We start from the raw sequence: 107,865 nt of genomic DNA, 5'->3' as shown, positions 1-107,865 counted from the left end.
GCGCTGGCAGCCCGCGATGCCGGTGCGGACTTGCTGGTGGCCCTCGGTGGCGGCTCCGTCATCGACGGCACCAAGGCAGCGCAGTTGTGCCTGTGGCAAGGCCTGACCACGGCGGAGCAGGTCGCACGGTTGCCGGAAGGTGCGCAGGACGCCGTCGCGCCGGCGCCCGGGGCCATCCGCGCGATCGCCGTGCCGACGACGTTCTCCGGTGCGGAGTTCACCTGCACGGCCGCCGTCAACGACGAAGCGACACGCACCAAGCATGTCGTCTCGCACCGGCTCCTGGCGCCCCGCTCGGTCGTGCTGGACCCGGCGGCGACGCTGGAAACGCCGATGGGCCTGTTGCTCGCCACGGGCCTGCGGGCGGTCGACCATGCGGTCGAATCCTTCTGCTCGCCCACTGCCCATGCCGCGACGGAGGCGCTGTCGATCCAGGGACTGAAACTCCTGGCGCGAGCGCTGCCCGCGATCGCGAAGAACCCGCTGGACCTCGCGGCGCGCCACATCGGCCAGATGGGCGTGTGGCAGTCGGTCGCCCCGGTCGCCGCCGGCGTGGGTGTGGGCGCGAGCCACGGCATCGGCTACGTGCTCGGCGGGACCTACGGCGTTCCGCACGGGGAAACCTCCTGCGTGCTGCTGCCCGCCGTCCTGCGCTTCAACGCACCGGTGAATGAATCGCGGCAGCGCGAGCTCGCGCAAGCGGTGGGGGCGCCGGGGGATGACCTGCCCGGCTTCATCGCGAACCTGGTCACGAGCCTCGGCCTGCCGGGCAACCTGCGCGCCGCCGGGATCGCGCGGGCGGACCTCGATGACATCGCGGCCCGCGCCCTCGCCTATCCGGCGGTGCTCGCCAACCCGCGCGCCATCCGTTCGGCGGCCGACGTGCGCCGCATCCTGGAGGCCGCATGGTGACCGGCGCCATGCGCGTCCTCTCCCTGCAGGAGGCGCGCGCGCTCGAAGCCAACGAATGGTTCGGCCTGCTCGGCGACGAGGTGAAGGCCGACCTGCTGCAACACAGCGCCGTGCTGCGCCTGCCGGCCGGCCGCACGGTTTCGTCGCAAGGCAGCGTGCCCGAAGTGTGGTGCGCGGTGGCTGCAGGGGCCGTCCAGGTGTGCACCCGCAGCGACGCCGGCGCCGAAGTGGTGCTCGACCTGCTCGAGCCCGGCCAATGGTTCGGGGACGTGCCGTTGCTGTCGCAGCGCCGCCTGCCGTATTCCGTGCGCACCTGGCAGCCGTCGACGTTGCTGCTCATGCGGCGCAACGCCTTGCTGCAGGTGTGCGCCAGGCATCCGTCGCTGCCGCCGGCACTGGCCGAGCTCAACTGGGAGCTGGCGCAGCGCATCGGCCAGCGGGCATGCGACCAGGTGGAAACGTCCACCCTCCAGCGGACCTTCGGCAGCCTGCGCGCACTGGGCCAGAGGTTCGGAACGCGCGTGGCCGATGGCGTGCGCATCGAAATGCCGCTGACGCAATCCGAACTGGCGCGCCTGGCGGGCTCGAGCAGGCAGCGCGTCAACGAAGCCCTGGCGCAGTTGCAGCTGCAAGGGCGCATCCGTCGCGGGCCGGGTTACATTGACCTTCCGCAGCCGAGGTAGGCGCCACTGCACAGCGCCCGCCGCCGGCACGAATGCCGGAAATCGGTTACCATTCGTTCGCCGACGTTCCACAAGAGTCTGCATCTCCAGGTTTTCTCTTCACCTGCTCCCTTTCACGGCGAGCCGTAGTCGAATCTCCCACCGATGGTTCTTGGCGTTTGCACTGCGCGGCACGTTGTCGCGCGGGAAACTTCACATCGAAAGATCGACATGACCGACAACAACAACAGCCAGACCGGCACCGTGAAATGGTTCAACGAGGGCAAGGGCTACGGCTTCATCACGCCCGATGGCGGCGGCAAGGACCTGTTCGCGCATTTCCGCGAGATCCAGGGCGCCCAGGGCTTCAAGACGCTCGCCGAGAACGCGCGCGTGCAGTTCGAGGTGACGCAGGGCGCCAAGGGCCCGCAGGCCTCCAACATCCGAACGATCGCCTGACATCAGCGCCGTTCATTCCCCCGCGGCGCAGCCGATGCGCCCGCTCACCATCGGCAAGTACCTCGTCTCTCCCCTGGTCAAGGCGCTCGACAACGGCTGGTTCGCCAGCTCCGTTTCGATCCGCTCGGGCTCGGGGTCGGCGACGACGGACCGGGTCCTGCGCCTGACGCGCATGTTCCAGAACCCCAAGGCGGCGGCGCACTACGCGCACGCCGAGGGGCTGCGCTGGATCGGCGACATGCACGGGCCCGCCCTCGGCGCAACCTGAGCCGGGCATGACCGAGCCCCTGCTGCTGACGGCCACGCGCGTTTCGACGTTCCGCGGCCGGCAGTCGCTCACGGCGGCCACGGCGTTCTTCTTCGCGCGCGGCGAACGGCTCTTCGCCGTCACCAGCCGCCACGTGCTGCACGACGAGGTGACGGGGCATTTCCCGGACCGCATCGAGCTCGTGCTGCATACCGACGAGACCAACCTCACGCGCAGGGTGGTGTTCTCGATCCTGCTGTACCGCGATGGCAGCGCCATTTGGCGGCAGGGCCGCGACTCCGCCGGGCCCGTGGACATCGCCGTCATCGAAATCGATCGCGCGAACCTGCCGCAAGGCGTGGTCCTGCGCGCGTTCGAGCCGCGGCACATCCAGGCGCCCACGCCCGAGGTCGAGGTGGGCGCATCGTTGCGCGTGGTCGGCTTCCCGCTGGGGTTCTACGACACGCTGCACCACCTCCCCGTGGTGCGGCACGCGATCATCGCGTCGGCGTTCGGCGTGCGCTTCCAGGGGCAGGGCTACTTCCTGACCGACGGGCGCATGCACCGCGGCTCCAGCGGCGCGCCGGTGGTGATGCGCTGTGAAGGCGACGAGGCCGAGATGCCCTGGCGCCTGCTCGGCGTTCACGCGGCGCGGCTCGACATGGGCGACCGCGACCTCGTGCGCGACGAGACGCTGGGCCTCAATTGCACGTGGTATGCGGACATCCTGATGGCCCTGACCGACGACGGCGCGCCGCTCAGCGAAGCCGAGATGGGCCCCAGGCCCGGCCCGCAGCGGGTGGCCGCGAAGCCCGCCTGAATGAGAGGAGCCCCTCGCGAGGGGCTCTTTCTTTGGGGGTCAGCGGCGGTACTGCTGCTGCGGCGGCCGCGGGGCGTCCGACCGGCGCTCGGGCAGGTGGCGGAACATGATGCGGCCCTTGCTCAGGTCGTAGGGCGAGAGCTCCAGCGTCACGTCGTCGCCGGCGATGATGCGGATGCGGTGCTTCTTCATCTTGCCGCCGGTGTAGGCGACGAGTTCGTGCCCGTTGCTGAGCACCACGCGGTAGCGCGAATCCGGCAGCATTTCCGCGACCGTTCCTCGCATTTCGATCAATTCTTCCTTGGCCATTCGATTCTCCTGGCGCGCAAGGGCGCGCGGTTCGTGTACCCCGCCCCACCGGCGAGGTGTGAAAGTGAAGGGTGCGCGGTGCGAAAGCTGGACCTGTGCGCCACCGCGAAGTGGGTCGTCGGCTAGGGCACTAGGGAGCCGACCAGGAAACCCCCCAATGATACGCGGAAGGCGAAGGCCGTGCCGCGCTAGTGGAAATCGCGGCTGTTGGTGCGCGACTGGGTGCCCAGACGGCCGAGCAGCGGCGTGAGGTCTTCCATCGTCTCGGCCACCAGGTGGCAGACGTTGCCGCCGCTTTCCACGTCGCGCTGCCAGGTGCCGCTCACCGCGAGCAGCTTCGACCTCAGCAGCGCATCGCGCTGCGATTCGCGCACCGACTTCCACACGATCACGTTCACCTGGCCCGTCTCGTCCTCGAGCGTGACGAAGATCGTGCCGTTGGCCGTCTGCGGCTGCTGGCGCACGGTGACGATCCCGCACGCCGACACCTGCCGCCCGTTGGGCAGCCGCGCCAGCTGCTCGGCATTGAGGAGCTTGCGCCGCGCGAGCCGGGGCCGCAGCAGGGCCAGCGGGTGCCGGCGCAGCGTGAAGCCGAGCGAGGCGTAGTCGAAGGCGATCTCCTCGCCCTCCTTCGCGGCGGGCAATGCGATGGGCGCCTCGTTCACCGGCGCGCCGCGCAGCAGCTCCGGCGGCTTGGCCTGCGCGGAGGCTTCCCACACCTGCTGGCGGCGGTGGCCGGCGAGCGAGAGCAACGCGTCGGCAGCAGCGAGCGCCTTGAGGTCGCGCGCATCGAGCGCGGCGCGCAACGTGAGGTCCTCGACGTTGCGGAAGGGCTCGCTGCCGCGCGCACGCGCGATGCGCTTGCCGCCTTCTTCGCTCAGGCCGCCGACGTAGCGCAGGCCCAGGCGCACGGCGGGACGCGCAGCGAAATCGGAATCCGGCGCCAATTGGCAGTCCCAGTCGCTGTGCGAGACGTCGGCGGGGAGGACGGCCACGCCGTGGCGCTTGCCGTCCTGGATCAATTGCGAGGGCGAGTAGAAGCCCATGGGCTGCGAGTTGAGCATCGCGGCGAGGAAGGCCTCGGGTTCGTGGCATTTGAGCCAGCTGCTCTTGTACGCGATCAGCGCGAAGCTGTAGGCGTGGCTTTCGGGGAAGCCGTATTCGCCGAAGCCCTGGATCTGCTTGAAGATGCGCTCGGCGAAATCGGTGCGGTAGCCCTTGGCGCGCATGCCCTCGACGACGCGCTCGTGGAACTTGCCGACGCCGCCCTTGCGCTTCCACGCGGCCATCGCGCGGCGCAGCGAGTCGGCTTCGGCCGCCGTGAAGCCGGCGGCGATCATCGCGATCTGCATCACCTGCTCCTGGAAGATGGGCACGCCCAGCGTGCGGCCCAGCGCCTCGACGAGCTCGGGCTTTTCGTATTCGACCTTCTCGCCGCGCGCCACCTTCTCGCGTGCCTTCAGGTACGGGTGCACCATGCCGCCGGAGATGGGGCCGGGCCGCACGATCGCCACCTGCACGACGAGGTCGTAGAACTCCCTGGGCTTCAGGCGCGGCAGCATCGACATCTGCGCGCGGCTTTCGATCTGGAAGGTGCCGATGGTGTCGGCGCGGCGGATCATCTCGTACGTCGGCTCGTCGCCGTTGGGGATGTCGTAGATGGTGAACGGCGTGCCGCGCCGCTGCGAGACGAAAGCCAGGCAGCGCCGCACGGCGGTGAGCATGCCCAGCGCCAGCACGTCCACCTTCATCAGGCCCATGTCCTCCAGGTCGTCCTTGTCCCACTGGATGACGGAGCGGTCCTTCATGCTGGCGTTTTCCACCGGCACCAGGCGCGTGAGCTTCGTCTGCGTCAGCACGAAGCCGCCGACGTGCTGGGACAGGTGGCGCGGGAAACCCATGAGGTCCCACGTGATCTCCATCCATTGGCGCGCGAGGTGCGCGGTGATGGGCGTGCCCGTGAGCTGCGCCAGCTCCTCGAGGCGCTGCACCGCGAGCTTCTCCTCGAACCAGTGGTGGTCCTTGGCGAAGGCGTCGACCAGTTTCTCGGGCACGCCCAGCGCCTTGCCCACGTCGCGGATCGCGCTGCGCGTGCGGTAGGTGATGACCACCGCCGCGATGGCGGCGCGCTCCCGCCCGTATTTCCTGTAGATGTACTGGATGACGTCCTCGCGCCGCTCGTGCTCGAAGTCGACGTCGATGTCGGGCGGCTCGTTCCTGCGGTCGACGCTGATGAAGCGCTCCAGCAGCGGCTGCGAATCCATCGGGTCCATCGCCGTGATGCCGAGGCAGTAGCACACCACCGAGTTGGCCGCCGAGCCGCGGCCCTGGCACAGGATGCCCTGGCTCCTGGCGTAGCGCACGATGTCGTGCACGGTCAGGAAGAACATCTCGTAGCCGCACTCGGCGATGAGGGCCAGCTCCTTCTCGACGAGCCGCCGCACCTTGCCGGGGATCTCCCGCGGCCAGCGTTCGCGCGCGCCGTCGTACGCCATCTGCCGCAGCGCCTGCGTGGGCGTGAGGCCCGGCGGCACGGTTTCGAGCGGGTAGTTGTACTTGATGGTCTCGATGTCGAAGGCCTCGCACCTGGCCTTCACTTCCAGCGTGGCCGCGAGCAGGTCTTCCGGGTACGTCTCCGCCAGGCGCTTGCGCTGGCGCAGGTGGCGCTCGGCATTGGCCTGCAATCCCGTGCCGCATTCGGCCACGGTGCGGCCCAGGCGCACGGCGGTCATCACGTCCTGCAGCGGCTTGCGCGAGCGCACGTGCATGTGCACGTCGCCCGCGCCCACCAGCCGCACGTGCGCCGCCGCGCCGGCTTCGCGCATCTGCGCGAGCCACAGGTCGTCGTCGAGCAGCGAAGGCAGCTCCACGGCCAGCCACAGGGCCGCGCCGAACCGCGCACGCAAGCTGCGCAGGCGCGCGGCGCAGGCTTCCATCGCGAAGCCTTCGCGCTTCGGCGCCAGCAGCACCTGGCAGCCTTGCAGCAGCGAGAAATCGCTCGTGTCCCACGACACGTTGTATTCGCCCTTCACGGCATCGCCCATGCGCGCGGCGGTGATGAACTCGCACAAGCCGCCCCAACCGTCCAGGCTGCACGCCAGCGCCACGAGGCGTGCATCGCCGAAGTCGAACTCGGCGCCGAAGAGCAGCGTGAAGTCGCGCAGGTAGCGCCGGCCCGAGCCCTCTTCGAGCTTGCGCACGTAGTCGCGGTACTCCTTCCACCCGCTCCACGCGCGCACCACGCCGGCCACCGAGCATTCGTCGGTGATGGCGAGCGCGTCGTAGCCCAGGTCGTACGCGCGCCGCACCAGCTCCTGCGGGTGCGAGGCCCCGCGCTGGAAGCTGAAGCTCGTGACGCAATGCAGCTCCGCGTATTTGGGCAGCGGGTCCGGGCCCTCGTGCAGCACCGGCGGGAGGTCGCGCTCCTCGTCCAGCGGCGCGGGCGGCGGCTTGACCGGTTGCTCAGGCATACAGGCCCTGCAGGTACCAGCGCGCGTCGCCTTCGCCCAGCGGTCGGTCGCGGTAGATCCACACCAGGCCGGCGTCCTTGCTGGTGGCGACGAAGTAGTCGCGGCAGGCCGGCCCGCCCTCCTCCCACCACGCCGTCTCCATGCGGTACAGGCGCGTCAGGCGGCGCAGCGGGCCGCCGTAGCAAGGCAGGTCGCCCTTCACCGGCAGCGGCAGGGGCTGCGGCAGCATCCACGTCGGGTAGAGCGCGTCGGCGTTCGCGCCTTCGTGGCCGTCCAGGCACTGGATGGCGTGCCGCGCGGGCACCCACGCCTGCATGTGCTCGGGCCGGTGGTCCGAATGCGGCTCGCACACCTGCACGCTGCCTTCGCCCAGGCGCACGCTCAGGCGCTCGACGAATTCGTGCAGCTTCTCGCCGGGCTTGTTGTCCTCGGGCAGGAGGCTGGCCGCGATGCCGCCCCAGGGCGTGGTCTCGAGGGTGCGGATGCGCAGGTGGTTCGCCGGCGCGGCCAGCTGCGCGCGGGAGAGGTGCTCGTTCACCAGCCGCCGCACGTGCGCCATGTCCTGCGTGGGCCGCGCGGTGCGCACCGCAAGCGTCTCCGTCGGCGGCAAGCGCTGGCCGTTCAGGCGGCGCAGGTCCAGCGTCCACTCCAGCTCGATCGCCAGCACGCCGCGGTTGCGCGCCTGCAGCCACAGCTGCATCTGCGAGAGCAGCCGCTGCGCGGCCCACATCAGTTCGGGCGCGCTGGTGGCGAGCGCCGCCAGTTCCACCTTCAGGTCGAAGCTCTCGGGCGCGGTGATCCACGCATGCGATTCGGGTGCGTCGCCGTACGCGCGGTCGAGCGCATCGACCAGCGCAGCGCCGAAGCGGCGCACGAGCCCGCCGCGCGGCAAGGCGCGCAGCTGCGCCCACGTGCGGCAACCCATGCGCTCGAGGATGGGAACGTGGGGCAAGGCGGCCGTGAGCGTGTCCAGCGGCAGGCCGTCGGGGACGGCTTCGGGTTTTTCTTCGCCACGCGCTTTCAAGCGCAGCAGGGCCAGCGCGACCTGCGCCGTGGGGCCCACGGCCCAGGGCGAAGGCGTCAGCGCCTCGCCGACATCGAGCAGGTGCTTGAGCAGCTTGCGCCGCCCGCCCCACAGCCGCTGCGTGGCCGACACTTCGAGCACGAGCGCTTCGTCCAGCCACGCCACGCGCGGCGTGAACTGGAGACACCGCCAGCCCCAGGCGGTGCGCTCGTCCTCATGCGATGGCGACAGTGCGATCCAGTACATGCGATCGGTCCCTGTTCGTGGTGGCGGTGCGCCCGCGCTTGCGCGACGCGAGCAGCTGCTGCAGGCGCGCGGGCTGCGCCGGTAATTCGATGGCGGATGCGAGCGGCGGGCCGCGGCGCTTGAGCAGGTGCACGCGCAGCTCCTCGCCCTCCTCGACCTCCAGGCGCACGCGGGCCGGCGACGACTCGTCGCGCGCCGCGAGCGTGCGGAAGACGAAGAGCAGCTTGCCCTGCTGCGCGGCCGCGAGGTGCAGGCGGCGCAGGTCCGCGGCGCGGCAGCGCGGCAGCCAGGCGAGCAGCGCGACGACGTCCGCGCAGCGCAGCGCCTGCTCGCTGGCCCACAAGGCGGCCTGCGCGTTCCTGGCCTGCACCTTCAGCAGCCGCTCGGTCGCCAGGCCCTGCGCTGCCAGCGCGGGGCCGAAAGGCAGGTGCGGCGGATCGACGAGGACCACCGGCCCGCCTTCGGCTTGCGTCGCTCGGGCCAGCGCAGGCAGCAGCAATTGCCAGGCATGCCGGCCGGGGCTGGCCTGCAGCACCTCCACCAGCGTGCCGCAGGGCCAGCCGCCGCCGGGCAGCTGCGCATCCAGCGCGGCATGGCCCGTGGCCAGCACACGGTCCACCGCCCGGGCCAGCTCCGGCGCCCGCCACACGTGCGGCAGGTTCTCGGGTGAAATGGGGGAAGGAGCGCGCAGCATACCTGATGATTTATACAGTATTTCCCGGCCCGCATGAAACCCCGCCTGCTGCATCCTGAAGATTTCGCCGGGTCTTCCGAAAAAGTGGCGCGCGAGCTCATCGGCGCCGTCCTCCTGGTAGACGGCGTGGGCGGGCGGATCGTGGAAACCGAGGCCTACGACCGGGCCGACCCGGCGTCGCACAGCTTCAGCGGCCCGACGGCGCGCAACGAGGCGATGTTCGGCCCGCCCGGGCGCGCCTATGTGTACCGCTCGTACGGCATCCACTGGTGCCTGAACTTCGTCTGCCGCGAGCAAGGCCACGGCGCGGGGGTGCTGATCCGCGCGATCGAGCCGCTCGAAGGCATCGACGAGATGCGCGAGCGCCGCGGCCTCGACGACCTGCGGCTGCTGTGCTCAGGCCCGGGACGCGTGGGCCAGGCGCTGGCGATCGAGCACGCCATGAACGGCTGCCGCCTGGACCGCGCGCCCTTTCGCGTGTTCGCGCGCGACGCGGACTACCCCATCGCCACCGGCCCGCGCATCGGCATCAGCAAGGCGATGGAACTGCACTGGCGCTTTGGTTTGAAAGGCTCGCCCTACCTGAGCAGGCGCTTCCCGGTGCCGGTCACTGCGGCAGCGGGCCGGCGCGCTTGATGGCGCCAGCGCCGACGATGGTCCGGCTCACCGCCGGGTCGCCGTAGTACGTCACGCCGCCCGAGCCGGCGATGGTGACGTCGAGCCGCGAACGCGCCGCCACCTGCACGGCGCCGGCGCCCGCGATGGTCACGTCGACGTCGTCGGCCACCAGGCGCGAGGCGGCGATGTCGCCCGAGCCGGCGATGGACGCCACGAAGCGGGTGGCGGTGCCGTCCACGCGCACGTTGCCGCTGCCGCTGATGTCGAGCCTGAGCTGCTTGGCCGACAGCGCGCCGGCCGTGATCGAGCCCGCGCCGGCGATGCCCAGCTCCTCGATGCGGCGCGCTTGCACGACGATGCGGATCGCCCTGGCTTCCAGCTGGAGGTTCCTGCGCACGGGCTTGATCTCGAGCGTGCCGCGCTTGACGCCGGTCTCGATGAGGGGCAGCAGGTTCTCGTCGGCCTCGATGGTCAGGGCCTCGGTGGCGCCGATGGTGACTTCCACCTTGGCCGGGATGCCCAGCGTGATGCCGCTGAAGCTGGAGACGACGCGCTCCTGCGTCCGCACCACGCCGTTGCCCGCGACGGTTTCGGCGGCGGCGGCGCCCGCCACCGAGAAGGCGGCGAGGAAGATCCAGAGGATGCGGCGTGAAATGGGTCGGGTCATGAAAAAACTCCTGGAAACGATGCGCGGATCGTAGGTTCCAGGAGCCGGTGCGTCCGCCGCGTTGCGACGGACTGCAGGAGCGTGCGACGGGCTGCGCCTCAGCGCTGTTCGGTCACGATGATTTCGTTGCCGCGCCGGATCACGGTGAGCGGCGGGTTGCGGTATTCGGTGATGACCGCGCCGGGCGCGCCCATCGTGCGCGTGTCCGGGCTTTTGGAGGCGACCGTGACGGACGGCACCACGGTCACTCCCGGTTCCATGGCCACCGCCTGCGCGGGGACCATCGCGATGTTCTCGCCGACCATGCGGTGCGGCAGGCGCAGCTCGCGCGCGGTCTTCTGGTCGGTGAGCAGCGGCGAGTTCGTGGCGGTGACGAAGCCGCCGTTGCCCATGGCGACGGAACTCACGACCGGACACGTGGGCGAATCGTCGAACACCATCTGGCCGCCCGGGAAGCGCACCGGCACGGTTTCGCTCAGCGGCCGGCTCATGTCGACGGGCGGCTTGTCGCCCTGCCACATGACGCGGTTGTTGCGGTCGTAGACCGTGTAGCAGGCCAGCGCCTGCAGCGAGGCCAGGCCCAGCAGCGGCACGAGGACGATGGGTTTCCAACGACGCATGGTGATCTCTCCCGCCGTGCGCATGCACGGCCTTTCGCCGCGATGATGAGCCGCGTGCCCCGGCCCGTTTTGCAGGCGCCTCGGCTGAAACACTGTCAGCCCGCATCGACACGCGGCATGCGAAAGCTAGACTCATCCATATGGGCCGACGGACCCTCCTCGCCATCGCAGCCTTCTTCGCCGCCTCGCACGCCGCGGCGCAGGACATTTCGCGTGGCGTGACCCTCAGCTTCCCGCGGGACGACGGGGAGGTGACGCTGTACCTGTGGGCCAGGGCGGGCGGCTACACCTTCGCGGCGGACCTGCGGCCGGCCGGCCAGGCGGAACCGCGCTCGCTGGCCGACCCCGCCGACATCGCGCCCGAAGAAGCCGCGGCCCTTGCGCGCGATGCCGGGGCGCGCGCGGCCACGCGTGTCCATGCGGAACTGGTCGCCTCCCTGCATGTCGAGCCCGCGAGCGTTGCCGTCGGGGCTCCGAGCATCCTCACGATGGCATTCGCCAGCGCCGGCGGAGCCACGCTCGTGCGTCCGTTGACGCTCCAACTCCCGCCGGGCGTGACCCTTGCCGCGCAGCCGGCGCTCGGCGGGACGTGCGCCGCGATGGTGCGCGCGGCGCCGGGCGGCAACCAGGTCACGCTGGAAAGGGGTAGCGTCATCCGCCGCGGGGGCTGCGACGTCTCCGCGCGCGTGGTGGCGCGCTCCGCGGGGGTGTTCCTGCTCACGCTCGCCGCCGGGAGCGTGCTGTCGGATGCGGGGACAAACTCGCAATTCGCGGGCGCGACGCTGAGCGCCGCGCCTTGAGCGCAGGCTAGTGCAGCTTGACGCCGGTCTTGGACTGCACGAAATCGCGCGTCACTTCGGGCGCGAGCTCCACGATCTTCAGGCCCTGCGGCGTCACGTCGAACACGCCCAGGTCGGTGATGATGCGGTCGACCACGCCCACGCCCGTGAGCGGCAGCGTGCACTTGGGCAGGATCTTCAGGTCCTCGGTGCCGTCCTTCTTCTTCGCGACGTGCTCCATCAGGACGATCACGCGCTTGACGCCCGCGACCAGGTCCATCGCGCCGCCCATGCCCTTGACCATCTTGCCGGGGATCATCCAGTTGGCGAGGTCGCCGTGTTCGCTGACCTGCATGGCGCCCAGGATCGACAGGTTGATCTTGCCGCCGCGGATCATCGCGAAGCTCTCGTGGCTGCCGAAGATCGAGCTGCCCTTGATCGTGGTCACCGTCTGCTTGCCGGCGTTGATCAGGTCGGCGTCGACTTCCGCCTCCGTCGGGAAGGGGCCGATGCCCAGCATGCCGTTCTCCGACTGCAGCCACACTTCCTTGTCGCCCGTGAAGTTGGCCACCAGCGTCGGGATGCCGATGCCGAGGTTCACGTAGAAGCCGTCTTCCAGTTCCTGCGCCGCGCGCGCGGCCATCTGGTCTTGGGTCCAGGGCATGTCGTCTCTCCTTAGGCGGTGCGCGTGGTGCGCTTCTCGATGCGCTTCTCGGGCTTCGCATTCAGCACGATGCGGTGCACGTAGATGCCGGGCAGGTGGATGTCGTCGGGCGCGAGCTCGCCCACTTCGACGACCTTCTCCACCTCGACGATGCAGACCTTGCCGGCCATCGCGCAGGCCGGGTTGAAGTTGCGCGCCGTCAGGTTGAAGCGCAGGTTGCCGCTCTTGTCGGCGACGTCGGCCTTCACCAGCGCGACGTCGGGCACGAGCGATCGCTCCATCACGTAGGTCTCGCCGTCGAACTCGCGCAGTTCCTTGCCTTCGGCGACCATCGTGCCCACACCCGTCTTCGTGAAGAAGGCCGGGATGCCGGCGCCGCCGGCACGCAGCTTTTCGGCCAGCGTGCCTTGCGGCGTGAACTCCAGCTCGAGCTCGCCCGCCAGGTACTGGCGCTCGAACTCCTTGTTCTCGCCCACGTACGAGCTGATCATCTTCTTGATCTGGCGCGTCTGCAGCAGCTTGCCCAGGCCGAAGTCGTCGACGCCGGCGTTGTTGGAGATGGCGGTGAGGTTCTTCTTGCCGCTTTCCTTCAGCGCCTCGATGAGTGCCTCGGGGATGCCGCACAGGCCGAAGCCGCCGACGGCGAGCAGCTGGCCGTCCTTCACGACGCCGTCGAGGGCGGCTGCTGCACTGGGATAGAGCTTGTTCACAGTGGTCTCCTGTTGCGCTCGTAAACCCGGAGGAATCGCCCCCGGAATGCCCGCTACGATACTACCTAATGCGCTACGTAGTTCTTCGTAAAGGCTAACCCGCGTGGAAGTGGACTACCGCCTGGCATTCAACCTGGCGCCGGTGGGATTGTGCGTCTCGCGCAACCGCGCCATCGTCGATTGCAACCAGCAGCTGTGCGACATGTTCGGATGGTCGCACGAGGCGCTGGTCGGCCAGTCGTTCCAGGTGCTCTACCCCAGCGCGGACGAGTACGAGCGGCTCGGCGCCCGCATGGCGCCGATCCTGAATGCGAAAGGCCACTACGCCGACGACCGCATCATGAAGCGCGCGAGCGGCGAGGTCTTCTGGTGCCACGTGACCGGCCACGCGCTCAACCGCGAGCAGCCGCACGAATCCGGCATCTGGGCCTTCGAGGACCTGAGCTCGCAGCGGCCCGTGAAGGCGGAGCTGACGGCGCGCGAGCGCGAGGTGGCCGCGCGATTGCTGGACGGCATGACCAGCAAGGAGATCGGCAAGACGCTGGCGATCAGCCACCGCACGGTGGAGATCTACCGCGCGCGGCTGATGCGCAAGTACAAGGCCAGCACCACGGCCGACCTCGTGCACAAATTGATGGCCGGCACGGCCTGAGGCCGGCTAACCGACCGTGGCTTCGCTGATCCAGATGACGGGCCGCGTGTTCGTGTAGTTGGGGATGTCGGCCATGATCTCCTGCACGTGCGGGCCCAGGGCGCCCTGCAGGGCCTCGACGGAGGCGCAGTAGATGCTGCAGCCGGCGATGTACGGCGAAGCGGCACCGGGCTCGCCGCCGGCCAGCCCCGTGTCGATCGTGTAGCGCTGGCAGGCTGCGCCGAGGCGGGCCGCAACCATCGGCATGTGCTTGTCGCGGTAGTACGCATGGTCGAAGCGCGCGCCTTGCTGCGCGGGATACAGCACGTTGAACTTGATCACGTCCATCTCCTTCGTGTGGATGCGCCAGCATAGGCACACGTTAAAGTCGCGTCCTGATCGGCGCCTGAATTGTTGTGAAGAGTCCTGAGCGGGCGCCCCTGCAGGAAGATGTGTTGAACGACCGGCTTGCTTTCGGCTCCTTCGAACTCGACTGCGCGCGACGGGTGCTCCTCCACGAGGGCAACCCTGTCGCGGCGGGATCCCGGGCCGTCGACGTCCTCTGCGAGCTGGCGCTCGCGCACGGGGAGCTGGTCTCCAAGGACACGCTGATGGAACGTGTCTGGCCCGGCACGGTCGTGACCGAAAACAGCTTGCAGGTGCACATCTCCGCATTGCGAAAGGCGTTCGCTGCACAGGGCGGCGATCGCGACTGGCTGCAAACCGTGCCGGGGCGCGGATACCGCTTCATCGCGCCGCTCCGGCCCCTCGCCGCGCCCACCCACCCGCCTGCGGCAGGCCCCGCCATCGACCGCGCAGTTCACTTCGTGCGTGCCAAGGATGGGGTCCACATCGCGGCGTCGGCCTCCGGTGAGGGCCCGGATGTGCTGCGCGCGGGCGTGTGGATGACGCACCTCGAGCACGAGTGGACGACGCACGTCTGGGGCCCGCTGAATACGCGGCTGTCGCAACAGGTGCGCCTGATCCGCTACGACCAGCGCGGAACGGGCCTGTCGGACAGGAAGGTTCCGCCGCTGGATTTCGAGACGTCGGTGAGCGACTTCGAGGAAGTCGCCCGGCGCTTCGCGAGCGGGCCCATCGCCCTCCTGGGCATCTCACAAGGCGCCGCGACGGCGATCGAGTTCGCGGTCCGGCACCCCAAGCGGGTGTCGTGCATGGTCCTCCTGGGCGGCTATGCGAGGGGATGGCGGCGCCGCGGGGAGCCCGAGACCGTGCAGCGCGGCGACGCGTTCCAGCTCCTCACCCTGCAGGGCTGGGGCAAGGTGAACCCGGCGTTTCGGCAGCTGTTCACCTCGCTCGGCTGGCCCGATGCTTCGCGGGCCGAAATGGATGCGATGAACGAGCTGCAGCGCGTGTCCGCGTCCGCCGAAATCGCCGCGCAGATCGTGGGGCTCACGGGCGGGCTGGATGTGTCGGACCGCCTGCGCCAGGTGCGGGTACCGACCCTGGTCATGCACAGCGAGCGCGACGCATGGGTCCCGGTGTCGCTGGGCCGGGAACTCGCGACCGGCATCGAGGGCGCGCGGTTCGTGGCGCTGGACAGCACGAGCCACGTCGTGCAGCCCAGCGAGCCCGCCTGGGAGACTTGCGTCGCGACCCTGCTCGCGTTCATCGCACAGCATGCGGGGCGCGGCCAGCAGGGCACGCGCAACTGAGTCCGGTGCCGCGCTCGTCAGCGCCCGGCAGCACCTGCCTCGATCACCTCGCTTGCGGTACGGAACGCATCCACGGCCGCCGGGAAGCCGCAATACACGCTGGCGTGCAGGAAGATCTCCTGCAGCTCTTCCGGCGTCACGCCGTTGTTGAGCGCGCCGCGCACGTGGATCTTCAGCTCGTGCATGCGGCCCAGCGCGACGAGCATCGAAACCGTCACGATGCTGCGCGTCTTCAGGTCGATGCCCTTGCGCTGCCAGGTGTTGCCCCAGGCGTTCTTCGTCACCAGCTCCTGCAGCGGCGCGTTGAAGGCCGTGGCCTTGTCCAGCGCGGCCTGCACGTAGTCGTTGCCCAGCACCTTGCGGCGCGTGGCCAGGCCCGCTTGCGTGACGGGGTCGTTCGAGAGTTCCATTGGCATGCTCCTTTTGCGTGCCGACAGGATAATCGCCGCATGAAGAACCGCTACCCGATGCCCGACATCCAGGACGTCCCGGAGGACATCCGCCAGCGCATCCTCGAGGTGCAGGACAAGGCCGGCTTCGTGCCGAATGTGTTCCTGGCGTTCGCGCGCCGCCCGGCGGAGTGGCGCGCGTTCTTCGCGTACCACGATGCGTTGATGACGCCGGAAGTGGTCGGGCGGGAAAGCGGCCTCACGAAGGGTGAGCGCGAGATGATCGTCACGACGACGAGCGCGGCCAACAACTGCCTGTACTGCGTGGTGGCGCACGGCGCGATCCTGCGCATCTACGAGAAGAAGCCGCTGGTCGCCGACCAGGTGGCGGTGAACTATCGCAAGGCCGACATCCCGCCGCGGCAGAAGGCCATGCTGGATTTCGCGATGAAGGTGTGCCTGCGCTCGCACGAGATCGACGAGGCCGACTTCGCGCCGCTGCACGCGCACGGCTTCTCGGACGAGGACATCTGGGACATCGCCGCGATCACGGCCTTCTTCGGCCTGTCCAATCGCATGGCCAGCTTCTCGAACATGATGCCCAACCCGGAGTTCTACCTGATGGGCCGGGTGCCTAAGGAGAAGAAATGATCGCGCGGATGCGCTCGGGCAGCGGCACCGACTTCTGCTTCGTGTAGTCGGCCCATACGATCGTCGCGCCGCCGCTGGCGTAGACCGCATCGGGCTCTTCCACCTTCGTCATCGTCGTCCAGCTCTCGAAGCTGGTTCGGCCCGGGTCACTGACGTACAGGCGCGCGAGGATGTCGGCGGGGTATTCGAACTGCCGGTGGAAGGTGCAGAAGGCGTTGATGATCACGAGCCCTTCCACCGTCTGCGGGCCCAGGGTTTCGCCCAGCGACCGCATCCACTCGAGCCGGATCACTTCCATGAAGCGGAAGTAGTTGGTGTTGTTCACATGGCCCATCGCGTCCATGTCGCCCCAGCGGATGGGGAGGGTCATCTCGAAGACGAGCTTCTTCTTGTCCGGCAGCTCGAACTTCATCAGATGCCGAAGCCGTCGTCGGCGGCGATCACCGAGCCGTTGACGAAGTGGCTCTCGCTGCTGGCCAGCAGCACCAGCAGCGCATCGAGGTCCTCGGGCTTGCCGATGCGCTTGCGCGGCAGCATGTCCACCAGCTTCTGGCCCTGCGGGGTCTGCCAGTGGTGGTGGTTGATCTCGGTGTCGATGTAGCCGGGGCAGATCGCGTTGACGTTGATCTCGAAGCGCCCCCACTCCAGCGCCATGGCCTTGGTCATCTGCACCACCGCTGCTTTGCTCATGGCATAGGCGCCGATCTGGGGCAGCGGGCGCAGGCCGGCCATGGACGCGATGTTGATGATGCGCCCGCCGGTGTAGGTGCCGGGCGCGGCGCCCTTGGCACGCGCGATCATGCGCTTGCCCACTTCCTGCGCGACGAAGAAGGCGCCCTTGACGTTCACGTCGAAGATGTAGTCGTAGTCGTCCTCGGTTACGTCCTGCAGGCGCTGCGTGGTGCTCACGCCCGAGTTGTTCACCAGGATGTCGATGGAGCCGACTTCGGTCTCCGCGTGCGCGACGGCGGAGCGGATGCTGTCCATGTCGGTGACGTCCAGCGCCACGACGTGCGCATCGCCGCCCTCGCCTTCGATCCTCGCGCGCAGCTCCTTGAGCTTCTCGACGCGGCGCGCGGCGAGCACGACGGCCGCCCCCGCTCCCGCCAGCGTGCGCGCGAACTGCGCGCCCAGGCCGCTCGATGCGCCGGTCACCAAGGCGACGCGGCCCGACAAATCGATGCTGTAGCTCACGAGAGTCTCCTGCCTAAAATGCCGCGTCCATTATCGGCAAGAATCCAACGATGACGCACGAAGAAATCCTGGCGCAGTACGGACCCCGCGAAGCGATGGAATACGACGTGGTCGTCGTCGGCGGCGGCCCCGCCGGCCTCGCCACCGCCATCCGCCTCAAGCAGCTCGCCGCCGAGCGCGGCACGGACGTCTCCGTCGTCGTGCTCGAAAAGGGCTCCGAGCCCGGCGCGCACATCCTGTCGGGCGCCGTGATGGACCCGCGCGCGCTCACCGAGCTCATCCCTGACTGGAAAGCCAAGGGCGCGCCGCTGAACCAGCCCGTCACCGACGACGCGATGGTGTTCCTTTCGGAGAACGGCTCGTTTCGCGTGCCCAACTTCGCGCTTCCGGGCATCTTCCAGAACCATGGCAACTACATCGTGAGCCTGGGCAACGTGGTGCGCTGGCTGGCGCAGCAGGCGGAAGGCCTGGGCGTCGAGATCTTCCCGGGCTTTCCCGCGGCCGAAGTGCTCTACGACGAGAAAGGCGCGGTCAAGGGCGTCGCCACCGGCAACATGGGCGTGGGCAAGGACGGCGAGCCCACCGGGAACTTCCAGCTGGGCATGGAGCTGCACGGCAAGTACACGGTGTTCGCCGAAGGCTGCCGCGGCCACCTGGGCCGCCACCTCATCTCGAAGTTCAAGCTGGACGAAGGCCGCGACCCGCAGGCCTACGGCATCGGCGTCAAGGAGCTGTGGGAGATCGACCCCAAGAAGCACGAGCCGGGCCTCGTGCTGCACACCGCGGGCTGGCCCTTGCCCACCGACACCTACGGGGGCGCTTTCCTGTACCACATGGAGGGCAACCTGGTCACGCTGGGCTTCATCACGGGCCTCGACTATTCCAATCCGTACCTGAGCCCCTTCGAGGAGATGCAGCGCTGGAAGACCCATCGCAACATCCGCTGGTACCTGGAAGGCGGCAAGCGCGTGTCGTACGGCGCGCGAGCCATCACGGCAGGCGGCATCCTGTCGCTGCCCAAGCAGGTCTTCCCCGGCGGCGCGCTGGTGGGCGACGACGCCGGCTACCTCAACGCGGCCCGCATCAAAGGCAGCCACGCGGCGATCAAGAGCGGCATGCTCGCGGCGGAGGCAGCCTATGACGCGGTCACGTCGGGCCGCCAGCGCGACGAGCTCAAGGCCTATCCCGAAGCGTTCGAGCGCTCGTGGCTGCACGACGAGCTCAACCGCTCGCGCAACTTCAAGGCCTGGTTCAAGAAGGGCCTGTGGCCCGCGACGATCATGAACGGCATCGAGCACAAACTGCTGCGCGGGCACGTGCCGTGGACGCTGCGCCGCGACAGGCCCGACCACGCGTACCTGAAGCCCGCGTCCGAGTGCAAGCCGATCGCGTATGCCAAACCCGACGGCAAGCTCACCTTCGACCGGCTGTCGTCGGTGTTCATCTCCAACACCAACCATGCGGAAGACCAGCCCGCGCACCTCACGCTCAAGGACGCCGCGATCCCGACGCAGGTGAACCTGGCGAAGTACGCAGGCCCGGAGCAGCGCTACTGCCCCGCAGGCGTGTACGAATTCGTGCCGGCCGAAGGCGGCGGCGAGCGGCTGCAGATCAACGCGCAGAACTGCGTGCACTGCAAGACCTGCGACATCAAGGACCCGACGCAGAACATCGTGTGGGTCACGCCCGAAGGCGGCGGCGGGCCGAATTACGTGAACATGTGACGGGTTAGAATCCCGTTCGTCAGGAGAGAGCCGTGTGCAATCAGCACGGCCGCCGAAGGCGCAACAACGCTCAGGCAACGAGGACTGACAACCGCCCGCAAGGGCGGTCCCGGCTGGAGAGAGGTGCTCATCAGCACCCACCGAAGGAGCAAACCCGTAACGGGTGAATCTCTCAGGTAAAGCGGACAGCGGGGCAGCCCCATCGGCGTGTACGATGGATCGCCAGCCCTTGAGATGGAGAGCCGCTTGTCCGCAGCTAGCCCCGAAGAACAGCTCCTCAAGACGCCCCTGCATGCGCTGCATGTGGAACTCGGCGCGCGCATGGTCCCCTTTGCCGGCTACTCGATGCCGGTGCAATACCCCCAGGGCCTGATGGCCGAACACACGCAGACCCGCGAGTCGGCGGGCCTGTTCGACGTGTCGCACATGGGCCAGCTGCGGCTTGTGGGCAAGGATGCCGCCGCCGCCTTCGAATCGCTGATGCCGGTGGACGTGATCGGCCTGGCCGAGAACAAGCAGCGCTACGGCCTGCTCCTCACCGACGAGGGCACGATCATCGACGACCTGATGTTCGTCAACCGCGGCGACCACCTCTTCGCGATCGTCAACGGCGCCTGCAAAGCGGGCGACATCGCGCACATCCAGTCGCGCATCGGCAACCGCTGCGAGGTCATCCCCATGCCCGAGCGCGGCCTGCTCGCGCTGCAGGGGCCGAAGGCCGTGGATGCGCTCAAGCGCCTGGTGCCCGGCGTCGAGAAGCTCGTGTTCATGACGGGTGGCGCCTTCCCGTGGAACGGCACGGACCTGTACATCACCCGCAGCGGCTACACGGGCGAGGATGGCTTCGAAATCTCCGTGCACGAATCGAAGGCCGACGCGCTGGCCCGCGCCCTGCTCGCCCAGCCCGAGGTCAAGCCCATCGGCCTGGGCGCCCGCAACTCGCTGCGCCTGGAAGCGGGCCTGTGCCTGTACGGGAACGACATCGACACCACCACCACCCCGGTGGAAGCCCAGCTGAACTGGGCCATGCAGAAGGTTCGCCGCAAGGGCGGCGACCGCGCCGGCGGCTTCCCCGGGGCGGACAAGGTGCTCGGCCAGTTGGACGGCACCGCCCCGGTGCAACGCAAGCGGGTGGGGCTGGTGGCGCTGGAGCGCGTGCCCGTGCGGGACCACACCGAACTGCAGGACGAAAGCGGGCGGCGCATCGGCGAGGTGACCAGCGGACTGCTCGGTCCCACCATCGACAAGCCGGTTGCGATGGGCTACGTTGAAGCCTCGTGCGCGGCCCCGGGCACGCGCGTGAACGCCCTGGTGCGCGGCAAGGCCGTGCCGATGGAAGTTGCCCCCATGCCCTTCGTGCCGAACCGCTATCACCGCGGCTGACAAGAGCAAACACAGGAGAAAGCCAATGACCGTCAAGTACACCAAGGATCACGAGTGGATCCAGCTCGAGGACCACGAAGCCGCGGTCGTCGGCATCACGCTGCACGCGCAGGACGCGCTGGGCGACGTGGTGTTCGTCGACCTGCCCGAAGTCGGGCGCGTCTACAAGATGGGCGAGGCGGCGGGCGTGGTCGAGTCGGTGAAAGCCGCGGCCGACGTCAACATGCCGATCGCCGGTGAAGTGACCGAAGTGAACGAGGAACTGCGCTCCAACCCGTCGCTGGCCAACAGCGACCCCATGGGCAACGGCTGGTTCTTCAAGATCCTGATCCAGGACATGGCGCAGTTCGACGAGCTCATGGACGAGCCCGACTACGCCAAGTTCGTCAAGAATTCGCAATAAGAGAAGCGGCGGGCCCCGCGCCCGCCAGACGGAGTTTCGTTTCCATGCTGATGCCTTCCGCCCGCCCGCTCGGCGAGCTCGAGAACCCTTCCGAATTCATCCCGCGCCACATCGGCATCGAGGAGGCCGACGAGAAGCTGATGCTCTCGGCGATCGGCGAGGCTTCGCGCCGCGCGCTGATCGACAGCATCGTGCCGCGCTCGATCGCGCGCCGCGACGCCATGAAGCTGCCGCCCCCGGCGAGCGAGGCGCAGGCGCTGGCGGAGCTGAAGGCCATCGCCTCGAAGAACAGCGTCTACAAGAGCTTCATCGGCCAGGGCTACTACGGCACCTACACGCCGGGCGTGATCCTGCGCAACATCCTGGAGAACCCGGCCTGGTACACCGCCTACACGCCCTACCAGGCCGAGATCAGCCAGGGCCGCATGGAAGCGCTGGTGAACTTCCAGACCATGGTGTGCGACCTGACGGGCATGGCGATAGCGAATGCGTCCATGCTCGACGAGGCCACGGCCGCGGCGGAGGCGATGACGCTGGCCCGCCGCAGCGTACGCAGCAAGAGCAACCGCTTCATCGTCGCCGGCGACGCGCACCCGCAGACCATCGAGGTGATCCAGACACGCGCGAAGCCGCTGGACATCGAGGTGGTGCTCGCGAACTCCGCCGAAGAATGGGACAAGGCGCTTCAAGGCGAGTACTTCGCCGTGTTCGCGCAGTACCCGGCCACCAGCGGCCAGATCCACGACATGCGCGCCGACGTGCCCGTCGTGCACGGCAAGCAGGCCGCGTTCATCGTGGCTGCCGACCTGCTCGCGCTGACGCTCATCGTCCCGCCCGGTGAATGGGACGTGGACATCGTCTGCGGCACCACGCAGCGCTTCGGCATGCCCATGGGCGCCGGCGGCCCGCACGCGGCCTACCTCGCCTGCCGCGACGATTTCAAGCGCTCGCTGCCGGGCCGCCTGGTCGGCGTGAGCGTCGACGTGCACGGCAACCCGGCGTACCGCCTGGCGTTGCAGACGCGAGAGCAGCACATCCGCCGCGAGAAAGCCACGTCGAACATCTGCACGGCGCAGGTGCTGCCGGCGGTCATTGCGAGCATGTACGCCGTGTACCACGGACCGCAGGGCCTGAAGCGCATCGCGCAGCGTGTTGCCAGCTACACGGCGATCCTCGCCAAGGGCCTCGAACAACTGGGCTACGCGCCGCGCCTGCAGCACGGCGCCTTCGACACGATCTCGCTGCAGACCGGCGAGGAGACCAAGCAGCTCGTCGCGCGCGGGCATTCCCTGAAGGCCAACCTGCGCATCTCGTGGGAAGGCTTCATCAGCATCTCGCTGGACGAGACCACCACGCGCGCCGACCTCGAGCTGCTGTGGAAGATTTTCGCCAAGCCGAACCAGAAGCTGCCCGAAGTCGCGAAGTTCGAGAAAGGCGTCGATTCGCTGATCCCCGAGCAGCTGCGCCGCACCAGCGGCTTCCTTGCGCACCCGGTGTTCAACACGCACCACAGCGAGACGGGCATGCTGCGCTACATCCGGTCGCTGTCGGACAAGGACCTCGCGCTGGACCGCTCGATGATCCCGCTGGGCAGCTGCACGATGAAGCTCAATGCCACGAGCGAGATGATCCCGATCACCTGGCCCGAGTTCGCGCACGTGCACCCCTTCGCGCCGGCCGACCAGCTGCAAGGCTATGCCCAGCTCGATTCGCTGCTGCGCGAGTGGCTGTGCCAGGCCACGGGCTATGCGGGCATCAGCCTGCAGCCCAATGCCGGATCGCAAGGCGAATACGCGGGCCTGCTGGCGATCAAGGCCTTCCATGAATCGAAAGGCCAGGGCCACCGCAACGTGTGCCTGATCCCCTCCTCCGCGCACGGCACCAACCCGGCCAGCGCGCAGATGGTCGGCATGCACGTGGTCGTGACCGCGTGCGACGCCAACGGCAACGTCGACATGGCGGACCTGCGCGCCAAGTGCGAGCAGCACAAGGACGACCTGGCCTGCGTGATGATCACCTACCCCAGCACGCACGGCGTGTTCGAGATGCAGGTGAAGGAACTGTGCGAGATGGTGCACAAGCACGGCGGCCGCGTGTACGTCGATGGCGCGAACATGAACGCGCTGGTGGGCGTCGCGGCGCCGGGCGAATTCGGCGGCGACGTCAGCCACCTGAACCTGCACAAGACCTTCTGCATCCCGCACGGCGGCGGCGGGCCCGGCGTGGGCCCGGTGTGCGTCGTCGAGGACCTCGTGCCCTTCCTGCCCGGCCACGAAACGGGCGGCGTGAAGAGCCACGGCGTCGGCGCCGTGTCGGCCGCGCCGCTGGGCAATGCCGCGGTGCTTCCGATCAGCTGGATGTACTGCCGCATGATGGGCGCCGAGGGCCTGAAGCTGGCCACCGAGACCGCCATCCTCTCGGCCAACTACATCAGTGCGCGCCTGCGCGACCACTACCCCACGCTGTACGCCAGCGAAAACGGCCACGTGGCGCACGAGTGCATCCTGGACCTTCGCCCGCTCAAGGAGACGAGCGGCGTCACGGCCGAGGACGTCGCCAAGCGCCTGATCGACTACGGCTTCCACGCGCCCACGCTGTCGTTCCCCGTCGCGGGCACGCTGATGGTGGAGCCCACCGAAAGCGAAACGCTCGACGAGCTCGACCGCTTCATCGCCGCGATGATCGCCATCCGCGAGGAGATCCGGCGCGTGGAGCGCGGCGAATGGCCGCAGGGCGACAACCCGCTCAAGCACGCGCCGCACACCGCGGCCGCGCTGCTCAAGGGCGAGTGGAAGCACGCCTACCCGCGCGATGCGGGGGCCGCGGTGCTGGACGAGCGCCGCCATGCCAAGTACTGGCCGCCCATCGGCCGCGTGGACAACGTCTACGGCGACCGCAACCTGTTCTGCAGCTGCGTGCCGCTCGCGGCCTACGAAGACTAGGCCATCGACGCCACCGTCCTCATCGTCGTCGTCGGCGCGGCCCTCGCCGGCTTCGTGCAGGGCCTTTCGGGATTCGGCTTCGGGCTGACGGCCATGTCGGTGTGGGCGTGGGCGCTGGAGCCGCGCCTGGCCGCCGCGCTGGCGGTGTTCGGCGGCATGTGCGGGCAGCTCATCGCGGTGTTCTCGGTGCGGCGCGGCTTCGACCTGAAGCGGCTCGCACCCTTCGTGCTTGGCGGGCTCGCCGGGCTGCCCATCGGCCTGTGGCTGCTGCCGCGGCTCGACGTGCCGCTGTTCAAGACGGTCCTCGGCGCCTTCCTGCTCGTCGTGTGCCCGCTGATGCTGGTCGCGGAGCGCCTGCCCAAGGTGACGCACGGCGGGCGCATCGCGGACGCCGCCGCCGGCGCGGCGGGCGGCGTGATGGGCGGCCTCGGCGGCTTCACCGGCGTCGTGCCGACGCTGTGGTGCACCTTGCGCGGCTACGAGAAGGACGCGCAGCGCTCCATCATCCAGAACTTCAACCTGTCGATGCTGTGCGTCACCTTCGCGAGCTACCTCGCCACGGGCATCCTGCATGCCTCGCAGTTGCCGCTGCTGGCGGTCGTGCTGCCGGCCATGGTCGTGCCCTCGCTGCTCGGCGCCCGCCTGTACGCGCGCATCAGCCAGGAGGCGTTCCGGCGCGTGGTGCTGGGGCTGCTGGCGGCTTCCGGGGCAGCCTTGCTGGTTTCCGGGGCGCCCGCCGTGCTCGCCGGCGGCCCTTGAAATCGCGCGGCCCCGCCGCCAATTCGGGCTCGCGCGGCGGGCGCCGCGCATCCTTCGAACCGTCGAACAGGAGACCTCACATGATGAACCCGTCATCCAGGCCTGCTGCGGAGATCTTCTCGGAACTCAACCGCCTGCAGGGCCTCCTCGACACGATGTTCCGGCCGTCCGAGCGGTCGAGCATCCGCGCCGCCGCCGGCGCCGCCTTCCCCGTGATGAACGTCGGCGCGACGCCCGGCTCGATCGAGGTGCTGGCCTTCGCGCCGGGCATCGACCCGGCGCGGCTGGAGATCACGGTCGACCGCGGCCTGCTCGCCATCGCCGGCGAGCGCACGAGCCAGGTGCCGGAGCCCGACCCCGTGACCGTGTACGCGCAGGAGCGCTTCGCCGGCCCGTTCCGGCGCGTCGTGAGCCTGCCGGACGACGCGGACCCGGCCAAGGTGGACGCGACCTACCGCGACGGCATCCTGCGCATTTCCGTAGCCCGGCGCGAATCGAGCAAGCCGCGCCGCATCGAAGTCAATTGATGGAGGCAAGCCATGGCGAACCAGGTCCAGACTTCCGGGCAACCGCGCGAGCCGCGTGAACAGCCCGCCGTCGTTCCCCCGGTGGACGTCTTCGAGGACGAGTCGGGCATCACGCTGCTGGCGGACCTTCCCGGCGTCTCGCGCGACAGGCTCGGCGTGCGCGTGGATGGCGACACGCTGACGCTGGAGGCGACGGCGGCCCTCGAGGGGCCCATCGAGATGGAGCTCATCTACAACGAGGCTCCCTTCCCCTCGTACCGGCGCAGCTTCACGCTGAGCCGCGAACTCGACACCTCGCGCATCGACGCGAGCCTGAAGGACGGCGTGCTGCGGCTGTCGATCCCGAAACTCGAGGAGGCGAAGCCCCGGCGGATCGAAGTGCGCGTGGGCTGAAGCGCGTCAGGCGCGCGGCGAATCGGCGAGCGGGAGGCGCACCGTGAAGGTGGCGCCGCGGCCCTCGCCGCCGCTGCGCGCCTCGATCTCGCCGCCGTGCATCTCGACGATGTGGCGCGCGATCGCCAGGCCCAGCCCGAGGCCGTCGTGCTGTCCCGCCGTCGCGGGGTCCTGCCGGAAGCGGTCGAAGACGTGCGGCAGGAAGCCGGGCGCGATGCCGGCGCCGTTGTCGGCCACCTCCACCTGCGCCCAGCCGCCGGTGCGCTGCAGCGACACCTCGATCCAGCCGCGCTCGGGCGTGAACTTCACGGCGTTGTTCACCAGGTTCGACAGCACCTGCCGCAGCCGCGTCGCATCGCCGCGCACGGGCCCGACGTTCGTGTCCACGACCTTGCGCAGGCGCATGCTCCTGGCGGCGGCCACGGGCCGCACGGCATCCACCGCCGCATCGATCACGCCGCGCAGGTCCACCGGCGCGAGCTCCAGCGCCATGCGGTCGGACGCCATGCGGCTCATGACGAGCAAGTCCTCGATGAGCTTGCCTTGCACGGCCACGGCCTGCTCGATGACTTCCAGCCCCGTCTGGAACTCCTCCTCCCCGCCGCGCCGTGCAAGCAGGTGGACCCAGCCGAGGATGGCGCCCAGCGGCGCGCGCAATTCGTGCGCCACCATCGCCAGGAACTCATCCTTGCCGCGGCTTTCGGCCTGCAGGCGTTGCAGCTCGTCGCGCAAGGCGCGCACCTCGCCGTCGCGTGCGCGCGTCGCGGCCGATCGTTCCTGGACCGTCATGGCGTGTCCCGGGGTGTCCCCCATGGCAGGCCGCCCGTTGGCATGCCATCATGGCCTGGGAGGCAGTACTTGGCGCTCAAAGCATTCGTCGTCGAAGACAACCTGTCGATCCGCGAAAGCCTGGTGGAGGCGCTTGCGGAACTCGCCGGTGTCCAGACGTGCGGCGTGGCTTCCGACGAGCGCGGCGCGACGGCGTGGCTCACGGATACGGGCAACGAGTGGGACATCGCGATCGTCGACCTGCTGCTGGAGCGCGGGGGCAGCGGCTTCAACGTGCTGCGTGCGTGCCGCGGCCGCAAGCCGCAGCAGAAGGTGGTGGTGCTGACGGCGACGGCCAACCCGGACGTGCGCAAGCAGTGCGAGGCGCTGGGCAGTGACGGCGTCTTCGACAAATCCATGGAAACCGACGCGCTCATCGACTGGTGCGTGGCGCAATCCGGGGCGACTAACCGGAAGTGATGAAGCTGCCGCAGATTTTGTGGCCCTAGCGCTTCCTTGGCCTGTAGGACCGCGCCCCGACAGCATCGGCGCTTTCGTTGAGCGCCTCAACCGAAGAGCTGGCTTGCATGCCAAAATCCCGGCCAAACAGTCAGGGAGAGTCCGGCGCGGGCCGGAGAGTTTTTGGTTGGGCCCCGATGATGAAGCACGCGATCCTCGTGATCGACGACAACCCGGATCACCTCGAGCTCACGATGATGGCGCTGGGCGAGTGCTGCGATCCCGCTGAAATCGCCACCGCCAGCGACGGCGTGGAGGCGCTCGACTACCTGTTCGGGCGCGGCGCGCACGCCGGCCGCGACACCAGCCTGCAGCCGCGGCTGGTCATCCTGGACATGAAGCTGGTCCGCATGCACGGCCTGGACGTGCTGAAGGCGCTGCGCAGCGACCCGCGCACCGCCACCATCCCCGTCGTCATGCACTCGTCGTCCACCGAGAAGGGCGACATCGCGGCGTGCTACGCGAACGGCGCCAACAGCTACGTGCGCAAGGCCACCGACTACGACGAGCTGCGCCGCAAGATGCGGCAGGTGCACGACTTCTGGCTGACGGTGAACGAGCGCTACAAGCCGGCTTAGGCTGCGGCCTCTTGCGCGGCGATCTGCCGCAGCGCCTGTTCGAACACCTCGGGCGGCTGGCCGCCCTGGATCAGGTGGCGGTCGTTCACGATCACCGCCGGCACCGCATGGATGCCGTGGCCGGTGTAGAAGTCTTCCTGCTCGCGCACTTCCTTCGCGAACTCGTCGCCGGCGAGGATCTCGCGGGCGCGTTCGACGGGCAGGCCCGCGGCCTGGACCGCATCGAGAAGCACCTCGGTTTCCTCCGGGCTGCGGCCGTCGGTGAAGTAAGCCTTGAACAGCGCTTTCTTCAGCGCCAGCTGCTTGCCGGGGTCTTCTTCGCCGGCCCAATGCAGCAGCCGGTGCGCATTGAAGGTGTTGTAGATGCGGTCGCGCCCTTCCTTGCGGAAGTCGAAGCCCACCGCGGCGCCCCGCTCGCGGATCGCGTCGCGCGCGCCCTGCTGCTGCTCGCGCGTGGTGCGGTACTTCTGCGTCAGGTGCTCGGTGATGTCCTGGCCGCCCGGCGGCATCGCGGGATTGAGCTCGAAGGGCTGGAAGTGCAGGTCCGCCTTGACCTCGCTCCCCAGCCGGCCCAGGGCCGTTTCGAGCGATGCGAGCCCGATGGCGCACCACGGGCAGGAGACGTCGGAGACGAAGTCGATCTTCATGCCCGGATGCTAGCCGCCGCCGGACAACCTTGCTTCAGATGCGGCTGATGAAGCCGGCCACCAGCCCCGCGAACTCTTCCGGGCGCTCCACCGCGCTCAGGTGCGCGGCCGGCAGCGTCGCGAGCTCGGCGCCCGAGATCGCGTTGCAGATCGCGTGCGACATCGAGATGGGCGTCGATTCGTCGTGCGTGCCGGCGATGACCAGCGCCGGGCAGGCGATCAGCGGGTTGCTGGCGAAGAAGTCGATCCGCGAAATCGCCTCGCAGCAGGCGGCATAGGCGCGCGGGTCGGTCCGCTCCACCACGCCGCGCAATTGGGCGATGCGCGGCTGGTTCGCAGGATCCCTGCTCCAGGCCGACGTGAACCAGCGCGGCAGCACGGCGTCGGCGATCGCGGCCATGCCGAGGTTGAGCGCCGTCTCGATGCGGGCGCGCCACATGCCGCGCGCGGTGTCGTCGTAGCGGCTGGACGAATTGGCGACCACCACGCTGGTCACCAGCTCGGGGTGGCGCACCGCCACCTGCTGGGCCACCATGCCGCCCATCGACAGCCCGACGAAGTGCACGGGCCCGTCGGTTTCGCGGCGGATCAGCTCGGCGGCGTCATCCGCCAGGTCCTCGATGCGGAACGGGCCCGCAACGACCTCGGAGCGGCCGTGGCAGCGGTGGTCGTAGCGCAGCACGGTGAAGCCGCGCGCCAGTTCGGCCGCGGCTTCGTCCCACATCGACAAGTCGCAGCCGAGCGCGTGCGACAGCACGATCGTCGGCCCGCGCCCTTCGCGGAGGAAATGCAGCTGCGGCATCAGCCGGTTTATACCGGTTTGCCGCGGCGCCGCCTACGTGCCGATCTGCCCCGTCACCGGCAGGATGGTGCCGGTGATGTAGCTGGAACACACCGGGGCCGCGAGGAACACGTACGCCGGCGCAAGCTCCTCCGGTTGCGCGGGGCGCTTGAACACCGTCTTCTTGCCGAAGTCCTTGATGGAATCGGCGTCGCGGTCCGCGGGATTGAGCGGCGTCCACACCGGGCCGGGCGCCACGGCGTTCACGCGGATGCCCTTCTCGATGAGGTTCTCGGCGAGCGACAGCGTGAAGCCGTTGATCGCGCCCTTGGTCGACGAGTAATCCAGCAGTTCGGCGCTGCCGCGCAGCGAGACGACCGAGCTCGTGTTGATGATGCTCGCGCCGGGCTTGAGGTGCGGCAGCGCGGCACGCGCCATGTAGAAGTAGCCGAAGATGTTGGTGCGGAAGGTCTCTTCCAGGCGCTCGTCGGTGATGTCCGCGAGCGACTCGGCGTGCTCCTGGAAGGCGGCGTTGTTCACCAGGATGTCGAGGCCCCCAAGGTCCTTCACGGTCCGCTCCACGGCTTCCTTGCAGAACTTCGAGTCCTTCACGTCGCCGGGGATCAGCACGCACCGGCGGCCCTCCTTCTCGACCCAGCGCTTCGTCTCCCCGGCGTCTTCGTGCGAGCTGAGGTACACGACCGCGACGTCGGCGCCCTCGCGCGCGAACAGCACGGCGACCGAACGGCCGATGCCCGAGTCGCCGCCCGTGATGATCGCCACCTTGCCTTCGAGCTTGCCGCTGCCCTTGTAGTCGGGGGCGTCGAAGCGCGGCTTGATCGTCATCGACGCTTCGATGCCGGGCTTGGCGTGGTGCGGCTCCTCCAGCGGCGGTTCGGGCTGCTTGCGCGTACCCGCCTGCACGGCCTTGTCGGGCTTGTCGTCCTTCTCGCCGGCCTGTTTCTTCCGTTCGTCCTTCGCGTCCTGCTCGCGCTGGATCTGGCGCTGCTTCTCGGCCGTCTCGCGGGCCGCGGGTTTGTCTGCCATGGTTGCTCCTTCGTCTCGATGCGAAGGACTATCCCGCGCCGCGCGCGGCGGCGGTGTAGGCAGGCGGCTAAAGGTCCTGGGCCGCGGCGCGCCTGAGCGCCCATGCCGTCCAGGCAGCGCCGGCCACATCGACGAGCCCGAACAGGATGAGCACGCGAGGGGCGAGCCCCGTGACGACGAAGGCCGCAAAGAAGAGCAGCACGCACAGCCGGATGGGCACCGTCCACCGCATGAAGGCCCGTACCTCGGCGATGGCCGCCAGCGCGTAGTACGCACCCAGGACCAGCACGAGCATGCCGACCACGCGGATCCACACCTCGGTGGCGGGCGGGATGCCGAACAGGCCCAGCACGACGTTGGGCGCCACCACGAGCAGCGCCCCGAGAAGCAGGAGGTACACGCCGAAGACGAGGACCGACTTGGCCGGTGCGCTGAGGTCCGAAAGCGGGCTGGCCTTCACCGGATCGAACCCGGGATCGCTTTCAGGGGCGGCACGACGTCGCCGTTTTGCGCGCGCTGGCGCAGCGCATGGTCCATGACGACCAGCGCGAGCATCGCCTCGGCGATGGGCGTGGCGCGGATGCCGACGCAGGGGTCGTGGCGGCCCTTGGTGACGACCTCGACGGGCTTGCCCTGCATGTCCACGCTCTCGCGCGGCGAGATGATCGAGCTCGTGGGCTTGATGGCGATGGACACTTCCAGGTCCTGCCCGCTGCTGATGCCGCCCAGCACACCGCCGGCGTTGTTGGTGCGGAAGCCCTGCGGGGTGGGCGAATCGCCGTGCGTGGTGCCGCGCTGCGTGACGCTCGCGAAGCCCGCGCCGACCTCCACGCCCTTCACCGCATTGATGCCCATCATCGCGTAGGCGATGTCGGCGTCGAGCCGGTCGAACAGCGGCTCGCCGAGCCCGGCCGGCACGTTGGTGGCCATCGCGCGGATGCGCGCGCCCACGGAATCGCCGGCCTTGCGCAGGCTGTCCATGTAGGCCTCGAGCTGCGATACGTCGGCCACCGGCGCGAAGAACGGGTTGTTCGGCACGTGGTCCCAGCTCTCGAAGGGAATCGCGATTTCGCCGATCTGCTGCATGCAGCCGCGGAACTGCGTGCCGTACTTCTGCGCCAGCCACTTCTTGGCCACCGCGCCCGCGGCGACCATGGGCGCGGTCAGGCGCGCGGAGGCGCGGCCGCCGCCGCGCGGGTCGCGCAGGCCGTACTTCTGCAGGTAGGTGTAGTCGGCGTGGCCGGGCCGGAAGGTCTGCGCGATCTCGGAATAGTCCTTGCTGCGCTGGTCGACGTTGCGGATCAACAGGCAGATCGGCGTGCCGGTGGTCTTGCCTTCGTACACGCCGGAGAGGATCTCGACCTGGTCGGGCTCCTGGCGCTGCGTCACGTGGCGGCTGGTGCCGGGGCGGCGGCGGTCCAGGTCCGGCTGGATGTCGGCTTCCGCGAGCGGCATGCCCGGCGGGCAGCCGTCGATCACGCAGCCGATGGCCGGGCCGTGCGATTCGCCGAAGTTGGTGACGGCAAAGAGTTTGCCGAAGGTGCTGCCGCTCATGCGGGGATTATCCCCGACGCCCAGGGCCGCTCAGAGCTGCGCGTTGTTCTCTTGCGGCTCTTCGCCCGCCGGCCAATCGCGGATGTAGGCCTTGAGCATCCGGTTCTCGAAGTTCTGGCTTTCCACCACCGCCTTGGCGACGTCGTAGAAGCTGATCACGCCCATGAGCATGCGGCGGTCCATCACCGGCATGTAGCGCGCGTGGCGCTCGAGCATCATGCGGCGGATCTCGTCGAGCTCGGTCTCGGAGGTGCAGGTGACGGGGTGGTCGTCCATCGCGGCGCGGACCGTGGTGGCGCCGACCGTGCCGCCGTTGCGCACGATCGCCACGATCACTTCGCGGAAGGTGAGCATGCCGACCAGGTCGCCATGGTCCATGACCACGAGCGAGCCGATGTCCTTGTCCGCCATGACCTGCACGGCGTGCGCCAGCGGTTCGTCGGGCGTGGCTGTGTAGAGCGTGTTGCCCTTGACGCGGAGGATGTCGCTGACTTTCATGAGGCTGGCTCCCGGATGCCCATGGGGTCCTGAAGGGCAATATAGCCCACAATCGATCCCGGCACCACGACGCTATTGCCAAGAGGAGACACACGTGCCCGGCTACTCCGACCCCGGCTTCGACACCCTGGCCCTGCATGCCGGCGCGGCCCCCGACCCGACCACCGGTGCGCGCGCCGTCCCGATCCACCTCACGACCTCGTTCGTCTTCGAGTCGAGCGACCACGCCGCCGCCCTCTTCAACCTCGAGCGCTCGGGGCACGTCTACTCGCGCATCAGCAACCCGACCACGGCTGTGTTCGAGCAACGCATTGCCGCCCTGGAAAACGGCATCGGCGCGATCGCCACAGCCAGCGGGCAGGCCGCCTTGCACCTGGCGATCGCGACGATCATGGGCGCGGGCTCGCATATCGTGGCCAGCACGGCGCTGTACGGCGGCTCGCAGAACCTGCTGCACTACACGATGCGGCGTTTCGGCATCGAGACCACCTTCGTGAAGCCCGGCGACCTCGACGCCTGGCGCGCGGCGATCCGGCCGAACACGCGGCTCCTGTTCGGCGAGACGGTGGGCAATCCCGGTCTGGACGTGCTGGACCTGCCGGCGGTGGCGCAGATCGCGCACGAGGCGAAGGTGCCGCTGCTGGTGGATTCGACTTTCACCACTCCTTACCTGATGCAGCCGCTGGCGCTGGGCGCGGACCTCGTCTACCACTCCGCCACCAAGTTCCTCTCGGGCCACGGCACCGTGATCGGCGGCGTGGTGGTCGACGGCGGCCACTTCGACTGGGAAGCGTCGGGACGCTTCATGGAACTCACGGCCCCTTACGACGGCTTCCACGGCATGGTTTTTTCGGAGGAGTCGACCGTCGGGGCCTTCCTGCTGCGCGCGCGCCGTGAGGGCTTGCGCGACTTCGGTGCATGCATGAGCCCGCACACCGCGTGGCTGATCCTGCAAGGCATCGAGACGCTGCCGCTGAGGATGGCGAGGCACATGAGCAATACGGCCCGGGTCGTCGAATTCCTCGCTTCGCACCCCTTCGTCGCCAAGGTGGGGCACCCCATGCTGGAGACTCACCCGAGCCATGCGCTGGCGAAGAAGCTGCTGCCGCGCGGCGCGGGCTCGGTCTTCAGCTTCGACATGAAGGGAAGCCGCGAGCAAGGCAAGACGTTCATCGAGACGCTCAAGGTGTTCAGCCACCTCGCGAACGTCGGCGATTGCAGGTCGCTCGTCATCCATCCCGCCAGCACCACGCATTTCCGGATGACCGACGAAGCACTCGCGGCTGCCGGCATCAGCGCGGGCACCATTCGCCTGTCGATCGGGCTCGAGGACCCCGACGACCTCATCGAAGACCTCAAGCGCGCGCTCAAGGCGGCGGAAAAGGCGGCCTGACATGGAACTCGTCGTCAACGGCGCCAGGACCTACTGCTACACCGGCGGCAAGGCCTTCGACGCGGCGAAGCCCGCCGTGGTGTTCGTCCACGGCGTTCTGAATGACCACAGCGTGTGGATCCTGCAGACCCGCCATTTCGCCCACCACGGCTTCAGCGTGCTGGCGCCGGACCTGCCGGGCCACTGCCGCAGCGACGGCGAGCCGCCTTCGACGGTCCAGGAAGCGGCCGCGTTCGTCGTCGCGCTGCTGGACGCGGCCGGCGTGAAGGAGGCGGTGATCGTGGGCCACAGCTTCGGCTCGCTGGTTGCGATGGAGGTGGCCGCCCACCATCCGCGGCTCGCGCGCAAGCTGGTCATGGTCGGCACGGCCTACCCGATGAAGGTTTCGCCGCTGCTGCTGAACACGTCGCGCGACGACCCGCTCAAGGCCATCGAGATCGACAACGTGTTCTCGCACTCCACGCTGGCGCCGCCGCCCTCCGCGCTGGGGCCGGGCACCTGGCTGCCGGGAGCCAGCCGGGCGCTCAAGCGCCGAGTGCTCGCGAGCAACCCCCGCGTCAACCTGTTCCATCGCGGCTTCCAGGCCTGCGACGCCTACACGGGCGGGGAGGAGGCGATCGCCAGAGTCCAGTGCCCCACCCTCTTCATCCTGGGCGAGCGCGACTCGATGACGCTGCCGAAGATGGCGCGCAGCCTGCAGGAGCGCGCGCGCAATGCGCGCACGGTCGTTGTCCACGGCGGGCACCAGATGATGACCGAGGCGCCCGACGAAGTCCTGGCCGCGATGAAGGACTTCCTCGCGCCGTGACGGCAAGGCCGGCTAGCCCGCGGGGCTGCGCGCGGCAGCAGCGAGCTTGACCCGGCGCGCGACCCGCGCATCGGCAGTCGCGAGCAGCGCGGCAACCGCATACGCGCCCGCAGCCAGCAAGGGGATCGCGATCGTGCCGAACCGGTCCGCGAGTGCGCCGCCCGCGACGGGCCCCACCAGCTGGCCGATCCCCAGGGCGGCGGTCGCGTAGCTGAACGCCCGCGGGTATTGGCCCGCCGTGCATCGGTCGCGCGCGTTGGCCGTGATGATGCTCGGCGTGGCCGCGAGCCCCAGGCCGACCAGCAACGCACCGGCGATCGCCGCGCCGGCCGAGTCCGCCGCTGCCACCAGCGCTCCCGCGGCTGCCGTCGCGAGCGCAACGAACAAGGCGTGCTGCTTCAGGCGCGGGGAGCCGATCACCATCGCCGCCAGGCCCGCGCCGAAGACGGAAGCGACACCGAAGCCGATCCATGTCACGGCGACCACGGCGTGCCCCGCATTCATAGCCGCCAGGCGCGCGCCGGCGAAAGTCGCGTACGCCACGTATGCAACACCGAAGAGCAGGTAAGCGCCCAGCAGGCAGATCCATTCGGCCGTCCAGACACGCCGCGCGGCGAACTCACTCGCGTCGTCGGCTTCAGGCAAGGCGGCGGGCACTGGCGCCTGCCGCGGCGGAAAGCCGATAGCCACTGCCAATGCAAGGAGGGCCGAGAAGACAAAGGCGCAGCGCCAACCGATCGCGGGCCCGAGGAGGAAGGGCACCAGGAGACCGCTCGCGACGATCGCCACGCCCATCCCCGCCCAGACGGCCGCACTGGCTTGCGGACGCCGCTCGGGCGCGACGGCGCCGAACACGATCACCAGGATCGCAACGATGCCCGCACCCGCACCCAGGCCGGTCGCGAACCGCCCGACTCCCAGTACCAGCGGCCCCGCGACGGGCGATGCCGGCGCCACCGCGCAGACGAGTGCCGCCGCGGCGACGAGAAAGTGAGCCCACTTGGCGAGCGTCGCCGGACCGGTGCCGGCGTTGATGCGCGGCGCGACCAGGGTGCCCACCAGGTAGCCCGCCAGGTGCACCGCATTGAGGTTCCCGCTGCCGAGGTACTCCAGGGAGAGGTCGCGCCGGATCGAGGGCAACATGACGCCATACGTGAAGCGCGCCAGGCCGACGTTGAGGGCGATGCCGATCGCACCCCACAAAATCAGGTCGAGCGGGAGGGGTCGCGCAGCCGGCCGCGGCGGGATGGCATCGGGGGACAATCGCGGGCATTATCACCGCGCCTCCCGGCAGCGCCATGAGCGGCACACTCGTTACCACCCCCGCGATGTCTCCTGAACGCGCGCGCGAAATTGCGGCGTGTCTGGACCTGCGCGCCCTGCCCGCCGACTTCTACGCGAACCCCTTCCCCGTCTACGCGCGGCTGCGCGAGACCGAGCCGGTCAAGCGACTGCCCGACGGTTCCTACTTCCTCACGCGCTACGCCGACCTGGTGGCGGTGTACCGCGACGCGCAGGCTTTCAGCTCCGACAAGAAGGTGGAGTTCACGCCGAAGTACGGCGCGGGCTCGGCGCTGCTGGAGCACCACACCACCAGCCTGGTGTTCAACGACCCGCCGCTGCACACACGCGTGCGCAAGTTGATCATGGGTGCGCTCACGCGCCGCGCCATCGCCGACATGGAGCCGGGCCTGGTGAAGCTGGTGGACTCGCTGCTGGACCGCATCGCCGAACGCGGTGGCGGCGACCTGGTCGAGGACTTCGCCTCGGCCATTCCCGTGGAAATCATCGGCAACCTGCTGGGCGTTCCGCACGCCGACCGCGGGCCGCTGCGCGGCTGGTCGCTGGCGATCCTCGGCGCGCTGGAGCCCAGGCTCACGGCGGAGCAGGAAGAGCTGGGCAACCGCAGCGTGCGCGAGTTCACCGCGTACCTGCGCGAGCTCGTGGCCGACCGTCGCAAGAGTCCCGGCGACCCCGAGCACGACGTGCTCACGCGCCTGATCCAAGGCGAAGGTGCGGGCGAGCAATTGAACGAGAGCGAGCTGCTGCAGAACTGCGTGTTCATCCTGAACGCGGGGCACGAGACGACGACCAACCTGATCGGCAATGCGCTCGTGGCGCTCGAGGAATGGCCGGGCGAGAAGGAGAAGCTGCTCGCCCAAGTGCGGGCCACCGCGAATGACCCGGGTGCGCAGGAGGCGTTCATGGCCACCGCCGTCGACGAGTTCTTACGCTTCGAGTCGTCCAACCAGCTGGGCAACCGCCGTGCGCTGCAGGCCTGCGCAGTGGGCGGCACGGCGCTGCCCGAAGGCGCGCTCGTCACGCTGTGCATAGGCGCCGCGAACCGCGACCCCGCGCAGTTCGCGAACCCCGACACGCTCGATCTCGGGCGGGCCAACAACCGGCACCTGGCATTCGGGTTCGGCATCCACCAATGCGCGGGCTTGAGCCTCGCGCGGCTCGAAGGCCGCATCGCGATCGCGCGCTTCCTCGCGCGCTTCCCGGCCTATCGCCTCACGCAATCGCCCACGCGCGGCGGCCGGGCGCGCTTCCGCGGCTTCCTGCGCGCGCCCTTCGCGGTCGCCTGATCAGAGGCTGCCGGCGGGCGGCGATTCGAACAGGCGGTGCAGGGCCACGCGGTCGATCTTGCCGTTGCCCATGCGCGGGATGGCGTCGAGGAACAGGATGCGCGCGTTGGTGGACGCGCCCACCTGCAGGCCCTTCTCGATCCGGGCTCGGGCCGCCGCGCGGTCCGTGGACGGCGGCACGACGAGGGCGATGCCCAGCGTGATGTCGCCGCCCTCCAGGTTCACGGCGAAGGCCGCGCAATCCGTGGCGCCCGCCATGTCGCGAGCCTGCGTTTCGACTTCGTTCGCGGGCACCTTCAGGCCGCCGACGACCAGCAGGTCGTCGTAGCGGCCCGCCAGCCGCAGCATGCGCGGCGCGACCAGCGTGCCCCAGTCGCCCGACACGAACCAGCCGTCGCGGAAGGCCTGCCTCGTCGCCTCCTCGTCGCCGATGTAGCCCTCGACCATGCCCGGCGTGCGCACGGCGATCACGCCGAGCCGGCCCAGCGGCAGCTCGCGCCCCTGCTCGTCGAGGATGCGCAAGTCGACGCCGGGGCTCACCACGCCCACGCCATCGGCGTCGAGGTCGTCGCAGATGCCCGTCGTTTCGTTGGCGCCGTAGCGGCTGGAGAGACGCCCGCCGAACACGCGCGTGGCCTTCTCGCGCAGGTGCGGCGGCACGAAGCCGCCGATGGATTGCACCTCGACGCGGTTGCGCGGCGCATAGCCGGCCGGCAGCGACTTGAGCACCTCCTCCAGCAACGCGGGCAGCGCGAGGATGTGCGTGATCTCGTGCCCGGCCAGCCCCGAGCGGCTCAGGTCCAGCACCGCCGCGCCCATGCGCAGGCAGGCGCTGGCACGTGCGAAGATCGCGTTCATCACCAGCGGGCCCGCCACGAGCAGCCGCGATTCGGGCCGGTAGCCCCCGTTTTCCGCGCCGGTGCGCACCCAATGCTCCTGCGCCTGGCGCTTGAGCAGCATGAACTTGGACCGGCCCGACGAGCCCGAGGTGCGCGAGATGCGCTGGGGCTCGTCCAGCGCCAGCGCCACGCGCGGCAGCGGCGTCGGGTCGTCCGCGGCCACTGCCTGCAGGCGCGCGACGAACGCGGCATCGAGGAGCACGTTGCGCACCGTCGCCGGCGGGCTTTGCGGGAGGTCGCTGAACACCCAGTCGACGAGGCCGAACACGGCCTGCGCGTCGGGGTCCTTCTCGGGCAGGAAGCAGGTGGTGACGGCGCCCAGGTTCTCCGCCGCGATGAGCAGCGCCAGGCCGGCCTGCAGGCCTTGCGTCCCCACCGCCACGCGGTCGCCGCGCTTGACGCCGAGCGAGTGCAGCACGCGCACGAGGCGCACCAGGTCCGAATGAAGCGCCTGGTAGGTCCAGCTCTGGTGGTCCTGCACGAGGGCCAGGCGCCGGGGCTCGCGCAGCGCAAGGGCCTCGACGTATTCGAAGGTCGTCGGGATGGGCCGGCCGGGGATGTTCATCAGAGGACGTCCTTCAAGGGGACCGCGGGGGTGGCGATGCGCTCCCAGAAGCGCTTAGTCGCGTCGGTGCGCGCGAGCAGCAGGCGCTCGGCCAGCGGCGCCACCGGCGTGTCGGCGGGGTTGGCGAGCAGCACGTAGCGCGAGCTCGTCGCGTCCTGCACCTCGTTGACCGTGCCGATCCAGTCGAGCGCGACGAGCGTTTCCAGCACCGGTTCGAGCTGCAGCGCGTCCACCTGCAGCTGGCTGGTGAGTTCGTGCGCCGACAGCCCTTTCGCGGGCTTGTCGCGCACGGCGGCGAGCGCCCGCAAGGTGTCGAGCGCCAGCTCGAAGCGCCAGCCCGCCGCCGTGCCCGGGCGGCGCTGGTGCGCGAGCAGGCTGGGCATGTAGGCCGCAATCACCGCGCCCCACAGCACGATCAGCCAGGCGATGTAGATCCACAGCAGCAGGATCGGCAAGGTGGCGAAGGCGCCGTAGATCAGCGAATAGGTGGGCACCTTGCCCAGGTAGAACGCGAGCAGCCGCCGCGCGACCTCGATGCCCGTCGCCGCGAAGAGCCCGCCCGCGAGCGCGTGCTTGGTCTGCACGTGCGTGTGCGGCACGTAGCGGTACAGCGCCGTGAGCCCCACGACGAACAGGAAGAACTCGATGATGTCGAACAGCACCTGCAGCGCGCCCGGCATGCCGCCGACGAAGCCGCGCGACGCGGCGATGACCGACGACGACATGCTGAGCGAGGCGCCCAGCACCAGCGGCGCCAGCGTCATCACGGCCCAGTACATCAGCACGCGCTGGCCGATGGGGCGCTGGCGCTTGACGCGCCAGATGCCGTTGAGCGTGCGGTCGATGGTCAGCACGAGCGCAATGGCCGTGAAGAACAGAGCAGCCACGCCGACGACGCCGAGGCGGCTGGCCTTGGCCGCGAACTGGGTCAGGTAGCCCAGCACCTGCCGGGCGATGGCGTCCGGGATCACGCTTTGCACCAGCCAGGCCTGCAGCGCCGTCTGCAGCTTGCTGAACATGGGGAACGCCGTGAACACCGCGAGCGCGACGGTGAAGAAGGGCACCAGCGCCATCGTCGTCGTGAACGTGAGGCTGCTGGCCTGCAGGCCGAGGCGGTCCTCGCGGAAGCGCTCCAGCAGCGTGCGGCCCGTGGAAGCCCACGGGAAACTCTTGGCGTGATCGAGGAACTCGCGGGGCTGCATCGATCGCTATGATGCCAAAAGCCCATGCAGTCCCTTTCGTCCCCTCCGGCCGGTGCGCCGCTTCCCGTCGAAGCCACGCGCTGGAGCGCGGTGCTGGCGCTGCTCGCGCTCATCGCCCTGAGCGTCGGCTGGGAAATGTGGATCGCGCCGATCCGGCCCGGCGGCTCCCCGGTGCTGGCCGCCGTCAAGGCGCTGCCGCTGTGCATCCCCCTCGCCGGCTTGCTGCGGCGGCGCATGTACACCTACCGCTGGCTGAGCCTGCTGGTGTGGCTGTATTTCGCCGAGGGCGTGGTGCGCGCCTGGAGCGAAACCGGCATCTCGGCGCTGCTGGCGCTGCTGGAGATCGCGCTGACCCTCGTCCTTTTCACCGCCTGTGCGCTGCACGTGCGGCTTCGCCTGAAGTCCCGCCATGAACCCATTGCTTGAGCGCCTGCGCGCCATCGTCGGCGCGCAGCACGTGATCACCGAGGGCGACCTGTCCGCCTGGGAGCAGGACTGGCGCAAGCGCATGCGCGGCAAGGCGCTGGCGGTCGTGCGGCCGGGGTCCACGCAGGAGGTCGCGGCCGTGGTGCGTGCGTGCGTCGAAGCGGGAACGAGCCTCGTCCCGCAGGGCGGCAACACGGGCATGGTGGTGGGCGCGACGCCCGACGAAAGCGGCACGCAGGTCGTCCTGAGCCTCACGCGCATGAACGCGATCCGCGGCGTCGACGCCGGCAACCTCACGATGACCGTGGAGGCGGGGTGCGTGCTGCAGGCCGTGCAGGACGCGGCGGAGAAGGCCGGATTCCTCTTTCCCCTGAGCCTGGCCGCCGAGGGCAGCTGCACCATCGGCGGCAACCTCGCGACGAATGCTGGGGGCACGCAGGTCGTGCGCTACGGCAACGCGCGTGAGCTGTGCCTGGGGCTCGAAGTCGTCAACGCGCAGGGCGACGTGTGGAACGGCCTGGCGGGCCTGCGCAAGGACAACACCGGGTACGACCTGCGCGACCTGTTCATCGGCAGCGAAGGCACGCTGGGGGTGATCACCGCCGCTACCCTCAAGCTGTATCCCCTCCCCGCGGCCACGCTCACGGCGTGGGCGGCGGTGCCCAGCGTAGAAGAAGCCGTGCGGCTGCTCGGCATGGCCCACCGCGAACTCGGGGCTGGCCTGACGGGTTTCGAGATGATGGGCTCCTTCGCCCTGTCGCTGGTGGCGAAGCACTTCCCGCAGATGCGCGTGCCGTTCCACGAGCAATCGCCCTTCTGCGTGCTGCTGGAGAACTCCGACCATGAATCCGAGCTGCATGCGCGCGTGCAGTTCGAGCGGCTGCTGGAGACGGCGATGGAGGAAGGCTGCGTGACGGACGCCGTGGTCGCCGAGAACCTCACGCAGGCGCACCAGCTCTGGCACATCCGCGAGAGCATCCCGCTGGCGCAGGCCGAAGAGGGCCTGAACATCAAGCACGACATCTCGGTGCCCGTCTCGCGCATCCCGGCGTTCTGCCGCGAAACGGACGACCTGCTGCGGCAGGCCATCCCCGGCGTGCGGCTGGTGAACTTCGGCCACCTGGGCGACGGCAACCTGCACTACAACGTGCAGGCGCCCGAAGGCGGCGACCCGCCGGCCTTCCTGCGCGATTGGGAAGAGAAGGTCAATGCCATCGTGCACGACTCCGTCCAGCGCTCGGGCGGCTCGATCAGCGCCGAACACGGCATCGGCAGCCTGAAGGTGGACAAGCTGCCCAAGTACAAGGACCCGGCGGCGCTCGCGATGATGCGGGCCATCAAGAAGGCGCTGGACCCCAAGAACCTGATGAACCCCGGCCGCGTCGTTCGCACATAATTCCGCCATGACGCGCCCGGTCCGCAGCCAGTACGAAGACTTCATGCGCCATGTGTACACGCATGGCACCCCCAAGACGGACCGCACCGGCACCGGCACGCGCAGTGTCTTCGGCTACCAGATGCGCTTCGACCTGGCCGAGGGCTTCCCGCTCGTCACGACCAAGAAGGTCCACCTCAAGTCGATCATCTACGAGCTGCTGTGGTTCCTCAAGGGCTCCAGCGACAACAACTGGCTGCGCGAGCGCGGCGTGACGATCTGGGACGAATGGGCACGCGAGGACGGCGACCTGGGCCCGGTCTACGGCGTGCAGTGGCGCAGCTGGCCCACGCCGGATGGCGGGCACATCGACCAGATCGCCCAAGCCATCGAGACCATCAGGAAGAACCCCGATTCGCGCCGCATCATCGTGAGCGCGTGGAACGTGTCCGACATCCCGAAGATGGCGCTGGCGCCCTGCCACGCCTTCTTCCAGTTCTATGTGGCCGACGGCAAGCTTTCCTGCCAGCTGTACCAGCGCAGCGCCGACATCTTCCTGGGCGTGCCGTTCAACATCGCCAGCTACGCGCTGCTCACGCACATGACGGCGCAGCAGTGCGACCTGGCCGTGGGCGACTTCGTGTGGACGGGCGGCGACTGCCACATCTACAGCAACCACCACGAGCAGGTGGAGCTGCAGCTGTCGCGCGCGCCCTACCCCTACCCGATGCTGAACATCAAGCGCAAGCCGCCCTCGATCTTCGAGTACGAGTACGAGGACTTCGAGGTGCTCGAGTACCAGTGCCATCCGGCGATCAAGGCGCCCGTCGCGGTCTAGTCCCATGAAGCTCGGTGTGATCTACGCGCGCGCCGCCAACGGCGTGATCGGCAAGGGCGGCGTGCTGCCCTGGCACCTGCCCGAGGACCTGGCGCACTTCAAGGAGCTGACGCTCGGCTGCCCGGTCGTGATGGGCCGCAAGACCTGGGAGTCGCTCCCCCCGCGCTTTCGCCCCCTGCCCGGGCGGCGCAACATCGTCGTCACGCGCAACGCGCAGTGGCAGGCGCAAGGCGCGGAACGCGCCGCCTCCCTGCCCGAAGCCCTTGCGCTTTGCGCGGGCGAGCCGCAGGTGTGGGTGATCGGCGGGGCGGAAATCTTCGCGCAGGCGCTGCCGCTGTCGCATGTGGCGGAAGTCACCGAGATCGCCCGCGATTACGAAGGCGACGTGTACGCGCCGCCGCTCGGGCCGGAATGGGCGGAAACGAAGCGTGAGCGTCACGGTTCCGCCGCCGGCTTCGACTACAGTTTCGTCACCTACACCAAAGCCTGAATCCCGAGGAGGTTCCATGTCCGGACACGGTTTCCACGTCCACGGCCCGCACGACCACGAGCTCGAACACGCCACGCAGCACGCGGCGTCGCACGGCGAGGCCGGCGGCGGGATGATCAACCAGATCGCGATGTTCACCGCGGTCATCGCCACCATCGGCGCGATCTTCGCGTACATGGGCGGTGCCACGCAGGCCAACGCCGGCCTGTACAAGAACAACGCCGCGATCAAGAAGACCGAGGCGTCCAACCAGTGGAACTACTTCCAGGCCAAGAGCACGAAGCAGTCGCTGGCGGAAGTCTCGCGCGACCTCGCGCCCAATGCCGCCGACAAGGAAAAGTACCAGGCCAAGATCGACCGGTACGAAAAGGAAAAGAAGGAGATCCAGGCCAACGCCGAGAAGATCGAGGCCGACGCCAAGGACTGGGACAAGCAGAGCGATGCGCAGATGCACCTGCACCACCGCTGGGCCCAGGCGACCACGGCGCTGCAGGTGGCGATCGCGCTCGCGGCCATCGCGCTGCTCACCAAGAAGAAGTGGCTGGAGTGGGGCATGTTCGGCATGGGCGCCATCGGCGTCGCGATCGGGGCCCTCGCCGTCTTCCACGTCTGATGAAGATCACGACCTGGAACGTCAACTCGCTGACCGCACGCCTGCAGCACGTCCTGGACTGGACGGCCGCGAACCCCGTGGACGTGCTGTGCCTGCAGGAGCTCAAGCTCACCGACGACAAGTTCCCGCTGGACGCGTTGAAGGCTGCGGGCTATGAGCACTGCGCGGTGTTCGGGCAGAAGACGTACAACGGCGTCGCGATCCTGTCGCGGCATCCCCTTCATTCGGTCGTGAAGAACATCGTCGGCTACGACGACGAGCATTCGCGCGTGGTCACGGCCACGGTCGATTCGCCCGCCGGTGACGTGCGCGTGGTCAACGGCTATTTCGTCAACGGCCAGGCGCCCGGCACCGACAAGTTCGAGTACAAGATGTCGTGGCTGCGCGGCCTGCGTGACTACATGCGCACGCAAGTGGACGGGCACGAAAAGCTCCTGCTGCTCGGAGATTTCAACATCGCGCCGGAGGACCGGGACTCCTTCGACCCCATCGGCTTGAAGGACACGATCCACCACACGGTGGAAGAGCGCGACCACTTCCGCAAGCTGTGCGAGCTGGGCCTGGCCGACAGCTTCCGCTTGTTCGAGCAGCCCGAGAAGAGCTACAGCTGGTGGGACTACCGCATGCTGGGCTACCAGAAGAACCGCGGCCTGCGCATCGACCACATCCTGGTGAGCGAAGGCGTGAAGCCCCGTGTGAAGGGCTGCACGATCGACCGGACGCCGCGCAAGTGGGAGAAGCCGAGCGACCACGCGCCCGTCACCGTGGAACTGCAGTAAGGGCTACTCCAGCCCCAGCTCCTGAATCTTGCGCGTGATGGTGTTGCGGCCGATGCCGAGCTTCTGCGCGGCCTCGATGCGGCGGCCCCGCGTGTTGGCCAGCGCGGTGAGGATCAGGCGCGACTCGAAGCGCTTCGACAGCGCTTCCCACACGTCGTGACGGCCGGCGAGGAGCAGCTCCAGCGCCTCCGCCTCCAGTCCCGCCTCCCAGCTCGCCGGCATGGACTTGCCGTTGCCGGCCGGCGGCGCATCCGCCGCGGGCGCGGCAATCGCAGCGAGCACCGCGGGCCGCGCCGCCAGGGTCGCATCGGCATTGCCCGGGACGACTTCCGGAGGCAGGTCCTTCGGCTCGATCGATTGCGCCGGCGCCATCACGGTGAGCCAGTGGCAGATGTTCTCCAGCTGGCGCACGTTGCCGGGGAAGGCAAAGTTGGACAGCTGCGTGAGCGCGGCGTCGGAGATGCGCTTGGGTTCCACGCCCAGCTGCTTCGCGCTTTGCTGCAGGAAGTGGCGCGCGAGCGTCGAGATGTCCTCGCGCCGCTCACGCAGCGGCGGCAGGCGCAGGCGGATGACGTTGAGGCGGTGGAACAGGTCCTCGCGGAAGTTGCCTTCCTTGACGCGCTGCTCCAGGTCCTGGTGGGTGGCGGCGATCACGCGCACGTTGGCCTTCACCGCGTTGTGCCCGCCCACGCGGTAGAAGTGGCCGTCCGACAGCACGCGCAACAGGCGCGTCTGCAGGTCGAACGGCATGTCGCCGATCTCGTCCAGGAACAGCGTGCCGCCTTCGGCTTGTTCGAAACGGCCGCGGCGCATCGTTTGCGCGCCCGTGAATGCGCCGCGCTCGTGGCCGAAGAGTTCGGACTCGAGCAGATCTTTGGGGATCGCGGCCGTGTTGATCGCCACGAACGGCCCGTTCGCGCGCGGCGAGTGCTTGTGCAGCGCGCGAGCGACCAGCTCCTTGCCCGTGCCGGACTCGCCCGTGATCATCACCGTGACGTTGCTCTGCGACAAACGGCCGATGGCGCGGAAGACGTCCTGCATCGCGGGCGCCTGCCCCAGCATCTCGGGCGCAGTGGCCATGGCCTGTTCGGCGACTTCCTCGCGCTGGCTTTCCTCCACCGCGCGGCGGATCAACTCGATCGCCTTGGGCAGATCGAAAGGCTTGGGCAGGTACTCGAAGGCGCCGCCCTGGAAGGCCGAGACGGCGCTGTCGAGGTCGGAGAACGCCGTCATGATGATGACGGGCAGGCCCGGCAGCTTTTCCTTCACCTTCGTGAGCAAGTCCAGGCCTGAGCCGCCCGGCATGCGGATGTCGCTCACCAGGACCTGCGGCCCCTCCTCGCCGGCTTCGAGCGCGGCCAGCACCTCGCGCGCGTTGGTGAAGCTGCGCGAGGGCAGGTCCTCGCGCATGAGCGCCTTCTCCAGCACGAAGCGGATGGATTGGTCATCGTCAACGATCCAGATCGGCTTCAACGCGGTACCTCGGTCATTCGCAATTCGGTCACTCCGGTCAGGGCAGCGGGATCAGGATCTGGAAGTCCGTCCTTCCCGGAACGCTTTCGCATTCGATCAACCCATGATGCTGCTGCACGAACGTCTGCGCCAGCGTGAGCCCGAGGCCCGAACCGCCCTCCCGCCCCGACACCAGCGGGAAGAAGATGCGATCGCGGATCGCCTCGGGCACCCCTGGCCCGTTATCGATGACATGCAATTCCAGTGCCAGTCGGTACCGCTGCTTTCCGAAAGTCACCTGCCGCGCGATGCGCGTGCGGAACACCAGCTGCGCGTCGCCGGCGGCGATGCGTTCCGTGAGCGCCTCGCAGGCGTTGTGCGCGACATTCAGCACCGCCTGGATCAACTGTTCGCGGTCGCCGCGGAAGTCGGGGATCGAGATGTCGTAGTCGCGCACGACCTTCAGGCCCTTGGGGAACTCCACGACGATCAGCGAACGGACACGCTCGCACACCTCGTGGATGTTGACGTCGCCCACCACGTGCGGGCGGCGGTGCGGCGCCAGCAGGCGGTCCACCAGCGTCTGCAGGCGGTCGGCCTCGTGGATGATGACCTTCGTGTATTCCTTCAGCTCCCGCGACTCGATCTCCATCTCGAGCAGCTGCGCCGCGCCGCGGATGCCGCCCAGCGGGTTCTTGATCTCGTGCGCCAGGTTGCGAATGAGTTCCTTGTTGGCCTGCGCCTGGCCCAGCATGCGCTCTTCGCGGTCCTGCCGGGCCTGCGCCTCCAGGGGCAGGAGTTCCACCACGAATTCGCCGGGCGTGTCGGTCTGGGCCACGACGACGTGGACCTGCAGCGGCTCGGCGTTGCCGGCCGTGCGCACGAGCCAGGCGTCGTAGCGCAGCGCCGCGAACTCGTTGCTGTGCGCGCCGGCCAATGCGTTCTGCAGCGCGGTCGGGTCGGTGAAGCAGGCGGGAAAGGCCGTGCCCTCGATGGCCCGGCGCGAGATGCCCAGCGCGTCTTCGAGGGCGGAATTGGCGAAGAGGACCGCCCCGTCGGCGGCGACGACGGCCACGAGCGTGGCCAGCAGGTCCAGGGACTGGAAGCGTTGGGCCGCGGCGGTCGCGGCCGGCGTGTCGTTACTGGCGGTTGATGCGCGCCAGTTCCCGCTTGAGGCCGGCGATGTCGTTCTCATTGCGGGCGATGCTCGCCTTCAGCTCGGCGGTGCGTTCCACGTACTTCTGGTGGTTCTTGTGCTCGGGCCCGAGCTTCTCCGGCTCGCCGTTGTTGTATTCCTTGACGAGCTCGGCTTGCCGCGTCTCGGCCTTCTTCAACTCGGCTTCGAGGATGGCGCGCGCATCGTTGTCGCGCTGCTTCTGCTCCTCGGAATCCACGCGCGGGCCGCCGTTGGCCTGCGTGGGCGCCGTGGCCACACGCGTCGCGCCGTTGGGCTTCAGGCCCTCCACCACCGTGATGTTGCCCCCGTCCAGCGGCTTGCAGCCCTTGGCCTTCGCCTCGGCTTCGCTGTTCGTGTAGGTGTTGCCGCAGCGATAAATCTTCGTCTGGGCCTGCGCTGCGAATGCCATCGCAGCCAGCGCCACCGCGGTGATGTAGGCGTACTTCATGGCGTGCTCCTTTCGCACGGGGCTGTGCGAGCGGGAGGGCCAGTATCACGCAACTCATCAAAAACATCAAACAAGCCCTTGATTCGAAAAGACAAAGGACCGCCGAGGCGGTCCTTTTTCACAACGGGCTGTACGCAACCCCAGCTTACAGGCTGTAGTACATGTCGAACTCGATCGGGTGCGTGGTCATGCGGAAGCGCGTGACCTCTTGCATCTTCAGTTCGATGTACGCGTCGATCATCGTGTCCGTGAACACGCCGCCCTTCGTGAGGAACGAACGGCCCTTGTCCAGGTAGTCCAGCGCCTGGTCCAGGCTGTGGCACACGGTCGGGATCTTCGCGTCCTCTTCCGGGGGCAGGTGGTACAGGTCCTTCGTGGCGGCTTCGCCCGGATGGATCTTGTTCTCCACGCCGTCCAGGCCGGCCATCAGCATGGCGGCGAAGCCCAGGTACGGGTTGCAGGTGGGATCGGGGAAGCGCACCTCGATGCGGCGGCCCTTGGGGTTCGCCACGTACGGGATGCGGACCGAAGCCGAGCGGTTGCGCGCGGAGTACGCGAGCTTCACCGGCGCCTCGAAGCCGGGGACCAGGCGCTTGTAGCTGTTGGTGCCGGGGTTCGTGATGGCGTTGAGCGCGCGGGCGTGCTTGATGATGCCGCCGATGTAGTACAGCGCGAAGTCCGACAGGCCCGCGTAGCCGTCGCCGGCGAACAGGTTCTTGCCGTCCTTCCACACGGACTGGTGCACGTGCATGCCCGAGCCGTTGTCGCCGACCAGCGGCTTCGGCATGAACGTCGCCGTCTTGCCGTAGGCGTTGGCGACGTTGAGCACCGTGTACTTGAGGATCTGCGTCCAGTCGGCGCGCTGCACCAGCGTGCTGAACTTCGTGCCGATCTCGTTCTGGCCGGCGCCGCCCACTTCGTGGTGGAACACTTCGACCGGCACGCCCAGCGATTCGAGGATGAGCGACATCTCGGCGCGCATGTCCTGCATGCTGTCGACCGGCGGCACGGGGAAGTAGCCGCCCTTGGTGGTCGGGCGGTGGCCCTTGTTGCCGCCTTCGATCGTCTTGCCCGTGTTGTACGGCGCTTCGTATTCGTCGATGTGGACGAACGAGCCGGACATGTCGGCGCCCCAGCGCACGTCGTCGAACACGAAGAACTCGGGCTCCGGCCCGAAGAACGCGGTGTCGCCCAGGCCGGAGGCCTTGAGGTACGCCTCGGCACGCTTGGCAATGGAACGCGGGTCGCGGTCATAGGCCTTGCCGTCGCCCGGCTCGAGCACGTCGCAGGTCAGGATCAGCGTCGTTTCCTCGAAGAACGGGTCGATGTTGGCCGTGTTCGGGTCGGGCATCAGCAGCATGTCCGAAGCCTCGATGCCCTTCCAGCCGGCGATCGAGGAGCCGTCGAACGCATGACCCGAAGTGAACTTGTCCTCGTCGAAATGCGAGGTCGGCACGGTCACGTGCTGTTCCTTGCCGCGGGTGTCGGTGAAGCGGAAGTCGACGAACTTGACTTCGTTTTCCTTCACCATCTTCATGACGTCGGCGACGTTCTTGGCTGCCATCAGGTTTCTCCTGTTTGGATGGTTGGTTGTCGAAAGGGGGTGTGCCGCTCGGGATGCAGGTTCTGTGCCAAAAGCTGGTGCATGGCATGCACGGCAGAGCTGGGCGATTCTGCCCGACTTTGATGGCGTTTCCCTGCGGGAGCGGACGGTGGGCTGACCCCTTTGCACCAATTTGGGGAATGGTAATCCATCCCCAAATTGGTGCAAGAGGGTTATCGCACCAATTCGGGGCCCAGCTTCACGCCCAGGGCGATCAGGCCCGCCAGCAGTTGCGCATAGGCCGGATCGACCGCGGCCGGATCGCCCTTCACGCCCAGGTCGATGTGCCGGCCCCATTGCGGGTGGTCGACGCTGGGCAGGCTGAACACCTTTACGCCGGGGTGGTCGCGCTCGACCTCTTCCATCAGCGGCGTCAGCGTGGCTTCCATCGATCCATGGACGATCACGGACTTCTCGACGTAGGCCTTCTCGCGGAACAGGTGGCGGTACATCGTGTCCAGGACCCACTCGATCATGGGCCAGGCCATCACCGGGAAGCCGGGCACGAAGTGCACGTCACCGACGGTGAAGCCGGGGATCTTGTTGTAGGGGTTGGGAATGATCGCCGCGCCCTGGGGAAACACGCCCATGTTCAGGCGGTGGATGTTGTCGGGCCGGTCGGGGTCGTAGGTCGTGCCCTGCTCCTTCGCCACGTCCCGCATGCGTTCGCGGATCAGCGCCTCCGCTTGCGGATGCAGCGCGAGCTCGACGCCCAGCGCCTTCGCCGCGCATTGCCGCGTGTGGTCGTCCGGCGTCGCGCCGATGCCGCCGCAGGAGAACACCACGTTGCCCGATGCGAACGCACGCTGGAGCGTCGCGACGATGCGCTCGGGGTCATCGCCGACGTAATCCGCCCACGCCAATTGCAGGCCACGCGCGGCGAGCAGCTCGATGACCTTGGGCATGTGCTTGTCGGCGCGCTTGCCCGAGAGAATTTCGTCGCCGACGATGACGAGGCCGAATGCGGATGGCATGCGTGCATGCTAACGCCTCGCTAACATCGGCTGGTGGACAGCCTGGAACTCGACCGCATCGAAGGCGACGCCGCGCGATCGCCCATCGTGTTCCTGCACGAGGGGCTGGGCTCCGTCGCGATGTGGCGCGACTGGCCACGGCGCGTGTGCGAAGCGACCGGCCGTGCCGGCTTCGTCTATTCGCGGCGCGGCTACGGCAAGTCGCCCCCCATTCCCGACGTCCGGGGCAGCGGACGGCTGAAGCCCGACTACATGCACCGCGAGGCGCTCGACGTCTTGCCGGCCCTGCTGGCAGAGCTGGCGATCGACTCACCCGTGCTGCTCGGCCACTCCGACGGCGGGACGATTGCCCTGATCCACGCTGCGCACTTCCCCGTGCGCGCCTGCATCGTGATGGCGCCGCACGTTATCGTGGAGGACATCTCCGTGCGCTCCATCGACGAGGCGCGCGTGGCCTACGAGACGACGGACCTGCGCGCGCGCCTGGCGCGCTACCACGACGACGTCGACGGGGCGTTCTGGCAGTGGAACGACATCTGGCTGGATCCCGCCTTCCGCGACTTCGACATCCGCGCGGAGTGCGCGCGCATCCATGCGCCGGTGCTGGCAATCCAGGGCGAGGACGACGCCTACGGCACGCTGCGGCAGATCGACGAGATCGCCCCGGCTGGCGGCATCGCGCGCGTGGTGCTGGCCGATTGCGGGCACTCGCCGCACAAGGACCAGCCCGAGCGCACGAAGGAGCGCATCGTGCAGTTCCTCAGGGCGCTCGGCTGAGCAGCAGCAGGTCGTCGGGCCGCAGCCAGCGCCATTGCCCGGGCGCGAGGTCGGCCGGCAATTCGAAGGCGCCGATGCGCGAGCGGTGCAAGGTTTCCACCCGGTTGCCGGCCGCCGCCACCATTCGCTTGACCTGGTGGTACTTGCCTTCCAGGAGCGTCAGGCGCAGCGACTGATCGCCCGTCGCCTCGCACGCCGCGGCGCGCACGGGCTTCGGGTCGTCATCGAGCACCACGCCTGCCTGCAGCTTCGTGACTTGCGCGGGCGTCACGGGATGCTTCGTCCCGACTTCGTAGACCTTCGGCACGTGCCTCTTCGGCGACGTCATGCGGTGGATGAACACCCCGTCGTCGCTCAGGAGCAGCAGGCCCGTCGTGTCCGCGTCCAGCCGCCCGATGGCCTGCACGCCTTGCACCGCGCCCTTGTTCGGCCGCTGGCGCAGCGGCCCGGGCAGCAAGGTGTAGACGCTCGGGTAGGTCGACGGCTTCTGCGAGCACTCGGTGCCCGCGGGCTTGTTCAGCACCAGGTAGGCCTTGTCGTGGAACTCCCACGCCACGCCATCGACGTCGAACACCAGGCCTTGCGGCTCGAACTCCTGCGCCGGGTCCTCGACGACGCGCCCGCCGATGCGAACGTGCCCCTGCTCCACCAGCCCCGCGCAGATGCGGCGCGTGCCGAAGCCCTGCGAGAAGAGGATGTCGTCAGCGCGCAGAGGCGTACTGCGCCAGCTCGCGCTGCAGCGGCGCCAGGCGGCTGTGGATGTCGTTTTCCTGCCGGTAGAGCGGCAAGCGTTCGAAGGTGCCGGGCTGCGCGGCGATCTTCGCGCGCACCTCGTTGAGCTCGAGCTGCAGTTGCGCGACGCGGTCCGTGAGCGGCGCGACGGCGCCCGGCTCGGCCGTGACGCGGGGCAGCGGGTGAGTGCCGTCGTACGTCCATGCGGAGCGCGGCACGACGGAGCAGCCGCCGAGGGCGGCGGCTGCGATCAGGAGGGTGGGCAAGCGCGGCAGCATGCCGCGATTGTGGCCCGAAATTGGTGGAGCTGGCGGGAATTGAACCCGCGTCCGCAAGCCTTCCTCGCGCAGATCTACATGCTTAGCGGTCTGATTTGGATCTCGCCACCCGAGTCGCGCAGTCGCACGCTACACGGGTAGCCAGCGTCCTATTGTCTCGTCCCGAACCAAGGCGCCCGGTTCAGGACCAGCCGATGTGGATTACCTTGCAGCTTTTGGAATTGCTTCCTTGGCCCAGCCCATCGGCGGACTGTTGCAAGGTCGCCGGTGTTTAGGCGGCGAGTGCGTACGTAGAGTCGTTCGCAGTTACTTTGTTTCAGCGGATTAACGAGGTGACTGAACCTCGGCATGCCCCGCTGCGATTCCGAACCCACGTCGAAACCAGTGCAGCCCCGGGAGATTCGTATTTTACGCCGCGGGCGTGCTTTTCAAGAGCGCCAGCAATTCAAGCGGGCTCGCAATGTGGGCATCAGCGCCCCACACGTACGTGTCGGCGTTGCTGCCGAGGTAGCCGTACGCGGCCGCGACGGTGCCCATGCCTGCGGCCTTGCCCGCGATGATGTCGCGCTCGTCGTCACCGACGTAGATGCACTGCCGGGGATCGACCTTCAGGCGCCGCGCTGCCTCGAGGAGCGGCTCCGGATGGGGTTTGGCGTGCGGCGTCGAGTCGCCGCCGATGATGGCGCCGGCGCTGCGGAACAGCGGGATCTGCTTCGTCAGCGGCCCCGTGAAGCGCATCGACTTGTTCGTCACCACGCCCCAGCCCAGGCCGCGCTCCAGCAGGCTCGCGACCAGCGCCGGGATGCCTTCGAAGATCACCGTGCGCTCGGTCATGGCGTTCTCGTAGTTCACGAAGAACTCCTCGCGCATGGCGTCGTAGTCGGGCGCGCCGGGCGTCATGCCGAAGGCGATGCCCAGCATGCCGCGCGCGCCGGCGCCGGCCATGGGGCGGTATTTCTCCAGCGGCAGCGACGGCAGCCCGCGGTCCACGCGCATCTTGTCCGCGGCCGCGCCGAGGTCGGGCGCGCTGTCGATCAAGGTGCCGTCCAGGTCGAACAGCACCGCCTTCACGTCGAGGAACATCAGGTCTTGCGCGTGGCCAGCAGGTAGTTGACGCTCGTGTCGGCCGACAACCAGTAGCGGCGCGTCACGGGGTTGTATTCCATGCCCCGCGTAGAGGCGAGCTCCAGGCCCGCGGCGCGGCAGTAACCCGCCATCTCGCTCGGCTTGATGAACTTCATGTACTCGTGCGTGCCGCGCGGCAGCAGGTTCAGGACGTACTCGGCGCCGACGATGGCGAACAGGAACGACTTCGGGTTGCGGTTGATCGTGGAGATGAAGACCCAACCGCCCGGCTTTACGAGGCGCGAGCAGGCACGAAGGACCGAAGCCGGGTCGGGCACGTGCTCGAGCATCTCCATGCAAGTGACGGCGTCGAAGCTCGCGGGCTCCTGCTGGGCCAGCGCCTCCACGCTGATCTCGCGGTACTCCACGTTGGGCGTCGCTGCTTCCAGGGCATGCAGCTGCGCCACGCGCAGGGCCTTGGTGGCCAGGTCGATGCCGACCACTTCGGCGCCCTTGCGCGCCATCGAGTCGCTCAGGATGCCGCCGCCGCAGCCGACGTCGAGCACGCGCCGGCCCTTGAGCGGGAACTGCGAATTGATCCACTCCAGCCGCAGCGGGTTGATCTCGTGCAGCGGGCGGAACTCGCTCTCCGGGTCCCACCAGCGGTGGGCCAGCTCGGAGAACTTGGCGAGTTCGCCGGGGTCGGCGTTGAGGATTTCTTCGGTCACGGCCGCATTGTCCCAAATGCAAAAGAGAAAGGGCCCCGAAGGGCCCTCTCCTGGCTGAGCGGATGCTCTTAGCGGTTCGTGCGCGTGCCGACCACTTCGATTTCCACGCGGCGGTTCTTCGCGCGGCCTTCGGCGGTCTTGTTGTCGGCGACGGGCTGCTTCTCGCCCTTGCCTTCCGTGTAGACGCGGTTCTTCTCGATGCCCTTGGACACGAGGTAGCTCTTCACGGCTTCGGCGCGGCGCACCGACAGCTTCTGGTTGTACCCGTCGTTGCCCACCGAGTCGGTGTGGCCGACGGCGATGATCACTTCCAGGTTGATGCCCTTGACCTTGTCGACCAGGTCGTCGAGCTTGGCCTTGCCTTCGGGCTTCAGGACAGCCTTGTCGAAGTCGAAGAACGCGTCCGCGGCGTAGGTCACCTTGGTGGCGGCGGGCGGTTGCGGGGCCGGGGCGGGAGCCGGGGCCGATGCGGCCGGGCGCGGAGCCGGGGCCGGGGCGGCGGCGGGAGCCGGGGCGGGAGCCTGAACGACCAGGGCGCCGTCGCAGCCGCGGGCAGCGGTGGCGGGCGTCCAGAAGTTGTCGCGCCAGCAGTATTCGTTGGTGCCGTTCTTCCAGACCAGCTCGCTGGTGCCGTTCACCCAGTTGTCGATGCGGTTGCCGCCGTCGGCAGCCTGCACGCGCGTGCCCGCCGGAGGCGACGTCGAGCAGCCGGCGACCAGCGCAGCGGATGCCATCAACAGCGCGACGTTGTTCAGTTTCTTCATGGTTCTCCTCTTGAGGGGAAAAAGGCGCAGCCCCGCTGCGTAAAAACTACGTTTAAGGTGACCATCACCAAAAGCGTCAAACTTAGTATGCCACACGCGCTTACACAATCAACGGTCGGGACTGGGGGGTCCCGTAGGACAAAACCTCATTCCCGCCTGCATGTTGCGGATGAGCGACAAGGGCCTTGACCGTAGAATCGAAGGCTTCCCGCGCGCCCATCCCCAGTCCCTTTTTCCCCTCCGATGACCCAATTCGCCAAGGAAACCCTGCCCATCAGCCTCGAAGAGGAGATGCGGCGAAGCTACCTCGACTACGCGATGAGCGTGATCGTGGGCCGGGCCCTGCCGGACGCGCGCGACGGCCTCAAGCCGGTGCACCGGCGCGTGCTCTTCGCGATGCACGAGCTCAATAACGACTGGAACCGGCCGTACAAGAAGTCGGCGCGCATCGTCGGCGACGTCATCGGCAAGTACCACCCGCACGGCGACCAGGCGGTGTACGACACCATCGTGCGGATGGCGCAGGACTTCTCCATGCGCCACATGCTGGTGGACGGCCAGGGCAACTTCGGCTCGGTCGACGGCGACAACGCCGCGGCCATGCGCTACACGGAAATCCGCCTGGCCAAGATCGCGCACGAGATGATCGCCGACATCGACAAGGAGACGGTCGATTTCGGGCCCAACTACGACGGCAGCGAGAAGGAGCCGCTGGTCCTGCCGACCCGGCTGCCCAACCTGCTGGTCAACGGCTCGGCCGGCATCGCGGTGGGCATGGCCACCAACATCCCGCCGCACAACCTGAACGAAGTCGTCGACGGCTGCCTGCACCTGCTGCGCAACCCGGAAGCCTCCATCGACGAGCTGATGGAGATCATCCCGGCGCCGGATTTCCCGACGGCCGGGATCATCTACGGCAACGCGGGCGTCAAGGAAGGCTACCGCACCGGCCGCGGACGCATCGTGATGCGAGCCAAGTGCCACTTCGAGGAGATCGACCGCGGCCAGCGCAGCGCGATCATCGTCGACGAGATTCCCTACCAGGTGAACAAGAAGACGCTTCAGGAGCGCATGGCGGAACTGGTCAACGAGAAGAAGATCGAGGGCATCAGCCACATCCAGGACGAGAGCGACAAGTCGGGCATGCGCCTGGTGATCGAGCTCAAGCGGGGCGAGGTGCCCGAGGTCGTCCTGAACAACCTGTACAAGCTCACGCAGCTGCAGGACACCTTCGGCATGAACATGGTGGCCCTGATCGACGGCCAGCCGAAGCTGTGCAACCTGAAGGAGCTGATCGAGGTCTTCCTGCAGCACCGCCGCGAGGTGGTCACGCGCAGGACGGTGTTCAACCTCCGCAAGGCGCGCGAACGCGGCCACGTGCTGGAAGGCCTGGCCGTCGCGCTGGCGAACATCGACGAATTCATCCGCATCATCCGCGAGTCGCCCACGCCGCCCGTCGCCAAGACCGAGCTGATGGCGCGCAGCTGGGACTCCAGCCTGGTGCGAGAGATGCTCACGCGCGCCAAGGAAGACGGCACGCGCGTCAACGCCGACGACTACCGGCCCGAGGGCCTGGACATGGTGTTCGGCATGCAGGGCGACGGGCTCTACCGCCTCTCGGACACGCAGGCCTCGGAAATCCTGCAGATGCGCCTGCAGCGCCTGACCGGCCTGGAGCAGGACAAGATCGTCGCCGAGTACAAGGAAGTGATGGCGGAGATCGACGACCTCCTGGATATCCTCGCCAAGCCCCAGCGCGTCTCGACCATCATTTCCGAAGAACTCACCGCACTGAAGCAGGAGTTCGGGCAGACCAAGGTGGGCGCGCGCCGCAGCGTCATCGAGCACAACGCCCAGGAGCTCATGACCGAGGACCTGATCACGCCCACCGACATGGTCGTGACGCTCTCGCACGCGGGCTACATCAAGAGCCAGCCGCTCTCCGAGTACCGCGCGCAGCGCCGCGGCGGGCGCGGCAAGCAGGCCACGGCGACGAAGGAAGACGATTGGGTCGACCAGCTGTTCATCGCGAACACGCACGACTGGATCCTGTGCTTCTCCAACCGCGGCCGCATGTACTGGCTGAAGGTATGGGAAGTTCCGGCGGGCTCGCGCGGTTCGCGCGGCAAGCCCATCGTCAACATGTTCCCGCTGATCGAGGGCGAGAAGATCACCGTGGTGCTGCCGCTCACCGGCGAGTTCCGCAGCTTCCCCGCCGATCACTACGTGTTCATGGCCACGTCCATGGGCACGGTCAAGAAGACGGCGCTGGATGAATTCAGCAACCCGCGCAAGGCCGGCATCATCGCCGTGGACCTCGACGAGGGTGACTACCTGATCGGCGCGTCGCTCACCGACGGCAAGCACGACGTGATGCTGTTCTCCGACGGCGGCAAGGCCGTGCGCTTCGACGAGAACGACGTCCGTCCGATGGGCCGCAACGCGCGCGGCGTGCGCGGCATGATGCTGGACGAGGGCCAGAGCGTGATCGCCATGCTGGTGGCCGAGGACGAGCAGCAGAGCGTCCTCACCGCCACGCAGAACGGCTTCGGCAAGCGCACGCCCATCGTCGAGTACACGCGCCACGGCCGCGGCACCAAGGGCATGATCGCCATCCAGCAAAGCGAGCGCAACGGCAAGGTCGTCGCCGCGACGCTGGTGCACACCGACGACGAGATCATGCTGATCACCGACAAGGGCGTGCTGGTGCGCACCCGTGTCTCCGAGATCCGCGAGATGGGCCGCGCCACGCAGGGCGTCACGCTCATCGGCCTGGACGAAGGCTCGCAGCTGTCGGGCCTGCAACGCATCGTCGAGAACGACGCCGGCGCGCCGGCCGACGGCACGGACGGCACCGAAAGCGGTGAAGGCGACGAGGGCGCCCTCCCGGCAAAATGAAGAAGGACCTCGCGCAGCTGCGCACGGAGATCGACAAGGTCGACCGCGAACTGCTGGCCTTGCTCAACAAGCGCGCGGCCTTCGCCAACGAGGTCGGCGAGCTCAAGCGGGCCGAAGGGTCCACGGTCTACCGGCCCGAGCGCGAAGCGCAGGTGATCAACGGCCTGCAGGCCGCCAACCCCGGGCCGCTGAAGGAACGCAACGTCGCGACCATCTGGCGCGAAATCATGTCCGCGTGCCGCGCGCTCGAGGCGCCGCAGCGCGTGTCGTACCTGGGCCCCGCCGGCACCTTCAGCGAGCAGGCCGCCGTGCAGTTCTTCGGCTCCAGCATCGAGCACGTGCCGTGCGTGAGCTTCGACGAAGTGTTCCACGCGGCCGAAGCGGGCACGTCGGATTTCGGCGTGGTCCCGGTCGAGAACAGCAGCGAAGGCGTGGTGACGCGCTCGCTCGACCTGCTGCTGCAGTCGCCGCTGCACATCGTCGGCGAGATCAGCCTGCTGATCCGCCATCACCTGCTGCGCCAGTCGCCGTCGGTTGAAGGCATCCAGGTCGTGCTGGCGCACCCTCAGGCGCTGGCGCAATGCCAGGGCTGGCTGAACAAGCACCTGCCCAAGGCCGAGCGCCGCGCGGTGGCGAGCAACGCCGAAGGCGCGCGCCTGGCCGCGACGAACCCGGCGTGGGCCGGCATTGCCAGCGAGCGAGCCGGCAGCGAGTTCGGCTTGCACATCGCCGCCCAGGCGATCCAGGACGACGCCTTCAACCGCACGCGCTTCGCCGTGATCTGCCTGCCGCAGGTGCTCGACGCGCCGCAGGCGTCGGGCAAGGACTGCGTGAGCCTCGTCATCTCCGTGCCCAACAAGCCCGGCGCGGTGCACGACCTGCTCGTGCCGCTCAAGAAGCACGGCGTCTCGATGACGCGCTTCGAGTCGCGCCCCGCGCGTTCGGGCCAGTGGGAGTACTACTTCTACATCGACCTCGACGGCCACCCGTCGCAGCCGAACATGGCGCAAGCCCTGAAAGAGCTGCGCGCCCTGTGCGCCTTCTACAAGTTGCTGGGGACCTACCCCGTGGGCGAAGCCTGATGTTCGAACAACTCGGGCTCATCGGCTGCGGCCTCATGGGTGGCTCCTTCGCGCTCGCGCTCAAGCGCGCGGGCCTGGTCAAGCGCGTCGTGGGCTACAGCAAGTCGCCCTCGACGACCGAACGCGCGCGGCAGATGGGCGTCATCGACGTCGAGGCGCCTTCCGCCCTGCTCGCGGTCTCCGGCGCCGACATCGTCCTGCTGGCCGTGCCCGTCGCGGCGACGGAGGCGACCTTCAAGGCCATCCGCCACCTCGTCACCAAGGACATGCTGCTGATGGACGTCGGCTCGACCAAGCGCGACGTCATCGATTCCGCGCGGCGCGTGCTGCGCGAGCAGGTCGGCTCCTTCGTGCCCTGCCACCCGGTGGCGGGCAAGGAGGTCTCCGGCGTCGAGCACGCGGACCCCGACCTCTACCTCGGCAAGCAGGTCATCCTCACGCCCATCGACAAGACCGACCCCGCGCACGTCGAGAATGCCGTGAAGGTGTGGGAAGGACTGCAGTGCAAGGTGGTGAAGATGGCACCGGAGGCGCACGACTCGGCCTTCGCCGCGATCAGCCACCTGCCGCACCTCATCGCCTTCGCGCTCATCAACGGCATCGTCACGCAGAAGCAGGGGCAGGAATTCCTCTCGCTGGCGGGCCCCGGCTTCCGTGATTTCACCCGCATCGCCGCTTCCGAGCCCAAAATGTGGCGCGACATCCTGCTGGCGAACCGGCAGGAGCTGCTGCAGCAATCGAAGGTGTTCCAGGAAACGCTGGCGGCGATGGAAAAGATGATCGAGAACGGCGACGCCGAAGGGCTCGAGGCGCTGATCGAGCAGGCCAGCCACTCGCGTGCGCACTGGCGCATGGCCTCCGCGCGCAAGTCCTGACCGCCGTGTTCACCACCGCCTTCCTCGACGTCCCGCCGCTCGCGGGCGCAGCCGGCACCGTGGTGCTGCCCGGCTCCAAGAGCATTTCCAACCGCGTGCTGCTGCTGGCGGCCCTCTCCGGCGGCACCACGACGATCCACGACCTGCTCGATTCGGACGACACGCGGGTGATGCTGGATGCGCTGCGCGCGCTCGGCTGCGGCGTGCAGCACGCCGGGCGGTCGCTGCAGGTCACCGGCCTGGGCGGCCACGCACCGGCCGCGCACGCGCGCCTGTTCCTCGGGAACGCGGGCACCGCCATGCGGCCGCTGACGGCCGCCCTGGCGCTGATGGGCGGCGAGTTCGAGTTGAGCGGCGTCGCCCGCATGCACGAGCGGCCGATCGGCGACCTCGTCGATGCATTGCGCCAACTCGGCTGCCGCATCGACTACCTGGGCACCGAGGGCTACCCGCCCCTGCGCATCCATCCGTCGCAGCCGAAGGTCGACGCGCCGATCCGCGTGCGCGGCGACGTGTCGAGCCAGTTCCTCACCGCCCTGCTCCTCGCGCTGCCGCTGGTCGCGGCCCGGGACGTCGTCGTCGAAGTCGTCGGCGAACTGATTTCCAAGCCCTACGTCGAGATCACGCTGAACCTGCTGGAGCGCTTCGGCATCCGCGTGCGGCGCGAAGGGTGGCAGCGCTTCACGATCCCCGCGGGCAGCCGCTACACCTCACCCGGCGAGATCCACGTGGAAGCGGATGCGTCGTCCGCCAGCTACTTCGTCGCGCTGGGCGCGATCGCGGCGGCCGATGCGCCCGTGCGCATCGAAGGCGTGGGCGAGTCGTCGATCCAGGGCGACATCCGTTTCGTCGACGCCGCACGTGCCATGGGCGCCGCGATCACCAGCGGCCCCAACCACCTCGAGGTGCGCCGCGGCTCATGGCCGCTCAAGGCGATCGACCTCGATTGCAACCACATCCCCGACGCCGCGATGACGCTCGCGGTGATGGCGCTGTACACCGGCGGCACGACCACGCTGCGCAACATCGCCAGCTGGCGCGTGAAGGAAACCGACCGGCTCGCCGCCATGGCCAAGGAGCTGCGCAAGCTCGGCGCGCAGGTCGAGGAAGGCGCGGATTTCCTGAAGGTGACGCCGCCGCAGCGCTGGGCGCGCGCGAGCATCCACACCTACGACGACCACCGCATCGCGATGTGCTTCTCGCTCGCCGCGTTCAACCCGGGCGGCGTGCGCGTGCGCATCGAGGACCCGAAGTGCGTCGCCAAGACCTTCCCGGAGTACTTCGAAGCCTTCTTCTCGGTCACGCACGCGCCGGAAGCCGCCATCCCGGTGCTCTGCGTCGACGGCCCGACGGCATCGGGCAAGGGCACGCTCGCTTCGGAAGTCGCGCAACGGCTGGGCTACCACTACCTAGATTCCGGCGCCCTGTACCGGATCACGGCGTTCGCGGCGATCCGGGAAGGCATGGCCCTGGACACCGCCCACGAGGCCGCGATCGCCCAGCTGGCCGCCAAGCTGCCGGTGCGGTTCACCGGCGGGCGCGTTTACCTGCGGGAGCTGGACGTTACCGACGCGATCCGCACCGAAGAAGCCGGGATGAACGCGTCGAAGGTCTCCGCCCTGCCCTCCGTCCGCACGGCCCTGGTCGGCCTGCAGCACGGCTTCCGCCGGCTGCCCGGCCTGGTGGCGGACGGCCGCGACATGGGCACGGTGATCTTCCCGGACGCCCCCCTGAAGGTCTACCTGACCGCCAGCGCCGCCCAGCGCGCCGAGCGGCGGCATAAGCAATTGATTTCAAAGGGAATTCCGGCTACAATCGATGCTCTTCGCGCAGACCTCGAGGCGCGGGATGCGCGGGATTCCTCCCGCGCCGTCTCGCCCCTGAAGCCCGCGCAGGACGCCCTCCTCCTGGACAACTCCGGGCAATCGGTCGAAGAGTCGGTTGCGCAGGTTCTCCGGTGGTGGGAAGAAAAGCAGTAGGTCCCACGGTCCCTGTCAGCGCGCAACGCGCACCCGGCCTGTGGGGTTGTTCAACCCAACCGCGGCCAAAAGCCGCAAGCAACGCCGTCACCAGTCATAGAAACGCCGGGCAATGGTGCCTCGCGGAAACCTGCGTGAACGTGCAAGGAAATTCAATGTCCGAATCTTTTGCCCAACTGTTCGAAGAATCGCTGCAGCGCACCGACATGCGCCAGGGCGAGGTGATCACCGCCGAGGTCGTTCGCATCGAGCACAGCTTCGTCGTCGTCAACGCCGGCCTCAAGTCCGAAGCGTATGTTCCCGTCGACGAATTCAAGAACGACAAAGGCGAGGTCGAAGTCCAGGTGGGCGACTTCGTCTCCGTGGCCATCGACGCGATCGAGAACGGCTACGGCGACACGATCCTTTCCCGCGACAAGGCCAAGCGCCTCGCGTCGTGGATGGCCCTCGAGAAGGCCCTCGAGTCCGGCGAGTTCGTCACCGGCACCACCACCGGCAAGGTCAAGGGCGGCCTGACGGTGCTGGTCAACGGCATCCGCGCGTTCCTCCCCGGCTCGCTGATCGACACGCGTCCCATCAAGGACCTGACGCCGTACGAAGGCAAGACCATGGAGTTCAAGGTCATCAAGCTGGACCGCAAGCGCAACAACGTCGTGCTGTCGCGCCGTGCCGTGGTCGAGGCTTCGATGGGCGAAGAGCGCGCCAAGCTGATGGAAACCCTGAAGGAGGGCTCCATCGTCCGCGGCGTCGTCAAGAACATCACCGAGTACGGCGCGTTCGTCGACCTCGGCGGCATCGACGGCCTGCTGCACATCACCGACATGGCCTGGCGCCGTGTCCGCCACCCGAGCGAAGTGGTCCAGGCCGGCCAGGAAATCACGGCCAAGATCCTCAAGTTCGACACCGAGAAGAACCGCGTGTCCCTGGGCCTCAAGCAGATGGGCGATGACCCGTGGATGGGCGTTTCGCGCCGCTACCCCACCGGCACCCGCATGTTCGGCAAGGTCACGAACATCGCCGACTACGGCGCGTTCGTGGAACTCGAACCCGGCATCGAGGGCCTGGTGCACGTGTCCGAAATGGACTGGACCAACAAGAACGTCGCCCCCAGCAAGATCGTTTCGCTGGGTGACGAAGTCGAAGTGATGGTCCTGGAGATCGACGAAGAGAAGCGCCGCATCTCGCTGGGCATGAAGCAGTGCAAGGCCAACCCGTGGCAGGAGTTCGCGCAGAACACCAAGCGCGGCGACCGCGTGAAGGGCCCGATCAAGTCGATCACCGACTTCGGCATCTTCGTGGGCCTGGCCGCCGGCATCGACGGCCTGGTGCACCTGTCCGACCTGTCCTGGAACGAAGCCGGCGAAGCCGCCGTGCGCAACTTCAAGAAGGGCCAGGAAGTCGAAGCCATCGTCCTCGGCGTCGACGTCGAGCGCGAGCGCATCAGCCTGGGCATCAAGCAGCTGGACGGCGACCCGTTCGCCACCTTCACCTCGGTGCACGACAAGGGCGCCCTGGTGACGGGCAAGGTCAAGACGGTGGACCCGAAGGGCGCCGAGATCGACCTGGGCAACGACATCATGGGTTACCTGCGCGCCTCCGAGATCTCGCGTGACCGCGTGGAAGACGCGCGCAACGTGCTCAAGGAAGGCGACGAAGTGTCGGCCGTGGTCGTCAACATCGACCGCAAGACGCGCAACATCCAGCTGTCCATCAAGCAGAAGGACATGATGGACGAGCAAGGCGCGATGGCGCAGCTTTCCCAGCAGTCGGCGCGCGAGAACGCGGGCACGACGAACCTGGGCGCGCTGCTCAAGGCCAAGCTCGAAAAATAAAAAGGGCCCAACGAGGGTCGCCCATGGCGACCCTCGTCCTTCTGTATGACTCGGTCCGATCTCGTTGAAGAACTCGCGTCCCGGTTCAGCCAGCTGACCCACCGCGACGCGGAATATGCCGTCAAGACGATCCTCGACGCCATGAGCGACGCGCTCGTGCGCGGGCATCGCATCGAGATCCGCGGCTTCGGCAGCTTCTCGATCAACCGGCGCCCCCCGCGCATGGGCCGCAACCCGCGCTCGGGCGAGAGCGTCCACATCCCCGAAAAGCGCGTGCCGCACTTCAAGCCGGGCAAGGCCCTGCGCGAGGCGGTGGACAAGCGCACGGCCGAAATGAAGGACGAGGCCTGAAGGCTCCGACCGTAGAATCGGCGGCACCGGGGGCCCGATGAAATACCTGATGTGGCTGCTCAAGGCAGCCATTTTTTTTACCCTGTTCGCCTTCGCGCTGAACAACCAGCAAGCCACCGCGCTGCACTTCTTCTTCGGCTACGAGTGGCGCGCGCCGCTCGTGCTGGTGGTGCTGGCGGCCTTCGCGGCCGGGTTGGCGGTGGGTGCGCTGGGCATGGTGCCGCGCTGGCTGCGGCACCGCGCGGCTGCGCGCCGTGCGCAGGAGCGGGCGGCAGCGGCCGGCATGACGACGATGCCGCCGCCCAACACGGGACACCATGGACTTTGACCTGAGCTGGCTGCTGTGGGGCCTGCCCCTGGCGTTCGTGCTGGGCTGGGTCGCCTCGCGCCTGGACCTGCGCCAGATGCGCGTGGAAAACCGCCAGGCGCCCAAGGCCTACTTCAAGGGCCTGAATTTCCTGCTGAACGAGCAGCAGGACCAGGCCATCGACGCCTTCATCGAAGCGGTGCAGAAGGACCCCGACACCTCCGAGCTGCATTTCGCGCTGGGCAACCTGTTCCGCCGCCGCGGCGAGTACGAGCGGGCGGTGCGCGTGCACGAGCACCTGCTCTCGCGCGGCGACCTGAGCAAGGAGGAGCGCCACCGCGCGCAGCACGCGCTGGCGCTGGACTTCCTGAAGGCCGGCTTGCTCGATCGCGCGGAGGACGCGCTGCGCAAGCTCGAAGGCACCGCCTACGAGAGCCAGGCGCTATTGGCACTGCTCGCGATCTACGAGCGTTCGCGCGACTGGCCCCATGCCGCGGAAGTCGCGCGCAAGCTCGATGCATCCGGGCAAGGCAACTTCGGCGGGCGCGTCGCGCACTACCTGTGCGAGGAAGCCGCGGCCAAGCCGCCGCAGGAGGCCGAGCAGCTGCTGCGCGAGGCGATGACGGTCGCGCCGGAGGCCGCGCGTCCCGGCATCGAGATCGCGGCGCTGCAGCGCAAGGCCGGCGACGAACGCGCCGCTTATGAAACGCTCTCGCGCCTGGCCGAGACGGCGCCCTCTTCCGTGCCGCTGATGGCGCGCCCCTACGCCGAGGCGGCGATCGCGACGAACCAGCGCGCCCGGGCGCTCGAGGTGCTCGAGCACGCCTACGAGCGCGCGCATTCGCTGGACGTGCTCGAAGCCATCGTTTCGCTTCAGGCGGACGCGGACAAGGCCGCTGCGTGGTACCTGAAGCACTTGCAGCGCGAACCATCGCTGGTCGCCGCGTCGAAGTGGCTCGCCAACGAGAAGCTCGAACACCAGCAGTACCACTCGCTGGTGCAGGGCGCGCTGGACCATGCCGCGCGCCCGCTCATGCGCTACCGCTGCGCGGCCTGCGGCTTCGAGGCCAAGCAGCATTTCTGGCAATGCCCGGGCTGCCAGGCCTGGGACAGCTACCCCGCGCGCCGCGTGGAGGAACTATGAACAAGCAACAACTCGCCAGGGCGCGCGTGCTGGTCGTCGGCGACCCGATGCTGGACCGCTACTGGCACGGCGCGGTCGACCGCATCTCGCCCGAGGCGCCCGTGCCGGTCGTCAAGGTCAACCGCGAGGAAGAGCGCATCGGCGCCGCGGCCAACGTGGCCTACAACATCGCCACGCTCGGCGCGAAGGCCGCGTTCCTCGGCGTCGTCGGCGACGACGAACCGGGCCGCCGCCTCGAAGCGCTGCTCAAGGAAACCGGCATCGCCGCGCACCTGAAGCGCGACCCGCGCCTGAAGACCACGGTGAAGCTGCGCGTGATCGGCCGCCACCAGCAGCTGCTGCGCATGGATTTCGAGAACGAGCCCGACCACGAGGCGCTGGCCTCGCAGAACGAGGCGTTTGCGCAGCTGGCGCCGCAGCACGACGCCGTGCTCTTCTCCGACTACGGCAAGGGCGGGCTCGCGCACATCCCGAAGATGATCCAGCTGGCGCGCGCGGCGAAGAAGCCGGTGCTGATCGACCCCAAGGGCTCGGACTACGAGCGCTATGCGGGCGCGACGGTCATCACGCCCAACCGCGCCGAGCTGCAGCAGGTGATGGGCAGCTGGAAGGACGATGCGCAGTTGCGCGAGAAGGCGCAGAAGCTGCGCGAGGCGCTGCGCCTGGATGCGATCCTGGTCACGCTGGGCGAGGACGGCATGACGCTCTTCGATGCGCAGGGTGAGACGCACGTCGCGGCGCAGGCGCGCGAAGTGTTCGACGTGACGGGCGCCGGCGACACCGTCATCGCCACGCTGGCGGCGCTGGTGGCCGCGGGCATGTCGCTGCGCGACGCCATGCCGCTCGCCAACAAGGCCGGCGGCATCGTGGTGGGCAAGTTCGGCACCGCCACCGTTTCGTACGAGGAGCTGTTCGAATGACGCGCTACGTGGTCACCGGGGCCGCCGGGTTCATCGGCAGCAACATCGTCAAGGGCCTCAATGCCCGCGGCATCGACGACATCATCGCCGTCGACGACCTGGCGCACGGCGACAAGTTCCGCAACCTCGCCGACCTGAAGATCGCCGACTACGTCGACGCCGACCTGTTCTACGACGCCTTCGCCGAAGGCCATTTCGGCAAGGTCGAAGCCGTGTTCCACGAAGGCGCGTGCAGCGACACGATGGAGCAGGACGGCAAGTACATGATGGACAACAACTACACGTTGTCCTGCGGCCTCTTCGCCGCCTGCAAGGAGCGTGGTTCGCGCCTGTTGTACGCGTCTTCCGCCGCCACGTACGGCGGGTCCGAGACCTTCCGCGAGACGCCGCAGTTCGAGCACCCGCTCAACGTCTACGGCTACTCCAAGCTGCTGTTCGACCAGCGCATGCGGCGCGAGCTCGGCGAGGACTTCTCGGGCGCGGCCAAGGGCAAGGGCAAGCAGGTCGTCGGCTTCCGCTACTTCAACGTGTACGGCCCGCGCGAGCAGCACAAGGGCCGCATGGCCAGCGTCGCCTTCCACCAGTACAACCAGTTCAAGGCGGACGGCAAGGTCAAGCTGTTCGGCGAGTACGGCGGCTACGGTCCCGGCGAGCAGAAGCGCGACTTCGTTTTCGTCGACGACGTGGTCGCCGTGAACCTGTGGTTCCTGGACAACCCGGGCAAGTCGGGGCTGTTCAACCTGGGCACGGGCCGCGCGCAGCCCTTCAACGACGTCGCGGTCGGCGTGGTGAACGCGCTCGGCAAGCCCGGCGCACCGCTCGATGCGAAGGCCGCTGCCGCCAAGGGCCTCATCGAGTACATCCCCTTCCCGGACGCCCTGCGCGGCAAGTACCAGTGCTACACGCAGGCCGACCTGGCGAAGCTGCGCGCGGCCGGCTGCGACCACCGGTTCGCCACCGTGCAGGAAGGCGTCGCCAGCTACATGGCCACCCTCGGGGGCTGACCCGGTCAACCGGCCCGCGGCGGCCGCCGTTGAGCGGGTGCAACCACCACCCGCAAAGGAGACCCGCATGCTCAAGAAGATCCTGGCCGTCCTGCTGATGCTGTACACGGCCCTGGCCATGGCCGCCGTCGACGTGAACAAGGCGAACGAGAAGGAACTCGATGCCGTCAAGGGCATCGGCCCCGTCACCAGCAAGCTCATCCTCACCGAGCGCAAGAAGGGCGAGTTCAAGAGCTGGCAGGACTTCATCGACCGCGTGAAGGGCGTGGGCGACGCGCGCGCCGCCAAGCTCTCCGCCGAAGGCCTCACGGTCAATGGCGAGGCCTACAAGGCCATGACGGCCAAGAAGGACGCCAAGGAGGAAAAGAAGGACGCCAAGAAGGACACCAAGGCGGCCGCCAAGGACGAGAAGAAGGAAACCCGCGCCGCCGAGAGCAAGGCCACGGCGAAGGACGAGAAGAAGGACGCCAAGAAGGACACGAAGACCGCCGACGCCGGCAAGCCCGCCGCGAGCGGCGCGAAGGCTGCGGCCAGCGCAAAGAAGTGACGTAGCGACAGCGATGTCATCCCGGCGCAGGCCGGGATCCGAGGGCCCGCGATAGCGGGCCTTCTTGTTTACGCCAGCGAGATCAGGTCGGTCATCCCTACGTCGATGCCGGCCTGCGACAGCAAGGTGGTGGCCTGCCCGCGGTGGTGGGTCTGGTGGTTGAAGAAGTGCGTGAGCCCCTTCCAAGCCGGGTGGTCGCGCTTCACGCCCTTGGTGTTGGCGTAGCGCATGGGCGCCAGCAGGAACGCCGGCGGCATGTCGCGCACCCACACCTCGATCGCCGCGTCGAGGGCCACCCGCGCCGCGCGCAGTTCATTCCAGTTCTCGTAGAGCACCGTCGCGTGCACCGCATCTTCCGGCACCCGCAACAGGTCCTCCGTGAGCGCCGGAAACCCGAACCCCTGCGTCGCGAACCTTTTCAGCCACAGGCGGTCGGCCCACACGATGTGGTTCAAGGTGCCGTGGATGGAGCCGAAGAACGCGCCGTGGTCGTGCCGCCGCTCGGCGTCGCCCACGCGCTCGCACGCGTCGTACAGCCGCTCGTTGAACCAGCGGTTGTACTCGGCGAGGTAGCGGTAGTTGGCAAGGAAAGCGTCGGCGCTGGCATCCATGCGCCGGATTTTGCCGCCTATCCGTACCCGCCGCCGCCGGGCGTGTGGATTTCGAAGATGTCGCCCGGCCCCATCTCGGCCGAGGCGATGTGGTCCAGCTCCTCCACCTTCCCGTCCACCCGCACGACGCGGTTCACGCCAACCTGCCCGGGCTGGCCGCCGGCCATGCCGAAGGCGCCGTGCTTGCGGCCGTTCGACAGGATGCTCGCCGTCATCGGCTCGAGGAAGCGCACGCGCCGCACGCCGCCGTTGCCGCCCTTGAACTTGCCTGCGCCGCCCGAACCGTCGCGGATCGCGTAGCTCTCCAGCCGCACCGGGAAGCGGAACTCCAGCACCTCCGGGTCCGTCAGGCGCGAGTTGGTCATGTGCGTCTGCACGACGCTCGTGCCGTCGAAGCCCTCGCCCGCGCCGCTGCCGCCCGAGATCGTCTCGTAGTACTGGTGGCGCGCGTTGCCGAAGGTGAAGTTGTTCATCGTGCACTGGCTCGACGCCATCACGCCCAGTGCGCCGTACAGCGCGTTGGTGATGCACGTCGAGGTCTCGACGTTGCCCGCCACCACCGAAGCCGGCGGGTCGGGGTTGAGCATCGAGTGCGACGGGATGACGACCTTCAGCGGCTTCAGGCACCCGGCGTTCAGCGGGATCTCGTCGTCCACCAGCGTGCGGAAGACGTACAGCACCGCCGCCATGCACACCGCCGTCGGCGCATTGAAGTTGTTGACCTGCTGGGGCGACGTGCCGGTGAAGTCGATCTCGGCGCTGCGGTCCTGGGCGTTGACGCGAATCGCCACCTGGATCTGTGCGCCGTTGTCCAGCGGCAAGGTGAACTTGCCATCCTTCAGTTTCGTGATCACGCGCCGCACGGACTCCTCGGCGTTGTCCTGCACGTGCTTCATGTAGGCCTGCACGACATCGAGCCCGAACTGCTCGACCATCTTGCGCAGCTCCTGCACGCCCTTCTCGTTGGCGGCGATCTGCGCCTTCAGGTCCGCCATGTTCTGCTCGGGGTTGCGGCTGGGGAATTCGCCGCTCTTGAGCAGCTGGACCATTTCGGCCTCGCGCAACACGCCGCGGTCCACGAGCTTGACGTTGTTGATCTGCACGCCCTCCTCCTCGACGCGTGTCGAGAAGGGTGGCATCGAACCCGGCGTGCTGCCGCCGATGTCGGCGTGGTGGCCGCGCGAGCCCACATAGAACAACGGCTTGTCGGACGCGCTCGTGCCGAGGTAGACGGGCGTGATCACCGTGACGTCCGGCAGGTGCGTGCCGCCGTGGTAAGGGTCGTTCAGCACGTACACGTCACCGGGCGACATGCGGCCGGCGTTCTCGCGAATCACCGTCTTGATCGACTCGCCCATCGAGCCCAGGTGCACCGGCATGTGCGGCGCGTTGGCGATGAGGTTGCCCTCCGCGTCGAACAGCGCGCAGGAAAAATCGAGCCGCTCCTTGATGTTCACCGAGTACGCCGTGTTCTGCAGCTGCAGCCCCATCTGCTCGGCGATGTTCATGAAGAGGTTGTTGAAGACCTCCAGCAGCACGGGGTCGACTCGCGTCCCCGCGGCGAAGCGCTGCGTGCGCGGCACGCGCCGCTCCAGCACGATGTGGTCCAGCGCCGTCAGCTGCGCCTCCCAGCCGGGCTCCACCACGGTGGTCGCGTTCTTCTCCGCGATGATGGCGGGCCCCGCCATGATGTCGCCCGCGCGCAGGTCCTCGCGCACGATGAGCGCGGCCTCGTGCCACTGCCCGCCCGAGTACATGCGCACCGTCTCGCGCCGCGGCGCCTCGCGCATCGGGTGCATGTCGTTGCGCGGCTCGGCCGGCGCGTCCCCCGCGACCACGGCTTCCACCGACACGGCCTCGACCATCATCCCCTTGCCCTGCATCAGGAAGGCGAAGCGCTGGCGGTAGGCGGTCTCGAAGCCCGCGATGATCGTCTGCAGGTCGCCGAAGGGCACGACCAGCGCCGAGTCGCTGCCTTCGTAGCGCACGTGCACGCGGTGGTGCACGGTTACCTGGCCGGAATTGGCCTGCTGCTGTTCCAGCTCCGCCTGCGCCGCGGCGCCCAGCGTGTCCAGTTTTTCGGCCACCAGCGGCAGGTTGGATTGCGTGAGCGGCAGCTCGATCGACAGCTCGCGGATCACGTTCTGGTCGGCCAGGCCCATGCCGTAGGCGGAGAGCACGCCTGCCAGCGGGTGCACGAACACGCGGCTCATGCCCAGCGCGTCCGCCACCAGGCACGCATGCTGCCCGCCCGCGCCGCCGAAGCACTGCAGCGTGTAGCGCGTGACGTCGTAGCCGCGCGCCACCGAAATCTTCTTGATGGCGTTGGCCATCTGCTGCACGGCGATGTTGATGAAGCCCTCGGCCACCACTTCCGCGCTGCGGCCGGTCTTGCCGGCGAGCTCGTTGAACTTGGCCTGCACGGCCTCGAAGCTGAGCGCCTCGTTGGCTTTGGGCCCGAACACCTTCGGGAAGTAGCGCGGCTGGATCTTGCCGACCATCACGTTCGCGTCCGTCACCGCGAGCGGCCCGCCGCGGCGATAGCTGGCCGGGCCCGGGTTCGCGCCCGCGCTCTGCGGCCCCACGCGGAAGCGGGACCCATCGAACTCCAGGATCGAACCGCCGCCGGCCGCCACGGTGTGGATGCTCATCATCGGCGCGCGCATGCGCACGCCGGCCACCTGCGTCTCGAACTCCCGCTCGAACTCGCCCGCGAAATGCGACACGTCGGTGGACGTGCCACCCATGTCGAAGCCGATCACCTTGTGGTGGCCGCCCAGTTGCGCCGTCCGCGCCATGCCGACGATGCCACCCGCGGGCCCCGACAGGATCGCGTCCTTGCCCTGGAACTTGTGCGCGTCCGTCAGGCCGCCCGAGGACTGCATGAAGAACAGCTTCACGCCGGGCATCTCGCTGGCCACCTGGTCGACGTAGCGGCGCAGGATCGGCGACAGGTACGCATCCACCACCGTCGTGTCGCCGCGGCTGACGAACTTCATCATCGGGCTGGTTTCGTGCGAGGTGCTCACCTGCGTGAAGCCCGCCTCGCGCGCCAGCCGCGCCGCCGCCTTCTCGTGGTCCGTGAAGCGGTAGCCGTGCATGAAGACGACGGCGACGCTGCGCACGCCGGCCTTGTGCGCCTTCTTCAGCTCATCGCGCAGGTGGGCCTCGTCCAGCTTCTGCAGCATCTCGCCTTGCGCACCCACGCGCTCCCTCGCCTCGATCACCGACGAATACAGCAGCTCCGGCAACACGATGTTGCGGTCGAACAGGCGCGGGCGGTTCTGGTAGGCGATGCGCAGCGCGTCGCGAAAGCCGCGCGTGGTGACCAGCAGCGTCGCCTCACCCTTGCGCTCCAGCAGCGCGTTGGTGGCCACCGTCGTGCCCATCTTCACCGACTCGACCAGCCTGGGCGTGACGGGCTCGCCCGCCTTCAGGCCCAGGAGGTGCCGGATCCCGGCCACCGCGGCGTCGCGGTACTGCTCCGGGTTCTCCGACAGGAGCTTGTGCGTCACGAGCGAGCCGTCGGGGCGCTTGGCCACGATGTCCGTGAACGTGCCGCCCCGGTCGATCCAGAACTGCCAGCGGGATGGGGTTGTCGTCGTCGTCATTGGGTGTAATACGGGACGAAAATCCGATTGGCCTCGTTCCCGACAGATCGTATCCATTCCCGGGAGAACTTTTCACCCAGGCGCTTGATTTCGGCGTCGAATTCACGGCTGACCCGCTCGACCTTGACGCCATGGGCGCGCAGCTCGTTGGTGGAATCCACCATCACGGCCTGGCTGCGGGCCCAGCCGCGCGTTTCCGCGTCCGATGCCGCCTTCAGCACGGCCTTCTGCTGCGCCGGCGGCAGCGCGGCGAACGCCCGGGCGTTCACGAACACGATGTTCTTGGGAAACCAGGCGTTGATCTCGTAGTAGTACTTGATCGGCCCCCACACCTTGTTCTCCACGCCCGTCACGGCCGACGTGATCATGTTGTCCATGCGGCCTTCGCCCAGCGCCTTGTTCACGTCGACCATCGCGACGTCGACCGGCGTGGCCTTCATGTACTCGGCGATGCGGATCGTCGTCTGGTTGTAGGTGCGCATCTTCGTGCCGCTGAAGTCCGATGCGTTGTTGATCGGCTTGTTGCTGTGCAGGCCCTGCGGCGGCCAAGGCACGGCGTAGAGCACCTTCACCCCGCGCGCCTCGAAGTGCTTCTCGATCATGGGCCGCTGCAGCTGCCACATGCGCTGGGCGTCGGCGTAGCTCGCCGTCACGAACGGGATCGAGTCCGCGCCCGCGATCGGGATGTCCTTGACCAGGCTGCTCATGATGGTCTCGCCGGCCTCGGCCTTGCCCGCCGACACGGCGCCGAAGATCTCGCCCAGCTTGAACAGCGAGTTGTTGGGGTGCACCTCGATCTTCAATTGCCCCTTGGTGGCGGCATCCACGTCGCGCGCGAACTGCACGAGGTTCTCGGTGTGGAACGACTCGGCACGGTAGCCCGTCGCGAGCTTCCAGGTGGCGCTCTGCGGATTTTGGGCGTGAGCCGCCCCGGCCGCGGCGAGCGCGGCGAACAACAAGGCCTTCATGTGGGTCTCCCGGGACGTTTATCCCTTGACGTCTGTCACGAACATCTTGCCGGGCGCATGGGTGATGCACAGCGGCAAGCGGCTTTTCTGGGCCACCCACTGCGGCGTGACGCCACAGGCCCAGAAAATGGGGACTTCGTCGTCTTCGACGCGCACGGCATCGCCGTAGTCCGGGTGCGCCAGGTCGGCGATGCCGATCGCGCCCGGGTTGCCGATATGGACGGGCGCCCCGTGGGCCACGTCGAACCGGCCGGAAATCTCCACCACCTTCGCCACGTCGCGGCTCTTGATCGGCCGCATGCTCACGACCATCTCGCCGTGAAAGGGCCCCGCGCTCTCGCAGGCGATGTTGGTGCGGTACATGGCCACGTTGCAGCCCTGCTCCACGTGGCGCAGCGGCACGCCGGCCTGCACCACCGCGTCCTCGAACGAGAAGCTGCAGCCGATGAGGAAGCTCACGAAGTCGCCCTGCCACAGGTCGCCCACGTCGTCGCGCTCGTCGGCCAGCTCGCCATTGCGGTAGATGCGGTAGCCTGGCACGTCGGTGGCGATGTCCGCGCCGCGCGCGCACCTGGGCTCGCGCGCGCCGGGGCTCATCACCTCGATCAGCGGGCAGGGCTTGGGGTTGCGCTGGCAGAACAGCAGGAAGTCGAAGGCGTGCGCTTGCGGCACGATCATCAGGTTGGCCTGCAGGAAGCCGGGCGCATGGCCGGAGGTCGGCTCGTTGAAGCGGCCGGCGCGCGCGGCGAGGCGCAATTCACGGGGACTGGCGTAATTCGATGTCATGTTCTTCGGTTCACAGGCCCAGGTAGGCCTTGCGGATGCGTTCGTCGGCCAGGAGCTCGGCTCCCTTGCCTTCCATCACGATGCGGCCCGTCTGGATGACGTAGCCGTAGTGCGCGATGGCCAGCGCCTTCTTCAGGTTCTGTTCGACCAGCAGGACGGAGACGCCGGTGGCGTTGACCTGCTGGATCACGTCGAGGATGCGGGCGACGAACTTGGGCGCGATGCCCCACGAAGGCTCGTCGAGCATCAGCAGCTTCGGGCGCGCCATCAAGCCACGGGCGATCGCCAGCATCTGCTGCTCGCCGCCGCTCATGGTGCCCGCGAGCTGCGCCTCGCGCTCCTTCAGGATGGGGAACAGCGCGAACATCTCCTCGACGCCCTGCTCCAGTTCCGCGCGCTGGCGCGTGTACGCACCGAGTTCGAGGTTGCGCTTGACGGTCAGGCGCGGGAACAGGCGCCGCCCTTCCGGCACCAGCGACAGGCCGCGCGGCACGCGCTCGTGCGCCGGCAGCGAACCGATGGACTCGCCGCGGAAGGTGATGGTGCCGCCGTCGGGCGGGTTCAGGCCGGCGACCGCGCGCAGCGTCGTCGACTTTCCGTTGCCGTTGCCGCCGACCAGCGCGACGATGCTGCCCTCGGGCACGGTGAGCGTCACGTCCGAGACCGCCGGCACGCGGTCGTAGCTCACCTGGAGGTGGTTGACCTGCAGCATCACGCGTCTCCCAGGTAGGCATGGATCACCGCGTCGTTGCGCGAGACTTCCTGCGGCGTGCCTTCGGCGATCTTGCTGCCGCGGTCCAGCACCACGATCTTGTCGGCGATGGGCATGATGCCCTCGAGCACGTGCTCCACGACCAGGCAGGAGATGCCCATCTCGCGGATCTTCAGCACCACCTCGACGGCCTCGTTCACTTCCGACGGGTTCAGGCCCGCCATCACTTCGTCCATCAGCACGATGCGCGGGTTGATCGCCAGCGCCCGCGCCACGGCCAGGCGCCGCTGCTCGCTGATGGTCATGCTGCCGGCCGGCTTGTCGGCATGGCGTTCCAGGCCGACGAAGGCGAGCCACTTCAGCGCCTCGCTGCGGGCGGCGGGGATGCGGCGGTGTGACAGCAATGCGGCGGTCATGACGTTCTCGCAAGCCGTCATGCTGGTGAAGGTGCGCGCGATCTGGAAGGTGCGGCCGACGCCGGCGCGCGCGCACCACTCGGGCGGGCGGCCGCCGATGTCGCGGCAGCCGAGCGTGATCGACCCGCTGCTGGGCGCGAAGTAGCCGGCGATGCAGTTGAACAGCGTCGTCTTGCCCGCGCCGTTCGGCCCGATCAGGCCGACGATCTGGCCCTTGTCCACCGTGAAGCTCACGTCCTCGTTGGCCACCAGGCCGCCGAACTTCTTCGTGACGTTCTTGACGTCGAGGAGCTTCATGCGGCCACCTCCTTGCTGGCGGGCGCCTGCGCGACCGGCTCGGCCACCTTCGGCTTGCCCCACGACAGCGAACGCCACCAGCCCACCAGCCCCGTCGGGTAGAACACCGCCACGCCGATGATCAGCGACGCGTAGATGATGATGTCGGTGCCGCGGCCCGTGCCGCCGAACAGGATGCGCGTGAACTCCTCGATCGACGTCAGCACGAGCGACCCCACGACCGGGCCGAACAGCGTGCCCACGCCGCCCAGGATGGAGACCAGCGCCATCTTGATCGACAGGCCCGTCGCCAGCACGGAGTTCGGGTCGATGTACAGCTCCTTCTGCGCGTAGAGGCTGCCGCCCAGCGCGGTGAGGAAGGCGCTCACCGACAACGCCACCTGCTTGTAGCGCGCGATGTTCACGCCGATGCTGCGCGCCGCGTCCGGCTCGTCCTTGATGGCACGGAAGTAATAGCCCAGCCAGCTGCGCTCGATCCATGCGTTCACGCACAGCGTGATCACGAGCAGCCCCAGCGCGAGCCAGTAGTACGGCAGCTTCGTCGCGAAGTTCATCCAGGCCCAGCCGGTCTTCTGCATCGGCACGTACAGGCCCACCGCCGCGCCGCCGTATTCCCATTCGGTGAAGACGATCTGCACCAGTTCCGCGACGGCGATGGTGGCCATCGCGAAGTAGTGGCCCTTGAGGCGGAAGCACGACCAGCCGAAGGCCAGGCTCACGGCGACGGCGACCGCGCCGCCGGCGAAGATGCCGATCCACGGGTTGACGCCGAACTTCACGAGCAACAGCGTCGAGGTGTACGCACCCAGGCCGAAGAACGCGGCGTGGCCCAGCGAGACCTGGCCGGCGTAGCCGCCGACGATGTTCCACGCCACGCCCAGCTGCGCGGCCATCAGCACGAGGATCGCGAGGTTGAGGTGCGAGGCATCGACGAACGCCGGGACGGCGAGCGCGGCCGCGAAGAAAAGCGTCGGGAGGATGAAGCGCTTCATGCTTTCCCCAGCAGGCCTTGCGGCCGGAACATCAGCACACCGAGGAACAGCAGCAGCACCACGGCCATCTTGTACTGCGGGCCCACGAGCAGCCCGCCCATCACTTCGATCACGCCGACCAGGATGCCGGCGATGAAGGCACCGGTCACACTGCCAAAGCCACCGAGGTTGACGACCACGAACGCGAGCAGGATGAACGTGGCACCCACGTCCGGGAAGATCGGGAAGAAGGTCGCCAGCAAGCCGCCCGCGGCGCCCGCGCAACCGGCGGCGATGCCCCAGGCCAGCGCGAACATCTTGTGCGAGTCGATGCCCATGAGGCGCGCCGCGTCCTTGTCCGATGCGGTGGCTTCGAGCGCGGCACCCAGCCGTGTGTGGTTCAGGAAGTACCAGATGACACCCGTCACCAGCACCGCACCCAGCCCCGCGACCAGTTGCGGCTCGCCCAGCTGCAGGCCCAGGAAGTTCACGCTGCCGGAGACCGATGAATTCGGGATCGTGCGGTAGTCGGGCTTCCACAGGAACTGCGCCACGCCGCGCAGCAGGTACATGATCCCGAAGGTCGTGAAGATCTGCGACAGCATCGGCGCATTGGTGATGCGCGAGATCACGGCCTTGTACAGGATCACCCCGAACGCGAAGAGCATCAGCACCGTGAGCGGCAGCGTCAGCATCGGGTCCAGCGAGTACAGCGCGAAGAGCCAGAACGCCGAGTACATGCCGAGCATCAGGAACTCGCCGTGCGCGAAGTTCACGATGTCCATCACCCCGAAGATCATGGTGAGGCCGATCGCGACGAGTGCGTAGATCAGCCCGATCAGCACGCCCGAGGCGAGGGTTTGCAGGAGGATGTCGGCGTTCATGCTGGACTGCCTTGGGTGATTACTTGCGCTGGTCCCACTTGGGCATCGGCCACACCACCTCGCGCGAGGCCATGTTGAACGGCCACACGGTGTTGTACTTGCCGTCCACCACCTGCACCAGGATGCCGCGGCCCAGCGTGTTCTGGCCGGCGTTGTCGAACTTCACGCCGTCCCACGGCATGATCAGCGCCTTGCCCGGGATGTCGGTCGCTGCCAGCGCCTTGCGGATGGCTTCCGGGTCGGTCGAGCCGGCGCGGTTGATCGCATCGGCCATCACCATCAGCCCGGTGAAGGTGCGCGACGAGTTGCCGGTGAAGTTGATCTTGTACTTCGCCTGGAACAGGTCGTTCACCTGCTTGATCAGCGGCTTGCTGCGGGCCAGGTCCAGCGCCCACACCTCGCGCGTGATGATGAACTCGGCGTCCTTGCCCAGCGTCTTGATGAACTCGGTGTCGGTGAAGCCGGCGTTGTTGGCCAGGATCATGTCCGGCGAGAAGCCCAGCTCCTTGTACGTCTTCATCGACAGGATGGCGTCGGGCGTGTAGGAGGACTGCAGCACCAGGTTCGGGCTGGCGGCCTTGAGCGACTGCACTTCCGACGTGAGCTGCGTCGTCTTCGACGCGTACGACACCTGCTTGACGATGGTGTACTTGAAGTCGGGCGCGAGCTTGGCTTGCAGCTTGCCCGTCTCCGTGCCCCACAGGCCGTTCTCGTTCAGCGTCGCGATGTTGCCGGGCTTGATGCCCTTCTTGGCCTGCAGCTCCGCGAGGAAGTCGAACGCGTTGTGCACGAACAGGTCGTCGTGGGGGGTGGTGCGGAAGAACCACTTGAAGTTGCGCTGCGTCAGCGTGGCCGACGACGACTCGGGGTTCAGGAAGGGAATGCCCGCGCGCTCGGCCACCTGGCTGGCCGTGGCCGTCACGGCGCTGTTGTACGCGCCGACGATCGCGACCACCTTCTCCTGCGTGATCAGGCGCTCCGCCTCGGTCGCTCCGACCTGCGGGTTGGCCTGGTGGTCGGCGAAGACCAGCTTGATCTTCGCGCCTTTCAGGTTCGGCAGGCCCTTGCCCTGCGAGAGGGGCAGGTCGGCCACGCCGGGCGCGCCGTTGTTGATGATGTCGGCCGCGAGCTCCAGCGCATTGCGCAGCTCGCCGCCCACGGAGGCGGACGGGCCCGTGAGCGGGTAGATCACGCCGATGCGCACTTCCTGCTGCGCGTGCGTGGCAGCAGCACAGAAGGCGAGACCGGAGGCCAGGGCGGCCGCGCGGGCCGGCAGGTACCACTTCATCGTTTCAGCTCCTCGAAACCCGTGATGGGATGGGGGCGGATTCTGGTCGGCGGCGGCCGGCCCTTCAAACGAATAATCTTTCGCTTACGTCATCGATTTTTTCGATGCTGCCACGGGACGTGCGCGTTTTCCCTGAGCCGAGTCGATGTAGCGGAAGACTTCCTGCACCACCGTTTCCACCGCGTGCGACGTGGGGTCGGCGCGGAAGGTGGCGAACACCGGCAGCGGTTGCAAGGCCGTGTCGCACTTGAGCAATTTCAGGTCGCGGTGCTCGACCAGGCGCTGCGCGGCGGCCAGCGGCAGCGTCGCCACGCCGAACCCCCCTTCCACCAGCTGCGTCATGGCCGAGATCGACGAGATCGTGTGAACGCGCCGCGGCTCGAGCTTCTTCTGCCGGAACAGGTCCACCAGCGCCACGTGCGGCTGCGAGCCGCGCTGGAAGGTGAGGATGTCCACGTCGGCAAGATCGGAGAGGCGGTACATGCGCCGGCGCATCTTCTGCGCATTGCCCACGAACACCATCTCCATCGGCGGCAGCGCGCGGCTGCGCAGGCCTTCCATCGACGCCGGCAGCGCCGCGAAGATCAGGTCGAGCGCGCCGCGGCGGATCTGGTCCAGCAGCACGGGCGTGGTTTCCACCGTCATCTCCAGCTCCAGGCCCTCGTGGTCGTCCTGCAGCTTCTCCACCATGGGGATCAGCCAGGAGTGCAGCACCGACTCGATCGCGCCCAGGCGCAGCGTCATGGCCTGCGGCGTGCCGGCGCCCATCTCGGCCTTGATCTCGCGCTGCATCTCCAGCAGGCGCTGGGCATACGTGAAGAAGCGCAGGCCCGCGACCGTCAGGCGGAACTGCTTGTCGCGCCGGTCCAGCAGCAGCACGCCCAGCTCCTCCTCCAGCGCGGCGATGCGGCTGGACATGGCCGACTGCGTGAGGAACAGCTTCTCGGCGGCGCGGGTCACGCTCTTGAGCGAGGCGACCCAGTAGAAGGCTTCGACGAAGCGCAGGTTCATCGCGGGTCAAACCCCGATGGCGCGGATCTTGCGATTGCCTTTATCCTGTACGCATCCATTCGTCGATTGTCACGGAGCGACCATGAAATTCAAATACGCCCTTCCCGCACTCGCCGCATCGTTGTCCCTCGGCGCGTTCGCGCAGACCAAGTGGGACCTGCCCGCCGCCTACCCGGCCGGCAACTTCCACTCCGAAAACCTCGTGGCCTTCGCCAACGACGTCGACAAGGCCACCAACGGCAAGCTCAAGATCCAGGTGCACGCCAACGCGTCGCTGTTCAAGGCCAACGAGATCAAGCGCGCGGTGCAAAGCGGCCAGGCCCCCATCGGCGAGCTGCTGCTGGTCAACGCCGAGAACGAGAACCCGATGTACGGCGCCGACGGCATCCCCTTCCTCGCGTCCAGCTATGCGCAGGCCCGCAAGCTCGCGCGCGTGCAGAAACCCTTCCTCGACAAATTGCTCGCCGCGCAAGGCATGAAGCTGCTCTACACCGTGGCGTGGCCGCCGCAGGGCATCTACGTGAACAAGGAAATCGCGTCGGTGGCCGACATGCGCGGCCTGAAGTGGCGCGCGTACAGCCCGGCCACCGCCAAGATCGCCGAGCTGATCGGCGCGCAACCCGTCACCATCCAGGCCGCGGAACTCACGCAGGCCCTGGCCACCGGCGTCGTCAACAGCTACATGAGCTCCGGCTCCACCGGCTTCGACTCCAAGACCTACGAGAGCATCAAGTACTTCTACGACACGCAGGCCTGGCTGCCGAAGAACGCGGTCATCGTGAACCAGAAAGCCTTCGACGCGCTGGACAAGCCCACGCAGGAGGCGCTGCTCAAGGCCGCGGCCGCTGCGGAAGACCGCGGCTGGAAGGTGAGCGAGGAGAAGAACGACTTCTACAAGAAGGCGCTCACCGAAAAGGGCATGAAGATCATGGTGCCCCCGCCGAAGCTCGTGGCCGACATGAAGCAGGTGGGCGCGATCATGCTGGCCGACTGGGAGAAGAAGGCGGGGCCGGACGGCACGGCGCTGATCAAGGCCTTCCAGGCGGCGAAATAACTTGCGGCGATTCCTCGACCGCCTCTACCTCGCATCCGGCGCCCTCGGCGCCGTTTTCGTGCTGCTGATCTGCGTGCTGATGATCGGGCAGAGCATCCTGCGCGAGTTCCAGGTGCGCACCGGCGCGGTCAACGACGTCGTCTCGTGGTTCTGCGCCGCGGCCTCGTTCTTCGCGATGGCGCATGCGTTCAAGCACGGCGACTTCGTGCGGGTGAACCTCCTGCTGGAAAACGTGTCGCCACGCGTTCGCCGCGTGCTGGAGATCGTGTGCCTGTCCATCGGCGCGGTGGCCGTGGGCTACCTCGCCTGGTGGGCCAACAAGTTCACCTACGACAGCTGGGCCTTCGGCGAGGTGGCGCAGGGCCTGCTGCCGATCCCCATCTGGATCCCGCAGGCCAGTTTCGCGCTGGGTTCCATCCTGCTGTTCATCGCGCTCGTCGATGAACTCGTGATCGTGCTGCGCGGCGGCCGTCCCAGCTTCGTCGTGGCCGTCGAAGAACGGCACGCGCAAGGCGACTTCTCGTCCGACGTCTGATGGACACGCACATGCTCTTCGTCGGCGGGCTGCTGCTCGCCATCATGCTGGTGCTATTGGCCGGCGGCGTGTGGATCGCGATGACGCTGGCCATCTGCGGCTGGGTCGGCCAGGCCTTCTTCACCACCACCTCGCCGGGCAACAACCTCTTCTCGTCGTTCTGGGAATCGAACGCCAGCTGGGAGCTGGCCGCGCTGCCGCTTTTCATCTGGATGGGCGAGATCCTCTTTCGCAGCAAGCTGTCGGAGGAGATGTTCGAGGGCCTGCGGCCCTGGCTCAATCGCGTGCCGGGCCGCCTGATGCACACCACCATCCTCGGCTGCGGCATCTTCGGCTCCGTGTCGGGATCTTCCGCGGCCACCTGCGCGACGATCTCCAAGGTGGCACTGCCCGAGCTGCTCAAGCGCGGCTACAGCGAGAAGATGGCGCTGGGATCGCTCGCCACGGCCGGCACGCTCGGCATCCTCATCCCGCCGTCGATCACGATGGTTGTGTACGCCGTCGCGGCGGATGCATCGATCATCCGCATCTTCCTCGCCGGCTTCCTGCCGGGTTTCCTGCTGATGGCGCTCTTCTCCGGCTACATCGTGTGGTGGAGCCTGCGCCACCCGGACCAGGTGCCGCCGCCCGATGCGCCGACCACATTCGCCGAGAAGATCCGCAAGTCGGGCAGCCTCATCCCCTGCGCGGCGCTCATCGTGTTCATCGTGTGGGTGCTGATCGCGGGCTACGCCACGGCCACCGAGTGCGCGGCCTACGGCGTGCTCGGCTCGCTCGGCCTGGCGTGGTGGAGCAAGTCGCTCACATGGAAGACCTTCTGGGAAGGCCTCATGGGCACCACGCGCACCAGCTGCATGATCATGTTCATCCTGGCCGGCGCGTCCTTCCTCACCAAGACGATGGCGTTCACCGGCATCCCGCGCGAACTGGCGCTGTGGGTCGAGTCCATGCACCTGTCGCCCTACGCGCTGATCTCGGTGCTGACCGTCGTCTACCTGATCCTCGGCACCGCGCTCGACGGCATCAGCATGATCGTGCTGACCAGCGCGGTGGTGCTGCCCATGATCCAGAAGGCCGGCTTCGACCTGATCTGGTTCGGCATCTTCATCGTGCTGCTGGTGGAGATCGCGGAGGTGACGCCGCCCGTCGGCTTCAACCTCTTCGTGCTGCAGAACATGACGGGCAAGGACAGCAACACCATCGCGCGCGCGGCGATCCCCTTCTTCGCGTGCCTGGTCATCGCGATCGTGCTGATCACGGCGTTCCCGCAGATCGTCACGGTCCTGCCAGACCTCGTGATGGGCAAGGAAAAGTGAAAGCGACCTAGCGCGCGTTGATCTGCGCCATCTCGTGGAGCAGGTCGGCGGAGTCCTTCTTGTGCGCCTTGCGCAGGACCTTCTCGTTCTGGCGGCGCAGCCACTGGTGGCGGTCGATGAAGTGGCGGCGGAAGTACGCCTCGGAATACACCGCTTCCATCGAGCGATCTTCCAGGGGTTCGATCACGACGCGCCTTTGCCCATCCTCGCAGGGCACGACGGCGGAGATGATCCAGTGGCGATCGGGGAAGGCGCGCTCGGTCCAGACCGCTTCGCGCCGCAGGCCTCCCCGTCGCCGGTACGTAGACATATGGACGACAGACATTCCCAACTTTCCAAACTTGCTTTTCCCACGAATCTACCGTGTTGCAGCCCTGCCTTTTGTCAGCACTTCTAAAAGACCCACCGGCTCTTTTGGATGTCCCGGATGGTGGGATAAAAAGGGAAGGCAGAGTATGAGGAATGGGGGCGATATGCGAAATCTCAATGGGAGAGGCCTCCTGAGCCATACTTGCGCTGGTTGACCGGCACAAACATGCATGCGATAGACATAGTCACCAGCGCCGCCCTGTTCCTGGCCGCCCTGCTTTACTCATCCGTCGGCCACGGCGGCGCTTCGGGTTACCTGGCTGTCATGGCCCTGACGGGCATCGCTCCCGCCGAGATGCGCTTTGCGGCGCTCACGCTCAACGTGGTCGTTGCGGCGATCGCGACATTCCGCTTTTATCGCGCGGGTTCGTTTTCACACGCGCTGTTCTGGCCGGTGGCGCTCACGTCGATCCCGATGGCGTTCGTCGGCGGCGCCATCGTGCTGCCGATGCATCTGTTCAAGCCCTTGCTCGGCATCGTGCTCCTGTATGCGGGCTGGCGCTCGTTCAGCACCGCGCCGGCGGCAGGCTCGGTGGCGTTGCGTCCCGTGAAGTGGACGGTGCTCGCGCCCCTGGGTGCCGTGCTGGGATTGCTGTCGGGGCTCACCGGCGTGGGCGGCGGCATCTTCCTCAGCCCCATCCTGATCTTCTTCCGCTGGGCGCCGACCAAGACGGTGTCGGGCGTCGCTGCCGCGTTCATCCTCGTCAACTCGATCGCGGGCCTCGCAGGCCAACTGACGACGAAGTATGCGATCCCGTCGTCGTTGCCGGTGTGGATCGCAGTCGTGGTGGTAGGCGGCTACATCGGCGCGACGCTCGGCAGCAAGCGGCTCGGCAACCCGATGATCCAGCGCCTGCTCGCGCTCGTGCTCGTGATCGCGGGGTTCAAGATGCTCTTCACCTGACCGCGTCAGGGAAGAACAGCTGCTCGCCATGGACGCGGTAGGACGCGATGGCGCCCTGCCCCGCGGGGGAAGTCACCCAGTCCACGAACTTCTGCGCCGCGGCCGCCTTCACGTGCGGGTGCTTGCGCGGGTTCACGACCATCACGCCGTACTGGTTGAACATGCGCCTGTCGCCTTCGACCAGCACCGCGAGGTCGCCGCGGTTGGCGAACGTGAGCCACGTGGCGCGGTCGCTCAGCGCATAGGCCCCCGTGGAGCTGGCGATGTTCAGCGCCGGCCCCATGCCGCAGCCGCACTCCTTGTAGCCCGTGCCCTTGTTCGAGACACCTGCCTGCTGCCAGAAGCGCAGCTCCGCCGCGTGCGTGCCGCTCTTGTCGCCGCGGGAGATGAAGGGCGCGCTGGCCGCGGAGATCTTCTTCAACGCCGCGACGATGTCCTTGCCTTTCGCCGCCGCCGGGTCGGCCTTGGGCCCCACCACCACGAAGTCGTTGTACATGACGGGGTAACGCTTGGCGGCACCCCCTTCGGCGACGAACTTCTCCTCGGCCGCCGTGTCGTGCACGAAAAGCACGTCGGCATCGCCGCGCCGCGCGATGTCGATCGCCTGGCCCGTTCCCACCGCGACGACCTTGACGTCAATGCCCGTCGCCTTCCGGAACTGCGGCAGCAGGTGCGTGAACAGTCCGGATTGCTCCGTCGACGTCGTCGACGCCATGGTGATCGTTTCCGCGTGCACGCCGAAAGCCAGCAACACGGCGAGCAGCCCACCCCACTTCACGCCGATTCACCTTTCACAAAAAGCTGCGCATCCGGCGACGTGCGCCCCAGCACCTCATGGTCGAAGAACTGCTGCACGGGAAGGTCGGCCAGCAGCCGCCCCTGCTCGAGGTAGATCACGCGCGTCGCGAGCCGCTTCACCTGCCCGAGGTTGTGGCTGGCGAAGACCAGCGTCATGCCGCCGTCCGCGAACTCGGCCATCAGCGACTCGACCTCGCGCTTGCCGTGCGGGTCGAGGTTGGACGTCGGCTCGTCGAGGAACAGCACGTCGGGTTTCGTGGCCCATGCGCGCGCGAGCGCCAGCCGCTGTTGCTGGCCGGCCGAAAGCGCACGCGCGTTGCGCGTCGATTGCGCGCTCAGGCCGACCCGGCCCAGCGCCAGCAAGGCGCGCTCGTGCGCCTCGCGCCGGCTCCACCCGCCGCGGATTCGCAGCGCCAGCGCTATGTTGTCGAGCGCGCTCGTGCGCAGCAGGTACGGTCGCTGGAACACCATGGCTTCGCGCGAGCGCGCGTCGCGCTTCACCGAGCCGGACTGCGGAACGAGCAGCCCGTGCAGTGCGCGCAGCAGCGTGCTCTTGCCGCTGCCGTTGCCGCCGATGACGGCGACGCGCTCGCCACCGGCGATGGCGAGGTCGACGCTTTCCAGCGCCGTCACCGGACCGTAGCGCACGCTGGCGCCGCGCAGCTCGACGAGCCGGCTCACGGCGCCGACCCCGCGAGCAGCGGCCGGTCCGTGCGGCCCAGTCGCCAACGGCGCACCCCCGTGATCAGCGCGTTGAGCAGCAGCACGACCGACAGCAGCACGATGCCCAGCGCCAGCGCCAGCGGCAGGTCGCCCTTGCTCGTCTCCAGCGCGATGGCCGTCGTCATCACGCGCGTGAAGCCTTCCATGTTGCCGCCGACGATCATCACGGCGCCCACTTCCGACACCGCGCGGCCGAAGCACGCGATCACCACCGTGAGCAGCGCGTAGCGCTCGTCCCAGCCGATGAGCGTCGCGCGGACCCAGGGCCCGGCGCCCAGCGAACGCAGCTGCTCGCCGTTGGCGGCCTCCACGTCCTCGACAACCTGGCGCGACAGCGCCGCGGCGACAGGCACCACGAGGATGGCCTGCGCCACCACCATCGCCTTGAACGAGAACAGCCAGCCCAGGAAGCCCAGGGGCCCCGAGCGGGACAGCAGCAGGTAGACCACCAGGCCGACGACGACCGAAGGCAGGGCCAGCAGCGTGTTCAACACCGTGAGCACGGCGCTGCGCCCGCGAAAGCGCGCGACGCCGAGCCACGCGCCCGCGGCCAGTCCCAGGGCGCACCCGATGGCGCAAGCGATGGCGCTGACCGCCAGCGAGCGCAGCACGATCTCGACCAGGCCCGCGTCACCACGCAGCAGCAGTTCCCATGCCTTGCCGAGGCTCCCGCCGAACGTTTCCATGTGGCGGGATGCTAACCCGCGTTCAGAACGAACAAGTCCTGAAGCCGACGAAGGCGTCGTCGCGGTGCGGCAGCGCGAAGCGGCGCATCCTCGCATCGTGCAGGCGCGGCGGCGTGGCGAACGACGCGCCGCGCTGCACGCGCGCCACGCCGAAATTTGGCTCGGCCTCGAAGTCCGTGTGGCGCGTCCACGCATCGGCAGCGAAGCCCGGCCACGGCCGCAACGTGCCGGCCGTCCACTCGCGCACCTCGCCCCAGCGGAAGCCCTGGCGGTGCGCGGCGTGCGCGGCCATCTCCCACTCCACCTCCGTCGGCAGCCTGCGCTGCGACCAGCGCGCGTAGGCGTCGGCCTCCCACCAGCTCACGTGCATCGCGCACTGGCTGCCCGACATGCGCGTGGGCTTGCCGAACAGCATCTGCCGCACCGCACCGCCCGCGGTGCCGATCTGCTCCACGTGCCTCGGCCCGCGCCGGCCTTCAGCGGCGGCCTGCTTCTGCAGCCACGACCAGCCTTCGGGCTGCCAGAACTCCTGGCGGTCGTAGCCACCTTCGTCGACGAACTCGATGTACTGCGACCAGTTCACCGGCTGCGCGTCGATCTCGAACTCGGGCACCTGCACCTCGTGGGCCCACTTCTCCACGTCGAACACGAAGCCGCTGGGCTCCGCGCCCAGCACCCATGCAGCGGCCGGCACGAGGATGGCGTCTCGCGCCTGCATGCCCATCGGCAAGTCGATGGGCAGCGCGACACCGACCGTCTGCGCCAGCACCATCAACTGTTCGCGCCGCAATTCCTCGTGGAACAGCGCCATGCGGAAGAAGTGCAGCGCCGTGTCCTCGTCCGGCGTCTTGTCCAGCAGTTCGAGCGTGCTCTCCAGCGTTTCCAGCAGGAACGCGCGCACGTTGTCCACGGCCGGCAGCTCCAGCTGCCAGCGCACGTCGTGCGCGACGAGCGCGGGGTTGAACCACGCATCCGCATTCGGCTCGATCGACGCGAGCCGCACCGCCTCGCCCGGGCAGGCTGCGCCCAGCATGCGCTGCGGGTTGCGGCCGATCCAGTATTCGGCGAGCCACGCGATGTGGCCCGCAACCCACAGCGGCAGCTCCGTGTCTTCGGCGCAAGGCACCTGCGCACCCTCGAAGAGCGGCAGCAGCTGCAGCGTGTGGTTGCGCGCATCCATCAGGGCGAGCGATAGGCGCTCCCGCCCCGCGCGGCGCATATCATTCGCGCCCAGGGAAGTCGCTTCGGCTGTTGGCATGGGGTCGAAGAATTCTCGGGGTAAACCCGAAAATCGCTAGTCAGGCTTTTTTCAGCGGCAGCGGCGTAGTATTTACGGTTACGCCCCTAAAGGGCCTACCGCATTCTCATTAAACAACATCGTACGGAGAAGATAGCCGTGAGAGCCCTCCTCAAGATCTCCCTGGCCGTGGACTGGATCAGCGAGCGCCTCGGCTACATCGCGTCGGTTGCCGTGCTGCTCACCGCGCTCATCTCCGCCGGCAACGCGTTCGTGCGCTACGTGCTCGACATCAGCTCCAACGGCTGGCTCGAGATCCAGTGGTACCTGTTCGCCGGCATCGTGATGCTCGGCGCGCCCATCGTGCTCAAGCTCAATGAGCACGTGCGCGTCGACCTGATCTACGGCCGCCTGAAGGGCAACGCGCCGGTGTACGTCGACCTGTTCGGCCTCATCTTCTTCCTGCTGCCGGTCATGGCGCTGCTCGCGTACCTGTCCTGGCCGCTGCTGGTGAAGATGTACGTCACGCACGAGATGTCCAACAACGCCGGCGGCCTGATCCGCTGGCCCGCGATGGCGATGCTGCCCATCGGCTTCGGCCTGATGGTGCTGCAGGGCCTGTCGGAGATCGTCAAGCGCTTCGCCTACCTGATGCACATCTACGAGATGGACACGCACTACGAGCGCCCGCTGCAGTAAGGCGGCACCGAAGAACAACACAACAAAGATCCGCGGGACTCAATCATGCAAATGCAATCCTTTGCACCGGTGATGTTCGCCGGCCTGGTGTTCATCATGCTCATCGGGTTCCCGGTGGCGTTCTCGCTGGCGGCGCTGGGCCTGGTGAGCGGCCTCTTCGCCATCGAGCAGGGCTGGTTCCCGGCGGCGTTCATGGAGAACCTGCCGCTCAACATCTTCGGCATCCTCTCCAACGACCTGCTGCTCGCCATCCCGTTCTTCACGTTCATGGGGGCCATCCTCGAGAAGTGCGGCCTGGCCGAGGACATGCTCGACTCCATGGGCCAGCTGTTCGGCACGGTGCGCGGCGGCCTCGGCTACTCGGTGATCATCGTCGGCTTCATCCTCGGCGCCGTGACGGGCACGGTGGCCGGCCAGGTGATCGCCATGGCGCTCATCTCGATGCCGGTGATGATCCGCTACGGCTACAACATGCGCTACACCACGGGCGTGCTGGCCGCCTCGGGCACCATCACGCAGCTGGTGCCGCCGTCGCTGGTGCTGGTGGTGATGGCCGACCAGCTCGGTCGTTCCGTCGGCGACATGTACAAGGGCGCATGGGGCCCGTCAATCCTGCAGGTGCTGATCTTCGCGGCCTACACCTTCGCGCTGGGCATGATCAAGCCGGACCACGTGCCGGGCATCCCCAGGGAAGCGCGCACGATGACGGGCTTCCAGCTGTGGATGAAGTGCCTGCGCGGCATCATCCCGTCGGCCATCCTGATCTTCGCGGTGCTGGGCTCCATGGGCGGCCTGCCCTTCCAGTCGACCGCCATCGCCACGCCGACCGAAGCCGGCGCGATGGGTTGCGTGGGCGCGCTGATCCTCGCGGCCATCCACCGCCGCCTGACGTGGGACCTGTGCTGGCAGGCCATGCTGGGCACCATGCGCCTCACCGCGATGGTGGTGTTCATCCTGTTCGGCTCGCGCGTGTTCTCGATGGTGTTCCAGGGCGTGGACGGCGCGCGCTGGGTGGAGCACCTGCTGACGAACCTGCCCGGCGGCCAGGTGGGTTTCCTCATCGTCGTCAACATCTTCATCTTCTTCCTGGCGTTCTTCCTCGACTTCTTCGAGATCGCCTTCATCATCCTGCCCATGCTCGGCCCCGTGGCCGACAAGATGGGCATCGACCTGGTGTGGTTCGGCGTGCTGTTGTGCGTGAACATGCAGACGTCCTTCATGCACCCGCCGTTCGGCTTCGCGCTGTTCTACCTGCGCGGCATCGCCGACACGCTGTTCAAGGAAAAGCGCATCGAAAAGCCGGTGCAGTCCACCGACATCTACATGGGCTCGATCCCGTGGGTGCTGATGCAGGTGATCCTGGTGTTCATCGTCATCTTCTTCCCGCAGACGGTCACGGTGTTCCTCGACAAGGAGCAGAAGATCGACATCGACAAGGTGAAGATCGAGATGCCGGCCGAGTCGCAGCCCGCGGTGCCGGCGCTGCCGGGCGCGAGCGGCGCCGAAGCCATGCCCAACCCTGCCGCCGACCAGAAGGCCGCCGACGACGAGCAGAAGAAGCTCGACGAGCTCTTCGCCCCGAAGAAGTAGTGCTCGAGCCGTTCCAGTTCACGCCTTCCGCGGGGCCCTCGATCGAGGGCCCTGCTTTCTCCCGCACCTTCAAGGCCGTCACGACGGTGATGGTCTTCGGCGTCGGCTTCTGGCTGGCGCTGGTGTGGCTGGGCGAGAAGGCCAAGGGCGGCAGCAACAGCCTGCTGGCGTACTTCTTCGCCGCGCTGGTGATGCTCGTGTTCTTCTGGTGGTGGATCCTGCGCAGCCGCACGCGCATCGATACGGCCGGGCTGCACCAGACCTGGTTCGCCGACAAGCACATGGCCATGGGCGAGCTCGCCATCGTCAACGTCATCCGTATCCGCGGGCTCGAGTGGCTGGTGGCCCCGCGCGTGCAGGCCCGCACGCTCAACGGAAAGTACACGGTTTTCCAGGCGGCCGACCCCGCGCTGCTCGACGAGTTCTCGCGACTGTCGAGCGAACTGCAAGCGTTCCGTCAGCGTTAGCGCAAGGGGCCATATTGGTCTAGTGGTAAGACCTGATCCGCCCTGGCGCGGTGGCCGCGACACTGCATCCGCTCATGGCCAGTGTCACCATCCATTCCGTCCGCAAGAGCTTCGGCGAGACGCCGATCCTCCATGGCGTCGACATCGAAATTCCCGACGGGTCCTTCACCGTGCTGGTCGGCCCTTCGGGGTGCGGCAAGTCGACGCTGCTGCGCATGATCGCGGGGCTCGAGCACATCACGGGCGGCGAGATCAAGATCGGCGGCAAGGTCGTCAACGACGTGCCGCCGAAAGCGCGCGACATCGCGATGGTGTTCCAGAACTACGCGCTGTACCCGCACATGACCGTGCGCGACAACATGGCGTTCTCGCTGCAGCTGGCCAAGATGGACAAGGCCGGCATCGAGGACCGCGTGAACCGCGCGGCCGAGATCCTGGGCCTGCAGGCGCTGCTCGACCGCTTCCCGCGCCAGCTCTCGGGCGGCCAGCGCCAGCGCGTGGCGATGGGCCGCGCGATCGTGCGCGACCCCGAGGTGTTCCTCTTCGATGAACCGCTGTCGAACCTGGACGCCAAGCTGCGCGTCGCGATGCGCAGCGAACTGAAGGAACTGCACCAGCGCCTGAAGACGACGAGCATCTACGTCACGCACGACCAGATCGAGGCCATGACCATGGGCGACCAGATCGTGGTGATGCGCGACGGCCGCATCGAGCAGACCGGCTCGCCCCTGCAGCTGTACGACCAGCCCGCCAACCAGTTCGTCGCGGGCTTCATCGGCTCGCCGGCGATGAACTTCCTGCCCGGCACCATCCGCCGCGCCAACGGCGTGGCGCAAGTGGAACTGAAGGACGGCACGAAATTCCAGGCCCCGCCCTCGAACGCGCAGGACGGCCAGCCCGTCGTCTTCGGCACGCGGCCCGAGCACCTGGCGCTGGCGCAGCAAGGCGGCATCCCCGCGCAGGTGGTGGTGATGGAGCCCACGGGCATGGACACCTTCATCGCCTGCCGCCACGAAGGCATCGACATCAGCGCCGTCTTCCGCGAGCGCTACGACTTCGCGCCCGGCAGCAACATCCACCTCGTGCCCGACTTGTCGCGCGCGCACCTCTTCGACGCCCAGACCGGTCAACGCATTCCCGCCTGAGCACTTTTCCCGCAACCAAGGAGACAAGCATGAGTGATTTCAACCGCCGCAAGTTCCTGGAGGGCTCCGCCAGCGTCGCCGCTGCGGCGTCGCTCGGCGCCGGCGCCGTGTTCGCGCCTGCCGTGCATGCGCAAACCATCAAGCTCACGCCGGAAAAGGGCGCCAAGCTGCGCGTGCTGCGCTGGAGCCGCTTCGTGCAGGGCGACATCGACCAGTACATGAAGAACGTCGCGGCCTTCACGGCCAAGACCGGCATCGAAGTGCGCGTGGACAACGAGGGCTGGGAAGACGTGCGCCCGAAGGCCGCGGTGGCCGCCAACACCGGCGCGGGCCCGGACATCATCCTGTCGACCAACGACGACGCCAACCTGTACCCCGAGAAGCTGCTCGACGTGACGGACCTTGCCGAGTACCTGGGCAAGAAGTACGGTGGCTGGTACCCCGCCGTGCAGTCCTACCTGCGCCCCGACGGCAAGAAGTGGCTGGGCCTGGGCCTGGGCGCCGCCGGCTCGATGATGGTGTACCGCACCAGCATGCTGAAGGCCGCGGGCTACGAGACCTTCCCGAAGAACACCGACGACTTCCTGAAGATGTGCCAGGCGCTGCACGCCAAGGGCACGCCCCCCGGCTTCGCGCTGGGCAACGCCACCGGTGACGGCCTGTGGTGCAACTGGCTGATGTGGTCGCACGGCGGCAAGCTGGTCGACCAGAACAACAAGGTCGTGATCGACAGCCCCGAGACGCAGAAGGCGCTGGAGTACGGCAAGCAGCTGTACGCCACGTTCATCCCCGGCACGCTGTCGTGGCTGGACCCGAACAACAACAAGGCTTTCCTGGACGGCCAGATCAGCGTGACCAACAACGGCATCTCGATCTACTACGCCGCGAAGAACGCGACCGACCCGAAGGTCAAGGAACTGCAGTCGGACATCAACCACGCCAGCTTCCCCGTGGGCCCCGTCGGCTCGCCCACCGAGTCGCACCTGTTCTTCAACCAGATGGTCATGAAGTACACGAAGTACCCGCAGGCCGCCAAGGAGTTCCTGCGCTTCATGATGGAGCAGGAGCAGTTCACGCCGTGGCTTACCGCCGCGGGCGGCTACATCGCCCCGCCGCTGGACTTCTACGCGAAGATCCCGGTGTGGACGGACGACCCGAAGAACACGCCGTACCGCGACGCCGTGAAGAACATGCGCCCCACCGGCTATGCCGGCAAGCTGGGCTACGCATCGGCCGGCGCCGGCGCCGACTTCATCGTGGTGAACATGGTGGCCGAGGCGATCAGCGGCAGCAAGACGCCCAAGGAAGCGATGGAGCGGGCCCAGAAGCGTGCCGAGCGTTACTACAAGGTCTGACGCCCTCACCCGCGGCGAGGTGAAAACCTCGCTGCTGGAGCGCTTCCAGAACAGCCGCAACGCGCTCGGGCTGGCATTCATGCTGCCCGCCGCGTTGCTGCTGCTCATCTTCCTGACGTATCCCCTTGGCCTGGGCGTGTGGCTCGGGTTCACCGACGCCAAGGTGGGCCGCGAAGGCCACTGGATCGGCCTGGAGAACTACGAGTTCCTCTGGGGCGACTCGGTCACGCGCCTGGCCCTGTTCAACACGCTGTTCTATACCTTCGTCGCGAGCGTGCTCAAGTTCGTCCTGGGCCTGTGGCTGGCGATGATCCTGAACCGCAACATCGCGATGAAGACGTTCTTCCGCGCGGTGATCCTGCTGCCGTACATCGTGCCGACCGCGCTGTCGGCCATCGCCTTCTGGTGGATCTACGACTCGCAGTTCTCCATCATCAGCTGGGTGCTGCTCAAGCTCGGCCTGATCGACCGCTACATCGACTTCCTGGGGGTGCCGTGGAACGCGCGCATCTCCACCATCGTCGCCAACGTGTGGCGCGGCGTGCCCTTCGTGGCCATCACGCTGCTGGCCGGCCTGCAGACGATCAGCCCGAGCTACTACGAAGCCAGCGCCATCGACGGCGCCACGCCCTGGCAGCAGTTCCGCTACGTGACGCTGCCGCTGCTGACGCCCATCATCGCGGTGGTGATGACCTTCTCGGTGCTCTTCACGTTCACCGACTTCCAGCTGATCTACGTGCTGACGCGCGGCGGCCCGCTGAACGCCACGCACCTGATGGCCACGCTGTCGTTCCAGCGCGCGATCTCCGGCGGCGCATTGGGCGAAGGCGCCGCGATCTCGATCGCGATGGTGCCTTTCCTGCTGGCCGCGATCATGTTCAGTTACTTCGGTTTGCAGCGCCGCGCCTGGCAACAGGGCGGCAAGGACTGATGGCCACACCCGCCCCGCCCCCCAGCCAGGACATCTCGCACATCGAGGGCATGAGCTACCTGGAATCGCCGCTGCGCAAGACGCTGGCGACCTACCTGCCGCTCATCGCGTTCGTCTTCGTGCTGCTGTTCCCGTTCTACTGGATGGGGATCACGGCGTTCAAGCCGAACAACGAGCTGCTCTCGCGCGACGGCAACCCCTTCTGGGTGGTGAACCCGACGCTGGCGCACTTCCACAAGCTGCTGTTCGAAACGAGCTACCCGCAGTGGATGTGGAACACGCTGCTGATCTCGGTGGTGTCTACCTTCTTCAGCCTGGCTGCGTCGGTGTTCGCGGCCTACGCCATCGAGCGCCTGCGCTTCAGCGGCGCCAAGCACGTGGGCCTGGCGATCTTCCTGGCGTACCTGGTCCCGCCGTCGATCCTGTTCATCCCGCTGGCCTCCGTGGTGTTCCAGCTGGGCATGTTCGACACGCGCCTGGCGCTGATCCTGACCTACCCCACCTTCCTGATCCCCTTCTGCACGTGGCTGCTGATGGGGTATTTCCGCAGCATCCCGCACGAGCTGGAAGAGTGCGCGCTGATCGACGGCGCGAGCCGCTGGCAGATCCTGACCAAGATCATCCTGCCGCTGGCCGTGCCGGGCCTGATCAGCGCGGGCATCTTCGCCTTCACCCTGAGCTGGAACGAGTTCATCTACGCGCTGACCTTCGTGAGCTCCAGCGAGATCAAGACCATCCCCGTAGGCGTGGTCACCGAGCTGGTGGAAGGCGACGTGTACCACTGGGGCAGCCTGATGGCGGGCGCCCTGCTCGGTTCCGTCCCCGTGGCCATCATCTACTCGTTCTTCGTCGAGTACTACGTGGCGGGCATGACGGGCTCGGTGAAGGAATAGCCGGGCTGGGCGTATAAACGGGGCCTCCGGTGGAGGTTCCCATGCCCGACGCAGTCTCTCCCCTGGCGGTGGCCACCGCCTTGCGCGAACTCTGGTCCCCGCGCGTCGTCGCCGAAGTCGACGACTCCTACGTGAAGGTCGCCAAGGTGAAGGGCACGCTCACCTGGCACAGCCACGACGAGGAGGACGAACTGTTCTTCATCCTGAAGGGCAAGCTGCGCATCGAGATGGAAGCCGGCGCCGTGGACCTGAAGGAAGGCGAAGCGTTCGTGGTGCCCAAGGGCGTGCGCCACAACCCGGTGGCCGAAGAGGAATGCCTGGTGATGCTGATCGAGCGCAAGACCACGCAGCACACGGGCAGCGAAGTGACCGACAAGACCCGCAGCATCGCGGACCAGCTGCGCCCCGTCTGAAAAATCAAAATCACGAGGAGAAACCCATGTTCGGCCTGACCCCGCTCGGCGTCGTGCACACCATCACAGGCATGACGGCCCTCGTCGCTGGCTTCTGGGCGCTGGCGCGCTACAAGGAGATCACGCTGCAGAACACGCTGGGCCGCGTGTACCTGGCCAGCACGTTCGTTGCCGCGGCGACGGCGCTGGGCATCTTCCAGCACGGCGGCTTCAACCCCGCGCATGGCCTGGCGATCTTCACGCTGCTGGCGATGGCGCTGGGGTATGTCGCCAACCTCACGGGCGTGCTGGGCCGGCGCTCACGCTACCTGCAGGCGATCTGCTATTCGGCCACCTTCGTCTTCCACCTGATCCCGGGCGTGACGGAGACGCTGACGCGCCTGCCGGTGGGTGCGCCGGTGTTCCCGAATGCGGAGGCGCCGGGACTGAAGCCGGTCTATGCCGCGCTGCTGGTCGCGTATGCAATCGGGTTGTTCTTCCAGATCCGCTGGTTGAAGGCCGAAGTGGACAAGCCAATGCTCGGCCAGGTGCCGGCGTAAGCGCGCAGGAGAGCCCATGGCCCGCCAGATCGTCTTCACCCCCAACGCCGCCAAGCCGCCGCCGACCTACAGCCAAGCCGTCAAGGCGGGCGGCTTGATCTTCGTGTCCGGCACCGCGCCGCACGACCCCGCCACCGGCGCCATCAAGGGCACGACGATCCAGGAGCAGACGCGCCAGTGCCTGGCGAACATCCAGGCCATCCTGGAGGCGGCGGGCAGCAGCATGGACAAGCTGGCCAGCGTGACCGTCGTGCTGGCGGACGAAGACGATTTCGCGGGCATGAACGAGGAGTGGCTGCGGTGGTTTCCGTCGAACCCGCCGGCGAGGCAGGGAGCGAAGTTGCCGGTGCGGGTGCCGGGGTTGAAGGTTTCGATCGCGGCGGTGGCGGAGGCTTGAGGCGGAACAGCGGACCGCATCTCGTTCATTCAGAGGGCGGATTGCGGGTTTTGTCGGCTGTTTAGGAGGCTCAATCCCGCGAAATGCAAATGCCTTCAACAACTTAAGCGAAGTGTTAGACGACTGCGGCCCAGGTTATGCCGCACTGGAGTCGGCTTCGCCGGCAATTTCGTGACTCGCGCTGTTCGGTGTTCGCGAAGAACGCTGATATAAATCCAGCACTTAGAAGAGAAAGCGGAGGCTTGGCTATGCGCGTGCGGGTTTGTTATTCGGCTGCTTTGCGGGCTATATCACGTTAGGCCTCGGGAAACTCCCGCTCGTCATCACCCAAGGACGCAGAACCAAATGACCAGACGCCCTCCATTTCAATTTTTCATGTGGCTCGCCTTCTCGGGTACGCTTCTTTGGGCATTCCTTGAGCACGGCCGAATGCTCGGCGGCATTCAATACTTCTCCCATATGGGTCGGGGTGGCGCAGCGGCAGCACAAGTAGTCCTCATTGTTGGCTCGCTCGCACTCTCAGGGTTGGTCTGGGTACGATCATCGATGGTCAAACCCGTAGGCATCACCGTCGCGCTTGTTGGTCTAGCGTTCGCACTAAGCTTTGTCTTGCCATTGCCCGGCATCGCCATACTCAATCCATACGTTTTTCCGCTTGGTACCGCAGGAATGGTTCTTCCCTTCGTTGTTGCAGTCGCAGCCTTCGCCACCTCGTCTATGACCTTTGATGCCGAGGCCTAACCCTTCCATCGAGGGGACGTCCACAAGCAAGCTTCGCTTGCTTGCGGCCGCCCCTCATGTCAAACGTTAGGCCGCAGTACGGATGCCGACTACTTTGCCCGAGCCCACCCCCGACACCGTACGTCTTCGCGATCCCCTCTCCGACGTTACTCGAAAGGAGAGGCGGTCCTTGTTGGGGGTGTCCATGCTAGGCATTTCCATCGCGCAAGGCGGGCTGCTTCCAACCCAGATCACAGCACTTGGAATATCGCTCAACGCGCAAGAACAGCGCATCATCCTTGTACTCCTCGGATTGGTATGCCTCTACTACCTGGCTGCATTCTTGGTTTACGCGCTGTCGGACTTCACTTCGTGGCAGGTCGCAATCCGCGATTCAATTGTCGCGGCGTGGCAAGCACCAGGAGGTGATGAAGTGGAGGACGACGATGCGGGGAACCGAGCGATGCACATGGAGTCCTTCTTCGAGAAGCATCATCCCTTCCTGCACGTGTCCGGCATCTTTGTGCGCCCCGTTTCGAAGGTTCGCGCGCTGTTCGAGTTTCTGGTTCCTCCGATTGTCGGAATCTATGCCGTCATCGTCCTATTCTCCACGCGCGCTGCGGCCTAACAGGTCGGTCGACGCGGACACGCAGCGGCATTGCGCCGCGAGCCGTGCGCGAGAGCATACGTCTCGCGACGCAATGCCGCTGCGTGCCGGTCAACTCCGACGTTAGAGCGCAATGCGAGACCGGTTGGTGCGCATGCATTCGGAAGCCATCGATCGGCTTGCGGACGCCGATATTCTGGCAAGTTCACTCTCGGCCAAATCTGACTCGCAAGCGATTATCAGAATTTTGTCGTTCGAAGTGCTCCTGAAGGCGGCCTGTCTCGCCTCCGGAGTTGAGCCACCACGTACGCACGACTACAACAAAATTTGGGGCGAGCTGCCGCAGCTAGCGCAAGATGAAGTTCTCACGTTCGCACGCGACCGAATACCTGGTCATACGGACTTCACAGAACGGTATTTTGCGCGACTACAAGTTTGTGTTCGAACGCGCGAGGTACTACTACGAACTTTACGAGGACGTCTCTCTCGAGCACCAGAGGAAAGCAGGTGAAGAATGGATTGCGCGCGGTGCACCGGAGCAGGAGGCTGCGGTTCGGTACCATCCACTTGAACTCCAGTGTCTGACCGAGGGACTAATTGCCTATGTTGACCGTGCGCTCTAACCAGGCAGTCGAGACGGACACCCACGGGCGTCCGCGCACTGCGTGCGCTCCGTTCCGTGGGGGCTGCTCACTTCTACGTTAGACCGCAGTGAATCCGTCCCCTGTCTACGTATGTCCGAACTGCGGCGGCGCGTTGAGCGCCCAAGCAACGTTGTGCTCGCACTGCGGCGCCTCGTTCTCTAGTTCAGACGGTTGGAAGCCGGTACCAAGTTCAGATGTTCAAGCGAACGGTTCTGGTTCGAGCAATTTTTGGAGTCGCAGGGTTCCGGTGATCGCCTTTCTCTGGTTCCTCGGCGCGCTAATTGGCGGCGCAGTCATAGCCTCAGGTCTAGGTGCAGGTGAACTCAGTGGCTGGTTTATGCTGACAGTCGCAGCACCCCTCGCAGTTGTGGGCCTTGTTGTCCACGTACTAGTGCTAGTTCTCAGGAGACGCAAGACAGATGCGGTCTAACAAGGCAGTCGACACGGACGCTCAGGGGCGTCCGCGCCTGCGGCGCTCCGAAGTCCTTGGTTGCCGGTCACTTCTACGTTATGCCGCACAACAACACCGTTGAGATTCAACGATGGAGTTGGTGGCGCGTGATGGCCGCCTACTTGGTCTTCGGTCCGTTGATTGGCGGGGTCCTATTCAGCGTTGCCGTGGCGCTTACCGATGTCCGTCGGCCAGAAGCAACGTTCGGTGCTATGGTCGCTGGCGCGTACTTCTTCTTCATCTTTGTAGGGTTGCTGGTGGCCTATGCCGGGGGTGTAGCTGCCGCCCTTGTAAGCGGCGTTGTCCATGTATTCACCGCACGCGCAGGGTTGCATGGGTGGAAGGCCACGGTCTGCCTCGCCGCGAGCGCCGCGCTAGCCCAGTTCTTGTTCCTGGTGGCACTCAGTACCTCTCGCGGCTTTGTCGATGGGGTAGTGCTCTTTGTGTCAATGGCCGCTGTGGCCGGCGCAGTGCTAAATATCCTCATTCAGTGGCGGGAGAAACTGCGGCATAACAGGTCGCTCGACACGGGCGCCCAAGGACATCCTCTACGCTCCTATTCCTCGGTCGCCGGTCAACTCCGACGTTAGGCATCACAATCGCCATCTCTGCTCTTCACAGGAGAACATCATGTTTGACAAGGCTCAAGTTGATTTGGCCAAGACTCTGTGGGAGCAATCCCGCACGGCGGCGCTACAAGCGCATCAGGCCTGGGACCTGGTCATGAAGTCGCAGAAGTCGCTCATGGACTCGATGCGAAGTGCCGGGGTTCCGTTCGCCATGGCAGCGGACCAATACGACAAACTCATGGAGTTCCACTCCAAGCAGTACAAGGCCGCGCTGGAGTTCATGGACAAGATGTCAGAGGACTACCGCAAGCTTCTCGACCAGCAGAAGAAGAAGTGACGCCTAGCGGGTTGTTCGACACGGACGCCCAAGTGCGTCCGCGCATGCGATCGACGTTTCTCTCTGCCTGCATCCAAAGAACCATCGCGGCGCTCTTGCTGCCCATCTTGCTGCTGGCCGGCTGCGATCAGGACGCGATGTTCGAAAAGCTGGTGCCGGCCGAGGAGGCAGCTGCCGCGAAGGACGTGGTCGCCAAGCTCGCTGCACGGGACTTCGCCTCGATCGAGCCGCGCCTCGGGCCCAACCTTCGCAACGCCGACGCCCGCGCAAAGCTGGAGCAGATGGCGGGCCTCATTCCGGCCGAGAAACCGAAGTCCGTGCGGACCGTGGGCGCCAACACCATGCGGGCCAATTCGGTCACCACCTACAACCTCACGTTCGAATACGAGTATCAAGGGGGTTGGCTCCTGGTGGCCACCTTGCTGGAGCGCAGGGACGGCAAGTTGACGCTCGAGGGCCTCCATCTCGTGCCGAACCGGCAATCACTCGCGGTGGCCAATGCGTTCACGTTCGAAGGCAAGGGGCCTCTTCACTACGTCGTTTTCGCTTTGGCCATCGCGATTCCCCTGTTCGTGATCTACGCCCTCGTCGCCTGCGCCAGGGCGAAGATTCCGAGGCGCAAATGGCTATGGCTGCTGTTCGTTGCCATCGGATTCGTCCAGTTCACCTTCAACTGGACGACGGGCGCGTGGGATGTCCACCCCGTAGCGTTCGCACTGCTCGGTGCCGCATTCGCCAAGGCGGGGCCCGTCGCGCCGTGGATATTCACGCTGGCGTTTCCCTTGGGCGCGGTCCTGTTCTTCCTCATTCGCCCTGGCTTCCAGGGTGAGCAGCCGGCACCTGCCAAGGCAGCCGGGACGGAAGGCGAATCCCTCCGCTAGGATTTCGCGATGCCCATCACCATCACCGCCTTCGACCGCTCCCCCGACGGAGGCAAGGGCCTGGCGCGTGACACGCGCGTGCGTTGGGCGCTCGAGGAGGTGGGCCAGCCGTACCAGGTGCGCCTGGTCTCGTTCCAGGCGATGAAGGAACCCGCGCACCTGGCGATTCATCCTTTCGGGCAGATCCCCACCTTCGAGGAAGGCGATCTTGCGCTGTTCGAAACCGGCGCCATCGTCTTCCACCTCGCGCAGCGCCACGCGGGCTTGCTACCGACGGACGCCAACGCACGGGCGCGCGCGATCACGTGGATGTTCGCCGCGCTCAACACGGTGGAGCCGCCGATCCTCGAATTCGCCAACGCCAAGCTGCTGGAGCGCGACAAGCCTTGGGCCGCGCAGCGCCTGCCCCTCGTCCAGGACCGCATGCGCAGCCGCCTGCGCCAGCTGGCGGACCGCCTGGGCAATGCCGACTGGCTCGATGGCGCGTTCAGCGCGGGGGACCTCTTGATGGTGTCGGTGCTGCTGCGGGTCAAGCCGTCGGGCGTGCTGGAAGAGTTTCCAAACTTGGCCGCGTATGTCGCGCGCGGCGAGGCGCGGCCGGCCTACCAGCGCGCTTTCGCCGCGCAGCTGGCCGTCAACACCCGCCCGCCGGCTGAGTAGCCATGCCCCAACCCAACGCCGGCGGCTGGAAGACCTGCTCCCGCGGCCACAAGTACCGCGGGCCCGACCCCTGCCCCATTTGCTATCCAGGGTCACGCCGGCGCACTTCTGCAGGCGCCCAGCTTCTCGGCTATGGTTTCGCCAGCCTCCCAGGAGCCGCCCATGATCATCTCCGTCACCACGTTCACCCTGCCCAAGGCCATCACGCTGGACGAAGCCAAGGCCATCTTCAAGACCACGGCGCCGAAGTACCGCGACGTGCCGGGCCTGGCCAAGAAGCACTACGTGCTGTCTGAAGACGGCCGCACGGCAGGCGGCATCTATCTCTGGAATTCGCGCAAGGACGCCGAGGCGCTCTACACGCCGGCGTGGCGCGACTTCGTGAAGCAGAAGTACGGCACCGAGCCGAGCATCACCTACTTCGACAGCCCGCTCGTCGTCGACAACATCGCCGGCAAGATCGTCATCGACGAATAGGACCGGCCGCGCCCGGCGCCTGACATGCTCCCGCGCCTTGCCGCGGACGCCACGCTCGTCCTGCACCTGGCCTTCATCGCCTTCGCGCTGCTGGGCGCCCTGCTCGCGCTGCGCTGGCGCTGGGTGCCGTGGCTGCAGCTGCCGGCCGCGGCGTGGGGCGTGTACATCGAGCTGTCGGGCGGCATCTGCCCGCTGACGCACGTGGAGAACGCCTTCCGGCAGTCGGCCGGCCAGGCCGGCTACCGCGAAAGCTTTGTCGAGCGCTACCTCTTGCCTATGATCTACCCATCGGGCCTCACGAGCGACGTCCAGGTCGTCCTCGCTGCGGTCGTCCTCGGGGTCAATGCCGCGATCTATGGCTTCCTTCTCTGGCGCCGCACGCAACACCAGCCGTAGGGCCGTGTTGGCTGCGCTTGCCGCGGGCGTTGCGGGCAAGGCGCTGGCCCAGTCGCCGCAGCGCCGTTTCTACGAAGCCGCGGACGCGATGAAGCGATTGGCCGAATCGCGCGGCGACCAGTCCTACGGCGCGGTGCTGGTGCTCGATGGCGCCATCGTCGGTGAAGGCCCCAGCCGTGTGGTCACCAACAACGACATCAGCGCGCATGCCGAGCGCGAAGCCATTCGCGACGCGCGCCGCAGGCTGGGCCGCCAGCAGCTGGCCGGCGCGGTCCTCTATTCCACGTCGCGCCCCTGCCCGCTGTGCGAAGCCGCGGCGGCCGAAGCCGGCGTGAGCCGCATGTACTTCGGGCCGTCGCTCATCGACGCGGGCCCGCCCCGCATAGGAGGCTGACCGCATGCCCACGCTCGACGAACAGATCGCCCAGCACCTCGCCGAGGCCTTGAAGTCGGGCGAGCTCAAGGCCGCGCCCAGCTTCGGCAAGCCGCTCGCCGAGCGCGAAGGCTGGGACGAAACGCCCGAGGAGTTGCGGCAGGCCTTCAAGATCCTCAAGGACGCCGGCTTCGCCCCACCGGAGATCGCGCTCTTCCACGAACGGGCGCAGCTGCGCGCGCAAGTCGATGGCGCTGCGACGCCATCCGAACGCCAGGCGTTGCAGCGCATGCTGAGCGAGCTGGAGCAGAAGATCGCGCTGCGCCTGGAGAGCCTGCGCGCCAGGCGCAGCTTGTAGCCATGGCCGGCTACTCGGGCACGCCGCTGGCGAAGAAACTCGGGATCAAGGAGAGCAGCCGCGTCGCGCTGCTGCACGCGCCATCGGGCTACGCGCGCCTGCTGGAGCCCTTGCCCGAGGGCGTGACGATCACGGACGAAGCCGACGCGCAGGCCGACATCGTGCAGGTGTTCGCCATGCAGCGCTCGATGCTCGCGAAGTACCTGCCGGCGCTGCGCAAGGCCCTCGCGCCCGATGCGGCCGTGTGGGTGTCGTGGCCCAAGAAGGCATCGAAGGTGCCGACGGACATCACCGAGGACACGGTGCGCGAAGTCGCGTTGCCGCTCGGTTTCGTGGACATCAAGGTCTGCGCGGTGGACGACACCTGGTCGGGCCTGAAGCTGGTCGTGCGTAAGGAATTGCGGGCCCCCGCGACTGTGCCTTCATGAAACGCCTGCTGCTCGTCGCTTCGCACCTGGCCGCATTGGCCATCGGTTTCGCGCTGGGCGTGTATGCGCTGCCCATCCTCATCGCGCCGCCCGAGCCTTCGGCCGCGGAAGCGCAAGCGCACGTCGCGGCCGGCCCTTCGTTCCAGGGGCGCTTTCGGCGCGACCTGAAGGACAGCGACCTGTTGCACTGGGGCGAAGGCACGGTGACGGTCGGCGCGCGCAGCATCGGCCTGGCCGGCGAAGTCGCGCCCGGCCCCGACTACAAGCTGTACCTCTCGCCGGCCTTCGTCGAGACGGAAGCCGATTTCAAGCGCCTCAAGCCGCAGATGGTGCGCGTGGGCGACGTGAAGACCTTCAAGAACTTCATCGTGCCGGTGCCCACGGGCATCGACGTCAACCGCTACACCACGGTGGTGATCTGGTGCGAGACCTTCAGCCAGTTCATCACCGCCGCGCAATACCGCTGAATGCTTGACGGGCGAGCGCCCGGATGGGATAACCGCGCGCGGAGGGCTCAACCCATGGACAAGAGATTCTTCATTGCCTGGCTGGTGGTGTTCATCGCCTGGTTCCTTGGCAGCTTCGTCGTGCACGGCGTGCTGCTGCACGGCGACTATGCCCGGCTGCCCAATTTGTTCCGGCCCGAGGCCGACGCGCAGAAGTACTTCCCGCTGATGCTGCTGGCGCACGTGTTCCTCGCGGGCGCGCTCACGTGGATCTACTCGCGCGGCGCGGAGGCCAAGCCGTGGGTGGCGCAAGGCGTGCGCTTCGGCATCGCGGTGGCTTTCCTCACGACGATTCCCACCTACACGATCTATTACGTGGTGCAGCCGATGCCGGCCGACACGGTCGTCAAGCAGATCATCTTCGACAGCGCGGTGATGGTGTTCGTGAGCCTCGTGGCGGCGTTCATGTACCGCACGAAACCGGCCGCCGCATGAAAGTCCGCGTCGCCGCCTTCGGGCTCACGCTGGACGGCTACGGCGCCGGCCCCAACCAGTCGCTGGAGAACCCGCTGGGCGTGCGCGGGCCCGAGATGATGGAGTGGTTCTTCCCCACGCGCACATGGCGTGCGATGCAGGGGCAGGAAGGCGGCGAGACGGGTGTGGACGACCGCATGGCCGCCGCGAGCTTCGAGAACGTCGGGGCGTGGATCCTCGGGCGCAACATGTTCGGCCCGGTGCGTGGGCCGTGGCCCGACGAGAGCTGGAAAGGCTGGTGGGGCGAGGAGCCGCCCTACCACGTGCCCGCCTTCGTGCTCACGCACCACGCGCGCCGGCCGCTGGTGATGAAGGGCGGCACCACGTTCCACTTCGTCAGCGGCAGCGTCGCGGAGGTGCTGGCGCGCGCCAAGTCGGCAGCGGCCGGCAAGGACGTGCGCATCGGCGGCGGCACGTCGACGGTGCGCCAGTTCCTCGAAGCGCGCCTCGTCGACGAGATGCACCTGGCGGTGCGCCCCGTGCTGTTCGGCAAGGGCGAGAACCTCTTCGCCGGGCTCGACCTCGATGCGCTCGGCTATGCGGTCGCCGAGACGGTGCCGGGCGAGCGCGCCACGCACATGATCGTGCGAAGGAAGTAGCCGCCCGAGCGCGGCTAGATGTCGCGGTTCTTCTGCACGTTGCCGAAGATGTCGCGCTCCTCTTCGGGCAGCGGGCCGGGGCGCGTGTAGCGGCTTTCGGAATCGCGCTCGTAGACGGTCTGCGACGGGTGCAGGCTGTCCAGCTGGCTGTTCATGGAGTCTTCCCAGGCGCTCCACGCCTCCTGCGAATTGCCTTCGTCGACGACGACCGGCATCAGGGGCATGGGTTCGGTGCGGGCGTTGAAGTCCTTGCGCGCGTGCCGCCTGGCACGCCGGGCGGCGCGGGCGCGTGCCTCTTCTTCGGCTTCGGCCGTGCCTTTGGCTCGAAAAAATGCCTTGAACCAATCCAGCATCTACTGCAACTGCTCCGCGGGGACTTCCGGACAACGGGGATTGTCAGGGAGGCCCCGGGGGCAGCGCAATCTTGCAGCGCAGCGAACGGCGCGGCGTTACAGCTTCTGCGACTGCATGAACCGGTCGAAGCTCATTTCCGTGAAACGGAACCACAGGTTGGCGTCGGCGCGAAACTTCGCCATGTCGGCGTAGATTTTCGCGAAGGCCGGGTTCTTCTGAGACGTTTCGTCGTAGATGCCCTGCGAGATCTTGAAGGCCTCGTTCATCATGTCGTTCGGGAAAGCCCGCAGCTTGGCGCCGCCCGCCACCAGTTGCTTGAGCGCCACGGGATTGCGCGCGTCGTACTTGGCCTGGATGTCGATGTGCGCCATGGCGGCCGCCGCTTCCAGGATCGCCTTGTTCTCGGCGGAGAGCGCGTCGAACGCCTTCTGGTTGATGAAGAACTCCAGCTGCGCCGAGCCTTCCCAGAAACCGGGGTAGTAGTAGTACGGCGCCACCTTCACCAAGCCCAGCTTCTGGTCGTCGTAGGGGCCCACCCACTCGGCGGCGTCGATCGTGCCCTTCTCCAGCGCCGGGTAGATGTCGCCGCCGGGGAGGTTCTGCGGCACCACGCCCATGCGCTCGAAGATCTTGCCGGCGAAACCCGCGATGCGGAACTTCAGGCCCTTCATGTCCTTCAGGCCCTTGATCTCTTTGCGGAACCAGCCGCCCATCTGCGCGCCGGTGTTGCCGCCGGGGAAGTTGATCATGTTGTAGCCGGCGTAGAACTCGCGCATCAGCTTCAGGCCGTTGCCCTCGAACATCCACGCCGTCATCTGGCGGCTGTTCAGCGCGAAAGGCACCGCGGTGCCCAGCGCGAAGGCTTCGTTCTTGCCGAAGAAGTAGTACGGCGCGGTCTGCGCGCATTCGATCGAGCCCTGCTGCACGCCGTCGACGACGCCGAAGGCGGGCATCAGCTCGCCGGCGGCGTGCGTGGAGATCTCGAACCTGCCGCCCGAGAGCTTCTTCACGTTCTCGGCGAAGACGACGGCGCCGCCGAACAGCGTGTCGAGCGACTTCGGGAAGCTGGAGGCCAGGCGCCAGCGGATGGCGGCCTGGGCATGCACGGCCGGCGCAACGCCGGCCGCGAGGACACCGGCGATGCCGGCGTGCTTGATGAGGGATCTGCGGTCCATGGGGTCCTGCTCTCTTTGGGGTTTACAGTTTCTGCGACTGCATGAAGCGGTCGAAGGTGGCTTCGGTGAAGCGGAACCACAGGTTCTGGTCGGCGCGGAACTTCGAGAACTCGGCGTAGACCTTCTTCCAATTCTCGTTCTTCGCGTTGAGTTCCTCGTACACGATGTTGGACTGCTTGTACGCCTCGGCCATCACGTCGGCCGGGAAGGGTCGCAGCTTCGCGCCGTTGGCCACCAGCTGCTTCAGCGCGGTGGGGTTCTTCACGTCGTACTTGGCCTGCGTCTCCACGTGCGCGAAGGCCGTGGCCGCCTCGACGATGGCCTTGTTCTCGGCCGACAGCGCGTCGTACGCCTTCTGGTTGACGTACAGGTCCAGCTGCAGGCCGCCTTCCCACCAGCCCGGGTAGTAGTAGAACGGCGCCACCTTGTTCAGGCCGAGCTTCTGGTCGTCGTAGGGGCCGATCCACTCGGCCGCGTCGATGGTGCCCTTCTCCAGCGCGGGGTAGATGTCGCCGCCGGGGATGTTCTGGGGCACGCCGCCCATGCGCTCGAGGATGCGGCCGGCGAAGCCGCCGATGCGCATCTTCATGCCCTTGATGTCCTTCACGGACTTGATTTCCTTGCGGTACCAGCCGCCCATCTGCGCGCCGGTGTTGCCGCACGCGAAGTTAACGATGTTGTACTTGGCGTAGAACTCGCGCATCAGCTTCAGGCCGTTGCCCTCGAACGTCCACGCGCTCATCTGGCGGCTGTTCAGGCCGAAAGGGATCGCGCCGCCGATGGCGAAGGTCTCGTCCTTGCCGAAGAAGTAATACGGCGCGGTGTGAGCGGCTTCCAGCGAGCCCTGCTGCACGGCGTCGACCACGCCGAACGCGGGCGCGAGTTCGCCGGCGGCATGCACGGAGATGTCGAACCGGCCCGACGACAGCTGCTTGACCTTCTGCGCGAACACTTCGGCGGCGCCGTAGATGGTGTCGAGCGACTTCGGGAAGCTGGAGGCGAGGCGCCAGCGCACGGCGGCTTGCGCGTGCACGGCCGGCGCGACACCGGCGGCCAGCACGCCGGCAATGCCCGCGTGCTTGATGAGGGAACGGCGATCCATGGGTATCTCCTTCGTCGTAATGGTTGTGAAAGCGCGGGCATGATCGGATGGCCGATCACACGATCGCTTTCAGCGCACTGACGAAGGGCCCTGTTGCGTCAGCAAAAAGAAAGGCCGCCCGGAGGCGGCCTTTTCTCGTAGCGCGAGAGGTTTACAGCTTCTGGCTTTGCATGAAGCGGTCGAAGCCCATCTCGGTGAAGCGGAACCAGAGGTTCTGGTCGGCGCGGAACTTGTTGAAGTCGGCGTAGATCTTCTTCCAGTTCTCGTTGGTGCTGTTGAGCTCTTCGTACAGGCCCATCGCGGCCTTGAAGGACTCGGACATCATGTCGGCCGGGAAGGGACGCAGCTTCGTGCCGGCGCCCACCAGCTGCTTCAGCGCCACGGGGTTCACCGCGTCGTAGCGAGCCTGCATGAAGATGTGCGCATGCGAGGCGGCGGCCTCGACGATGGCCTTGTTCTCGGGCGAGAGGCCGTCGTACGCCTTCTGGTTCACGAAGACGTCCAGCTGCGGGCCGCCTTCCCACCAGCCGGGGTAGTAGTAGAACGGCGCGACCTTGTTGAAGCCGAGCTTCTGGTCGTCGTACGGGCCCACCCACTCGGCCGCGTCGATCGTGCCCTTTTCCAGCGCCGGGTAGATTTCGCCGCCCGGGATGCTCTGGGGCACGCCGCCGATGCGCTCGAACACCTTGCCGCCGAAGCCGCCGATGCGGAACTTCAGGCCCTTCACGTCCTTGACCGACTTGATCTCCTTGCGGAACCAGCCGCCCATCTGCGCGCCCGTGTTGCCGGCCGGGAAGTTGACGATGCTGTACTTGGCGTAGAACTCGCGCATCAGCTTCAGGCCGTTGCCCTCGTACATCCACGCGGTCATCTGGCGGCTGTTCAGGCCGAAGGGGATGGCGCAGCCCAGCGCGAAGCACGGGTCCTTGCCGAAGAAGTAATAGGGCGCCGTGTGCGCGCACTCGACGGAGCCCTGCTGCACGCCGTCGACCACGCCGAAGGGAGGCATCAGTTCACCGGCGGCGTGCACCGAGATCTCGAACTTGCCGCCCGACATCTTCTTGACGGAGTCCGCGAAGACTTCCGCGGCCTTGAAGATCGTGTCCAGCGACTTCGGGAAACTGGAGGCCAGGCGCCAGCGAATGGCGGCCTGCGCGTGCACGGCAGGTGCCACGCCGGCGGCCAGGATGCCCGCGATGCCTGCGTTCTTGATGAGTGATCGACGATCCATGAAGGCGCTCCTGTAGGGAAGTGATGCGGACTTGAACTGCCTGCGGCGCAAGCAACCTGCCAGCATTCTAGGAACGCGCCCACTTAGGTTCTCAGGGGTTTTCCCTTGCGAAACTTTCGCGTGAGTCGCCTCGTCAGCAAATTTTCAGGAAACGAAAGGCTGCGGCTTAGCCGACAACTTTCAATGTTGGTGCACGTCCCGCGAGGTCGCCATAGCGTTCGCGGATGGATGCTTCGATGCCGGCGGCATCGAGTCCTTGCAGCGCTAGCAGGCGCGCCGGGTCGCCGTGCGGGATGAATTCGTCGCGCAGGCCCAGTTGCAGCACGGGCTTGAGCACGCCCGCCGCATGCAGCGCTTCGATGACCGCGCTGCCCGCGCCGCCCATCACGGCGCCCTCTTCCACCGTCACCAGCGCTTCGTGGCGCGCGGCGACGTCCAGCAGCAACGCGGTGTCCACCGGCTTGGCCCAGCGCATGTCCACCACCGTCGCGCCGATGCGCTCCGCCGCGGCCAGCGCCGGATGCAGCAAGGTGCCGAACGCGAGGATCGCGATGCGCTGGCCTTCGCGGCGGACGTTGCCCTTGCCGTACGGCAGCGGCTCGAGCGTGGGCTCCACCGCCACGCCCGGCCCTGCGCCGCGCGGGTAACGCACGGCCACGGGATGGTCCCGGCCGAACGCGGTGGTGAGCAGCTTGCGGCACTCGTTCTCGTCGGACGGGCACGCGACGGCCATGTTGGGGATCGCGCGCAGGTAAGGGATGTCGTAGGCGCCGTTGTGCGTGGGGCCGTCGGCGCCGACGATGCCCGCGCGGTCCAGCGCGAACACCACCGGCAGGTTCTGCAGCGCCACGTCGTGGATCAACTGGTCGTAGGCGCGCTGCAGGAAGGTGGAATAGATCGCCACCACCGGCTTCACGCCCTCGCACGCCATGCCCGCGGCGAACGTCACCGCGTGCTGTTCGGCGATGCCGACGTCGTAGTAGCGCTGCGGGAAGCGCTTTTCGAACTCCACCATGCCCGAGCCTTCGCGCATCGCCGG

At 67.5% G+C, this 107,865-nt stretch carries 120 protein-coding genes, 1 other RNA gene and 2 riboswitches (2 of these 123 cut by a window edge); of the genes, 67 read left to right on the top strand and 54 right to left on the bottom strand.

Going from position 1 to position 107,865, the window contains the following annotated elements:
* From WG903_RS10430 to WG903_RS10410, 5 genes are all read left to right on the top strand, one after another.
* A protein-coding gene (locus tag WG903_RS10430) for an iron-containing alcohol dehydrogenase (protein ID WP_340074991.1) crosses the window boundary here: on the top strand, window positions 1-912 show its 3' portion. Its footprint begins 252 nt before the window's first position; the window shows 912 of its 1,164 coding nt (coding positions 253-1,164); the start codon falls outside the window, past its left edge; it ends in the stop codon at window positions 910-912.
* An 8-nt stretch (window positions 913-920) separates the two neighbouring features.
* Window positions 921-1,595, top strand: coding sequence for a Crp/Fnr family transcriptional regulator (locus WG903_RS10425; RefSeq protein WP_340074989.1), 675 nt, complete (start codon window positions 921-923; stop codon window positions 1,593-1,595).
* Between the two features lie 210 nt (window positions 1,596-1,805).
* Window positions 1,806-2,033 carry a cold-shock protein gene (locus tag WG903_RS10420; RefSeq protein WP_340074987.1) on the top strand — a complete coding sequence of 76 codons (228 nt, stop codon included), beginning with the start codon at window positions 1,806-1,808 and terminating at the stop codon, window positions 2,031-2,033.
* A gap of 34 nt (window positions 2,034-2,067) precedes the next feature.
* Window positions 2,068-2,301, top strand: a complete 234-nt coding sequence (locus WG903_RS10415) for a hypothetical protein (RefSeq protein ID WP_340074985.1) — start codon at window positions 2,068-2,070, stop codon at window positions 2,299-2,301.
* 7 nt (window positions 2,302-2,308) lie between these two features.
* Window positions 2,309-3,100, top strand: a complete 792-nt coding sequence (locus tag WG903_RS10410) for a S1 family peptidase (protein ID WP_340074983.1) — start codon at window positions 2,309-2,311, stop codon at window positions 3,098-3,100.
* Window positions 3,101-3,139: 39 nt separating this feature from the next.
* On the opposite strand, the gene infA is transcribed toward WG903_RS10410, so the two are convergent.
* The 4 genes from infA to imuA all read right to left on the bottom strand — a co-directional run bounded on the left by infA (window position 3,140) and on the right by imuA (window position 8,843).
* A complete protein-coding gene (gene infA, locus WG903_RS10405; RefSeq protein ID WP_340074981.1) occupies window positions 3,140-3,409 on the bottom strand; it encodes a translation initiation factor IF-1 in 270 nt (89 codons plus the stop codon).
* Window positions 3,410-3,597: 188 nt separating this feature from the next.
* A complete protein-coding gene (locus tag WG903_RS10400; protein ID WP_340074979.1) occupies window positions 3,598-6,879 on the bottom strand; it encodes an error-prone DNA polymerase in 3,282 nt (1,093 codons plus the stop codon).
* On the bottom strand, window positions 6,872-8,149 hold the full coding sequence (locus WG903_RS10395) for a Y-family DNA polymerase (RefSeq protein WP_340074977.1): 1,278 nt from the start codon (window positions 8,147-8,149) through the stop codon (window positions 6,872-6,874). The genes WG903_RS10400 and WG903_RS10395 overlap by 8 nt, the downstream gene beginning before the upstream one ends.
* Window positions 8,118-8,843, bottom strand: coding sequence for a translesion DNA synthesis-associated protein ImuA (gene imuA, locus WG903_RS10390; RefSeq protein ID WP_340074975.1), 726 nt, complete (start codon window positions 8,841-8,843; stop codon window positions 8,118-8,120). The genes WG903_RS10395 and imuA overlap by 32 nt, the downstream gene beginning before the upstream one ends.
* Window positions 8,844-8,876: 33 nt before the next feature.
* Here imuA and WG903_RS10385 point away from each other — a divergent pair, with 33 nt between their 5' ends.
* Window positions 8,877-9,479: a DNA-3-methyladenine glycosylase gene (locus WG903_RS10385; protein WP_340074973.1), complete on the top strand. Its 603-nt coding sequence runs from the start codon at window positions 8,877-8,879 to the stop codon at window positions 9,477-9,479.
* On the opposite strand, the gene WG903_RS10380 is transcribed toward WG903_RS10385, so the two are convergent.
* Window positions 9,451-10,128, bottom strand: a complete 678-nt coding sequence (locus WG903_RS10380) for a head GIN domain-containing protein (RefSeq protein ID WP_340074971.1) — start codon at window positions 10,126-10,128, stop codon at window positions 9,451-9,453. The genes WG903_RS10385 and WG903_RS10380 overlap by 29 nt on opposite strands.
* Window positions 10,129-10,226: 98 nt before the next feature.
* On the bottom strand, window positions 10,227-10,748 hold the full coding sequence (locus WG903_RS10375; protein ID WP_340074969.1) for a hypothetical protein: 522 nt from the start codon (window positions 10,746-10,748) through the stop codon (window positions 10,227-10,229).
* Between the two features lie 140 nt (window positions 10,749-10,888).
* On the opposite strand from WG903_RS10375, the gene WG903_RS10370 reads away from it, so the two are divergent.
* A complete protein-coding gene (locus tag WG903_RS10370; protein WP_340074967.1) occupies window positions 10,889-11,548 on the top strand; it encodes a DUF7933 domain-containing protein in 660 nt (219 codons plus the stop codon).
* Between the two features lie 7 nt (window positions 11,549-11,555).
* Here WG903_RS10370 and WG903_RS10365 read toward each other — a convergent pair whose 3' ends face one another.
* Window positions 11,556-12,191 carry a 3-oxoacid CoA-transferase subunit B gene (locus tag WG903_RS10365; protein WP_340074965.1) on the bottom strand — a complete coding sequence of 212 codons (636 nt, stop codon included), beginning with the start codon at window positions 12,189-12,191 and terminating at the stop codon, window positions 11,556-11,558.
* 11 nt (window positions 12,192-12,202) lie between these two features.
* On the bottom strand, window positions 12,203-12,901 hold the full coding sequence (locus WG903_RS10360; RefSeq protein WP_340074963.1) for a CoA transferase subunit A: 699 nt from the start codon (window positions 12,899-12,901) through the stop codon (window positions 12,203-12,205).
* 103 nt (window positions 12,902-13,004) lie between these two features.
* On the opposite strand from WG903_RS10360, the gene WG903_RS10355 reads away from it, so the two are divergent.
* A complete protein-coding gene (locus WG903_RS10355) occupies window positions 13,005-13,553 on the top strand; it encodes a PAS and helix-turn-helix domain-containing protein (RefSeq protein ID WP_340074961.1) in 549 nt (182 codons plus the stop codon).
* Between the two features lie 6 nt (window positions 13,554-13,559).
* On the opposite strand, the gene WG903_RS10350 is transcribed toward WG903_RS10355, so the two are convergent.
* A complete protein-coding gene (locus WG903_RS10350) occupies window positions 13,560-13,874 on the bottom strand; it encodes an EthD family reductase (RefSeq protein ID WP_340074959.1) in 315 nt (104 codons plus the stop codon).
* A gap of 113 nt (window positions 13,875-13,987) precedes the next feature.
* Here WG903_RS10350 and WG903_RS10345 point away from each other — a divergent pair, with 113 nt between their 5' ends.
* A complete protein-coding gene (locus WG903_RS10345; RefSeq protein WP_340074957.1) occupies window positions 13,988-15,208 on the top strand; it encodes an alpha/beta fold hydrolase in 1,221 nt (406 codons plus the stop codon).
* A 17-nt stretch (window positions 15,209-15,225) separates the two neighbouring features.
* Here the strand turns inward: WG903_RS10345 and WG903_RS10340 are convergent, their stop codons facing one another.
* Window positions 15,226-15,618, bottom strand: a complete 393-nt coding sequence (locus WG903_RS10340; RefSeq protein WP_340074955.1) for a carboxymuconolactone decarboxylase family protein — start codon at window positions 15,616-15,618, stop codon at window positions 15,226-15,228.
* Window positions 15,619-15,657: 39 nt separating this feature from the next.
* On the opposite strand from WG903_RS10340, the gene WG903_RS10335 reads away from it, so the two are divergent.
* Window positions 15,658-16,248 (top strand): peroxidase-related enzyme, encoded by a 591-nt coding sequence (locus tag WG903_RS10335; RefSeq protein ID WP_340074953.1) that lies wholly within the window; start codon window positions 15,658-15,660, stop codon window positions 16,246-16,248.
* Here the strand turns inward: WG903_RS10335 and WG903_RS10330 are convergent.
* Both WG903_RS10330 and WG903_RS10325 read right to left on the bottom strand, forming a co-directional pair.
* Window positions 16,232-16,660, bottom strand: a complete 429-nt coding sequence (locus WG903_RS10330; RefSeq protein WP_340074951.1) for an acyl-CoA thioesterase — start codon at window positions 16,658-16,660, stop codon at window positions 16,232-16,234. The genes WG903_RS10335 and WG903_RS10330 overlap by 17 nt on opposite strands.
* Window positions 16,660-17,442, bottom strand: coding sequence for an SDR family oxidoreductase (locus WG903_RS10325; RefSeq protein WP_340074949.1), 783 nt, complete (start codon window positions 17,440-17,442; stop codon window positions 16,660-16,662). The genes WG903_RS10330 and WG903_RS10325 overlap by 1 nt, the downstream gene beginning before the upstream one ends.
* A 50-nt stretch (window positions 17,443-17,492) precedes the next feature.
* Between WG903_RS10325 and WG903_RS10320 the strand changes: the two genes are divergently transcribed.
* From WG903_RS10320 to WG903_RS10290, 7 genes are all read left to right on the top strand, one after another.
* Window positions 17,493-19,166: an electron transfer flavoprotein-ubiquinone oxidoreductase gene (locus tag WG903_RS10320; RefSeq protein ID WP_340074947.1), complete on the top strand. Its 1,674-nt coding sequence runs from the start codon at window positions 17,493-17,495 to the stop codon at window positions 19,164-19,166.
* Window positions 19,167-19,176: 10 nt separating this feature from the next.
* A riboswitch (glycine riboswitch) is annotated at window positions 19,177-19,263 on the top strand.
* Window positions 19,264-19,269: 6 nt separating this feature from the next.
* Window positions 19,270-19,365: riboswitch (glycine riboswitch) on the top strand.
* 35 nt (window positions 19,366-19,400) lie between these two features.
* On the top strand, window positions 19,401-20,549 hold the full coding sequence (gene gcvT, locus WG903_RS10315; protein ID WP_340074945.1) for a glycine cleavage system aminomethyltransferase GcvT: 1,149 nt from the start codon (window positions 19,401-19,403) through the stop codon (window positions 20,547-20,549).
* 25 nt (window positions 20,550-20,574) lie between these two features.
* A complete protein-coding gene (gcvH, locus tag WG903_RS10310; protein ID WP_340074943.1) occupies window positions 20,575-20,952 on the top strand; it encodes a glycine cleavage system protein GcvH in 378 nt (125 codons plus the stop codon).
* Window positions 20,953-20,996: 44 nt separating this feature from the next.
* The gene (gene gcvP, locus WG903_RS10305; RefSeq protein WP_340074941.1) at window positions 20,997-23,894 is read left to right on the top strand and encodes an aminomethyl-transferring glycine dehydrogenase; all 2,898 of its coding nucleotides are present in this window, start codon (window positions 20,997-20,999) and stop codon (window positions 23,892-23,894) included.
* Window positions 23,895-23,897: 3 nt separating this feature from the next.
* On the top strand, window positions 23,898-24,653 hold the full coding sequence (locus WG903_RS10300; protein ID WP_340078224.1) for a sulfite exporter TauE/SafE family protein: 756 nt from the start codon (window positions 23,898-23,900) through the stop codon (window positions 24,651-24,653).
* A gap of 80 nt (window positions 24,654-24,733) precedes the next feature.
* Window positions 24,734-25,180: an Hsp20/alpha crystallin family protein gene (locus WG903_RS10295; RefSeq protein ID WP_340074939.1), complete on the top strand. Its 447-nt coding sequence runs from the start codon at window positions 24,734-24,736 to the stop codon at window positions 25,178-25,180.
* A 12-nt stretch (window positions 25,181-25,192) separates the two neighbouring features.
* Entirely contained in the window at window positions 25,193-25,573 is a 381-nt protein-coding gene (locus tag WG903_RS10290) for an Hsp20/alpha crystallin family protein (protein ID WP_340074937.1), read from the top strand.
* A gap of 6 nt (window positions 25,574-25,579) precedes the next feature.
* Here the strand turns inward: WG903_RS10290 and WG903_RS10285 are convergent, their stop codons facing one another.
* On the bottom strand, window positions 25,580-26,362 hold the full coding sequence (locus tag WG903_RS10285) for a sensor histidine kinase (protein WP_340074935.1): 783 nt from the start codon (window positions 26,360-26,362) through the stop codon (window positions 25,580-25,582).
* A gap of 69 nt (window positions 26,363-26,431) precedes the next feature.
* On the opposite strand from WG903_RS10285, the gene WG903_RS10280 reads away from it, so the two are divergent.
* Both WG903_RS10280 and WG903_RS10275 read left to right on the top strand, forming a co-directional pair.
* Window positions 26,432-26,821, top strand: coding sequence for a response regulator (locus WG903_RS10280; protein WP_340074933.1), 390 nt, complete (start codon window positions 26,432-26,434; stop codon window positions 26,819-26,821).
* Between the two features lie 179 nt (window positions 26,822-27,000).
* Window positions 27,001-27,438, top strand: a complete 438-nt coding sequence (locus tag WG903_RS10275; RefSeq protein WP_340074931.1) for a response regulator — start codon at window positions 27,001-27,003, stop codon at window positions 27,436-27,438.
* On the opposite strand, the gene WG903_RS10270 is transcribed toward WG903_RS10275, so the two are convergent.
* From WG903_RS10270 to WG903_RS10245, 6 genes are all read right to left on the bottom strand, one after another.
* Window positions 27,435-28,085, bottom strand: coding sequence for a DsbA family oxidoreductase (locus tag WG903_RS10270; protein WP_340074929.1), 651 nt, complete (start codon window positions 28,083-28,085; stop codon window positions 27,435-27,437). The genes WG903_RS10275 and WG903_RS10270 overlap by 4 nt on opposite strands.
* A gap of 34 nt (window positions 28,086-28,119) precedes the next feature.
* Window positions 28,120-28,887 carry an alpha/beta fold hydrolase gene (locus WG903_RS10265; RefSeq protein WP_340074927.1) on the bottom strand — a complete coding sequence of 256 codons (768 nt, stop codon included), beginning with the start codon at window positions 28,885-28,887 and terminating at the stop codon, window positions 28,120-28,122.
* Window positions 28,888-28,920: 33 nt separating this feature from the next.
* Window positions 28,921-29,913, bottom strand: a complete 993-nt coding sequence (locus WG903_RS10260) for an SDR family oxidoreductase (RefSeq protein ID WP_340074925.1) — start codon at window positions 29,911-29,913, stop codon at window positions 28,921-28,923.
* 67 nt (window positions 29,914-29,980) lie between these two features.
* Window positions 29,981-30,373: a hypothetical protein gene (locus WG903_RS10255; RefSeq protein WP_340074923.1), complete on the bottom strand. Its 393-nt coding sequence runs from the start codon at window positions 30,371-30,373 to the stop codon at window positions 29,981-29,983.
* Window positions 30,370-31,467 (bottom strand): chorismate synthase, encoded by a 1,098-nt coding sequence (gene aroC / locus WG903_RS10250; RefSeq protein WP_340074921.1) that lies wholly within the window; start codon window positions 31,465-31,467, stop codon window positions 30,370-30,372. Before aroC ends, WG903_RS10255 begins: the two co-directional genes overlap by 4 nt.
* Before the next feature lie 30 nt (window positions 31,468-31,497).
* Entirely contained in the window at window positions 31,498-31,965 is a 468-nt protein-coding gene (locus tag WG903_RS10245; protein ID WP_340074919.1) for a CBS domain-containing protein, read from the bottom strand.
* Window positions 31,966-32,059: 94 nt separating this feature from the next.
* On the opposite strand from WG903_RS10245, the gene WG903_RS10240 reads away from it, so the two are divergent.
* The gene (locus WG903_RS10240) at window positions 32,060-33,358 is read left to right on the top strand and encodes an O-acetylhomoserine aminocarboxypropyltransferase (RefSeq protein WP_340074917.1); all 1,299 of its coding nucleotides are present in this window, start codon (window positions 32,060-32,062) and stop codon (window positions 33,356-33,358) included.
* A 1-nt stretch (window position 33,359) separates the two neighbouring features.
* On the top strand, window positions 33,360-34,166 hold the full coding sequence (locus WG903_RS10235) for an alpha/beta fold hydrolase (protein ID WP_340074915.1): 807 nt from the start codon (window positions 33,360-33,362) through the stop codon (window positions 34,164-34,166).
* 12 nt (window positions 34,167-34,178) lie between these two features.
* On the opposite strand, the gene WG903_RS10230 is transcribed toward WG903_RS10235, so the two are convergent.
* On the bottom strand, window positions 34,179-35,429 hold the full coding sequence (locus WG903_RS10230) for a YbfB/YjiJ family MFS transporter (RefSeq protein ID WP_340074913.1): 1,251 nt from the start codon (window positions 35,427-35,429) through the stop codon (window positions 34,179-34,181).
* Between the two features lie 65 nt (window positions 35,430-35,494).
* Here WG903_RS10230 and WG903_RS10225 point away from each other — a divergent pair, with 65 nt between their 5' ends.
* Window positions 35,495-36,754: a cytochrome P450 gene (locus WG903_RS10225; protein ID WP_340074911.1), complete on the top strand. Its 1,260-nt coding sequence runs from the start codon at window positions 35,495-35,497 to the stop codon at window positions 36,752-36,754.
* Here WG903_RS10225 and WG903_RS10220 read toward each other — a convergent pair whose 3' ends face one another.
* Window positions 36,755-38,218, bottom strand: a complete 1,464-nt coding sequence (locus WG903_RS10220) for a class I adenylate-forming enzyme family protein (protein ID WP_340074909.1) — start codon at window positions 38,216-38,218, stop codon at window positions 36,755-36,757.
* On the bottom strand, window positions 38,218-39,420 hold the full coding sequence (locus WG903_RS10215) for a YihY family inner membrane protein (protein WP_340074907.1): 1,203 nt from the start codon (window positions 39,418-39,420) through the stop codon (window positions 38,218-38,220). The genes WG903_RS10220 and WG903_RS10215 overlap by 1 nt, the downstream gene beginning before the upstream one ends.
* A 24-nt stretch (window positions 39,421-39,444) precedes the next feature.
* On the opposite strand from WG903_RS10215, the gene WG903_RS10210 reads away from it, so the two are divergent.
* Genes WG903_RS10210 through xth form a run of 6 tightly spaced genes read left to right on the top strand, consistent with a single transcriptional unit; the run spans window position 39,445 to window position 43,941 of the window.
* Window positions 39,445-39,846, top strand: a complete 402-nt coding sequence (locus tag WG903_RS10210) for a DUF2069 domain-containing protein (RefSeq protein ID WP_340074905.1) — start codon at window positions 39,445-39,447, stop codon at window positions 39,844-39,846.
* Window positions 39,830-41,242 carry an FAD-binding oxidoreductase gene (locus WG903_RS10205; RefSeq protein ID WP_340074903.1) on the top strand — a complete coding sequence of 471 codons (1,413 nt, stop codon included), beginning with the start codon at window positions 39,830-39,832 and terminating at the stop codon, window positions 41,240-41,242. Before WG903_RS10210 ends, WG903_RS10205 begins: the two co-directional genes overlap by 17 nt.
* Window positions 41,243-41,249: 7 nt before the next feature.
* Window positions 41,250-42,059 (top strand): thymidylate synthase, encoded by an 810-nt coding sequence (locus tag WG903_RS10200; RefSeq protein ID WP_340074901.1) that lies wholly within the window; start codon window positions 41,250-41,252, stop codon window positions 42,057-42,059.
* Window positions 42,060-42,063: 4 nt separating this feature from the next.
* Window positions 42,064-42,549: a dihydrofolate reductase gene (locus tag WG903_RS10195; RefSeq protein ID WP_340074899.1), complete on the top strand. Its 486-nt coding sequence runs from the start codon at window positions 42,064-42,066 to the stop codon at window positions 42,547-42,549.
* Between the two features lie 16 nt (window positions 42,550-42,565).
* A complete protein-coding gene (locus WG903_RS10190; RefSeq protein ID WP_340074897.1) occupies window positions 42,566-43,162 on the top strand; it encodes a DUF4337 domain-containing protein in 597 nt (198 codons plus the stop codon).
* Window positions 43,162-43,941 (top strand): exodeoxyribonuclease III, encoded by a 780-nt coding sequence (xth, locus tag WG903_RS10185; protein WP_340074895.1) that lies wholly within the window; start codon window positions 43,162-43,164, stop codon window positions 43,939-43,941. The genes WG903_RS10190 and xth overlap by 1 nt, the downstream gene beginning before the upstream one ends.
* A 3-nt stretch (window positions 43,942-43,944) precedes the next feature.
* Here xth and ntrC read toward each other — a convergent pair whose 3' ends face one another.
* The 5 genes from ntrC to WG903_RS10160 form a co-directional block, all read right to left on the bottom strand.
* Window positions 43,945-45,414 (bottom strand): nitrogen regulation protein NR(I), encoded by a 1,470-nt coding sequence (ntrC, locus tag WG903_RS10180; protein WP_340074893.1) that lies wholly within the window; start codon window positions 45,412-45,414, stop codon window positions 43,945-43,947.
* Window positions 45,415-45,451: 37 nt separating this feature from the next.
* Complete coding sequence (glnL, locus tag WG903_RS10175; protein WP_340074891.1) at window positions 45,452-46,588, bottom strand: nitrogen regulation protein NR(II); 1,137 nt, start codon at window positions 46,586-46,588, stop codon at window positions 45,452-45,454.
* Window positions 46,533-47,018, bottom strand: a complete 486-nt coding sequence (locus tag WG903_RS10170) for a hypothetical protein (protein ID WP_340074889.1) — start codon at window positions 47,016-47,018, stop codon at window positions 46,533-46,535. The genes glnL and WG903_RS10170 overlap by 56 nt, the downstream gene beginning before the upstream one ends.
* Window positions 47,019-47,163: 145 nt before the next feature.
* On the bottom strand, window positions 47,164-48,582 hold the full coding sequence (gene glnA, locus WG903_RS10165) for a type I glutamate--ammonia ligase (protein WP_340074887.1): 1,419 nt from the start codon (window positions 48,580-48,582) through the stop codon (window positions 47,164-47,166).
* Window positions 48,583-48,794: 212 nt separating this feature from the next.
* Window positions 48,795-49,595: a competence/damage-inducible protein A gene (locus WG903_RS10160; protein WP_340074885.1), complete on the bottom strand. Its 801-nt coding sequence runs from the start codon at window positions 49,593-49,595 to the stop codon at window positions 48,795-48,797.
* Between the two features lie 33 nt (window positions 49,596-49,628).
* Here WG903_RS10160 and WG903_RS10155 point away from each other — a divergent pair, with 33 nt between their 5' ends.
* Window positions 49,629-50,372 carry an alpha/beta fold hydrolase gene (locus WG903_RS10155; protein WP_340074883.1) on the top strand — a complete coding sequence of 248 codons (744 nt, stop codon included), beginning with the start codon at window positions 49,629-49,631 and terminating at the stop codon, window positions 50,370-50,372.
* Here WG903_RS10155 and WG903_RS10150 read toward each other — a convergent pair.
* The 6 genes from WG903_RS10150 to ompA all read right to left on the bottom strand — a co-directional run bounded on the left by WG903_RS10150 (window position 50,356) and on the right by ompA (window position 53,939).
* Window positions 50,356-51,084 (bottom strand): 16S rRNA pseudouridine(516) synthase, encoded by a 729-nt coding sequence (locus tag WG903_RS10150; protein WP_340078223.1) that lies wholly within the window; start codon window positions 51,082-51,084, stop codon window positions 50,356-50,358. The genes WG903_RS10155 and WG903_RS10150 overlap by 17 nt on opposite strands.
* On the bottom strand, window positions 51,074-51,382 hold the full coding sequence (locus WG903_RS10145) for a hypothetical protein (RefSeq protein ID WP_340074881.1): 309 nt from the start codon (window positions 51,380-51,382) through the stop codon (window positions 51,074-51,076). Before WG903_RS10145 ends, WG903_RS10150 begins: the two co-directional genes overlap by 11 nt.
* Window positions 51,383-51,403: 21 nt before the next feature.
* Window positions 51,404-51,776: a transfer-messenger RNA gene (ssrA, locus tag WG903_RS10140) on the bottom strand.
* Between the two features lie 14 nt (window positions 51,777-51,790).
* Window positions 51,791-52,465: an HAD family hydrolase gene (locus tag WG903_RS10135; protein WP_340074879.1), complete on the bottom strand. Its 675-nt coding sequence runs from the start codon at window positions 52,463-52,465 to the stop codon at window positions 51,791-51,793.
* Window positions 52,465-53,175, bottom strand: coding sequence for a bifunctional 2-polyprenyl-6-hydroxyphenol methylase/3-demethylubiquinol 3-O-methyltransferase UbiG (ubiG, locus tag WG903_RS10130; protein ID WP_340074877.1), 711 nt, complete (start codon window positions 53,173-53,175; stop codon window positions 52,465-52,467). The genes WG903_RS10135 and ubiG overlap by 1 nt, the downstream gene beginning before the upstream one ends.
* Window positions 53,176-53,243: 68 nt before the next feature.
* Window positions 53,244-53,939: an outer membrane protein OmpA gene (ompA, locus tag WG903_RS10125; protein ID WP_340074875.1), complete on the bottom strand. Its 696-nt coding sequence runs from the start codon at window positions 53,937-53,939 to the stop codon at window positions 53,244-53,246.
* 243 nt (window positions 53,940-54,182) lie between these two features.
* Here ompA and gyrA point away from each other — a divergent pair, with 243 nt between their 5' ends.
* The 11 genes from gyrA to WG903_RS10070 all read left to right on the top strand — a co-directional run bounded on the left by gyrA (window position 54,183) and on the right by WG903_RS10070 (window position 66,878).
* A complete protein-coding gene (gene gyrA / locus WG903_RS10120) occupies window positions 54,183-56,837 on the top strand; it encodes a DNA gyrase subunit A (RefSeq protein ID WP_340074873.1) in 2,655 nt (884 codons plus the stop codon).
* Window positions 56,834-57,919 carry a prephenate dehydratase gene (gene pheA, locus WG903_RS10115; RefSeq protein WP_340074871.1) on the top strand — a complete coding sequence of 362 codons (1,086 nt, stop codon included), beginning with the start codon at window positions 56,834-56,836 and terminating at the stop codon, window positions 57,917-57,919. The genes gyrA and pheA overlap by 4 nt, the downstream gene beginning before the upstream one ends.
* On the top strand, window positions 57,919-58,794 hold the full coding sequence (locus WG903_RS10110) for a prephenate dehydrogenase (protein ID WP_340074869.1): 876 nt from the start codon (window positions 57,919-57,921) through the stop codon (window positions 58,792-58,794). The genes pheA and WG903_RS10110 overlap by 1 nt, the downstream gene beginning before the upstream one ends.
* Before the next feature lie 5 nt (window positions 58,795-58,799).
* A complete protein-coding gene (locus tag WG903_RS10105; RefSeq protein ID WP_340074867.1) occupies window positions 58,800-60,773 on the top strand; it encodes a bifunctional 3-phosphoshikimate 1-carboxyvinyltransferase/cytidylate kinase in 1,974 nt (657 codons plus the stop codon).
* Window positions 60,774-60,928: 155 nt separating this feature from the next.
* Complete coding sequence (gene rpsA, locus WG903_RS10100; protein WP_340074865.1) at window positions 60,929-62,605, top strand: 30S ribosomal protein S1; 1,677 nt, start codon at window positions 60,929-60,931, stop codon at window positions 62,603-62,605.
* Window positions 62,606-62,650: 45 nt separating this feature from the next.
* On the top strand, window positions 62,651-62,956 hold the full coding sequence (locus WG903_RS10095; protein WP_340074863.1) for an integration host factor subunit beta: 306 nt from the start codon (window positions 62,651-62,653) through the stop codon (window positions 62,954-62,956).
* 37 nt (window positions 62,957-62,993) lie between these two features.
* Complete coding sequence (locus WG903_RS10090; protein WP_340074861.1) at window positions 62,994-63,284, top strand: LapA family protein; 291 nt, start codon at window positions 62,994-62,996, stop codon at window positions 63,282-63,284.
* A complete protein-coding gene (lapB, locus tag WG903_RS10085) occupies window positions 63,274-64,407 on the top strand; it encodes a lipopolysaccharide assembly protein LapB (RefSeq protein ID WP_340074859.1) in 1,134 nt (377 codons plus the stop codon). The genes WG903_RS10090 and lapB overlap by 11 nt, the downstream gene beginning before the upstream one ends.
* Window positions 64,404-65,327 carry a D-glycero-beta-D-manno-heptose-7-phosphate kinase gene (gene rfaE1, locus WG903_RS10080; protein WP_340074857.1) on the top strand — a complete coding sequence of 308 codons (924 nt, stop codon included), beginning with the start codon at window positions 64,404-64,406 and terminating at the stop codon, window positions 65,325-65,327. The genes lapB and rfaE1 overlap by 4 nt, the downstream gene beginning before the upstream one ends.
* A complete protein-coding gene (rfaD, locus tag WG903_RS10075) occupies window positions 65,324-66,331 on the top strand; it encodes an ADP-glyceromanno-heptose 6-epimerase (RefSeq protein ID WP_340074855.1) in 1,008 nt (335 codons plus the stop codon). Before rfaE1 ends, rfaD begins: the two co-directional genes overlap by 4 nt.
* 67 nt (window positions 66,332-66,398) lie before the next feature.
* The gene (locus tag WG903_RS10070; RefSeq protein WP_340074853.1) at window positions 66,399-66,878 is read left to right on the top strand and encodes a ComEA family DNA-binding protein; all 480 of its coding nucleotides are present in this window, start codon (window positions 66,399-66,401) and stop codon (window positions 66,876-66,878) included.
* A gap of 68 nt (window positions 66,879-66,946) precedes the next feature.
* Here WG903_RS10070 and WG903_RS10065 read toward each other — a convergent pair whose 3' ends face one another.
* The 10 genes from WG903_RS10065 to WG903_RS10020 form a co-directional block, all read right to left on the bottom strand.
* The gene (locus tag WG903_RS10065) at window positions 66,947-67,489 is read right to left on the bottom strand and encodes a DinB family protein (RefSeq protein WP_340074851.1); all 543 of its coding nucleotides are present in this window, start codon (window positions 67,487-67,489) and stop codon (window positions 66,947-66,949) included.
* A 17-nt stretch (window positions 67,490-67,506) separates the two neighbouring features.
* Window positions 67,507-71,100 (bottom strand): hydantoinase B/oxoprolinase family protein, encoded by a 3,594-nt coding sequence (locus tag WG903_RS10060; protein WP_340074849.1) that lies wholly within the window; start codon window positions 71,098-71,100, stop codon window positions 67,507-67,509.
* On the bottom strand, window positions 71,097-72,068 hold the full coding sequence (locus WG903_RS10055; RefSeq protein ID WP_340074847.1) for a TRAP transporter substrate-binding protein: 972 nt from the start codon (window positions 72,066-72,068) through the stop codon (window positions 71,097-71,099). The genes WG903_RS10060 and WG903_RS10055 overlap by 4 nt, the downstream gene beginning before the upstream one ends.
* An 18-nt stretch (window positions 72,069-72,086) precedes the next feature.
* Window positions 72,087-72,854: a putative hydro-lyase gene (locus WG903_RS10050; protein ID WP_340074845.1), complete on the bottom strand. Its 768-nt coding sequence runs from the start codon at window positions 72,852-72,854 to the stop codon at window positions 72,087-72,089.
* Window positions 72,855-72,864: 10 nt separating this feature from the next.
* Window positions 72,865-73,566 carry an ABC transporter ATP-binding protein gene (locus WG903_RS10045; RefSeq protein WP_340074843.1) on the bottom strand — a complete coding sequence of 234 codons (702 nt, stop codon included), beginning with the start codon at window positions 73,564-73,566 and terminating at the stop codon, window positions 72,865-72,867.
* On the bottom strand, window positions 73,566-74,279 hold the full coding sequence (locus WG903_RS10040; protein ID WP_340074841.1) for an ABC transporter ATP-binding protein: 714 nt from the start codon (window positions 74,277-74,279) through the stop codon (window positions 73,566-73,568). The genes WG903_RS10045 and WG903_RS10040 overlap by 1 nt, the downstream gene beginning before the upstream one ends.
* Window positions 74,276-75,271 carry a branched-chain amino acid ABC transporter permease gene (locus tag WG903_RS10035; RefSeq protein WP_340074839.1) on the bottom strand — a complete coding sequence of 332 codons (996 nt, stop codon included), beginning with the start codon at window positions 75,269-75,271 and terminating at the stop codon, window positions 74,276-74,278. Before WG903_RS10035 ends, WG903_RS10040 begins: the two co-directional genes overlap by 4 nt.
* Window positions 75,268-76,134 carry a branched-chain amino acid ABC transporter permease gene (locus tag WG903_RS10030; RefSeq protein WP_340074837.1) on the bottom strand — a complete coding sequence of 289 codons (867 nt, stop codon included), beginning with the start codon at window positions 76,132-76,134 and terminating at the stop codon, window positions 75,268-75,270. The genes WG903_RS10035 and WG903_RS10030 overlap by 4 nt, the downstream gene beginning before the upstream one ends.
* A gap of 19 nt (window positions 76,135-76,153) precedes the next feature.
* Window positions 76,154-77,422, bottom strand: a complete 1,269-nt coding sequence (locus WG903_RS10025) for an ABC transporter substrate-binding protein (RefSeq protein WP_340074835.1) — start codon at window positions 77,420-77,422, stop codon at window positions 76,154-76,156.
* Between the two features lie 84 nt (window positions 77,423-77,506).
* Window positions 77,507-78,433: a LysR family transcriptional regulator gene (locus WG903_RS10020; RefSeq protein WP_340074833.1), complete on the bottom strand. Its 927-nt coding sequence runs from the start codon at window positions 78,431-78,433 to the stop codon at window positions 77,507-77,509.
* An 82-nt stretch (window positions 78,434-78,515) separates the two neighbouring features.
* Here WG903_RS10020 and WG903_RS10015 point away from each other — a divergent pair, with 82 nt between their 5' ends.
* The 3 genes from WG903_RS10015 to WG903_RS10005 are packed head-to-tail and all read left to right on the top strand — an operon-like array spanning window position 78,516 to window position 81,338.
* Window positions 78,516-79,487 (top strand): TRAP transporter substrate-binding protein, encoded by a 972-nt coding sequence (locus WG903_RS10015; protein WP_340074831.1) that lies wholly within the window; start codon window positions 78,516-78,518, stop codon window positions 79,485-79,487.
* 1 nt (window position 79,488) lies between these two features.
* A complete protein-coding gene (locus tag WG903_RS10010; protein WP_340074829.1) occupies window positions 79,489-80,022 on the top strand; it encodes a TRAP transporter small permease subunit in 534 nt (177 codons plus the stop codon).
* The gene (locus tag WG903_RS10005) at window positions 80,022-81,338 is read left to right on the top strand and encodes a TRAP transporter large permease (RefSeq protein ID WP_340074827.1); all 1,317 of its coding nucleotides are present in this window, start codon (window positions 80,022-80,024) and stop codon (window positions 81,336-81,338) included. Before WG903_RS10010 ends, WG903_RS10005 begins: the two co-directional genes overlap by 1 nt.
* Window positions 81,339-81,345: 7 nt before the next feature.
* Here the strand turns inward: WG903_RS10005 and WG903_RS10000 are convergent, their stop codons facing one another.
* Complete coding sequence (locus tag WG903_RS10000) at window positions 81,346-81,663, bottom strand: PhzA/PhzB family protein (protein ID WP_340074825.1); 318 nt, start codon at window positions 81,661-81,663, stop codon at window positions 81,346-81,348.
* Between the two features lie 210 nt (window positions 81,664-81,873).
* Between WG903_RS10000 and WG903_RS09995 the strand changes: the two genes are divergently transcribed.
* A complete protein-coding gene (locus WG903_RS09995; protein WP_340074823.1) occupies window positions 81,874-82,611 on the top strand; it encodes a sulfite exporter TauE/SafE family protein in 738 nt (245 codons plus the stop codon).
* On the opposite strand, the gene WG903_RS09990 is transcribed toward WG903_RS09995, so the two are convergent.
* The 4 genes from WG903_RS09990 to WG903_RS09975 are packed head-to-tail and all read right to left on the bottom strand — an operon-like array spanning window position 82,604 to window position 85,998.
* Window positions 82,604-83,389: a substrate-binding domain-containing protein gene (locus tag WG903_RS09990; RefSeq protein ID WP_340074820.1), complete on the bottom strand. Its 786-nt coding sequence runs from the start codon at window positions 83,387-83,389 to the stop codon at window positions 82,604-82,606. The two genes, WG903_RS09995 and WG903_RS09990, sit on opposite strands and share 8 nt — an antisense overlap.
* On the bottom strand, window positions 83,386-84,090 hold the full coding sequence (locus WG903_RS09985; protein WP_340074818.1) for an ABC transporter ATP-binding protein: 705 nt from the start codon (window positions 84,088-84,090) through the stop codon (window positions 83,386-83,388). Before WG903_RS09985 ends, WG903_RS09990 begins: the two co-directional genes overlap by 4 nt.
* Entirely contained in the window at window positions 84,087-84,818 is a 732-nt protein-coding gene (locus tag WG903_RS09980) for an ABC transporter permease (protein ID WP_340074816.1), read from the bottom strand. Before WG903_RS09980 ends, WG903_RS09985 begins: the two co-directional genes overlap by 4 nt.
* Before the next feature lie 22 nt (window positions 84,819-84,840).
* Window positions 84,841-85,998: an SUMF1/EgtB/PvdO family nonheme iron enzyme gene (locus WG903_RS09975; protein ID WP_340074814.1), complete on the bottom strand. Its 1,158-nt coding sequence runs from the start codon at window positions 85,996-85,998 to the stop codon at window positions 84,841-84,843.
* A gap of 216 nt (window positions 85,999-86,214) precedes the next feature.
* Between WG903_RS09975 and WG903_RS09970 the strand changes: the two genes are divergently transcribed.
* From WG903_RS09970 to WG903_RS09915, 12 genes are all read left to right on the top strand, one after another.
* Complete coding sequence (locus tag WG903_RS09970) at window positions 86,215-86,754, top strand: TRAP transporter small permease subunit (protein ID WP_340074812.1); 540 nt, start codon at window positions 86,215-86,217, stop codon at window positions 86,752-86,754.
* Window positions 86,755-86,799: 45 nt separating this feature from the next.
* On the top strand, window positions 86,800-88,344 hold the full coding sequence (locus WG903_RS09965) for a TRAP transporter large permease (RefSeq protein ID WP_340074810.1): 1,545 nt from the start codon (window positions 86,800-86,802) through the stop codon (window positions 88,342-88,344).
* A complete protein-coding gene (locus WG903_RS09960; protein WP_340074808.1) occupies window positions 88,344-88,811 on the top strand; it encodes a hypothetical protein in 468 nt (155 codons plus the stop codon). The genes WG903_RS09965 and WG903_RS09960 overlap by 1 nt, the downstream gene beginning before the upstream one ends.
* A 74-nt stretch (window positions 88,812-88,885) precedes the next feature.
* Complete coding sequence (locus tag WG903_RS09955; RefSeq protein ID WP_340074806.1) at window positions 88,886-89,956, top strand: ABC transporter ATP-binding protein; 1,071 nt, start codon at window positions 88,886-88,888, stop codon at window positions 89,954-89,956.
* Window positions 89,957-89,985: 29 nt separating this feature from the next.
* Window positions 89,986-91,311 carry an ABC transporter substrate-binding protein gene (locus WG903_RS09950; protein WP_340074804.1) on the top strand — a complete coding sequence of 442 codons (1,326 nt, stop codon included), beginning with the start codon at window positions 89,986-89,988 and terminating at the stop codon, window positions 91,309-91,311.
* Window positions 91,312-91,342: 31 nt separating this feature from the next.
* Window positions 91,343-92,242 (top strand): carbohydrate ABC transporter permease, encoded by a 900-nt coding sequence (locus WG903_RS09945; RefSeq protein WP_340078222.1) that lies wholly within the window; start codon window positions 91,343-91,345, stop codon window positions 92,240-92,242.
* Between the two features lie 50 nt (window positions 92,243-92,292).
* Window positions 92,293-93,135 (top strand): carbohydrate ABC transporter permease, encoded by an 843-nt coding sequence (locus WG903_RS09940; protein ID WP_445263627.1) that lies wholly within the window; start codon window positions 92,293-92,295, stop codon window positions 93,133-93,135.
* A 41-nt stretch (window positions 93,136-93,176) separates the two neighbouring features.
* Window positions 93,177-93,548: a cupin domain-containing protein gene (locus tag WG903_RS09935; protein WP_340074800.1), complete on the top strand. Its 372-nt coding sequence runs from the start codon at window positions 93,177-93,179 to the stop codon at window positions 93,546-93,548.
* A gap of 26 nt (window positions 93,549-93,574) precedes the next feature.
* A complete protein-coding gene (locus WG903_RS09930) occupies window positions 93,575-94,087 on the top strand; it encodes a hypothetical protein (RefSeq protein WP_340074798.1) in 513 nt (170 codons plus the stop codon).
* A 16-nt stretch (window positions 94,088-94,103) separates the two neighbouring features.
* On the top strand, window positions 94,104-94,484 hold the full coding sequence (locus WG903_RS09925) for a RidA family protein (protein ID WP_340074796.1): 381 nt from the start codon (window positions 94,104-94,106) through the stop codon (window positions 94,482-94,484).
* A gap of 375 nt (window positions 94,485-94,859) precedes the next feature.
* On the top strand, window positions 94,860-95,225 hold the full coding sequence (locus WG903_RS09920; protein WP_340074794.1) for a hypothetical protein: 366 nt from the start codon (window positions 94,860-94,862) through the stop codon (window positions 95,223-95,225).
* A gap of 169 nt (window positions 95,226-95,394) precedes the next feature.
* Window positions 95,395-95,832, top strand: a complete 438-nt coding sequence (locus WG903_RS09915) for a hypothetical protein (protein WP_340074792.1) — start codon at window positions 95,395-95,397, stop codon at window positions 95,830-95,832.
* Between the two features lie 1,226 nt (window positions 95,833-97,058).
* On the opposite strand, the gene WG903_RS09910 is transcribed toward WG903_RS09915, so the two are convergent.
* Window positions 97,059-97,214, bottom strand: a complete 156-nt coding sequence (locus tag WG903_RS09910) for a hypothetical protein (RefSeq protein ID WP_340074790.1) — start codon at window positions 97,212-97,214, stop codon at window positions 97,059-97,061.
* Between the two features lie 322 nt (window positions 97,215-97,536).
* Between WG903_RS09910 and WG903_RS09905 the strand changes: the two genes are divergently transcribed.
* The 11 genes from WG903_RS09905 to WG903_RS09855 all read left to right on the top strand — a co-directional run bounded on the left by WG903_RS09905 (window position 97,537) and on the right by WG903_RS09855 (window position 102,964).
* A complete protein-coding gene (locus WG903_RS09905) occupies window positions 97,537-97,812 on the top strand; it encodes a hypothetical protein (RefSeq protein ID WP_340074788.1) in 276 nt (91 codons plus the stop codon).
* 11 nt (window positions 97,813-97,823) lie between these two features.
* Window positions 97,824-98,693, top strand: coding sequence for a hypothetical protein (locus WG903_RS09900; protein ID WP_340074786.1), 870 nt, complete (start codon window positions 97,824-97,826; stop codon window positions 98,691-98,693).
* Between the two features lie 9 nt (window positions 98,694-98,702).
* A complete protein-coding gene (locus WG903_RS09895) occupies window positions 98,703-99,353 on the top strand; it encodes a glutathione S-transferase family protein (RefSeq protein ID WP_340074784.1) in 651 nt (216 codons plus the stop codon).
* Window positions 99,354-99,515: 162 nt separating this feature from the next.
* Complete coding sequence (locus WG903_RS09890; RefSeq protein ID WP_340074782.1) at window positions 99,516-99,830, top strand: YdhR family protein; 315 nt, start codon at window positions 99,516-99,518, stop codon at window positions 99,828-99,830.
* Between the two features lie 24 nt (window positions 99,831-99,854).
* On the top strand, window positions 99,855-100,226 hold the full coding sequence (locus tag WG903_RS09885) for a DUF2784 domain-containing protein (RefSeq protein WP_340074780.1): 372 nt from the start codon (window positions 99,855-99,857) through the stop codon (window positions 100,224-100,226).
* A gap of 7 nt (window positions 100,227-100,233) precedes the next feature.
* Window positions 100,234-100,620 (top strand): nucleoside deaminase, encoded by a 387-nt coding sequence (locus tag WG903_RS09880; protein WP_340074778.1) that lies wholly within the window; start codon window positions 100,234-100,236, stop codon window positions 100,618-100,620.
* 4 nt (window positions 100,621-100,624) lie between these two features.
* Window positions 100,625-100,957 (top strand): DnaJ family domain-containing protein, encoded by a 333-nt coding sequence (locus tag WG903_RS09875; protein WP_340074776.1) that lies wholly within the window; start codon window positions 100,625-100,627, stop codon window positions 100,955-100,957.
* 2 nt (window positions 100,958-100,959) lie between these two features.
* Entirely contained in the window at window positions 100,960-101,385 is a 426-nt protein-coding gene (locus tag WG903_RS09870; RefSeq protein WP_340074774.1) for a DUF3052 domain-containing protein, read from the top strand.
* Complete coding sequence (locus WG903_RS09865) at window positions 101,382-101,852, top strand: DM13 domain-containing protein (RefSeq protein ID WP_340074773.1); 471 nt, start codon at window positions 101,382-101,384, stop codon at window positions 101,850-101,852. Before WG903_RS09870 ends, WG903_RS09865 begins: the two co-directional genes overlap by 4 nt.
* Window positions 101,853-101,906: 54 nt before the next feature.
* Window positions 101,907-102,326, top strand: coding sequence for a hypothetical protein (locus WG903_RS09860; protein ID WP_340074772.1), 420 nt, complete (start codon window positions 101,907-101,909; stop codon window positions 102,324-102,326).
* Entirely contained in the window at window positions 102,323-102,964 is a 642-nt protein-coding gene (locus WG903_RS09855; RefSeq protein WP_340074770.1) for a dihydrofolate reductase family protein, read from the top strand. Before WG903_RS09860 ends, WG903_RS09855 begins: the two co-directional genes overlap by 4 nt.
* A gap of 14 nt (window positions 102,965-102,978) precedes the next feature.
* On the opposite strand, the gene WG903_RS09850 is transcribed toward WG903_RS09855, so the two are convergent.
* The 5 genes from WG903_RS09850 to dxs all read right to left on the bottom strand — a co-directional run.
* On the bottom strand, window positions 102,979-103,317 hold the full coding sequence (locus WG903_RS09850; RefSeq protein ID WP_340074768.1) for a hypothetical protein: 339 nt from the start codon (window positions 103,315-103,317) through the stop codon (window positions 102,979-102,981).
* A gap of 96 nt (window positions 103,318-103,413) precedes the next feature.
* Complete coding sequence (locus tag WG903_RS09845) at window positions 103,414-104,493, bottom strand: TRAP transporter substrate-binding protein (RefSeq protein WP_340074766.1); 1,080 nt, start codon at window positions 104,491-104,493, stop codon at window positions 103,414-103,416.
* 22 nt (window positions 104,494-104,515) lie between these two features.
* On the bottom strand, window positions 104,516-105,595 hold the full coding sequence (locus WG903_RS09840) for a TRAP transporter substrate-binding protein (protein ID WP_340074764.1): 1,080 nt from the start codon (window positions 105,593-105,595) through the stop codon (window positions 104,516-104,518).
* Window positions 105,596-105,746: 151 nt separating this feature from the next.
* Complete coding sequence (locus WG903_RS09835) at window positions 105,747-106,826, bottom strand: TRAP transporter substrate-binding protein (RefSeq protein ID WP_340074762.1); 1,080 nt, start codon at window positions 106,824-106,826, stop codon at window positions 105,747-105,749.
* Window positions 106,827-106,992: 166 nt separating this feature from the next.
* Window positions 106,993-107,865 carry the end of a 1-deoxy-D-xylulose-5-phosphate synthase gene (gene dxs, locus WG903_RS09830; protein WP_340078221.1) on the bottom strand. The gene runs 1,005 nt beyond the window's last position, so 873 of the gene's 1,878 nt are visible here — the last part of the coding sequence; the start codon falls outside the window, past its right edge; the stop codon is at window positions 106,993-106,995.

It is taken from the genome of Ramlibacter sp. PS4R-6 (genome assembly GCF_037572775.1).
Classification (GTDB): Bacteria; Pseudomonadota; Gammaproteobacteria; order Burkholderiales; family Burkholderiaceae_C; genus Ramlibacter.
Note: the sequence above shows the minus strand (reverse complement) of the source record. Positions and strands in the feature narration are given on the sequence as shown.

Excerpts from the sequence above, each read along its gene's own strand:
- infA (WP_340074981.1), bottom strand. The coding sequence starts at position 3,409 with ATGGCCAAGGAAGAATTGATCGAAATGCGAGGAACGGTCGCGGAAATG.
- WG903_RS10135 (WP_340074879.1), bottom strand. The coding sequence starts at position 52,465 with ATGTTCCTCGACGTGAAGGCGGTGCTGTTCGACCTGGACGGCACCTTG.
- WG903_RS10260 (WP_340074925.1), bottom strand. The coding sequence starts at position 29,913 with ATGGCAGACAAACCCGCGGCCCGCGAGACGGCCGAGAAGCAGCGCCAG.
- WG903_RS09910 (WP_340074790.1), bottom strand. The coding sequence starts at position 97,214 with ATGGACAACGCCGCTTACAAGGGCGGCAGCTACACCCCCGGCATAGGC.
- WG903_RS10335 (WP_340074953.1), top strand. The coding sequence starts at position 15,658 with ATGAAGAACCGCTACCCGATGCCCGACATCCAGGACGTCCCGGAGGAC.
- WG903_RS10290 (WP_340074937.1), top strand. The coding sequence starts at position 25,193 with ATGGCGAACCAGGTCCAGACTTCCGGGCAACCGCGCGAGCCGCGTGAA.
- WG903_RS10145 (WP_340074881.1), bottom strand. The coding sequence starts at position 51,382 with ATGCTGCCGCGCTTGCCCACCCTCCTGATCGCAGCCGCCGCCCTCGGC.
- WG903_RS10295 (WP_340074939.1), top strand. The coding sequence starts at position 24,734 with ATGATGAACCCGTCATCCAGGCCTGCTGCGGAGATCTTCTCGGAACTC.
- pheA (WP_340074871.1), top strand. The coding sequence starts at position 56,834 with ATGAAGAAGGACCTCGCGCAGCTGCGCACGGAGATCGACAAGGTCGAC.
- WG903_RS09860 (WP_340074772.1), top strand. The coding sequence starts at position 101,907 with ATGGACAAGAGATTCTTCATTGCCTGGCTGGTGGTGTTCATCGCCTGG.
- WG903_RS10035 (WP_340074839.1), bottom strand. The coding sequence starts at position 75,271 with ATGAAGCGCTTCATCCTCCCGACGCTTTTCTTCGCGGCCGCGCTCGCC.
- WG903_RS10395 (WP_340074977.1), bottom strand. The coding sequence starts at position 8,149 with ATGTACTGGATCGCACTGTCGCCATCGCATGAGGACGAGCGCACCGCC.
- WG903_RS10415 (WP_340074985.1), top strand. The coding sequence starts at position 2,068 with ATGCGCCCGCTCACCATCGGCAAGTACCTCGTCTCTCCCCTGGTCAAG.
- WG903_RS10015 (WP_340074831.1), top strand. The coding sequence starts at position 78,516 with ATGAAATTCAAATACGCCCTTCCCGCACTCGCCGCATCGTTGTCCCTC.
- WG903_RS10000 (WP_340074825.1), bottom strand. The coding sequence starts at position 81,663 with ATGTCTGTCGTCCATATGTCTACGTACCGGCGACGGGGAGGCCTGCGG.
- aroC (WP_340074921.1), bottom strand. The coding sequence starts at position 31,467 with ATGAGCGGCAGCACCTTCGGCAAACTCTTTGCCGTCACCAACTTCGGC.
- WG903_RS10190 (WP_340074897.1), top strand. The coding sequence starts at position 42,566 with ATGTCCGGACACGGTTTCCACGTCCACGGCCCGCACGACCACGAGCTC.
- xth (WP_340074895.1), top strand. The coding sequence starts at position 43,162 with ATGAAGATCACGACCTGGAACGTCAACTCGCTGACCGCACGCCTGCAG.
- WG903_RS10205 (WP_340074903.1), top strand. The coding sequence starts at position 39,830 with ATGAACCCATTGCTTGAGCGCCTGCGCGCCATCGTCGGCGCGCAGCAC.
- WG903_RS09965 (WP_340074810.1), top strand. The coding sequence starts at position 86,800 with ATGCAAATGCAATCCTTTGCACCGGTGATGTTCGCCGGCCTGGTGTTC.
- WG903_RS10330 (WP_340074951.1), bottom strand. The coding sequence starts at position 16,660 with ATGAAGTTCGAGCTGCCGGACAAGAAGAAGCTCGTCTTCGAGATGACC.
- WG903_RS10270 (WP_340074929.1), bottom strand. The coding sequence starts at position 28,085 with ATGAAGATCGACTTCGTCTCCGACGTCTCCTGCCCGTGGTGCGCCATC.
- gcvH (WP_340074943.1), top strand. The coding sequence starts at position 20,575 with ATGACCGTCAAGTACACCAAGGATCACGAGTGGATCCAGCTCGAGGAC.
- WG903_RS09975 (WP_340074814.1), bottom strand. The coding sequence starts at position 85,998 with ATGGATGCGCGCAACCACACGCTGCAGCTGCTGCCGCTCTTCGAGGGT.
- WG903_RS09845 (WP_340074766.1), bottom strand. The coding sequence starts at position 104,493 with ATGGACCGCAGATCCCTCATCAAGCACGCCGGCATCGCCGGTGTCCTC.
- WG903_RS09995 (WP_340074823.1), top strand. The coding sequence starts at position 81,874 with ATGCATGCGATAGACATAGTCACCAGCGCCGCCCTGTTCCTGGCCGCC.
- WG903_RS10200 (WP_340074901.1), top strand. The coding sequence starts at position 41,250 with ATGACGCGCCCGGTCCGCAGCCAGTACGAAGACTTCATGCGCCATGTG.
- lapB (WP_340074859.1), top strand. The coding sequence starts at position 63,274 with ATGGACTTTGACCTGAGCTGGCTGCTGTGGGGCCTGCCCCTGGCGTTC.
- WG903_RS09980 (WP_340074816.1), bottom strand. The coding sequence starts at position 84,818 with ATGGAAACGTTCGGCGGGAGCCTCGGCAAGGCATGGGAACTGCTGCTG.
- gcvT (WP_340074945.1), top strand. The coding sequence starts at position 19,401 with ATGGAGAGCCGCTTGTCCGCAGCTAGCCCCGAAGAACAGCTCCTCAAG.
- WG903_RS10400 (WP_340074979.1), bottom strand. The coding sequence starts at position 6,879 with ATGCCTGAGCAACCGGTCAAGCCGCCGCCCGCGCCGCTGGACGAGGAG.
- WG903_RS10245 (WP_340074919.1), bottom strand. The coding sequence starts at position 31,965 with ATGAAAGTCAGCGACATCCTCCGCGTCAAGGGCAACACGCTCTACACA.
- WG903_RS10195 (WP_340074899.1), top strand. The coding sequence starts at position 42,064 with ATGAAGCTCGGTGTGATCTACGCGCGCGCCGCCAACGGCGTGATCGGC.
- WG903_RS09885 (WP_340074780.1), top strand. The coding sequence starts at position 99,855 with ATGCTCCCGCGCCTTGCCGCGGACGCCACGCTCGTCCTGCACCTGGCC.
- rfaD (WP_340074855.1), top strand. The coding sequence starts at position 65,324 with ATGACGCGCTACGTGGTCACCGGGGCCGCCGGGTTCATCGGCAGCAAC.
- WG903_RS10045 (WP_340074843.1), bottom strand. The coding sequence starts at position 73,566 with ATGCTGCAGGTCAACCACCTCCAGGTGAGCTACGACCGCGTGCCGGCG.
- WG903_RS09890 (WP_340074782.1), top strand. The coding sequence starts at position 99,516 with ATGATCATCTCCGTCACCACGTTCACCCTGCCCAAGGCCATCACGCTG.
- WG903_RS10410 (WP_340074983.1), top strand. The coding sequence starts at position 2,309 with ATGACCGAGCCCCTGCTGCTGACGGCCACGCGCGTTTCGACGTTCCGC.
- WG903_RS09920 (WP_340074794.1), top strand. The coding sequence starts at position 94,860 with ATGTGGCTCGCCTTCTCGGGTACGCTTCTTTGGGCATTCCTTGAGCAC.
- WG903_RS10210 (WP_340074905.1), top strand. The coding sequence starts at position 39,445 with ATGCAGTCCCTTTCGTCCCCTCCGGCCGGTGCGCCGCTTCCCGTCGAA.
- WG903_RS10275 (WP_340074931.1), top strand. The coding sequence starts at position 27,001 with ATGAAGCACGCGATCCTCGTGATCGACGACAACCCGGATCACCTCGAG.
- WG903_RS10385 (WP_340074973.1), top strand. The coding sequence starts at position 8,877 with ATGAAACCCCGCCTGCTGCATCCTGAAGATTTCGCCGGGTCTTCCGAA.
- glnL (WP_340074891.1), bottom strand. The coding sequence starts at position 46,588 with ATGAGAACGACATCGCCGGCCTCAAGCGGGAACTGGCGCGCATCAACC.
- WG903_RS10110 (WP_340074869.1), top strand. The coding sequence starts at position 57,919 with ATGTTCGAACAACTCGGGCTCATCGGCTGCGGCCTCATGGGTGGCTCC.
- WG903_RS10170 (WP_340074889.1), bottom strand. The coding sequence starts at position 47,018 with ATGAAGTACGCCTACATCACCGCGGTGGCGCTGGCTGCGATGGCATTC.
- WG903_RS10425 (WP_340074989.1), top strand. The coding sequence starts at position 921 with ATGCGCGTCCTCTCCCTGCAGGAGGCGCGCGCGCTCGAAGCCAACGAA.
- WG903_RS10220 (WP_340074909.1), bottom strand. The coding sequence starts at position 38,218 with ATGAACATCCCCGGCCGGCCCATCCCGACGACCTTCGAATACGTCGAG.
- WG903_RS09905 (WP_340074788.1), top strand. The coding sequence starts at position 97,537 with ATGTTTGACAAGGCTCAAGTTGATTTGGCCAAGACTCTGTGGGAGCAA.
- WG903_RS10225 (WP_340074911.1), top strand. The coding sequence starts at position 35,495 with ATGTCTCCTGAACGCGCGCGCGAAATTGCGGCGTGTCTGGACCTGCGC.
- WG903_RS10365 (WP_340074965.1), bottom strand. The coding sequence starts at position 12,191 with ATGCCCTGGACCCAAGACCAGATGGCCGCGCGCGCGGCGCAGGAACTG.
- ompA (WP_340074875.1), bottom strand. The coding sequence starts at position 53,939 with ATGAAGAAACTGAACAACGTCGCGCTGTTGATGGCATCCGCTGCGCTG.
- WG903_RS10285 (WP_340074935.1), bottom strand. The coding sequence starts at position 26,362 with ATGACGGTCCAGGAACGATCGGCCGCGACGCGCGCACGCGACGGCGAG.
- rpsA (WP_340074865.1), top strand. The coding sequence starts at position 60,929 with ATGTCCGAATCTTTTGCCCAACTGTTCGAAGAATCGCTGCAGCGCACC.
- WG903_RS10065 (WP_340074851.1), bottom strand. The coding sequence starts at position 67,489 with ATGGATGCCAGCGCCGACGCTTTCCTTGCCAACTACCGCTACCTCGCC.
- WG903_RS09955 (WP_340074806.1), top strand. The coding sequence starts at position 88,886 with ATGGCCAGTGTCACCATCCATTCCGTCCGCAAGAGCTTCGGCGAGACG.
- glnA (WP_340074887.1), bottom strand. The coding sequence starts at position 48,582 with ATGGCAGCCAAGAACGTCGCCGACGTCATGAAGATGGTGAAGGAAAAC.
- WG903_RS09950 (WP_340074804.1), top strand. The coding sequence starts at position 89,986 with ATGAGTGATTTCAACCGCCGCAAGTTCCTGGAGGGCTCCGCCAGCGTC.
- WG903_RS10380 (WP_340074971.1), bottom strand. The coding sequence starts at position 10,128 with ATGACCCGACCCATTTCACGCCGCATCCTCTGGATCTTCCTCGCCGCC.
- WG903_RS10235 (WP_340074915.1), top strand. The coding sequence starts at position 33,360 with ATGGAACTCGTCGTCAACGGCGCCAGGACCTACTGCTACACCGGCGGC.
- WG903_RS10160 (WP_340074885.1), bottom strand. The coding sequence starts at position 49,595 with ATGCCATCCGCATTCGGCCTCGTCATCGTCGGCGACGAAATTCTCTCG.
- WG903_RS10320 (WP_340074947.1), top strand. The coding sequence starts at position 17,493 with ATGACGCACGAAGAAATCCTGGCGCAGTACGGACCCCGCGAAGCGATG.
- WG903_RS09870 (WP_340074774.1), top strand. The coding sequence starts at position 100,960 with ATGGCCGGCTACTCGGGCACGCCGCTGGCGAAGAAACTCGGGATCAAG.
- WG903_RS09865 (WP_340074773.1), top strand. The coding sequence starts at position 101,382 with ATGAAACGCCTGCTGCTCGTCGCTTCGCACCTGGCCGCATTGGCCATC.
- imuA (WP_340074975.1), bottom strand. The coding sequence starts at position 8,843 with ATGCTGCGCGCTCCTTCCCCCATTTCACCCGAGAACCTGCCGCACGTG.
- WG903_RS10420 (WP_340074987.1), top strand. The coding sequence starts at position 1,806 with ATGACCGACAACAACAACAGCCAGACCGGCACCGTGAAATGGTTCAAC.
- WG903_RS10095 (WP_340074863.1), top strand. The coding sequence starts at position 62,651 with ATGACTCGGTCCGATCTCGTTGAAGAACTCGCGTCCCGGTTCAGCCAG.
- WG903_RS10040 (WP_340074841.1), bottom strand. The coding sequence starts at position 74,279 with ATGAAGCTCCTCGACGTCAAGAACGTCACGAAGAAGTTCGGCGGCCTG.
- gyrA (WP_340074873.1), top strand. The coding sequence starts at position 54,183 with ATGACCCAATTCGCCAAGGAAACCCTGCCCATCAGCCTCGAAGAGGAG.
- WG903_RS09855 (WP_340074770.1), top strand. The coding sequence starts at position 102,323 with ATGAAAGTCCGCGTCGCCGCCTTCGGGCTCACGCTGGACGGCTACGGC.
- WG903_RS09850 (WP_340074768.1), bottom strand. The coding sequence starts at position 103,317 with ATGCTGGATTGGTTCAAGGCATTTTTTCGAGCCAAAGGCACGGCCGAA.
- WG903_RS10025 (WP_340074835.1), bottom strand. The coding sequence starts at position 77,422 with ATGAAGTGGTACCTGCCGGCCCGCGCGGCCGCCCTGGCCTCCGGTCTC.
- WG903_RS10265 (WP_340074927.1), bottom strand. The coding sequence starts at position 28,887 with ATGCCGCAGCTGCATTTCCTCCGCGAAGGGCGCGGGCCGACGATCGTG.
- WG903_RS10020 (WP_340074833.1), bottom strand. The coding sequence starts at position 78,433 with ATGAACCTGCGCTTCGTCGAAGCCTTCTACTGGGTCGCCTCGCTCAAG.
- WG903_RS09925 (WP_340074796.1), top strand. The coding sequence starts at position 94,104 with ATGGCCCGCCAGATCGTCTTCACCCCCAACGCCGCCAAGCCGCCGCCG.
- WG903_RS10375 (WP_340074969.1), bottom strand. The coding sequence starts at position 10,748 with ATGCGTCGTTGGAAACCCATCGTCCTCGTGCCGCTGCTGGGCCTGGCC.
- rfaE1 (WP_340074857.1), top strand. The coding sequence starts at position 64,404 with ATGAACAAGCAACAACTCGCCAGGGCGCGCGTGCTGGTCGTCGGCGAC.
- WG903_RS10055 (WP_340074847.1), bottom strand. The coding sequence starts at position 72,068 with ATGAAGGCCTTGTTGTTCGCCGCGCTCGCCGCGGCCGGGGCGGCTCAC.
- WG903_RS10370 (WP_340074967.1), top strand. The coding sequence starts at position 10,889 with ATGGGCCGACGGACCCTCCTCGCCATCGCAGCCTTCTTCGCCGCCTCG.
- WG903_RS09895 (WP_340074784.1), top strand. The coding sequence starts at position 98,703 with ATGCCCATCACCATCACCGCCTTCGACCGCTCCCCCGACGGAGGCAAG.
- WG903_RS10005 (WP_340074827.1), top strand. The coding sequence starts at position 80,022 with ATGGACACGCACATGCTCTTCGTCGGCGGGCTGCTGCTCGCCATCATG.
- WG903_RS10060 (WP_340074849.1), bottom strand. The coding sequence starts at position 71,100 with ATGACGACGACGACAACCCCATCCCGCTGGCAGTTCTGGATCGACCGG.
- WG903_RS10215 (WP_340074907.1), bottom strand. The coding sequence starts at position 39,420 with ATGCAGCCCCGCGAGTTCCTCGATCACGCCAAGAGTTTCCCGTGGGCT.
- WG903_RS10050 (WP_340074845.1), bottom strand. The coding sequence starts at position 72,854 with ATGACATCGAATTACGCCAGTCCCCGTGAATTGCGCCTCGCCGCGCGC.
- WG903_RS10030 (WP_340074837.1), bottom strand. The coding sequence starts at position 76,134 with ATGAACGCCGACATCCTCCTGCAAACCCTCGCCTCGGGCGTGCTGATC.
- WG903_RS09930 (WP_340074798.1), top strand. The coding sequence starts at position 93,575 with ATGTTCGGCCTGACCCCGCTCGGCGTCGTGCACACCATCACAGGCATG.
- WG903_RS09835 (WP_340074762.1), bottom strand. The coding sequence starts at position 106,826 with ATGGATCGTCGATCACTCATCAAGAACGCAGGCATCGCGGGCATCCTG.
- WG903_RS09940 (WP_445263627.1), top strand. The coding sequence starts at position 92,293 with ATGAGCTACCTGGAATCGCCGCTGCGCAAGACGCTGGCGACCTACCTG.
- WG903_RS09840 (WP_340074764.1), bottom strand. The coding sequence starts at position 105,595 with ATGGATCGCCGTTCCCTCATCAAGCACGCGGGCATTGCCGGCGTGCTG.
- WG903_RS10070 (WP_340074853.1), top strand. The coding sequence starts at position 66,399 with ATGCTCAAGAAGATCCTGGCCGTCCTGCTGATGCTGTACACGGCCCTG.
- WG903_RS09875 (WP_340074776.1), top strand. The coding sequence starts at position 100,625 with ATGCCCACGCTCGACGAACAGATCGCCCAGCACCTCGCCGAGGCCTTG.
- WG903_RS10090 (WP_340074861.1), top strand. The coding sequence starts at position 62,994 with ATGAAATACCTGATGTGGCTGCTCAAGGCAGCCATTTTTTTTACCCTG.
- WG903_RS10340 (WP_340074955.1), bottom strand. The coding sequence starts at position 15,618 with ATGGAACTCTCGAACGACCCCGTCACGCAAGCGGGCCTGGCCACGCGC.
- WG903_RS09935 (WP_340074800.1), top strand. The coding sequence starts at position 93,177 with ATGCCCGACGCAGTCTCTCCCCTGGCGGTGGCCACCGCCTTGCGCGAA.
- gcvP (WP_340074941.1), top strand. The coding sequence starts at position 20,997 with ATGCTGATGCCTTCCGCCCGCCCGCTCGGCGAGCTCGAGAACCCTTCC.